The organism is Bradyrhizobium tunisiense, from assembly GCF_042263385.1.
GTDB classification, from domain to species: domain Bacteria; phylum Pseudomonadota; class Alphaproteobacteria; order Rhizobiales; family Xanthobacteraceae; genus Bradyrhizobium; species Bradyrhizobium tunisiense.
The window spans coordinates 1-115,343 of sequence record NZ_JBHLEV010000003.1 but is presented as its reverse complement, the minus strand read 5'-3'; the positions used below and the strand labels follow the sequence as shown (position 1 = coordinate 115,343).

Below are 115,343 nucleotides of genomic sequence, written 5' to 3'. Positions count from 1 at the left end.
GTCGATCGCCTGCCTTCCTTCATCACCGGCGCGCAGCCGCAGGTGAATGTCGCCGCGAACGGCGGCCAGGCCGGCTTCGAGGGCGGCGGCGAACGCTTTCCGCGCCGGCGGCGCCGGCCGCATGGTCCGCGCCCCGAGCGCGAAGCGGCTCCAGCCGCCTCGAGCGACGATCTCGCGCCCGGCGAGTAGGCTTCTTCCGATCTGAAATCGTCCCGGCTCCGCCGGGACGATTTTTTTGTGCGTCGGCTGAAGCGGTGAGCGCTCCGGGCACGGATCACCTCTCCCGAGGGAGAGGTGAAGCTAGCTGCGCGTCGCCGTCGTCGAGGACGGCACCAGCACCGGCTTCGCAAGCGACGGAATGAGCCGCGCCCGCTGCTTGGCGGGGATCGCGCGGTAAACCTGCTTGGTCGCCTCCACGATATGGACGCCGGCAAAGGGCAGCGACAGCGCCGCGCCGGCGCGCTCCCACATCTGCGCCGATCTCAGCACCCAACCGCCGGCATAGGGCGGCATGAACAGCGCTTCGCCCCAGGCTGTCGGCGTGAACCAGGTCTGGCGCAACAGATCGGTGATCTGCGAGCGCGAATAGGGTCGGCCATGACCGAACGGCGTGCTGTCGGTGCGGGTCCACACCCCGCGCCGGTTCGGGATCACCGCGATCACGCGCCCGGACGGCGACAGCACCCGCCACACCTCGCGCAGCAGCGCGGCCGGATCATCCGACATCTCCAGCGCGTGGACCAGCAGGATGCGGTCGACCGCGGCGTCGGGAAGCGGCAGCGAGAATTCGTCGACCAGCGAAGCCAGCGCCGGCCGTCCCGTCGGCCATTTCAGGACGCCCTGGGCCGCCGGCATGAAGGCGATGCAGCGCTCGGCATCTTCCCGGAACAACCCCAGATAGGGCGTGGGATAGCCAAGGCCGAGCACGCGCTGGCCCTGCGCGCCCGGCCAGCGCTCCCGAATGCCGCGATTGATCATTTGTCGCGCCACAATCCCGAGGCGGCGGGAATAGAACTCGCGGAGGTCGACGACGTCGATGGTCATGACCGCAATGTAACATGCGCAAGGCCGGCGTCGCGCGCGGAATATTGCATTGCCTGCGCAACGTTAACGCCATATTTGTCTGGCGGGCTGAGCGCGATGGAGATGACATGGCCGCCGAAATTCGTACTTTCACCTGTTTAAACGACAATTTCGGTTATCTGATCCACGATGTGGAAACCAAGGCGACGGCGTCGATCGATGCGCCGGAGGCCGGCCCCATCCTGAAGGCGCTGGACCGCGAAGGCTGGCAGCTCACCGACATCCTGATCACCCATCATCACGGCGATCATGTCGGCGGCGTTGCCGAGCTCAAGAGCAAATACAATTGCCGCGTCGTCGCGCCGCACGACAAGACCACGGCGATCGCGGACGTCGATCTGCGCGTCGCCAATGCCGACGTGGTCAAGATCGGCAATCTGCTGGCGCGCGTGATCGAGACGCCCGGCCACACGCTCGACCACATCTCCTACGTGTTCGACACGGAGAAGACGGTCTTCGCCGCCGACACGCTGTTCTCGATCGGCTGCGGCCGCGTGTTCGAGGGCACCTACCCGATGATGTGGGATTCGCTTCTGAAGCTGCGTGCCCTGCCCGACGACTTCAAGCTCTATTGCGGCCACGAATACACGGCCTCCAACGTCAAGTTCGCGCTCACCGTCGATCCCGACAATGCGGCGCTGCAGGCGCGCGCGGCGGAGGTGGCGAAGCTCCGGGCCGAGAACAAACCGACCATTCCGACATTGCTTGGCGAGGAGAAGCGGGCCAACGTGTTCCTGCGCGCCGACGAACCGTCGGTCGCAGCCAGGCTGCACATGAAGGGCGCGGATGCCGCCGCGGTGTTCGGCGAGCTGCGCGAGCGCAAGAACAAATCTTGAAGCACAAGTCCTGAAGAGCAAGTTCTGCAGAAGAAAGTTCTGACGGGGACCGATGCCGACCGCAGCCGAGATCATCGCGCGCCTCGAGCTCCGCCCGCATCCCGAAGGCGGGCATTACCGCGAGACGTTCCGCGACCAGGCCACCGACGCCAACGGCCGCTCGCGTTCGACCTCGATCTATTTCCTGCTCGCAAGCGGCGAGCGTTCGCACTGGCATCGCGTCGATGCGGTCGAGACCTGGCATTATTACGCCGGCAGTCCGCTGACGCTGCGCATCGCCCATGACGGTTGCTCGCAGCATGAGGTGCAGCTCGGTACGGACCTCGCGAGTGGAGAGCGCCCGCAGGCGATCGTGCCGGCGAATGCCTGGCAGATGGCGGAGACGACGGGCGAATGGACCCTGGTCGGCTGCACCGTGGCGCCTGCGTTCGAATTCGCGAAGTTCGAGCTCGCGCCGAAGGGCTGGGAACCGTAACCCGCGATCCGGAATCGGGTGGGATCGCGACCCCACACATCGTAGGACGGCGCTCCCAGAACAGGAGCGAGCGATGCATGGTACCTTCGATCACCCGATCATTCAGATCGATCCGGCAATCCTCTATTTCGGCACACCCGTCGTCCTGATCGGATCAACCAACGAGGACGGCTCCTACAATCTTGCACCGATGTCGTCGGCATGGTGGGTGGGATGGCGCTGCATCTCGGGCTCGCGCGCAATTCCAAGACCACCGAGAACATGATTCGCACCGGCGAATGCGCACTCAATCTGCCGTCCTCCGGCCTCGTGGCCGCGGTCGACCGTCTCGCCCGCACCACAGGCTCCGATCCTGTGCCGCCCAGCAAGCTCTATCGCGGCTATCGGCACGAAAAGGACAAGTTCGGCCTCAGCGGATTGACGGCGCTGCGGGGCGAGACAATCGTCGCGCCGCGTGCCGCCGAATGTCCGGTGCAGATGGAAGCCAAGGTCGCGCATGTGCACGAGATGGCGCAGGACGACGACAGCTTTCGCGGCCATCTCGCCGCGATCGAGGTCCGCATCACGCGCGTGCATGCGCACCCCGGCATCATGATGGACGGCGCCAAGAACCGCATCGATCCCGACAAATGGCGTCCGCTGATCATGAGCTTCCAGGAGTTCTACGGCACGACGCCACGGCGCCTGCAGCGCTCCGAGCTCGGGCAGATTCCGGAAGCGAAGTATCGCCCGCCGGGCTGGCGACCTTCGGAATGACGATCATCGCTTCCGCAACACCATGTCCTTTGCGGCAATCAAGCCGCCGCCGGCGATCAGGATCGCGGCAATCGCGATGTTGGTGCTGGCCTTGGCGAAGCCGGCCGCGATGAGGAATCCGGTCGAGAGCAGCGGCGTCGCGTAGGACGCGGCGCCGAGCACGCGGATGTCGCCACGCTTCATGCCGATGTCCCAGGCGTAGAACGCAGCACCGACGGGGCCGATGCCCAGCGCGATCACGGAGAGCCATTGCAAGCTCGTCTCCGGCCACACCGTGGTTTCGAGCGCTGCGTGCATCAACGCGGCGAGCACCGCCGTAGCGAGACAGAAGCCGGCGACCGCATCGGTCGGCACGGCCTTCAAGCGCCGCGACGACACCGAATAGATTGCCCAGACGAAGGCGGCGATGAAGGCCGCGACCAGCCCCGGCACCTGGCCCGGCTCAAAGCCGCTGGTGTTGCCGGCAAACAGCAGCACAGTGCCGACGAGGCCGAGCACCGCGCCGACGATGTGATGCAGCGCGAGCCGCTCACCCGGCAGGAACGACGAGAACAGTACGATCAGGAGCGGCCAGAGATAATTCAGCAGGCCGGCCTCGGCCGGCGGCGCAAAGCGAAGCGCCAGGAAATAGAGCGCGTGATAGCCGAACAGGCCGCCGACGCCGACGGCCCAGACGACGAGCGGCTGGCGCAGGCTTTTCGCCGCTTCGCCGCGGCCGATCCAGGTGAGCAGACCGACGAGCCCGCCGATCGCGAAGGTCATCGCGGCGAGCTGAAATGCCGGGATCTTTCCGGTCGCCACCGTCATTACTGACAGCAGCGACCACATCAGGATCGCGGTCAATCCGATCAGCGTGGCTGTGCGCGGGGTCATCAATCAAAGGCCCGAGGACGATGATGCCCGGCGCAAGGCCGGGCATTTTCGTCTTCACTATCGCCTTGTCGCGCCTGAAGCTACAGGCTTTTGGCTTGGGGCCCGGCGTTATCTCAGGCCTGGTATTGGCCGCCGTTGATGGTCATGGTCGAGCCCGTGACGAAGCCGGCCTCGTCGGCCGCGAGGAACACGACGGCGCGCGCAATCTCCTCGGGCTCGCCGAGCCGGTTGACCGGGATCTGCGGGATCACGTTCTTCTCCAGAACGTCCTTCGGCACGGCCTGCACCATTTCGGTGTTGATGTAGCCGGGGCAGATCGCATTCACGGTGATGCCGCCCTTGGCATTCTCCAGCGCGAGCGCCTTGGTGAAGCCGATGTCGCCGGCCTTCGCCGCAGAATAGTTGACCTGACCGAACTGCCCCTTCTGGCCGTTGATCGACGAGATCGAGATGATGCGGCCGAACTTGCGTGAACGCATGCCCTCGATGACCTGGCGGGTCATGTTGAAGAGCGAGCCGAGATTAGTGTTGATGACGGCGTTCCACTGCTCGAGCGTCATCTTGTGGAAGGCGGTGTCGCGGGTGATGCCGGCATTATTGACGAGCACCTCGATCGGCCCGAGATCGGCCTCGACCTTCTTCACGCCTTCGGCGCAGGCGTCGAAATTGCTGACGTCCCATTTGTAGACGGCAATGCCGGTCTCGGCCTTGAACTTCTCCGCCGCCGCGTCGTTGCCGGCATAGCTCGCCGCAACCTTGTAGCCGGCCGCCTTCAGCGCCTTGCTGATCGCAGCACCGATGCCCCGCGTACCACCCGTGACCAATGCAACACGTGCCATATCGTATCCCTTCCCTTGGACTTTTCGGACGTTTCTGACGTGATCGCTTTTTAACTGCGGATTATGCGGCTGGTTTGACGGACATCAAGAACAAAACGCCCGGCGTTGAGCCGGGCGTTTCTCTTTAGTCGAGGCTTGCGCAGTTGCGAAGAATATTTGATTCGCAACCGCTGCCTTTTTAGTCGCGTGCAACGCACTCACTGACGTGTGCAGCGCACGCGCACACCGCGCGTAAGCTGCACGTCAGCTATCGTCAGTCGCGCGCGATACACATCGCGATACCCATGCCGCCGCCGATGCACAGCGTGGCAAGGCCCTTCTTCGAATCGCGCTTCTGCATTTCGTGCAGCAGCGTCACCAGCACGCGGGCGCCGGACGCGCCGACCGGATGGCCGATCGCGATCGCGCCGCCATTGACGTTGACCTTGGAGGTGTCCCAGCCGAGGTCCTTGTTGACCGCGCAGGCCTGCGCCGCGAAGGCTTCGTTGGCCTCGATCAAGTCGAGATCGCCGACATTCCAGCCGGCCTTCTTCAGCGCAGCGCGCGAGGCCGGGATCGGCCCCGAGCCCATGATCTTCGGATCGACGCCGGCCTGTGCCCAGGAGACGATTCGCGCGAGCGGCTTCTTGCCTTCCTTGGCCGCCTGCTTGGCGGTCATCAGCACCACCGCGGCAGCGCCGTCATTGATGCCGGAGGCAGAGCCCGCGGTGACCGTGCCTTCCTTCTCGAAGGCCGGCTTGAGCTTGGCCATCGCGTCGAGCGTTGCGCCGTGACGCGGATATTCGTCGGCGCTGACGACGACGTCACCTTTGCGGGTCTTGATGGTGACGGGGACGATCTCGTCGTTGAACTTACCGGCCTTCTGCGCCGCCTCGGCCTTCTGCTGCGAGGCGACCGCGAACTCGTCCTGTTGAGCGCGGGTGATCTGCCACTGGCGCGCGACGTTCTCGGCGGTGTTGCCCATGTGGTAGCCGTTGAAGGCATCCCACAGACCGTCCTTGATCATCGTGTCGACGAACTCGACGGGGCCCATCTTGACGCCACCACGCAGATATTGGGCGTGCGGGGCCATGCTCATGGATTCCTGGCCGCCGGCAACCACGATTTCGGAATCGCCGTTGAGCAGCGCCTGGTAGCCGAGTGCGACCGTCCGCAGGCCCGAGCCGCAAAGCTGGTTCACGCCCCAGGCCGGGCTCTCCACCGGGATACCGGCGCCGATCGAGGCCTGGCGGGCGGGGTTCTGACCCTGGGCGGCGGTCAGGATCTGCCCCATGATGACTTCCGAGACCCGGCCGGGCTCGATGCCACCGCGCTCCAGCGCGGCCTTGATGGCGATGGCGCCGAGATCGTGGGCGGGGAGGGTCGCGAACGCTCCGTTGAAGCTTCCGACCGGGGTGCGGGCGGCGCTGACGATGACGACATCGTCTGACATGGGCATCTCCTGAGGCTTGAGGTTTTTTAAAGGGGGCAGGCGGGGCTTTGAGAAAACGGCTCGCCAGTCTCGTCAGCCATCCTGTTAACGTCGTTGAGGCATGTCAATCGGCCGGTGACCGAATTCATGCCGCAGCGCATTCAAAATAGCGTTCTTGGCGCTTTCGCAAGCAAGATTTTGCTCCGCGATTAACCGTGCCGCACAAAACGGTAGCGTGACCCCTTTGAAAATGCTTATTTTGTTGCGTTGCGTACTCTTCCCGCCCTGCGGCATCGCCCGCCGGGTTCCCGTTCTCCGCGCTTGCAAGTGAGAGCCCATGGCGAAATCAGACCAACCCACCACCATCAAGAAATACGCGAACCGCCGGCTCTATAACACCGGAACGAGTACCTATGTGACGCTGGAAGACCTCGCCGCGATGGTCAAGGATGGCGAAGATTTCCTGGTCTATGACGCCAAGACGGGCGACGACATCACCCGCTCCGTGCTCGCCCAGATCATCTTCGAGCAGGAGAACAAGGCGGGCCAGAACCTGCTGCCGACCACCTTCCTGCGCCAGCTCATTCGTTTCTACGGCGACAGCATGCAGATGGTGGTGCCGAAATATCTGGAGCAGTCGATCGCGACCCTGACCCAGGAGCAAGAGAAGTTCCGCAAGCAAATCGCCAATAGCCTGTCCGGCACTCCTTTTGCTCCCTTGGAGGAACAGGTCCGCCGCAACATGGAACTGTTTCAGCAGACTTTCTCCATGTTCAAGCCCTTCGTCCCACCGCGCCCGGCGACAAGCGCTGAGCCCGAGCCGGATGCGAATGCAGAGGTGCCAAAGGACAGCAACATCGACGATCTGCGCCAGCAGATGAAGGAAATGCAGGAACGCCTGGAGCGGATGTCGAAGAAGGAAGAATAGGTCTTCCTTCTCCCGGCACGCGAATGAGCCGGAGGATACGAGATGTCCGACCGAAGCTCTCATTGGGACACGGTCTACGCCAGCAAGGGCGAGGCCGAGGTCAGCTGGTTCCAGGATAGCCCCTCTACCTCGCTCGCGATGATCAGGGCCGCCAAATCCGATCGCGAGGCCGCCATCATCGATATCGGCGGCGGCGCTTCGCGGCTGGTCGACGCGTTGTTGCAGGACGGATATCGTGACGTCGCCGTGCTGGATCTTTCTGCCAACGCGCTCGATGCGGCGAAGAAGCGGATCGGCGGAGCCGCGTCAATCGTCAACTGGATCGTTGCCGACGCCACGACATGGCGGCCGGCGAGGATCTACGATGTATGGCACGATCGCGCGGCGTTTCACTTCCTGACCGATTCCCGCGACAGAGCTGCTTACGTCGAGCGCCTGCGGTCTGCTATCGCGCCCGGCGGCCACGTCATCATCGCGACGTTTGCGCCCGATGGTCCGGAGAAATGCAGCGGCTTGCCGGTGCAGCGCCATGACAGCGCCAGCCTTGCAGCAGAGCTGGGGCCGGAGTTCGAGCTGATCGAGACGCGCGGCGAGACGCATCATACGCCGTGGAATTCGACGCAGGCGTTTCAGTTCAGCTGGTTTGAGCGACGGAGCTAAGAAGTCGGTGTCATGCCCAGCGCTGGCGGGGCATCCAGTACACCGCGGCCCATCGGGTCAATCACTGCCGCCTCTGGAATGCTGGATCGTCCGCCTTCGCGGAGGATGACAGCGGAGTCCGTGGCGCGCATGCGAGCCTAAGCCGCCGGCTTTACCGCATGCGCGAAGTCCCAATAGAGCTTCCGCGCTTTCGTGTAGAACGGGCCCGGCGTCAGCTCGCGCCCGTCGATGCGGATGACGGGCGCGACCTTGGCGAAATTGCCGGTGGAGAAGATCTCGTCGGCGGCCAGGAAGTCGGCATAGCGCAACGTCTTCTCGACCACGGTGACGCCGTCGCCGCGGAGCAGGCTTATGACGCGCTGGCGCGTGATGCCGTTGAGGAAGGTGCCGTTGGGCACCGGCGTGAACACCACGCCGTCCCTGGCCATGAACACGTTGGAATTGCCGAACTCCGCGACATTGCCAAGCATGTCGAGCATCAGCGCGTTCTGGAAGCCGCGGGAAGCGGCTTCCGCGAGCGCGCGCGAATTGTTCGGATAGAGGCAGGCCGCCTTCGCCTCCACCGGCGCGCATTCGGCGGTGGGCCTGCGGAACGGCGACAAGGTGATGGCGTTGCCGACGGGCTTTGGCATCGGCGCCTCGTAGATGCACAGGCACCAATTGGTGGTCTCGGGGTCGAACAGCACGCCGCCGCCCGAGCCGTTCTGCGCCCAATACATCGGACGGACATAGAGCTCGGCATTGGGCGCAAAGCGTGCGATGCCTTCGCTTGCGAGCGCGAGCCAGGTGCCGCTATCGACCACCGGCTTCAGGCCAAAATTGATCGCGGATTGATTGGCGCGGGCGACGTGGCCGTCGAGATCGGGCGCGACGCCTTCGAACGCGCGTGCACCGTCGAACACCACCGAGCCGAGCCAGGCCGCGTGCGTGCGCGGGCCCATGATCGGCACGTTGCCGTCGTGCCATTTACCCTCGAAGAAGGTCCAGCTCGGCGAATATTCGATCGGCTTCTTGATTTCGGCCATACCCGGCCTCCCTTGGAGTATCCGGGCACTATTGTCCTAATTTCTAAACGATTTGCTGCCTGTTTGGCACCCTCTGCCGGAAGGCAGACAAGCCAAACAGGCTATAATGCGGGCAATGATACGGAGTTCGCCATGCCGCTCGATCCACTCGCAAAGCGCTTGTTGACCATGATGGCCGCGGCCGCGCCGCCGGCGCGAAGCCGGCCGAGTGTAGAGGCGCGGCGGCAATCGCTGGCCAAGCTGATGCAGTTCGCGCGCGCTGATGCGCCGGATGTGACGACGCGCGACGGCGTGCTGCCCGGCCGCGCCGGCGAACTGCCCTATCGCCTCTACAGGCCTGCAAATGCCGACGAGCTTGCACCCGGCTTCGTGTTCTTCCATGGCGGCGGCCTCGTCGCCGGCGGCATCACCACGCATGACCGCATCGCGGCGGCGCTGGCGCATGCCACCGGCTGCCGCCTGGTTTCCGTCGATTACCGGCTCGCGCCGGAGCACAGATTTCCCGCCGCCATCGACGATGCCATCGCCGCCACCGAATGGGTCGCGCGCGAGGCGGCATCGCTCGGCATCGATGTGGACCGCCTGGTGGTCGGCGGCGATTCCGCCGGTGCGACCCTCGCTGCGATCGTGTGCCAGGAGGCGGCGCAAACCGCTGGCCTTGCCATCGCCGCGCAATGCCTGATCTGCCCGGTGCTGGACTTCGAGGAGACCTCGCCCTCGCGCGAGGAATTCGCCGAAGGCCATCTGATCGATCGGGTCACGATCGAAGCCGATCTGTCCGACTATCTGCCTGACGACATCGACACGGCCGATCCCCGCGTTTCCCCCTTGCGCGCCACACGGCTCACGGGGCTGCCGACCGCGATCATCCACACCGCCGAGTACGACCCGATGCGCGACGAGGGCAATGCCTATGCCCGCAAGCTGCTCGCCGCAGGCGTCGCCGTCGAGCATGTCTGCCACGACGGCATGGTTCACAATTTCCACGCCATGGGCGCGATCCTGCCGCAGGCGCAACTCGTGCTGTCGCAGATCGGCGAGCAGGTGCGCCGAGCGGTGGAGAAGTAGCGCGAAATCATACGCGCGCGTCGAGCACGGCCCTGGCTGCCGTGACATAGTCAGGCCAATGCATGTCCGCATAACGCTCCGCCTGCCGGGCGCAAGTGACGTCGGGCGCATGCGCGGCGGCAATCATGCGCGCAAAGCGTTCTTCCGCGACCGTGGTGTCATCGCGCGCCGGCACGGGGGTGGCTGCCATTGCGGCCGGAGCGACGGCGAGCCCTGCCATTCCGGCGAGCAGGATGCGGCGTGACGTGGTCATGGCTGTCGTCCTCCATTGTCCCGGCCTGCTCCGGCCGGCGAGCGTGTCGGTGCAATCGCGACAGGGTAGCCGCGCCTGTCGATGCAGTCCATGGCTTGCCGATAGCGCTTGACCGCGGGAGCGATCACGTTCCATCTAGCACGCGATTTGCCCGCGCGCCGGATTGTCACGTGTCTCCTCACAGCCCATCGCATCGTCCGAGCTTGCGTGCCGTCGCGATGGGACTGGCCTGCCTGACGATTTCGGCCAGCGCCGCCTTCTCCGCGGAAGATGAGGAGGATGCACCGGCGAAACCAGCGATCCCGAACATTTACCTTGATCTGCGTACGAGCTATGCGTCGATTCCAGCGGGGACGCTCGGACTCGGTTTCGGCACCACGTCGCTATCGGCGGCGCTCGAAGCTCTCGCGGTGCGCAGAGGCGCAACGCTACCGAACGGCCTGCCGGCCGCGAAATCGATTGCCGTCGACCTGCCGCTGACCGTCGACGTCAACGACCGCGTCTCGCTTTATGGCGGCGTGTCGGGCTCGACGACCGACATTGGCGGTGGCTGGTCGACGTTCGACATCACCAGTTGGAACATCGGCGTGCAGGCCGACCTCTACCAGCAGAATGGCGGGACGATACCGACCATTACGCTGCAATCGACCTTGACCCAATCGGTGCCGAACGATCAGGGCATGACGAACTCGCTCAACAACATCCTGGAATTCGACTACGCGCTGGACGAAGACGAGACGCGGGGCTGGCTCGCCGGCATGCAACATACCTACACCACCATCGCCAGCCCGTTCGCCCACATCCGGCCGAACACCATCGTCTATGCTGGCGGCTATTACCAATGGCCGAGCAACTGGAAGTTTACCGGCCGCCTCGGCGTGCAGTCGTTCGGCGGCGCGCAGCTTGGCGGACGGACGCTGGCCGAGTCCTTCACGCAGCCTATCCTGCGGCTCGACCTCGACCGCATGGATGACAATGACAACCGCCTGTTCGGCATTACCGCGCAGATCGCCTGGACGCCGAAGCCGGCCTACCAGCTGACCTTGCGAACGCCGCTTTACGCCGTGCGCAATTGACTGCGATCATGGTGGATAGCTGGTAAAGCCAATCTGCCGCTTGTTCCGGCATCGCAGGGCGGTCGCACTGGGCCGGCCTTGACGATGAAGGATTTTCGCACGGCTTCGGACCCCCGTGGTGGCTTCTCCCGGCCAAGGACCGCCGGTTGGTCTTATGGCCGCCGGCTCATCCAGTTACCTCTCGGCAATATGCTTGCGACAGACTAGGCCGAGTCACGCGGGAGGCTGCGAATGTCCCATCTGGTTCCGGAACGGACGCTACTTGCTGGGAAGATCTTCTTCAATTTCGGCCAGTCGACGATCGATTGCGTCGTGCGTCGGCTGACCGAGGAGGCGGCGACGCTCGAGATGGAGAGCGGCCTCGGCGTGCCCGAGCGCTTCCAGCTCAGGCTCGCGGGGCGCGAGGTCCTGACCTGCCGGGTGGTCTGGCGATCGGACCGCCAGGTCGGCGTCGCCTTCGAACAGCCGGGCAGCATTGAGCGCCTCGGCGGCGAGGAGCGGGAGCGCTCGTCCGACGCGCTGATACGCGGGCAGATGCTCGCACTTCGCGCAGCGCTTGACTTCGTCCCGCTCGGCATCGTGCTGCTGGATGCAAAGCTCCGCGCAAAGTTGATCAACCGTGCCTTCCGGGAGATGTGGCTATTGCCGGACGAGGTCGCCAACAGCAATCCGTCATTCGTGACGCTGATGCATCACGGCCGCGATACACTTGCTTACGAGATTCCGCCGGCTGAACTTGAAGCTTACGTCGCCGAGCGGGTCCGTCACGTCCAGGCGGGCGACGCCTCGCCGCTCGATCTGCGCCGCACCAAGGGCGACGTCGTTCGGATGCAGTGCACCCCCCTGCCCGACGGCGGGCGAATGCTGACCTATACGCCAGTCACCGACATCGTGCGCTATTCCGACGAGCTGAAGTTGCTGCGCGACGCGCTCGAGAATGTCGAGGACGGCGTGCTGCTGCTCGATCGCGATCTCAACGCCAGCTTCATGAACCGACGGATGCGAAGGTTCTGGGAAGTGAGCGAACAGGAGGCGGAGAGCCGACCGACCTATGCATCACTGGTGAGCCGGGTCCATCGCGCCAGCGCGCCGGATCTTCCGGCAAATGAGCTGTCGAAATTTCCAGCCAGGCGGGTCGCAGAGGTCAGGGATGGCGACCATGTGCGCGATCTGCAAACACCGGACGGACGACGCATCAGGGCTCATTGCACCACGATGTCGAACGGCGGCCGCATGTTGACTTATGTCGACATCACCGACCTCACGCAAAAGGCCGCGATGCTGGAGACGCTCGCGACCACCGATTCTCTTACCGGCCTCTACAACCGCCGCCACTTCCTCGAATCCCTCGATGCGGAATGGAGCCGGTTCCAGCGCTATTATCGCTCCGTCTCGGTGCTGATGCTCGACATCGACCACTTCAAGTCGGTCAACGACCGCTACGGCCATGCCGTGGGCGACGCTGCGATCAGGGCGGTTGCCGCCGCGTGCCTCGACGGCAAGCGCAAATCGGACCTCGTCGGCCGCCTCGGCGGTGAGGAATTCGCGGTGCTGCTGCCCGAGACCAGCCTGTCGCGCGCGAGGACTGTCGCAGATCGCATCCGCAAGCGCGTGATGAGCGCGCAGATCGCAGCCGGCGAGATTCAGTTCGGGGTCACCGTGAGCATTGGCATCGCGGAGGCCGCCGTCAGCATGTCGGGCATCGACGCGCTGATGAGCGCGTCCGATCAGGCGCTCTATCAGGCCAAGGCCGAGGGCCGCAACCGCTGCATCGCCTTTGTGCCGCCGGCACCGTTAACCAAGGCGGCGGAGTGAAGCCGCTTCTATTCGGGCACCGGCACGTCGAACGTGTTGAGCGTGACCGAGACCATGCAATAGACGCCTACCAGATAGGACAGCTCGGCCGCGCCGTGCTCGCCGAACTCCTTCACCGCGGCGCGCCAGGTCAGTTCCGGCAGCACGCCGCCACTGACCAGTGCGGAGGCGACGTCGTAGGCGACGCCCTCCTGTCTGGTGAGATCCGCCGGCCGCTGTCCGGCGACGATGGTCGCGAGCTTGTCATCGGACAGGCCGCGCTGCTCGGCGACCAGCACATGGGCATAGAGCTCGTAGCCGGAGCGGAAATGCGAGCCGGTGACGAGAATCGCGACCTCGCGCACTGGGCCAGGCAGCAGCGGATTCGAGGCGATCGCCTTGACCAGCTCCCACACCGGCTTGCCGAATCGCGGCTCGCGGATCCAGGGATTCCAGGGTCCGAGCAGCGCGCCGTCGTCGCGCATGTTCACAAAGCCCTTGAAGTGGTCCTTGATGCCGGCTTGCATGTCGTCATAGAGCGGCTTCTGTTCGGCGGACAGGTCCTTGGGATCGAGAATGGGAAGGCGCACGGCGAAGATCTCCTCGTTGAGACGACGAGGCTTGCCCGCGTGCGGGCGCAACGCAAGTGAAGTTGCCGTGACATCGCACGGCGAGCGGGCGTTCCGACAAATTCGACTATTCGTCTCGGGGCTTCACACGCTCTGGGGATTTGCGACATCGTCGGCGGCGAGCGCGAGCGGCTCGCCCGTCGCAAGGAATGCCGACAGCGCCGCCTCGAACGGCGCCGGATCGAGCCCGCGCGCCTTCAACCATTCGGGCTCGTAATAGGTTTGCCGGTAGCGTTCGCCGGAATCGCAGATCAGCGTCACCAGCGACCCCACGACGTTGGCCTGACGCATCTCCGAGGCGAGCCGGCACAGCGCGAGGAAATTGGTGCCGGTGGAGCCGCCCACCGGGCGGCGCAGCCGGCGCGACAGCACGTTCATCGCCGCGATCGTGGCCCCGTCCGGAATCTTCATCATGCGGTCGACCACGCCGGGCACGAAGGACGGCTCGCAACGGGGGCGGCCAACACCCTCGATCAGCGACGGACGATCGCAGACATGGGAGCGGTCCTGCGAGCGGAAGCAGTCGAAGAAGGCGGAATGCTCGACATCGGCGACGCACAGCCGTGTCGGATACTGCCGGTAGCGCAAATAGCGCCCGATCGTGGCCGAGGTGCCGCCGGTGCCGGCGCCCATCACGATCCAATCCGGCAGCGGTCGCGGCTCGCCCTGCAATTGCGTAAAGATCGACTCGGCGATGTTGTTGTTGCCGCGCCAGTCGGTCGCACGCTCGGCGAAGGTGAACTGGTCCATGTAATGACCGTTCAGACGAGCGGCGAGCGCGGCGGCCTCCGCATACAGCGCGCGGCCATCGTCGATCAGATGGCAATGGCCGCCATAATGCTCGATCGCGACGATCTTCTCCGCCGACGTCGTGCGCGGCATCACGGCGTAGAAGGGGACGCCGATCATCTCTGCGAAATAGGCCTCCGACACCGCAGTCGATCCCGACGAGGCCTCGACCACAGGTGTGCCTTCACGGATGTGACCGTTGCAGAGTGCGTAGAGAAACAGCGAGCGCGCGAGGCGATGCTTCAGGCTTCCGGTCGGATGGGTGGACTCGTCCTTCAGATAGATGTCGATGCCTGATAGCGCCGGCACGATCAGCCGGATCAGATGCGTATCGGCGGTGCGGCACTGGTCGGCCTCGATCGCGGCGACGGCCTCATCGACCCAGCCGCGGCGATAGGCCGGCCCGGCCGGATGGGAGTGGCGGAAGGGAGGCGGCTCCATCGGCATGACCAGGCGATTCCTCGAAGACTGACGTCCCTCTAGCACGGGGCGCTTCGTGCACGCCGCTCAAAATTCCAGCGGCGCGTTGTCGACCACTTCCTTCATCACGAAGAAGGTGCGGGTCTGCCGTACGCCGGGCAGCGCGATGAGCTGCTCGCCGTGGATGCGGTTGAAATCCTCCATGTCGCCGACGCGGATCTTGAGGAAATAGTCGAAGTCGCCGGCGACGAGGTGGCAGTCGAGCACGAATTTCAGCCTGGCGATCGCCTGCTCGAAAATGGCGAAGCTCTCCGGCGTCGAGCGGTCGAGCACGACGCCGACCATTACCAGCGTGCCCTTGGCCACTTTCTTGGGGGCGATCATGGCGCGGACGGCGGCGATGAAGCCGTCCTCGAACAGGCGCTGGGTGCGGCGATGGCAGGTGGCGGGGCTGATCGCGACGGTTTCGGCCAGCTCAGCATTGCTCAGCCGTCCGTTATTCTGCAGCAATCTCAGGATCTTAAGGTCAGTGCGATCGAGACGGGCGGCCATGAAAGAAGCTTCCATAAAAGAGCGATCATACGGAAGAAATACTAGCTACTGCCGCCATTTCCGCAAGAACGCACGCAATATGGGCGCAATATTCGAGAGCACATTTTTCCGAGGCGATGCTAGGCAACGACGGACATCAACACCAATCGGGATGACCCATGAAGCTCGATAAATTTCCGCGCTACAAGCTGACCTTCGGCCCGACGCCCATCGAGAAGCTGGAACGGCTGTCAAAACATCTCGGCGGCCAGGTCGAGGTCTATGCCAAGCGCGAGGACTGCAATTCGGGCCTTGCCTATGGCGGCAACAAGCTGCGCAAGCTCGAATATATCATTCCCGACGCGATCGCCTCCAACGCCGACACGCTGGTCTCGATCGGCGGCGTGCAGTCGAACCACACCCGCATGATCGCCGCCGTCGCGGCCAAGATCGGCATGAAGTGCCGTCTGGTGCAGGAAGCCTGGGTGCCGCACGAGGACGCCGTCTATGACCGTGTCGGCAACATCATGCTCTCGCGCATCATGGGCGCCGACGTGCGCCTCGTCGACGACGGCTTCGACATCGGTATCCGCAAGAGCTGGGAGCAGGCGATCGAGGAAGTGAAGGCCGCGGGCGGCAAGCCTTACGCGATTCCTGCCGGAGCCTCCGTGCACAAATTCGGCGGTCTCGGCTATGTCGGCTTCGCCGAGGAGGTGCGCAAGCAGGAAGCCGAGCTCGGCTTCAAGTTCGACTACATCGTGGTCTGCACCGTCACTGGCTCGACCCATGCCGGCATGCTGGTGGGCTTCGCTGCCGACGGCCGCGCGCGCAAAGTGATCGGCATCGATGCCTCTTTCACGCCCGAACAGACCAAGGCGCAGGTGCTCGAGATCGCGCAAAACACCGCCAAGCTCGTCGAGCTCGGCAAGGAGCTCGTCGCTGACGACGTCGTGCTGATCGAGGATTACGCCTATCCCGCCTATGGCGTGCCGTCGGAGGAGACCAAGGAGGCCATCCGCCTCAGCGCACGTCTCGAAGGCATGATCACCGACCCCGTCTACGAGGGCAAGTCGATGCAGGGCCTGATCGATCTTGCGAAGAAGGGATATTTCGAGAAGGGCGCGAAGATCCTGTACGCCCATCTCGGCGGCGCCCCGGCGCTGAACGGATATGCCTACGCGTTCCGGAACGGGTGAGTGAAGGCGTAGCTTTCGCGCATCATACACCGCCGTCGTCCCGCGCAAGCGTAAGCGCAGACCCGGGACCCATACGCCGCAGCAGTCGTTTTGCGAAGACTCGTGGTCGCCAGCCTGCCGTACCCACACCGGCCTGTGGTTATGGATCCCGGATCTGCGCGCTTTAGGCGCGCTCGTCCGGGATGACGTGTTGAGAGAATTGAGCGCACCAGCGCCCTACCGCGTCCTGACGATCTGTAGCAGTTCGTCGCCGTAATGCTCGAGCTTCTTGTCGCCGATGCCGGGGACGTTGCGGAGTTCGTCGAGAGTGGTTGGCCAAGCCCGGACGATGCCGTCGATGGTGGCATCATGCAGCACGACATAGGCCGGTACGCCGCGTTCGCGGGCGATGTCCGAGCGCCAGGACCGCAGCCGCGCGCGCAGCTCCGGATCGACATCGCCTTGCGGCGCGCTGGCCGCAGGCGCGAGATCACCGCGGCGCGATTTGCCGCGACTGGCGCGAATACGCGCGCCGGGCGCTTCCTCGCGCAGCCACACCTCGGTCTCCCCGCGCAGCACGCCGCGCGCGGTCTCGGTCAGCTTCAGCGCGCCGAAAGCCTCGCTGTCGCTGTGCAGATGTCCCATCGCCACCAACTGCCGGAGCACGGTGCGCCACTGCTTTTCATTGAGCTCGCGGCCGATGCCGAACACCGACAATTTGTCGTGGCCGAACTGCGTCACCTTCTCGGTCAGGCGTCCGACCAGCACGTCGATCAGATGCATCGCTCCAAACCGCTGTCCGGTGCGGTAGACGCAGGACAACAGCTTCTGCGCCAGCACCTTGCCGTCGCGCATTTTCGGCGGCGTCAGGCAGTTGTCGCAATTGCCGCAGGTCTCGCCCATCACGATCTCGCCGAAATAGGCGAGCAGCCGCCGGCGCCGGCAGTGCGGCGTTTCGGCAAGTCCGACCAGCGCATCGAGCTTGCCGATCGAGACCCGCTTGAATTCGTCGGAGGCGCTGGACTCGTCGATCATGCGCCGCTGCTGCACGATGTCGGAGAGCCCATAGGCCATCCAGGCCGCCGACGGCTTGCCGTCACGGCCGGCGCGGCCCGTCTCCTGGTAATAGGCCTCGATGCTCTTGGGCAGGTCGAGATGGGCGACGAAGCGCACGTCGGGCTTGTCGATGCCCATGCCGAACGCGACCGTCGCGACGATAACGATGCCGTCCTCGTTGAGAAAGCGGTCCTGGTTGCGCGAGCGCACCTGGCTGTCGAGCCCGGCGTGGTAGGGCAGCGCCGCAATGCCGGCGTCGTCAAGCGCGGCGGCGACCTCCTCGACCCGGTTGCGGGACAGGCAATAGACCACGCCGGCATCGCCCGCGTGACGCTCCCGGATGAATTCCTTCAGCTGCGATACGGCGTTGCGCTTGTCGACGATCTCGTAACGGATGTTGGGGCGGTCGAAGCTCGAGACGAATTGCGGCGCGTCCGTCAATTGAAGCCGCTCGACGATCTCCTTGCGCGTCAGATCGTCGGCGGTCGCGGTCAGCGCGATGCGCGGCACGTCGGGAAAGCGCTCGGCGATGATGGAGAGGCCGACATATTCGGGGCGAAAGTCATGGCCCCATTGCGAGACGCAATGCGCCTCGTCGATCGCGAACAGCGCCACCTTGGCCTGCGCCAGCAGCGACAGGCAGCGCGGCGTCACCAGACGCTCCGGCGCGACATAAAGCAGATCGAGATCGCCCGCGAGCAGGCGGCGTTCGATGTCGGAGGCTTCCTGGAACGACAGTGACGAATTCAGCGCGGCGGCATTGACGCCGGCTTCGATCAGGCCGGCGACCTGATCGCGCATCAACGCGATCAGCGGCGACACCACGATGCCGCAGCCTTCGCGCAGCAAGGAAGGAAGTTGATAGCACAGCGACTTGCCGCCGCCGGTCGGCATCAGCACCAGGCAATTGCCACCGCCCGTGACGTGCCTGACGATCTCTCCCTGCGCGCCGCGAAAACCCGGCAGGCCGAAGACGGAATGCAGCACCGACAGCGCATCGCGGCCGTTGGCCGGCGCGGGCGGAGCGGTGGAAGGAACGGACATGGGCAGGACAGGATCGGCCGTGGGATTCGTCACAAGGCCAGTCGCATGCTGGCGTCGGCGTGGCAAGAGTGTTTCGGGTGCAGGATATTATCTTCCCCTCGCCCCTTGTGGGCTCCTTGTCGGAGAGGGTGGCTCGCCGCGTGAGCGGCGAGACGGGTGAGGGATTCTATCCGCGAACGCAGATATGAGTTTGAGGAGACATACCCCTCATCCGGCGCTTCGCGCCACCTTCTCCCACAAGGGGAGAAAGGAAGAAGACACTACGCCCCGATTCGTCGCAAGGCTTCCGCGACAGTCACAATGGGCATGCCACGCCTCTGGGCCGCATCCAGCGCATGTCGCATCAGGCCGGGAGTGCAGCCATAGGGACTCGGCGCGTTCGTTATGTCGTGGCCATAGAAGATGAGCCATCCCCCGCTCGCGACCGCCTCATCGAAATAGCGATCGACCCCCGCTTGATCGATCTCGCAATCGACCAGGGGCGACGCGCGCAGGAACTGGAGGTCGATGACGTCGCTGTTGACGCCGGGGAGAATACCACGCGCCGAACGGAAGGCCCTGGCGAGCTGCGGCTTGCGCCAGACCGAGGCGATCCCATAGGGATAGGCGAAGTTCTCCAGCTTGATCGAGGAATCGATTCCACGAAAATAAGCGCGGTTCCGCTCGATCTCGCGAGCCATCGCTGCTTCATCGAGACTGGCCGAGCTCTGGTGCGAGAAGGTGTGGCAGGCGATCTCGTGACCGGCGCGGTGAAGTCGCACGATGGCGTCGTTCGACAGCCCGTGCCAGTGGTCCGACGGACGATCGATCAGGCTGCCGGCGAGATAGAACGTCCCGCGGCCGCCATGCTTTTCCAGAAGCTCGGCGCCCTCGCCTGCCGCGCTGTCGGGGGCATCGTCGAAGGTGAAGCTCACCATCGGCGCATGGGCAGGCAGCCGGTGCGGCGCGGCGCGGAAATGCCGGGCCAACCGATTGCTCACGCGTCCCTGGAGTGCCGACCACACGACTGCGTTTCCGGTGATTCCGTTGTTGCCGTAATGAAACATTCGCGCGCCGGTCGAGGCAAGCCTAACGCTTGGGTAATCCTAACGCAGAACCAACATCCTTCGGCTGATGCGCAGGGACCGATGCATCGGCTTCCAGGCTGAGATACTGCAGCCAGTTGCGGAAGAGCACCGCCGCCGCGCTGCCGGCGCCGATATCGGCGCGCAAATTCAGCCCGGGCAACTCGTTGGCGAGCGCCGGATGGCGCTGGTGCACCGCTTTCTTCTCGAAACGGGCCAGTTTCTCTTCCGTCGCTGCGTCAAAATAGCTCACGGGCAGGCGCGGATAATTCTCGCGTTCACGCGCGAGATAGCGGCCGATGTCGCGCAGATATTCGCGCTGGAGCGACAGCGCGTCGTATTCCGGATGCCCCTGGAAAAACACGAAGCGGCTGGCATATTGGCGAACGAATACGTCGACACCTGCAAGGGCCGAGCGTGTCAGCACCTGATAGCCGGCCTGCACCAGGTCGCTCTCCGCAATCTCGTTCAACCGCGAATGCGAGACCTTCAGTGGGGCCGGTGTGGCGCGCGTCAGGGAATCGTTCGTCACGGCGTCGCAATCGAAGATGCCGTGGCATTTGGCCCGCAGCCGTCGCCGTTCGATGCCGTCGAGGTGCAGCACTGCCGCATGCGCGGCAAGGCACGACCAGATCGTCGAGCGCGTGCTGGCCTTGGCCCAGTCGATGAGGTCGGTAAGATCGCGCCAGTACGGCTCCTGATCGAGCTCGGGCGCGACAGGCTCGGCGCCGGTCACGATCAGCCCGTCGAATTTCTGACGCTTGAGATCGGAAAGATCCGAATATTCGCTCTCGACATGCCACCTCGCTTCCGGCGAGCGCTTCACACTGGGAAGCGAGAAGCAGTGGAAGCGGATGCGGCACGGACCTGCTGCGGCCTGGAGCAGCTTCATGAACTGCCGCTCGGTCGCCTTCAGCGCCGGATCCGGCATGTTGTTGACGAGCCCGATCGTGAGTTCGGGACCATGTTCTCGCGCGAAATCGCGCTCGGTCGGCACCAGCGCCGGGCTCGAGATGACTTGATCCCTGTCGATCAAGATCGTCATGGGCGCTGCCGCCTACTCCGCGGCCTCGAGGCGCGCTGACCGACAGGCCTTGTCCAGCGCCTGATCAATATCCTCGATGATATCGGAGACATGCTCGATGCCGATCGAGAGCCGGATGGTCTCCGGCAGCACGCCGGCAGCGCGCTGCTGCTCCGCCGACATCTGCCGGTGGGTGGTCGAGGCCGGATGACAGGCCAGCGACTTGGCATCGCCGATATTGACGAGGCGCGTGATCAGCTTCAGCGCATCATAGAAGGACTTGCCGGCCTCCATCCCGCCCTTGATGCCGAAGGTGAACAGCGAGGAGGCGTTGCCGTCGAGATATTTCTGCACCAGCGGATAATAGGGACTGTCGGGAAAGCCGGTGTAATTGACCCAGGCGACCCGCGAATCCTTGCGCAGGAATTCGGCGACCTTGCGGGCGTTCTCGACATGGCGCTCCATGCGCAGCGCCACGGTCTCGATGCCCTGAAGCAGCAGGAAGGCGTTGAACGGCGACAGCACCGAGCCCATGGTGCGCTGATAGACGCTGCGCGCGCGCTCGATATAGGCGGTGCGGCCGAAACGCTCGGCATAGACGAGGCCGTGATAGGAAGCGTCGGGCTTGTTGTAGGCGGGGAAGCGGTCTGCGTATTTCGCCCACGGGAAGTTTCCGGAGTCGACGATGGCGCCGCCGAGCGTGGTGCCGTGACCGCCCAGGAATTTGGTCAACGAGTGCACGGCGATGTCGGCGCCGTAGTCGAACGGCTTGAGCAGGATCGGAGTTGCCACCGTGTTGTCGACGATCAGCGGCACGCCATGCGCATGCGCGACCTTGGCCAGCGCCTCGATGTCGCAGACATTGCCGGCGGGATTGCCGATGGTCTCTGCGAACACGGCGCGGGTGTTCTCGTCGATCAGCTTCTCGATCGCCTCGGGCTTGTCGCTATGGGCGAAGCGGCCGGTGATGCCCTGGCGCGGCAGGATGTGGGAGAGCAGCGTGTGCGTGGTGCCGTAGAGCTGCGGCACGGACACGATGTTGCCGCCGTGGTCGGCGACGTTGACGAAGGCAAAATGCAGCGCCGCCTGGCCGGTCGCGACCGCGAGCGCGCCGACGCCGCCTTCGAGCTGGGCGATACGCTTCTCCAGCACCGCGCTGGTCGGATTGGCGATACGGCTGTAGCGGAAACCTTCAGCCTCGAGATTGAAGAGCGCCGCGCCGTGATCGGCGCTGTCGAAGGCGTAGGCCGCGGTCTGGTAAATCGGCACCGCGACCGCGTGCGTGGTCGCCTCGGGCTCGTAGCCGGCGTGAATAGCGATCGTCTCGTTGCGCATCGTGCCACCTCCGCGTGGAGCGGGCCGCACTTATTGGCCTGTATGAGGCATGTGCGTTGTCCGCCGTCCTCGTGTTAGAGGCGGGTGGTAAAGCGGACAATAATTCGCTTAGAGATCGAGGAAGTAACCCTAACGCTCGCTGGAAAATTGGCCGGCATTCGGGTTAATGCGCATTAACAAATGCTGCGTCTTGCCGCAGCTCGCCGTGCCGTCTGCCTTCTCCCGACTTGGAGAAGGCAGATCGACGCCGCAATAGGGAAGGCACACCTAAGCCATCTGCTCCCACAGCCTGTGGGCGAGCACGCCGGCGCGCTTCTCGATCGCGGCCGCCGCATCGAGCGCGAGATCCTCGCGATAGCGCCCGGCGATGAGCTGCACGCCAATGGGCTTGCCGTCGTGGAGCGCCACCGGCACCACGGCGCCGGGCAGGCCCAGCACGTTGATTGCGGAGATGAAGCGGATCTCGCCCCAGAAGATCTCGCGCACGCGCTCGGGGCTGACGGTGTCATCGCGCGGGCCCGGCGTCGGCTTCACCGTGGTCGGCGCAAGCACGATCGGATAGTCCTCGAAGAACAACTGCCAGGCGCGGATATGCCCGTTACGCGCGGCGGTCGCCTGCATCCAGGCCTTGAGATCGAGCACGTTGGCCTTGGCCTTCATGCCGCCCCAGGCCTTGTGGAAGTCTTCCGAAGTCACCTTCAGCATGGAGGCTTCCTGCATCACCACGGTCTCGTTGGTGATGATGTCGCACCAGGTCTGCCAGACACCGTTAATGTCGGGCACCTCGACCTCGCTGACGCGGTAGCCGGACCGTTCGAGATGGTCGGCGGCCTGGCGCAGCGCCGCGGAGACCGACGGATCGACGTCCATGTCGTCGGGAATCTTGGCCAGGGCCACCTTGATCGGCCCCTTCGGTCTCGCGCCGACCAGCGGCGCTGGCACCCACCAGGGATCGCGCGGATCGCGCTGGCTCATCACCTCCAGCGCAAGACGGACGTCGCCGACGTGGCGGGCGAGCGGCCCCTGTGCAGACATCAGATGCGCCAGCATCGGCCGCTCGGAGGTTGCGCTCTCGTTGAACGCGGGAATGCGCCCTTGCGTCGGCTTGATGGTGGCAACACCGTTGCAATGCGCCGGCCAGCGCAGCGAGCCGCCGATGTCGTTGCCATGGGCGATGGTGCCGATGCCGGCGGCGACCGCCGAACCCGCGCCGCCCGAGGAGCCGCCGCAGGTGATGTTTGGATCCCACGGATTGAGCGTCAGCCCGTGCAGGGGATTGTCGGTGAAGCCGCGGAAGGAGAATTCCGGCGTGTTGGTGAGCCCGATGACGATCGCGCCGGCCTTCTTCAGGTTGCGGACAACAGGCGCGTCCGACGGCGCGACGAGGTCCTTGTTGGCGGGAACGCCGTTGAAGTTCGGTCGGCCCTCGTAATCGACGTTTTCCTTGATCGTTATGGGCACCCCATGCAGAAGGCCGAGCGCACCGCCCTTGGCGCGCTGCTTGTCGGCTGCATGGGCCGCTTTCAGCGCTTCCTCGCCGAGATCGACGACGACCGCATTCAGCTTCGGATTGACGGTGCGCATCCGTTCGAGATGCGCCTCGACCGTCTCGACTGCGGAGATGGCGCCGGACCGGATCGCGGCCGCGGTCTCCACTGCCGACCATTGCCAGGCCGATCCCTTGGGACGGCGTGGTGCGGTGGACTTCCCTCGTGCCGCCTTGCCGGTCGGCTTCGCGACCGCGCTCTTGCGGCCGGAGCTCGCCTTGCCCGGAGTCTTCGCCGCTTTCTTCAAGACACTTTTCTTTTTGGTCGCCGTCTTCTTCGCCACGCCAGCATCTCCTTGAATTGCGCGGCGGAGGTTACGGACCGCATTCGGTCCTGTACAGGTGCGTTTCTGCATGGCGAGTTGGCGTCAGGATCGATGCGACCACTCGTCAGCGAGCCTCACGCCTTCGCTCTACTCCGCAGGACACGCTGCGACGGCGACCGGCGCGCGGTCGAGCCGGAGGCTCCACAGTGCGAGCACGAGGCCGATCGTCGTAATGCCGGCCGCGACCAGCGGCAGCGCGGAGAGGCCGAGTCCGCGATCGATGGCGACGCCGCCGGCCCAGGCGCCGAGCGCGTTGCCGAGATTGAACGCGGCGATGTTGAGGCTGGAGGCGAGCGTGCGCCCGTTGGCGCCGGCCGCCTCCAGCACGCGAAGCTGGAGCGGGGCGACGGTTGCAAAGGCGGCGACGCCGAGCAGCAGGATCAGCACGATCGCCGCAAACTTGACCGACAGCACCGCTGCAAGCCCGAGAAGCGCGATGGCGAGCGCGGCGAGCGTCCCGATCAGTGCACCGGCGAGGCCGCGGTCCGCAAGCTTACCGCCGGCGACGTTGCCGATTGCGAGTCCGACGCCGAACACCAGCAGAATCGGCGAGACCGCTCCTTCCGAGAATCCGGTGAAGCGCGTCAGGATGGGCTGAATGTAGGTGAAGACGACGAACAGGCCGGCGAAGCCGAACACGGTCATGGCAAGGCCAAGCAGCACCTGCGGACGGCTGAGCACGGCGACTTCCTCGGCAAGAGAGACCGGCTTGTCACCGTTGCCGACATGGCCGGGAACGAGCGCGGCGACCACCGCAAAGGCGATCACGCCGATGACCGTCACGGCCCAGAACGCCGCGCGCCAGCCGAGCAGCAGGCCGAACCAGGCGCCGAAGGGCACGCCCAGCAGCGTCGCGACCGTGAGGCCGATGAACATGGTGGATATCGCCGAGGCCCGCTTGTCCTCGGGGACGAGGCTGGTCGCGACCACCGACCCGACGCCGAAGAAGGTCCCGTGGGCAAGCGAGGTCAGCACCCGCGCGGCCATCAGCAATTCGTAGTTCGGCGCCAGCGCGCAGGCGGCATTGCCCAATGTGAAGATCGCCATCAGCGCGAGCAGCACGGTTTTCCGCGGCATCCGCCGTGTGGCGAGCGTCAGGACGGGCGCACCGACGAATACGCCGAGAGCATAGCCGGAGATGAGCAGCCCGGCGACCGGCACGGAAACGTGCATGTCGGCGGCGACCTGGAGCAGGAGGCCCATGATGATGAATTCCGTGGTGCCGATGCCAAAGGCACCGGCGGTGAGCGCGAGAACGGCGGGAGGCATGCGTGGCTCCGATGGTTGAGACGAGCCACGCAGATAGCCGAGCCAAGGCAAAACCATTAGAACGTCTGCAATCCAATCATTTGTGACGTGAATTCAACATGGCCCGCTTCGACACCAACCGCTCCGCCGAAATGGAGGTCTTCGTCCGCGTCGTCGATCTCGGCGGTTTCACCTCGGCCGCGCGAAAACTCCGCCTGACGCCATCGGGCGTGAGCAAGCTGATCTCGCGGCTGGAAGCCCGGCTCGGGTCACGGCTCGTCAACCGCACCACGCGCAAGCTGACACTGACGGAGGAAGGCCAGGCGTTCTATCAGCGCGCCGCGCGCATCCTCGCCGAGATGGACGAGGCCGAGCGCGAAGCGGCTTCGGGCGCGGCGCCGCGCGGCCGCCTCACCGTCAACAGCAACATCCCCTTCGGCATGCTGCATGTGATGCCGCTGATCCCGCGCTTCCTGGAGCAGCATCCCGACGTCACGCTCGATCTCGTGCTGACCGACACGTTGATCGACCTGATGCAGGAGCGCGCCGACGTCGCCATCCGCGTCGGCCCGCTACGCGCCTCGCGCCTCGTTGCGCGAAAGCTCGGCACCAGCCGCATGGTCGTGGTCGGCACGCCAAGCTATCTCAGCCGCTGCGGCACACCGAAGATTCCGGCCGATCTCGCCGATCACCGCGGCATCGGCTGGACCTTTCCGCGCGCGATCCGCGGCTGGCCATTCAAGCGCGGCGACCACGCCGAGGAGGCCGTGCCGCCGCCCGTTGCGCGCGCCAGCGACGGCGAAGCCGCCCGCCGCCTTTGCCTCGGCGGCGTCGGTCTCGCCCGCCTCGCCCTCTTTCACATCGGCCCCGACATCGAATCCGGCCGCCTCGTTCCGGTGCTGCAGAACTACAATCCAGGCGATCGCGAAGACATCCACGCCGTCTACGTCGGCCACACCGCCCCGCTTCCGGCCCGCGTGCGCGCGTTCATCGATTTTCTCGCCGCGCACGTGCGGGTGAGCGATCCCGCGCTGAAGCGCACGGCGGATGGGTCATGGAAATTGGTCGGATGAGGCTGGGTGGGGAAGAGAGTGGCAGTCCCCCTGGAAGACGGAGCATTTCGACTCTGTCGGACAAAACCCGCTATTTGAGCGACGGCCGGAGTTGAATTTCCGTCTCTGATAAGAGCCCGCTCCGCCAAGTCGCTTGCCGAGGTCTCCTTGCCATCACTGGTCTGTTTGTCCGGCGCGAGCCCAAATAGTGCTCTTGAACTAACCACTTAGTACCCAGGAACCAATTTTCCGACCCCGCGTTGTTTCAGCAAATCCAGGCATATCGATCATCCACCGAAAGCGGGGGGACAGTAATGGACCAGGCTGCGAGCGATGTTGCGCGCGAAAGTGACCCGCGGGAGCAGATCGCGTCGGCTCTTGGCAGCGGCGTGATCTTTGTCGATTCCGATGGACACATCGTCTGGATCGATCAAGGCATGCGTCGCCGTCTGAACGGCGGCATGGAGGATCTTGTGCTGCCTGTTCAAAAGGCGGGCACGTCGGCAATCGATTGTTTCGTTTCCGCCATGCCGTTGAAGCTGGACGGCAAGGAAGCAATGGTGTGCGTGATCCAGGAAAACAGGGCCCCGGACCGAGATCTGATTTCGGCCATTGAATCGGTGCTGGTCGATACATCGTCCTTTGCTCGCAGCGTCATGGACAGGCTGAAGGGCCTGCGTCAAGCAACGAAGCCGGAGGCCACCGATCCGGCTGAAGCATCTCTGGACGTTGATTTGCTCACTCACCGCGAGCGAGAGGTTCTAGGACTTATATGTGAGGGCCACAGCGACTTGGAGATGAGCAAAAAGCTCAACCTCTCGGAGAACACCGTGCGCAATCACATCGCCTCGCTCTATCGAAAAATCGGCGTTAACCGCCGCAGCGCAGCGATCATCTGGGCACGCGAGCGAGCCATTACGAGCCAGGCGAATCTAAGCCTCAAGCAGCGGACGCGGCGCTCCGCCGATTCTCTCGAGAGATGATTTCCTACTAAGCGATTAGTATTTCTCGCCCTCTTGCGCGGGAACTGCTCGCGTTGTTTCCTGCGCTCAACTCATGGCTCATTCGGCTGAGGCTTCCGTAGCATCGGGCGCTGCTGCGCTCCGGCACCGGCGGGGGTCGTCCAACGATCACAAGGCACCGCTGTGGCCGAATTCGTGCTCCGTCTCTACATCGCCGGAAATTCGGCCAGCTCTCGCCGGGCAGAGCAAAACCTTCACCGCATGCTGGCTATCATCAAGGACGAAGGCTGGGACGTCGAGATCATCGACGTGCTGACCAAGCCAGAACTCGCCGAGAAGGCGGGCGTCATCGCCACGCCGACGCTGTCCTACGAACATTCCGTTCGTCCACGGCGCATCGTCGGCGACCTCAGCGATACGAGGCGGGTTCTTGAATTTCTGGGAATCGAGATAAGGGGAGACCTGCATGACCGCACAGGATAGCGATGTTCCGGATGTGTTGGAGCGGGTCAAAACCGGCGTGGAGGCCTTCGACGACCTCGTCATGGGCGGGCTTCCGCGGGCCCGGACAACCGTTGTCGGCGGCACGCCCGGAAGCGGAAAGACGGTTTTCGCTACGCAGTTTCTAGCTCACGGCATCACGACCTTCGGCGAAAATGGCGTGCTGGTGACCTTCGAGGAGCCACCGGCCGATATCGAAGCCAATATGCGCGGTTTCGGGTGGGAGCTTGCGCAGTGGCGCAAGGAAGGCCGTTTGGCCTTCGTAGACGCAAGCCCACCGGCCAACGACGAACTCGTCATCGGGGACTTCGACCTCACCGGCCTGCTGTCGCGCATCCAGCACGCGGTTCGCGGGGTCCGTGGCAAACGCGTTGTCCTGGACTCGCTGACGCAACTATTCGACCACTTCATCGGCGACCCCAAGATCCTGCGCCGCGAGCTGTTTCACATCAGTAGCGCGCTGAAAAAGTCGGGCCTTACCGTGCTGATGACGGCGGAACGCAACAGCGAGTACGGAGAGATCACGCGCCATCGGCTGGAGGAGTTCGTTGCGGACAACGTCGTGATCTTGCGCAACGTGCTTTATCGGGAGAAGCGGCGGCGAACGATCGAAGTCCTCAAAATGCGCGGTAGCCATCACGCCGAAGGCGAGGCACCGTTCACGCTGCTGGCAAATCGGGGCGTGGTTGCCGTTCCCCTGTCGTCGCTTCGGCTCGAACAGGAATCGAGCACGGTGCGTGTGACCAGCGGAAATTCCGCCATTGATGAAATGTGCGGTGGCGGATTCTTTCGCGACAGCGTCACGCTCGTGAGCGGCGCCACCGGCACGGGCAAGACCCTCCTGGTCACCAACTTTCTCGCGGGCGGGGTGGCGGCGGGCGAAAAGGCGATTCTCTTCGGCTACGAGGAAAGCAAGGGCCAATTGTTCCGCAACGCGAGCGGCTGGGGCACGGATTTCGCGCGGATGGAAGCCGAGGGCAATCTCAAGATCATCTGTCTCTATCCGGAAGCCCAGGGCTTGCCGGATCACCTGCTCACGATTCAAAGCCTGGTCGACGAATTTAAACCCAACCGGATCGCCGTGGATAGCCTTTCCGCGCTGGAGCGCATCGCGCCGAATAATGGCTTCCGCGAATTCCTGATCAGCCTGACCTCGTTCATCAAGAAGCGCGAAATAGCCGGGCTCTGTACCGCAACCAGCAAATCTCTCATTGGCGGTGAGAGCGTCAGCGAGCAGCATATCTCCACCTTGACCGACTCGATTATCCTGCTGCGATACATCCAGGAGCAGGAAACCATGCACCGGGGTCTCATGGTGCTCAAGATGCGTGGCAGCGAGCACGCCAAGGAGATCCGGCGGTTTGCCATCGATGGTTCCGGCATGCACCTCGGCGAGGCGTTCAAGGCTGCGCCGAATGTATTCAGGGATTGAAACGCGTTCGCGAACGGTCCCGGCTGACATAAACGACATCGAGGCATGCACGATGAAGTTGACCGGTGCGGCCAGCAGTTCTGGCATCGATCAGACCGAGATGAGGTTTCTCATCGAGAAGAATGCCGATGGCATTATCGTGGTCGACGAGAGCGGCATGGTCTTGTTCGCCAATCCGGCCGCCGAAGGGATCTTTGGCCGATCGTCGGGGTCTCTGATCGGCTCGCCAATCGGAATACCCTTCGTCACCGGTGATACGACGGAAATCACCATTCACAAGCCGGGAGACGGACAGATCGACGCCGAGATCCGCGTCGTGGAGACCAGCTGGGATCAGCGGCCCGCCCGTCTCGTCAGTCTTCGCGATATTTCGGCGCGCAGGGCCCTGGAGGAGCGACTGCGGCATTCGGCGAAGATGGAGGCGATCGGCCGGCTGACGGCAGGCATCGCGCATGATTTCAACAACCTTCTCACCGTGGTTCTGGGCAATCTCGAGAGCGTGCAGCGGCGCTTCGCCGATCTCGATCCTGTCGTGGTGCGTGCTCTCGGAAATGCGACGCGGGGCGCTCAACAGGCCGCGGTTCTCACCGAGCGGTTGCTGGCATTCGCGCGACGCAAGCCGCTGGAGCCCCGGCTCCTGGACCTCGACGCCGTCATCAGCAGAATGACGGATCTGCTCCAGCGCACGCTCGGAGAAAGGATCATCGTTCGCGCCAGGATCGGAGCAGGTCTCTGGCCGGTGGAAGCTGACCCGACCGAACTGGAGGCGGCGATCCTGAACCTTGCGGTCAACGCGCGAGACGCCATGCCCTCGGGCGGCGAGCTCATCATCGAGACGGCGAATATCGAGCTCGGCGTCGATCCCGAGGCAGCGGAGAGCGAGACCAAGGCAGGGCCTCACGTGCTGATCTCGATCGCCGATTCCGGCAGCGGCATGCCACCCGAGGTGCTCCGACACGTCTTCGAACCGTTCTTCACGACCAAGACCGATGGACGTGGGACCGGCCTGGGGCTGAGCCAGGTCTACGGCTTCGCCCGGCAGAGCGGCGGTTACGTGGAAGTCTTCAGCCAGCCGGATGTCGGAACGACGGTAGGGATCTATCTGCCGAAGGCGGCCAGACGTCCCGACGCGGCCGAACCCCGGACCGTTCAGCCGCAAGAAGCGGCGCCCGTTCCGGCAGCGAGAGCCGTCGAGACGATCCTCGTCGTAGAAGACGACAAGGGTGTTCGCCAGTACGCGGTTGGCAGCTTGCGAGAGCTCGGCTATGCCGTATTCGAAGCCGCTGACGCCAGAGCCGCGCTCGAGGTCCTTCAACGCCAGCCGAACGTCGATTTGCTCTTTACCGATCTTGGCCTGCCGGGCGGCATCGATGGAAAAGGTTTGGCGGAGCAAGCGCGACTGACGCGTCCGTCGCTTCGGGTATTGATCACGTCCGCTTACGCCGATAACTCCCTGATTCACGAAGGCCGGCTTGCTCCGGACATCGACCTTCTCATCAAGCCCTTTTCCTTTGTCGCGCTCGCGACACGCGTGCGCAAGGCGCTGGATTCGGGGCCAATCGGCGCCCCGGTCGGGGCCCGGATTCTCTTGGTCGAGGACGAGTTCCTGCTGCAGATCTTTCTGGTCGAAGGGCTCGCCGAGCACGGTTTGCAGACAGAAACCGCCGCCAGTTTCAGGGAAGCTCTTGCCAAGTTTCAGGGCAGCGGCACGCAATTTGCGGCAGCTATCGTCGATCTCGGCTTGCCTGACCGTCCCGGGCACGAATTGATCCGGGAGATCAGAGCTTCACGTCCCGACCTGCCGGTCATTTTGACCACCGGCTATGCCAAGGACGACATCCGCGCGCGCTTCGCGGACGACGCCCGTCTGGAGATCCTGACCAAGCCGTTCAATGCGAGCGACATCGTGAACGCGCTTCAGAGATTCGGGATCCGCTTGGAGCAAGCCCCTCGTCCCGAAGCCTGATGACGGTTGTATTCCAATCATCATGACCTGGGTGCGCGATGAATATGAAGGCGGACGGTAGCCATCCTCAACCAGACCGGCCGGGACGGCCACCGTCGCCAACCCAGTCATTCGATCAGGGCGTCGCGGGTTATCACCCACAGTTTCTTTGTAAACGGACCTTTGGAAGTCCAGGTGACGTGCATCCCGGAAGTCAGTCCGATCAGGTCACCAGCCTTGAACGAGTGCTTCTTTCCGCTCTCGGTCTCCACGACGTCCACCTCGCCCTCGAGCAGCAGAATCGTCTCGTCGCCCAGCGTACCGGTGTAGGGGGTGACCAGCGTTCCTTTCTCGTCCACCGATGAGCCGGCGATTCCCTTGCCGGACCGCCAGACGCCGCTCATCATCGTGCCCGTAGAGCCGGACGAGCGAATGAAATACAGTTCGCCGGCGACCAGCTCCCCTTCCTTCGGCTCGGTGAAATGATAGTCCTGCCATTCCTCCGGATTGTCGCTAACGTGGCTGATCTTCAGTTCCTTTGACGCATTGGCCGTCGGCTGCGTCCCGTTCCAGATGCACCAATATTTCTTGAACGAAGGCGCCTCGATCTCCCAATGGACCTCTAGGCCCTTTGGTGAACTGATGATCGAACCCGGCCCCACCCGATACCGCTGGCCGGTCTCCGGCACCGTGAGGGTGGCTGTGCCGTCGATGACGCACGCTGTTTCATCGCCGAGCGGGGACGAATAGACGATCTTGTGCGATCCAGCGCGGGAGGCCCCGGGCGACGTAGGGCCAGTCCTCCAGAATCCGGCGGACAACGAACCGGACACGCCTTCCGGACGAACAACGGTGATTTCGCCATGAACCTGCTTGCCAAGGCGGGGCTCCACCCATTCGAAGGGCGCCCATTGATCTGCCGGCGGATTCTGAACGCCGCCGTGCACCACATGGCGCGGTGCGATTACTTTGGCCAAATTCGACTTCGTCGACATCTTTGCCTCCTCCTTCTGGTGTGTCCCTACGATTGCAAGTTGTGTTGCGGCGACCTTCGCCGAGGCATCCGCCACGGCTTGATCTTCTTTTGCCGTCGGACTGGCAGGTCGGCCGGAAACGCATCTAACAACACACTCCCAGCTCGGCCGTAGGTCCTGCTTCGATATTTGCGATGGAGCCAGAATTGCGCTCACTGCGCCGAAACGGCCGCCGCATTGACCCCGGAGGTTGGATGGGAAACGATGCCGAGGATTGGTAGCGCGCCCAGTTGACCTTTGAATGGGGCCGAATTCGAATCCCATGAGCGCCAAGGAGCACTGCTGGAGACCTATGACGAACAGGTCTGACACGAGAGACACTCAATGCAGCCCCTGATCAGCATCGACCGCGCCGCTGGGCGCCCCTTGCAAATCCAGATCTATGAATCGATCCGATCCCAGATCTTGAGCGGGATTCTCAAAGCCGGGAAGCAGCTGCCATCCTCGCGAAGTCTCTCGGAGCAACTGGGCATCGCCCGCAACACGGTCGTGCTGGCTTACGAGCGACTTGCTGCCGAGGACTATATCAACTCAAAGACCAAGGCCGGCATCTTCGTCAACGACAGGCTTCCAGATGCCGCCGTCCTGATCCAATCCGGTTACTCGACCGTGACATCGAAGGCACAACGCATTCGTCTTGGAAAGAATCCGGGATTTTCAGGACGCGCACCTGTGCTTTGGACGGAACAGCGCGCGCGACCGCGGTTCGACTTTTTTGTCGGCCGCCCGCACGCCGACAGCTTTCCGACGAGCTTTTGGCGCAACGCCACCGCGCGCCATCTGGCCTTTGCGCACGGTATTCAAACCCAATATGGCGATCCATGCGGGCTGGGTGCGCTACGCGCGGCAATCAGCGACCATTTGCGGACAACGCGCGGCATCGAGGCGGATGCCGACCAAGTCCTGATCACCTCAGGCATTCAAGGGGCGCTCAATCTGCTGGCACGCGTCTTCGTCAACGGGACCGGAGACACCGGCGTTGCCATCGAGAACCCCTGCTATCAGGGCGCAGCTTTTTTGTTCAGCAGTTACGGCGCTCATATACACCCCGTTCGGGTGGACGATCATGGGTTGATCGTTTCTCAACTCGAAGAATTTCGCGGCAACCTGATCTATGTCACGCCGTCGCATCAATTTCCAACCGGCTGCACCATGAGCCTCGACCGCAGGCTTCACCTGCTGAGCTGGGCCTATCAAACAGGAAGCTATGTCATCGAGGACGACTACGACAGCGACTTTCGGTACGATGGACCTCCTCTGACCGCGCTTGCCGGGCTGGATCGCCGTGGACACGTCATCTACCTGGGCACGTTTTCCAAATCGATCGGCGCTGGAATCAGGATCGGGTACGCGGTTGTTCCGCGCCATCTGCTCGAGCAGGCACGGATCGTGAAGGCTTTACTCGATAATGGCGCGCCCTGGCTCGAACAGGCGGTACTGGCGGATTTCCTGCAAGAAGGCGCGTTCCTTCGGCATCTTCGTCGTATCCGGCGATCGTACATGGCTGCTCGGGATGCCCTGGTCGATGCGATCGAGCATCACTTCCCGGGGGGCGTCCTTTCAGGCCGCGAATGTGGCATGCACATGATGTGGACATTGCCCCCCGATCTGCCCGCGGCGGATGAAATACAGCGTGTCGCGCTCAGCCGTGGCGTGGGACTCTATCCACTTTCGAAAGCGGCGGCCCACGAGTACGGTAAAGCACAATTACGCGACCGGACACTCGTCCTTGGCTACACGGCATTGTCGGAAGGCGAAATCCGCGAGGCGATCGCGCGTGTTGCTGCGGCAATCAAAGACCATGTGACCTAGCGGATCGGGTGCCGCTGTCGGAGCAACTTCATCCCGCCCCAGCCCTGGACCAATTCTAAACCGCGCCGCTGGTCCAAGCCTTCCTCGGAAATCACCCTTAGCCTCCCCTCAGCATAGATCGTAGCGAGGGAGACTATCCATGGCGGTTTATCAAAGCATGCAGCGCGTGCGGTTCTCGAGTGAGGACGGCTACAAGAAATTCCAGATGGTTTTCTCCAACGTGCGTCATCACCTGAAGAAGCTTCCGGGGTTTCTGCATTTGACATGGTGGGTGCATCCGGATGATCCACACTGGTACAACGAGGTCAGTTTCTGGACCAGCTTTGAAGCTCTGAAAGACTGGCACATGGACACGTACCACAAGCACGCCAAGGAGTGGGCTGTCCGTACCGGCGCGATCATGGAAGACATCATCGTCAACTTCGAATACAAGAACGCCCGCCTCATTCGCGTCTGCCCGGCTTGCGCCCATATCTCCGATACGCCGTTCGATGTCGCCCAGGAGCAAGCCGCCCTCGCCCAACCCTGCCCCAAATGCGGGTTCATTTTTCCGGTGATGGCGGAAACCGGAAACAGTACGGCGGTCTTCAAGGATGTCGCTCCGGTGCCGACATCCATTGCCGCGGAGTAGTCGCTCGATCCGGCGTAGCCGGAGGGCCACGTCGCTCGAGCAATGATCTGCGGCCCCTCGACGAGGCGGCAGGTCTCTGTAACGCACCGAATCACTGCAGCAGAAGGCGTCTTCGATGTTGGGGCGAACGCGGCGAAAGCTTCCGGTGACTGTCCTGTCCGGCTTTCTCGGCGCCGGCAAGACGACCTTGCTGAACGCGCTGCTGCTGAACCGGGTTGGACGGCGGATCGCGGTCATCGTCAATGACATGTCGGCGGTGAATATCGACGCTGCCCTGATCAAATCTGGAACTGCGCAGCTGTCCCGCACCGAGGAAACGCTGGTTGAACTGAGCAATGGCTGCATCTGCTGTACGCTTCGCGGAGATCTCATCGACGAAGTCAGGAAACTTGCGAAACAGGCTCGGTTTGACAATCTCGTCATTGAAGCAACGGGCATCTCCGAACCGCTGCCGATCGCGGCGGCATTTGCCTATCGAGATGAACATGGCTTGAGCCTGGATGATGTCGCCTTTATCGACAATATGGTCACCGTCATCGACACGGCCCAGGTTTCACAGAACTTTTGGTCGCGGGACTTTCTCAACTCCAGGGAGACCGTAGCGTCGGACGACAAGCGCACCATCGTTGAGCTCCTGGCTGATCAGATCGAGTTCGCTGACACGATCATCCTGAACAAGATCTCATCGGCCCGCATCGACCAGCGCCGCTCCGCGTACTCGATTGTGCGCGGGTTGAACTCTGACGCGACGATACTCGAGGCTGATTTCGGGCGTGTGAGCCTTCGAGATCTGGTCGACGTCAACCGGTTTGACGCCGAGCGAGCACGAATGCATCCGCTCTGGAAGAAAGAGCTCGAGGGCTTCAGGGACCATGTTCCCGAAACGGAGGAGTACGGCATTTCGAGTTTCGTCTATCGTGCACGGCGCCCGTTTGATCCAACCCGGCTTTCAGAATTCATCGCCAGTCCCTGGAACGGGGTCTTGCGAGCCAAAGGCTTCTTCTGGCTTGCAAGCCGCCCCCGATGGGTCGGCGAACTCAGTCAATGCGGCGCTCTCGTGCGGACGACCGGAAAACGCTGGTGGTGGTCGGCGATCGGCAAGACCCTTTGGCCGAGTGATCCGCTATGGCGCAGCGAGCTAGAGGCTTCCTGGGACCCCAGATATTGCGATCGCAAGCAGGAGCTCGTTTTCATCGGTACGGATATTGATGCCGACGATCTGCGCAGAAGGCTAGATCTATGCCTGACGGACTCCTGTCCCTCTCAGGTGCATTCAGAACTGGTCGACGAGGAAGACTGCTTTCCGCCCTGGCTTGCGAAAGCCGATCTCCATAGCGGCGCCTAGACGCCGCGCGGGTCGCCGCGGCAAGATGTCGAAAACAGGCCCCATGTAGAGTCGCCGGCGGTCGCTGAACCGACGGTTTGGCCGAAAAGCTTGACACGTCGAGCGCGTCAGCGGCACAATTTCATCCTTCCGGAGTTCGCTAAACGATCGCGTGCGCACTATTGATGCGATCATGTTCCGCGTGGCTGGGCCGTTGAGGATGCGGGCGTCTCTTGCGCGAGGGTACCGAAACCGCGACAATCCCGACTGTTTCGGAACTTGTCAGGGGAATTCCACACAGATGCAGTTTGATGACGTGATCCTCGGTCGCCGGAGCATCCGCGGTTACAAACCCGATCCGGTACCCAAGGCGCTGATTGCGGAAATCATTGGCTTGGCGATGCGCGCTCCGTCGTCGATGAACACTCAGCCCTGGAATTTCTACGTCATCACCGGCGAACCGCTGGATCGAATCCGCGCCGGCAATACCGAGCGGATGGTGGCGGGCATTCCGCAGTCGCGCGAGTTTCGCACGGGTCAGCCCTTTGCAGGCAAGCACCGCGACCGGCAGGTCGGTGTCGCCAAGCAATTGTTCTCCGCGATGGGGATCGAGCGCGACAACAGGGACAAGCGCCAGGACTGGGTCCTGCGCGGCTTCCGTCAATTCGACGCGCCCGTCTGCGTGATCATAACCTATGACCGCGTGCTCGACGGCAGCGACGATACGCCCTTCGACTGCGGCGCCGTGGCGACGGCTCTGGTCAATGCTGCCTGGTCTCGCGGGCTCGGCGCCGTGATCAACAGCCAGGGCATCATGCAATCTCCCGTGGTGCGCGAGCACGCGGGCATCGCCGACGATCAGGTCATCATGAAGAGCATCGCACTGGGCTGGCCGGATGAAACATTTCCGGCGAATGCGGTGGTGTCGGAGCGGAAGTCGGTCGAGGAGGCGACCGTGTTCGTTGGGTTTGAGAAGTAGCGGCGCGCAGGCGAAGGGGCTGGAGATGCAGCAATGATCCGCGCGATGGCTCGATATGCGCTTGTGCTGGCAGCCGCCTTTGCCGCCACCTTGACGCCGGTTGCCTGCCTTGGCGAAGGCAGCAAGCCGTTGCCCGCCAAGGCAACACAGGAGCTGCCGGGCGAGCTGCTTTCGCTGCTCGAACAGAAGAGGATGCCAAAATATTCGCCGATCATCATGCGCCTCTTCAAGGAGGACGCGGAGCTCGAAGTCTGGAAGCAGGACACGGCCGGCCGTTTCCAGATCCTCAAGACCTATCCGATCTGCCGGTGGTCGGGCGATCTCGGGCCGAAGTTGCGCGAGGGCGACCGGCAGGCGCCGGAGGGATTTTATACCATTACACCCGAGTTGATGAATCCCAACTCCAACTTCTATCTGTCGATCAATCTCGGCTTCCCCAACAGCTTCGACAAGGCGAACAGGCGCAACGGCAGCTTCCTCATGATTCACGGCGATTGCTGGTCGAGCGGTTGCTATGCCATGACCGACGAACAGATCAGCGAAATCTATGCGCTGGCGCGCGACTCCCTCAGCGGCCGGCCATCGTTCCAGGTCCAGGCCTATCCGTTCCGCCTGACACCGGAAAACCTGGCGCGACATCGGAATAGTCCCGATCTGGCCTTCTGGAAAATGCTCAAGGTCGGCAACGATCACTTCGAGACGACGCAACGCGAACCCAAGGTAGATGTGTGCGACCGCCGCTATGTCTTCGATGCGCAACCACCTCCGAACTCGCCGCACGCTCTCATGTTCAACGCGACGGAAAAATGCCCGCCCTTCGTCGTCGATCCCGAGATCGCGCGGCGGGCGCTGCAAAAACAACGCGCCGACGAACGCGCATACGCGCAATTGGTTGAAGACAATGTGCCGGCGGCCCCGATCTACAGCGGACTCGACGGCGGCATGAACAAGGCTTTCCAAGCGCGGTTTCCGGGTCGCGTGACGCTTGCGAAAGTGATGCCGTATGCATCCTACATGCCGCAACTGCCTCCGATCCCGTGGATCGACAGTGGCGGCTCGTTGACGAGCAGATGGTTTGGACGTTCGTTCGCCGGGCTGGCCGTGTGTGATGCGGCTCCCGGCGGCGCCCCGTCGGGCCGGTGCTGAACGACGTGCTGGCGGAGAGAGTGGGATTCGAACCCACGGTACGGTTTCCCGCACACACGCTTTCCAAGCGTGCGCCTTAAGCCACTCGGCCATCTCTCCGGAGCGCCCTCTCTTGAAGGGGCGCCGATGATTTTGCAAGAGATCGAAGGAAAATCGGGTGAATTTTCCGCAACCTGTTGTATTTACGAGATAATATCTGTGATCCTACATGCCCTGAACCGCCCGGGGGCCGAACCCATGGCGGGTTTGCCGCGACGATTCACGTGAGGACGCCAACCACGACCGGGGACGCCGTGACCATCCGCAAGACCATCACCGTGCTGAGCCTGCTATCGGCCCTTGTCCCCGCCTTCGCCGTGCCGGCTCTGGCCCAGGTCTGCATCCGGCAGGGCGTCGATGTGAGTTGCAACGACGGGCGCCGCGGGGTGCTGTCCGGCGATGCCATCATCTGGCCGGACGGCACGCGCTCGAGCTCGACGCCGCATCAAAGCGTCATCATCGGCAACAAGAGCTCGGTGCATGTCGGGCCCGGCGTGTTCGTCGGCCAGGGCAAGGGCGTGGTGCCGCTGGACGATCCCAACGCGCCGAACAAGCGGCAGTGTGCGGTTCTGGAGGGCGTGTCGTACTGTTATTGAGACCTTCTTCCTTTTCCCCTTGTGGGAGAAGGTGGCACTCGCAGGCGCGACGGATGAGGGGTTGCGTCCACGAGTTATACCGCGAGAGGTACGCGTGAGGAAACATACCCCTCACCCGTCTCGCCGCGAGCCACCCTCTCCCAAGGGGAGAGGGAAAGCAAAGTTGCTCAGCTTCTAAATCAACCGCACGCCTGATATCGCCGACTTCAGCCAGCGCAAGGCTTGCGGCGGTTGCGCTGCGAGCGGGGCGACCGCGGCCTTCTCGGTCCGGCACTTTTCCAGTTCCGCGACGAAGTCGGCCGACCATTGCTGGATGGTATGGCCGCGCAGCTTCTTCATCATCGCATCCCACCGCATCTTGCGCTCGGGGAGCGGCATTGCGGCCGCGACCGCGATCGCGCGCGCCATGCCGTCGATGTCGTGCGGATTGACGAGCAAGGCGGTCTCGAGCTCGTTGGCCGCGCCCGCGAACTTCGACAGCACCAGCACGCCGGGATCGGCCGGGTTTTGCGCGGCGACATATTCCTTGGCGACGAGATTCATGCCGTCATGCAGCGGCGTCACCACGCCGACTTGCGCCGTCCGATAAAGACCAGCGAGCACGGCCTGGCTGAATCCCTTGTTCAAATAGCGGATCGGGGTCCAGTCCACCTCGCCGTGACGGCCGTTGACGTCGGTGACGAGGCGCGCGACCTCGTTCTGAAGATTGCCATAGGCCTCGATCGCGCCGCGCGAGGGGTTGGCGATCTGAAGCAGCGAGATGCTGCGCGCGAACTGCGGCTGCTCCGTCCACAGCCGGTCGAATGCGCTGATGCGGTTGACGAGGCCTTTCGAATAATCGAGGCGGTCGACGCCGATCGCAAGCCGCTCGCCGTTGAGGCTGCGCCTCAGCCGCGACACGTCGGGGTGCGATGCCGATTTCGCGGCATAGGCTGCGAACTTCTCCGCATCGATGCCGATCGGAAAGACCTCGCAGCGGGTGCGGCCATGCTGCGAGATCGCAACGCCGTCCTCGACGGCGAGGCCGAGCTCTCCGCCGACATAGGCGAGGAAGTTCTGGCAATCCTCGTTGGTCTGGAAGCCGAGCAGATCGTAGGCCAGCATCGCCGTGATCAACTCGCGATGATTGGGCACGCCTTGCATCACGGCAGTGACGGGCCACGGCGTATGCAGGAAGAAGCCGATCGGATCGTCGACGCCGAGATCACGCAGTTCCGCACCGAGCGCGAGGAAGTGATAATCCTGCACCCAGAACGCGGTCTTTGTTTTTCGGAACCGCATCAAGGCGCGCGCCATGAAGGCGTTGACCTCGCGATAGCTGACATAATCCTCACGCGAGACGCGGATCAGATCGCTGCGCGAATGCAGCGCCGGCCACAGCGCCGAATTGGCAAAGCCCTCGTAATAGCCGCCGTAATGCGCCGCCGGCAGATCCAGCGTCGCAATCGCGCCCGTTCCCAGCGCTTCGATCTCGGCGAACGGTTCCTTCTGATGGCCGTCACGCACCCGCCCCGAAGATCCCACCCAGATCGCGCCGGAATGTTCCACCACCGGCAACAAGGCTGCCGCGAGGCCGCCCGTCATGGGCTCGTTAGGCTTGCCGCGCGCGACACGATTCGAAACGACGACTAAGTTCACAGGTCGTCCCCTCCTGTTTCATTCCACCCCGTTTAACTGCCGTTCATCAATATGGTTCCTGACCATCGTTTCAACGAATTGAAACCAAAATCGGGCGCGCGCGTTGGAACTGGTTTCGCTTGAGGGAACCGGGACTTTCCACTGCAAAGACAGCGATTGCGGCCTTTTGCGCAGCACATTGTGGCACCCAACGGCGCCGCTTCCCGAGCATCATGGTCTGCGACGTGGCGCCGCCTCAGTTTCACCTTGGATCGAGCAGGCGGGCAAGGAACGCCCGCACGTCGCTCGGCGCGTCGAAATGGCCGTTTACGCCCATGGCACGGCGGCCGACGGAGAAGGCAAGCCCGTTCATGTCGGGCATGATCGCAAACACGGTTTCATCGGTGACGTCGTCGCCGATGAAGATCGGACGCCGCCCCTTGAACGGCTCCCGCTTCATCAGTTCACGCACGCCGGTCGCCTTGGTGAATCCGGAATGCTTGATCTCGCAAACGAACTTTCCGGGCAGCACCTCGATGGGCGCATTGGGCAGGTCGGCACGGATCACCGAGACGGATTCGTAGATCGCTTTCTCCGCGTGCGGCGCGAGCCGGTAATGCAGGGCGAGCGAATAGCCCTTGTCCTCGAGCAGAATGCCCGGGCTGAGCTTGGCAATGGCCGCCAGGCGGCGCTTCAGCTCCTTGTCCAGCGGTGGCGCGTGCACGGCGTCGGCTTCATTGTCCACCGACAGCCGCATCTCGGCGCCGTGGCCGGCGACGGCGCGAAACACGTCGGGTGCGAAGATCAGGTCGATGTCGTTGAGCGAGCGGCCGCTGACCAGCGCCAGCGCGCCGGAGGTGCGCTCGGTCAGATGTTTCAGCGTTTCCGACAACCCCGGCGGCACCCACACTTCACGCGGCGTCGGCATCAGGTCGAGCAGGGTCCCGTCGATGTCGAGCAGAATTGCGGTCTCATCGAGATGCGGCACCAGCGCATGCGGCACCGGCACCGCGTCGGGTGCATCGTCATCCAGCATGGTGCGCTTCTGATCCAACGCCATCTCTGCAAGTTCCGATTTCATCAGTCTACTCCATATAGGCGAGCGGCCGCGCGATTTGTTCGAGCGATTTGCGCTCCGCCGAGACGGCGTAGCGCCACGCCACGATCGCGGCCGCGATCATCAGGGCTGAGCCCAGCAGGTAGCCCGCGAATACGCTGGTGCGCGACCCCGTGTCGATCAGCACGCCGAACAGCGCCGGCCCGATCACGCCGCCGATGCCCGTGCCGACCGCATAGAACACCGCGATCGCCAGCGCGCGAACTTCAAGCGGAAACGTCTCGCTGACGGTGAGATAGGCCGCGCTCGCGGCGGGTGAGGCAAAGAAGAAAATCACCATCCAGGCGACGGTCTGCCCCTGCGCGGTGAGCGCGCCGATGGAGAACAGATAGCCCGAGAGCGCCAGCAGCAAGCCCGACATGCCATAGGTGAACATGATCATGGTGCGGCGTCCCAGCGTATCGAACAGGCGGCCGAGCAGCAGCGGCCCGAGGAAATTGCCGGCAGCAAAGGGGAGCAGGTACCAGCCGACGTTTTCGGCGCTGATGCCGTAAAAATCGGTCAGCACCAGCGCGAAGGTGAAGAAGATGGCGTTATAGAAGAACGCCTGCGCACTCATCAGAACGAGGCCGACCAGCGCGCGCTGCCGGTACACCGAGAACAGCGTGTGGACGACCTCGCGGATCGGCGTGTGGTCGCGCATCCTCAGACGGATCTTCGTGAAGCGCCCGTCGCCCGCATCCTGGCGGTGTCCGACCACCGAGCGCTCGATCTCGTCGACGATGGCGTGCGCCTGGTCGGGACGGCCGTGGATCATCAGCCAGCGTGGACTTTCCGGGATCCACATCCGCATCAGGAGCACGACGAGGCCCAGCGCCGCGCCGATCAGATAAGCGAGACGCCAGCCGAGGTCGGGGTTGATCACGGCAGGATCGAGCAGCACGATGGCCGCGACCGCGCCCATCGCAGCGCCGATCCAGAAGCTTCCATTGATGACGAGATCGGTCCAGCCGCGATAGCGCGCCGGCACCAGCTCCTGGATGGTCGAGTTGATCGCCGTGTATTCGCCGCCGATGCCGGCGCCGGTGAGAAAACGAAACAGCGCGTAGCTCGCGACATCCCACGACAGAGCCGTCGCGGCCGTCGCCGAAAGATAGAGCGCCAGCGTGATGAAGAAGAGCTTCTTGCGGCCGATGCGGTCGGTGAGCCAGCCGAAGCCGAGCGCGCCGAGCACGGCACCGGCGAGATAGGCGGAATTGGCAATGCCGAGATCCAGATTGGTGAAATGCAGCGACGAGCTCTGCTTCAGGGCGCCCGAAAGCGCGCCGGCAAGCGTCACCTCGAGCCCGTCAAGAATCCAGGTGATGCCGAGCGCGAGCACGACGCGGGTGTGAAAGCCGCTCCAGGGCAGCGCGTCGAGTCGCGACGGAATGCTGGTCTCGACGATGCGGTCGGTCGCGGCCGCCGAGACCCCAGATGCATAGTTCCGCGCTGGGCTTTGCTGCAATTCCATCGAGCTGTTGCGTTCGATCAATGGAAGCGGCCCCGATTCACAGGACGTGAACGGGGTCGATCCGATCATTGGGGTGCGGCATTCCGCCTGCCACCTGCGACAACGTCCGCGGGGAGGCCGGGTTCCCGCAGGAACGGCCGCCAGCACCGCCCGTTTCCGATGGAGCCGCAAGGAGTTGACGCATGGCTCATGTCAGAAAGACGACACATTCTCGAAACAGCGGCACAGGCAAGTCCGGCCGCCGGAAGACAGGCACGCGGCGTAGCGCGACCACGCGCAAGAGCGCCAAACGCGCAACGCCAAAGCGCTGGTCGCAGCGTGTGACCAAAGAGAGCGACGCACTCGACCTCAAGCAGGGCGTGTTCAAGCTGACCAGCCCGAAGAAGATCGCGACGTCACTGAAGCGATCGGCCGAGCACAGCTCACGACGCAAGACCGGCGCCTATCGGTCGGCACTGTCGATGCTGACCTTCTACATCAACCGCGCCGGCAAGACCTTGCCGAAAACGCAGCGCACGCGGCTGGAAAAGGCGAAGGTCGAGCTGAAGCGGGCGTTTGGGCGGGAGTGAGGATGAGAGGTGAGGCCCTCAGAGCGCGATCTTGACTTCGCTGTCGTCCTGGAGAAGCGGAGCACCTGGCAGCGCGCAGCGCTGTCAGGTGTGCAGCGCGGCTCCGGGACGACAGCGGAGTATGACGCCGCGGCGAACTTACGCCGCCCTGATATTCCCCATGAAGCGGTCGAGCTCGGCGCGCAGGCGGGTGCTTTCGGATGACAGCGTCTTGGCCGAGTGCAGCACCTCCTCCGAGGCCGAGCCGGTCTCGGCGGCGCCGCGGTTGACCTCGCCGATGTCGGTGGCCGCGGTCTGAGTCCCTTGCGCGACCGTCTGGACGCTGCGCGCGATCTCCTGCGTCGCCGCGCCCTGCTGCTCGACCGCGCTCGCGATCGAGGTCGAGATCGACGAGATCTGGCCGATGGTCGCCCCGATCTCCTTGATCGCGGCAACCGATTCCGCCGTGGCGCCCTGCATGCCCGTGATGTGCGAGGAGATCTCGTCGGTCGCCTTCGCGGTCTGGCTCGCCAGCGACTTCACTTCGCTGGCAACCACCGCGAAGCCGCGGCCGGCTTCGCCGGCGCGTGCCGCCTCGATGGTGGCGTTGAGCGCCAGCAGGTTGGTCTGCTCGGCGATCGCGGTGATCAGCTTGACCACCTCGCCGATCTGCTGGGCGGCATGCGACAGCTTGCCGATGCGGCCGTCGGTTTCCCTGGCCTGAACCACGGCGGCCTCCGCAATGCGGCTGGAATCGCGCACCTGGCGGCCGATCTCCTCGACCGAGGCCGAGAGCTCTTCCGTCGCGGTGGCAACCGACTGCATGTTGGACGAAGCCTGCTCGGAGACGCCGGCGACCTGGCTCGACAGGCTCTGCGTGGTCTCGGCGGTGCGGGTCAGCGTGGAGGCCGCCGATTCCAGCTGCACGGCGGAGGCCGAGACGTTGGAGACGATGGCGCCGACCGCGCTCTCGAAATCGTCGGCGAAGCGAATCAGCTCGGCGCGGCGGCTGGCCGCCTGCTCCCGGTTCTGGACTTCGCTGGCGGCAGCATCGCGCTCGGCCTTGGCCACCGCCTGGACCTTGAACTCCTCGACCGCGCCGGCCATCTCGCCGATCTCGTCCTTGCGGCCGAGGCCCGGCAGCACGACGTCGAAATTGCCCGAGGCCAGCTCGCGCATCGCCTTGCACATCGCGATCATCGGACGCGAAATGCCGTTGCCGAGCATCAGGGCGAGCACCGCGCCGATGGCGAGGCCACCGAGCGCCAGCATCACCATCAGCCGCTCTGTATCAACGATCTCCGCATTGGCGCTGGCTTCGATGCGCTGCTGATCGGCCGTCAGATCCGACCGCAGCTCACCCGAGAGCTTGAGGATGCCCGCCGCCGTCTTGGTCATATCGCCGTTCAGCTTGACGATGATCTTCACATTCTCCGACAGCTTGGTGAAGGAGGTGCGGTATTGCTTCAGGAGGGTGCCGATCTCGGTTACGCGATCGGTGATCTTCTGGTCGTTCGCATAGATCGAGACCAGCAGGGTCTCCAGGAATTTGATCCGCGCGATCACACCATCTGCGGTCTTCGGCTCCGGCTTGGCGACGAAGGCACTGACCGAGGTGGAGACCGCCAGATATTGCGAGGTGATGTCCTTGGCCGTGGTCTGGACCGAGGCCAGCCCGGCCAGCGCGGCGGTATCGGCAAGGTCGTCGAACTTGAAGCGGATCTTGTTGCCGACGCTGTTGAGCTCATCGGCCGCGATCTTGTTGTTCTCGCGCGTCAGGGTGATGATTTCGCCGAACACCTTCGTGAAGCGCTGGAATTCGGCTTCGAGCTTGCCGACCTGCTCGCGGCGGACGGCACCGGTCGTAGCGGCCATCGACTTTGCGATCGCGCTCCTCAGATTCTCTTCAGCCGCCTTGGCCGCGGTCTCGTCCTCGGCCGCGCCGGTCAGGGTGTAGGCCCGCGCCAACCCCTGATAGGCGATCAGCTCGCGATCGACCGTCCGGGCGAGGTCGGCTTCCGACACGCTGGTTCGGTAGGAGGCGACGGCGCCCTGGATCCGCTCGAAGCCGAAATAGGCGAAAGCCATACTGACGGCGAGGATGGCTAGCAATGCCCCGAAGCCGAGGATGATTTTTGCACGGAAACGCAACGTTGGCAGCTTCGATTGGCGCGACTTCGACTTGACCGACATTCCCCCACCCCATTCCATTCGCGGAAAACCAGGCGCAGCCCGGAAGCAGCCCGCTTCCAGACTCGCCGGCACGTTACGGCGCAAAGGATAAGCTGTGGTAAATTTGTGGCACCGCAACTGGCGGTTAGGTGATGCGGACGGGTCAGCGCTCCGCTTGTCGTCCCGGACAAGCGCAAGCGCAGATCCGGGATCTCAGCGCGAGCGCCCGCGCTCGTCGCCATAGCCACAGGGAGAAGTTTGGCGAAGACTTGGAGTTATCAGCTCACTCCATAACCAAGCCCTGTGGTTATGGGTCCCGGGTTCGCTTCGCGCCCCGGGACGACAGCGGTGTATGAGGCTGCAGCGAGCGCGGGCGACAGGTACGCCCTATGCCGCCCTGATATTCCCCATGAAGCGGTCGAGCTCGGCGCGCAGGCGGGTGCTTTCGGATGACAGCGTCTTGGCCGAGTGCAGCACCTCCTCCGAGGCCGAGCCGGTCTCGGCGGCGCCGCGGTTGACCTCGCCGATGTCGGTGGCCGCGGTCTGAGTCCCTTGTGCGACCGTCTGGACGCTGCGCGCGATCTCCTGCGTCGCCGCGCCCTGCTGCTCGACCGCGCTCGCGATCGAGGTCGAGATCGACGAGATCTGGCCGATGGTCGCCCCGATCTCCTTGATCGCGGCAACCGATTCCGCCGTGGCGCCCTGCATGCCCGTGATGTGCGAGGAGATCTCGTCGGTCGCCTTCGCGGTCTGGCTCGCCAGCGACTTCACTTCGCTGGCAACCACCGCGAAGCCGCGGCCGGCCTCGCCGGCGCGCGCCGCCTCGATGGTGGCGTTGAGGGCGAGCAGATTGGTCTGCTCGGCGATCGCGGTGATCAGCTTGACCACCTCGCCGATCTGCTGGGCCGCATGCGACAGCTTGCCGATGCGCCCGTCGGTCTCCCTGGCCTGAACCACGGCGGCCTCCGCGATGCGGCTGGAATCGCGCACCTGGCGGCCGATCTCCTCGACCGAGGCCGAGAGCTCTTCGGTCGCGGTGGCAACCGACTGCATGTTGCTCGAAGCCTGCTCGGAGACGCCGGCGACCTGGCTCGACAGGCTCTGGGTGGTCTCGGCGGTGCGGGTCAGCGTCGAGGCCGCCGATTCCAGCTGCACGGCGGAGGCCGAGACGTTGGAGACGATGGCGCCGACCGCGCTCTCGAAATCGTCGGCGAAACGAATCAGCTCGGCGCGGCGGCTGGCCGCCTGCTCCCGGTTCTGGACTTCGCTGGCGGCGGCATCGCGCTCGGCCTTGGCCACGGCCTGGACCTTGAATTCCTCGACCGCGCCGGCCATCTCGCCGATCTCGTCCTTGCGGCCAAGGCCCGGCAGCACGACGTCGAAATTGCCCGAGGCCAGCTCGCGCATCGCCTTGCACATCGCGATCATCGGACGCGAAATGCCGGTGCCGAGCAGGAAGGCGAGGACCGCGCCAAGCAGCGTGCCGCCAATGGCGAGGATCAGAACCAGTTGCTCCGTCTGCCCGATGGTCGCTTCCGACTCCGATTCCAGCCGCTGCTGTTCGGCGACGAGGTCCGCCTTCATGGCGGTAGCTCCTTGCAGGATCGCACCGGCCGAGCCGCTCATCTCGGTGACGAGGTCGTCGACCAGCTTGGCTTTCGCAATCAGCTTCTCCAGCGCTTCGCGATAGGCACCGAGAAGCGCTTTGGCCTCCTTCAGGCCGGCGACGATCTTGTCATCCATGGAATAGACCGCGCCGAGCGAGTTCTCGACGAACTTCAGCCGCGCCATCGCACTTGCTCCGACGCCCTGGTCGGAGTTGAGGATGAAATTGCTCGCGGCCGCACTCGCGGTCTGGAATTGGGCGTTGACCTGCTTGGTGCCGAATTCGATCGCCTGCGCCTCGGAGTCGGAGGCGTTGTTACCGACGTCATCCAGCTTGTATTTGAGGAGGTTGGCGTTGCGCTGAAGCTGATTCTGGACCAGAAGCGCGCTGTCGCGCTTGGCCTGCAAAATCTGGGCGAAGGTCGCCGAGAAGTTGGAAAACTCCTTGGCGAGCTTGTTGAGGCTCTCCAGCCGCGCTGGCTTCTTGGCATTCCTGATCGCCTGATCGATGGCATTCTTCAGGCCGGCCTCGGCGTCCAGCGCCGCCTTGGCGTCATCTTCCTTGCCGGTCACCACGAAGTAACGGGCAGCCGAACGATAGCCGAGCAGTTCGCGATCGATATCGCGGGCACGATCGGCCTCCGAAACGCTGCTGCGGTAGGATCCGACGCCTTCCGAAACGCGTTCGAAGCCGAAATAGGAGAAGGCCATGCTCCCGGCGGAGATCGCCAGCACGACGGCAAAGCCGAGGATGATCTTGGCGCGAAACCTGAGAGTGGGAAATATTGTGCGCTTTGACGGCGACGCGATACGCCCGGACATTCCCACCCCCATTTTCATTCAGCCCCGATCCGAAGGCGCCCTGCCCCCAGATCCGAATGCGCAAAACTAGGGCAGAATGGATAAAGGGCGGTAAATTCGCAGCATCCGCGCTCCTCCGCCAAAGGCCCACCGAACAGGCAACGGCTGGCATCCCACGCAAACTGTGCACTTTAGCAGGGAAAATAGCCGGGGATCGCCCTCGCCGGCCTTGGTCCCTGAACGGGCGCCTCATGTCTCCGGCTGGATCAATGACCTTTCCATGACGCGGGCGACCAAAATCCTAGTTGCAAAGTTCCGGGTCGCTGTCTCTAATTAGAAGCAATCAAAATCAATCCCGGGAGGACTACACCGTGTCTACAGTCAAACTGACAGTGAACGGCAAGGCCGTGGCTGTCGACGTCGAGGACCGCACGCTGTTGGTCCAACTCCTGCGCGATCACCTCAATCTCACGGGGACCCACGTGGGCTGCGACACCAGCCAGTGCGGCGCCTGTGTCGTGCATATGGACGGCAGGGCGGTGAAATCCTGCACCATGCTGGCGGGCCAGGCCGACGGCGCCAGCATCACCACCATCGAGGGCATCGCCAAGGGCGACGAACTGCATCCGATGCAGGCCGCTTTCCGCGACAATCATGGCCTTCAATGCGGCTACTGCACGCCGGGCATGATCATGTCGGCGATCGACATCGTGCAGCGCCATGGTGGCCAGCTCGACGAGACAACGGTCCGCCAAGAGCTGGAAGGCAATATCTGCCGCTGCACCGGCTACCACAACATCGTGAAAGCCGTGCTGGATGCGGCCGGACGCATGAAGGTCTCGCAGGCGGCCGAGTAAAGCGGCGCGCCTCGAACGAACAAAATGACCGCTGCCGCTCTCGAAGGAAGGCGCAGCCATATAATTTCCGGTCGGGAGGACCAGACATGGGTGTTGAAGGTATCGGCGCACGCGTCGTGCGCAAGGAAGACAAGCGTTTCATTACTGGCAAGGGCCGCTACGTCGACGACATCAAGCTGACGGGCATGACCCATGCCCATTTCGTCCGCAGCCCGCACGCGCACGCCAAGGTGAAGGGGATCGATTCCTCCGCCGCGCTGAAGATGCCGGGTGTGGTCGCCGTGCTCACGGGCCAACAGATCGTCGACGACAAGGTCGGCAACCTCATTTGCGGCTGGGCCATCACCTCCAAGGACGGCAGCCCGATGAAGATGGGCGCATGGCCGGCGATGGCACCGGTGACGGTGCGCTTCGTCGGGCAGGCCGTCGCGGTCGTGATCGCCGAAAGCAAGAATCTGGCACGCGATGCCGCCGAAGCGGTCGTTGTCGATTACGAAGAGCTTCCCGCGGTCGCCGACGTCCAAGCCGCGATCAAGTCAGGCGCGCCGCAGCTTCATCCCGAGGCTCCCGGCAACCAGGTCTATGACTGGGTGATCGGCGACGAGGGCGCCACCGATGCCGCCTTCGCCAAGGCCGCCAACGTGGTGAAGCTCGACGTCACCAACAATCGCCTCGCCCCGAACGCGATGGAGCCGCGCGCGGCGATCGCGGACTATGACACGGCGGAAGAGCATTTCACGCTCTACACGACCTCGCAGAACCCGCATGTCGCCCGCCTCGTGCTGTCGGCATTCTACAACATCGCGCCCGAGCACAAGCTGCGCGTGATCGCCCCCGATGTCGGTGGCGGCTTCGGCTCCAAGATCTTCATCTATCCCGAGGAGATGGTGGCGCTGTGGGCTTCGAAGAAGGTCGGCCGTCCCGTGAAATGGACCGGCGACCGCACCGAGGCCTTCCTTACCGACGCGCATGGCCGCGACCATGTCACCCATGCCGAGATGGCATTCGACGCCAACAACAAGATCACCGGCCTCAAGGTGAAGACCTACGCCAATTTCGGCGCCTACATGTCGCTGTTCTCGTCCTCGGTGCCGACCTATCTCTATGCGACGCTGTTGTCGGGCCAGTACAACATCCCGGCGATCCATGCCGAGGTGGTCGGGGTCTACACCAACACCACGCCGGTCGATGCCTATCGCGGCGCCGGCCGCCCCGAGGCCAGTTACCTGATCGAACGTCTGATGGAGACGGCGGCGCGGCAGCTCAAGGTCGATCCGGCCCAGTTGCGCCGAACGAACTTCATCACTCAGTTCCCACACCAGACGCCCGTGATCATGGCTTACGACACCGGCGACTTCAACGCATCGCTCGATGCCGCGATGAAGGCGATCGACTATGCCGGCTTCCCTGCCCGCAAGGCCAAGGCGAAAGCCGACGGCAAGCTGCGCGGCATCGGCGTGTCCTGCTACATCGAGGCTTGCGGCATCGCGCCGTCGAAGGCGGTCGGCAGTCTGGGTGCCGGCGTGGGCCTGTGGGAATCGGCCGAAGTGCGCGTCAATCCGGTCGGCACCATCGAGATCCTCACGGGCTCGCATAGTCATGGCCAGGGTCACGAGACCACGTTCTGCCAGCTCGTCGCGGAGCGGCTCGGCGTCCCCATCAGCCAGGTCTCGATCGTCCATGGCGACACCGACAAGGTGCAGTTCGGCATGGGCACCTACGGCTCGCGCTCGGCGGCTGTCGGCCTCACCGCGATCCTGAAAGCGATGGAGAAGATGGAATCGAAGGCCAAGAAGATTGCGGCGCATGCGCTGGAAGCTTCCGAGGCCGACATCGTCATCGAGAACGGCGAGTTCAAGGTCACCGGTACCGACAAGGCGATCGCCCTGCCGATGGTCGCGCTCGCGGCCTATACCGCGCACAATCTGCCTGACGGGATGGAGCCGGGCCTGAAGGAAAGCGCCTTCTACGATCCGACCAACTTCACCTTCCCGGCCGGCACCTATATCTGCGAGCTCGAGGTCGATCCCGGCACCGGCAAGACCTCCTTCGTCGACTTCGTCGCGGCCGACGATTTCGGCCGGCTGATCAACCCGATGATCGTCGAGGGGCAGGTCCATGGCGGCCTTGTCCAGGGCATCGGGCAGGCACTGCTCGAGCATGCGATCTACGATGCCAACGGCCAGCCGGTCACGGCCTCGTTCATGGACTACGCCATGCCGCGCGCCGACGATGTGCCTTCCTTCAACCTCTCCCACACCACGACGCTGTGCCCGGGCAATCCGCTCGGCATCAAGGGCTGCGGTGAGGCTGGCGCGATCGGGGCGTCAGCGGCCGTGATCAACGCGATCACGGATGCGATCGGCAAGAACAATTTGGAAATGCCCGCGACCCCCGACAGGGTGTGGCGTACGATCCACGCGGCTTGAGAGGGAGCAACCAAGATGTATCAGACCAAATATCATCGCGCTTCCTCCGTCGACGAGGCCGTCAGCCTGTTCGGCAAAAGCAGCGAGGCGAAGTTTCTGGCCGGTGGCCAGACGCTGCTGCCCGTCATGAAGCAGCGGCTCGCCAGCCCCTCGGATGTCATCGACCTCGGCAAGATCAAGGAGCTGCAGGGCGTCGAACTGTCGGGTGACACGCTGACCATCAAGGCCGGCACGATCTATTACGACATCATGACGAATGCCGATGTGAAGAAGGCGATCCCCGCGATCGCCCATCTCACCTCGGTGCTCGGCGACCCTGCCGTGCGCTACCGCGGCACGATCGGCGGCTCGATCGCCAATAACGATCCCGCGGCGGACTTCCCCGCCGCCCTGCTCGCGCTCGGCGCCACCGTGAAGACCAACAAGCGGTCGATTGGGGCGGAGGACTTCTTCCAGGGCCTGTTCACGACGGCGCTCGAAGACGGCGAGATCATCACGGCCGTATCGTTCCCGGTGCCGGCGAAGGCAGGCTACGAGAAGATGCGGCATCCGGCCTCGCGTTTCGCGCTGACCGGCGTGTTCGTCGCCCAGACCAAATCGGGCGAGGTTCGGGTCGCCGCCACAGGCGCCTCGCAGAGCGGCGTGATGCGGGTGCCCGCGATCGAAGCCGCGCTGAAGGCGAACTGGTCGCCATCGGCGATCGACAGCGTCAGCATTTCGGCGAACGGACTGCTGGCCGACATCCACGGCACGGCGGAATACCGCGCCAACCTCGTCAAGGTGATGGCACAGCGCGCGGTCGCAGCTGCCGGCTGACGCTCATGCGCTAGCGTCTCGACGCAAATTTTCCGCGGCGCGCACTTCGGTGCGCGCCGTTTTATTTTGGCCGCGGCATCGAAAGCGCTTGCCTCGCTGGCGTGAAGGCGAGAAAAGTTAATCAGCCGATTAACTCGCTCAAGAACAATGCAGCGGCGATGGCCGAACCATCGGCAATCGCCCGCGATCCGAGGAAACAACACGTGCTCGATAAATCAACCCCCTCCGCGTCCGTCCGCGCCTCCGGCCCGCTCTCGGGCTTTCGCATCGTCGAATTCGCCGGCATCGGGCCCGGCCCGTTCGCCTGCATGATGCTGGCCGACATGGGCGCCGACGTCGTCACGCTCGACCGCGTCGGCGCAAAGAAGAGCATGAAGTCGGTGGCGGGCCGTGGCCGCAAGGTGATCGAGCTCGATCTCAAGGACAAGGCGGCGATCGCGCAAGTGCTCGACCTCCTGGCCACCGCCGATGCGCTGGTCGAAGGTTTTCGTCCCGGCGTGATGGAGCGGCTCGGCCTCGGGCCTGACGTCGTGCTCGCGCGCAACCCCAGGCTGGTCTATGGCCGCATGACCGGTTGGGGCCAGGAAGGCCCGCTGGCGAACGCGGCCGGTCACGACATCAATTACATCTCCATCACCGGCGCGCTCGCCGCGATCGGCACCAAGGAGACGCCGGTGCCGCCGCTCAATCTGGTCGGTGATTTCGGCGGCGGCGCGCTCTATCTCGTCGTCGGCGTGCTCGCTGCGCTTCTGGAAGCCTCGCGCTCCGGCAAGGGCCAGGTGGTTGATGCCGCGATGTGCGACGGCGCGGCCTCGCTGATGTCGTTCTTCTTCGACATGACCAATATGGGCCGCTGGACCGAACAGCGGGACCAGAACTTCCTCGACGGCGGCGCGCATTTCTACGGCGTCTATGAATGTGCCTGCGGGCACTTCGTCTCGATCGGCTCGATCGAGCCGCAGTTCTACGCGCTGCTGCGCGAGCATGCGGGCCTCACCGATGCCGATTTCGACGCGCAGATGAATCCCAAGGCATGGCCGGCGCTGAAGGAGAAGCTCAAGGCGGTGTTCAAGAGCAAGACGCGCGAGGACTGGTGCAAGATCATGGAAGGCACCGACATCTGCTTCGCGCCGGTGCTGACCATGTCGGAGGCAACAAAGCATCCACACATGGTCGCCCGCAACGTCTTCGTCGAACGCCACGGCGTGAAGCAGCCTGCGCCGGCGCCGAGATTCTCGCGCACGCCGTCAGCGGTGCGGGAGCCGGAAGGCGCGGAGATCGGCGCGGTGACGGCTGCGTGGAAGCGATAAGGCCCCGCCGTTGCAACACGCTCCGCTGTCGTCCCGGACAAGCGTAGCGCAGATCCGGGACCCATAACCACAGGGCGTGGTTTGGCGAAGATTAGCCGTTCGGTACTCCTACCGATCGCAATCGACGAATCCGCGGTATGGGTCCCGGATCTGCGCTACGCTTGTCCGGGACGACACCTGTTTTGACGCAGCACTGTGCCTGATGGCCGCGTCCTTACGCCGCGTCGCCCACCTTCAACACCCCACGCCTGATCTGATCCTCCTCGATCGATTCGAACAGGGCCTTGAAATTGCCCTCGCCGAATCCGTCGTCGCCCTTGCGCTGGATGAACTCGAAGAAGATCGGACCAATGGCGTTGGCCGAGAAGATCTGGAGCAGCACCTTGGTCTGGCCGCCCTCCACCACGCCTTCACCGTCGATCAGGATGCCGTTCCTCTGGAGACGTGCGAGGTCTTCGCCATGCTTGGGCAGCCGCGTGTCGATCTTCTCGAAATAGGTCTCGGGCGGCGCCGGCATGAAGGGCAGCCCGGCTTCGCGCAGATCCTCGATGGTGCGGTAGATGTCGCGGCAGCCGCAGGCGATGTGCTGGATGCCTTCGCCGCGATAGGTCTTCAGATATTCCTCGATCTGGCCGGAATCACCGGCGTCCTCGTTGATCGGAATGCGGATCTTGCCGTCGGGGCTGGTCAGGGCGCGCGAGAACAGGCCCGAGGCGCGGCCCTCGATGTCGAAGAAGCGGATCTGGCGGAAGTTGAACAGCTTCTCATAGAAGCCGGCCCAGACATCCATGCGGCCGCGATGGACGTTGTGGGTGAGGTGGTCGAGATAGAACAGACCGGCGCCGACCGGCCGCGGATCGCGCACCCCCAGCCATTCGAATTCGGCATCATAGGCCGAGCCCTTGGCGCCGTAGCGATCGACCAGATAAAGCAGGCTGCCGCCGATGCCCTTGATCGCGGGCACGTTGAGCGTCTTCTGTGCCGAGGACACACCAGCAGGCTCGGCGCCGAGTGCGATCGCGCGCTCATAGGCGGCCTTGGCATCGACGACACGGAACGCCATCGACGGAGCGCAAGGCCCGTGCGCGGCGACGAACTCATAGCCGTGGGTGCCGGGCTCTTCGTTGACGAGATAGTTGATGTCGCCCTGACGATAGACCGTGATCTTCCTGGTCTTGTGGCGCGCGACCGGCGCATAGCCCATCAGCTTGAACAGCGTGTGCAACTCGGCCGGGTTGGGATGCGCATATTCGACGAACTCGAACCCGTCGGTGCCCATCGGATTCTCGGCGCTGACGGTGGCCGGCGGCGCATCGTGCGGAAACGGTCCCATTGGCGGCTCTCCCAAATTACTACTGAGAGGAATTATCCTTCATGGGGCCTGCAATGAACGTGCAAACGGGGCGCCGTTTGGCTATGATATGCACGATCCGTGCATCAAATGGGCCAAGGACGCATGACCTCTGTTGACGCCTTCGACCTCAAGATTCTCAGTGCGCTCCAGGACGACGGCCGCCTCACCAATCAGGAGCTCGCCGACCTCGCGGGCCTCTCGGCGTCGCAATGCTCGCGCCGGCGCATGCGGCTGGAGGAGGAGAAGGTGATCGCGGGCTATCACGCCGATCTCTCCAGCGAAGCGCTCGGCTTCGGCGTCATCGCCTTCATCCAGGTGGGGCTTGCGACCCACTCGCCGGATAATTCGAAGCGGTTTCGCGCGCTGGTGAACCGGATCGATGAAATCCAGGAGGCCTATTCGCTCACTGGCGATGCCGACTATGTGCTCAAGGCGGTGCTCCGCGACCTCAAGGGCCTCTCCAACCTCGTCAACGACGTGTTGATGCCGCACCAGAGCGTCGCGCATGTGCGCTCCTCGATCGTGCTGGATAGGCTGAAGGAGAGTTCGCGGCTGCCGCTCAAGGAGATCAAGGCCGGCTGAAATCGAGGGAAATGCGGCATTCGCGCTAGCCCCGCGATCTGCGATGATCCGGACCAAATCGGGAAATTCCGCCATGGCGCTCCAGCTTCGACCGAACTGCGAATATTGCGACCGCGACCTGCCGCCTGATGCAACGGATGCGCGGATCTGCTCCTATGAATGCACGTTCTGCGCGGATTGCGTCGACACGAAGCTGTTCAACGTCTGCCCAAACTGCGGCGGCGGTTTTGCCCCGCGCCCGATCCGTCCCACGCAGGAATGGCGGCCGGGCGTCTGCACGACCAGGCAGGTGCCGTCGGATAAGCGCGTGCATTTGAAATACAGCGTCGAGGACGTCGCCGCGCATTGCGCGCGGATCCGCGACGTGCCGCCGGAGGCTCGATAGCGAATGCAGATTGAGGTAACGCCGGAAGAACTTCGGTACATTATTCGGGTCGGCGCAGCGCTGGTTCAGCACGTCCCCGACAAATCTCTTCCTACCTACTGCAATTTCGACAGGCAGCAGATTATCGATTTTTCAGCTCGGATGCGAACTGAGCTCGACAAGGCGGGCCTCGACTTATAGCCGGCGGGCAACTCACTCCGCCGCCACAATCGTCCCCTCGACCTCGCCGAACCCAACGCGATAGCCGTTGCCTTGGCACCAGCCGCGCATCACGAGGCTGTCGCCGTCTTCCAGGAACGAACGCTTGGCGCCGCCGGGCAGCTCGACTGGCTCGGTGCCGTTCCAGCTGATCTCGAGCAGGCTGCCGCGCTGGTTCTTCTCCGGGCCCGAGATGGTGCCGGACCCCAGGAGATCGCCGACATGCATGGCGCAGCCTGAGGAGGCGTGGTGCATCAACTGCTGCACCGAGGACCAATACATGTACTTGAAACTGGTGCGGCTGATGCCGGCGGGCGCATTGGCACCGGCCGCGCGCAAGGAGACGTCGAGCTCGACATCGTAGTTCTGCGGCTTGGTCTGCTTCAGATAGTCCAGCGGCACCGGATCCTGCTCCGGCCCCTTCCGGCGGAACGGCTCCAATGCCTCGCGCGTCACCACCCACGGGCTGATCGAGGTCGCGAATGCTTTCGCAAGGAACGGGCCGAGCGGCACGTATTCCCATTGCTGGATGTCGCGCGCGCTCCAGTCGTTGAGCAGCACGAAGCCGAAGATCATCTCTTCGGCTTGGCTCTCGCTCAGCATGCCGCCCATCGGCGAGGGTTGGCCAATGACGACGCCCATCTCTAGCTCGAAATCGAGCCGCTTGCACGGGCCAAAGCTCGGCACCTCGACATTCGGTGGCTTCAGCTGTCCGCGCGGCCGCTTCACTTTCGTGCCCGAGACCACGACCGTCGAGGCGCGGCCGTTATAGGCGATCGGCATATGCAGCCAGTTCGGCTGCAGCGCGTTGTCCTTGCCGCGGAACATCACGCCGACATTGGTGGCGTGCTCCTTCGAGGAATAGAAATCGGTGTAGCCGGAGACGGTGAAGGGCAGATGCAGTCTTGTATCGCGCATCGGCACGAGTGACTGCTTGCGCAGCTCCTCGTTGTCGCGCAGCTCCGGATGATCGTGACGCAGCAATTCGCTGAGCCGCGCTCGCGTCTTGCTCCAGACCTTCGGTCCCAGCGCCATGAAGGGATTGAGCGAGCCTCCGGAGAACACGCCGAGCGGACCGACGTCGAGGCGAGAGTCCTGCTCGAGCTCCCAGAGATCGAGCACGTAGTTTCCGATCGCGACACCGACGCGCGGCGTCGGATTGGCAGGGGTCGAGAACACGCCATAGGGCAGGTTCTGGATCGGGAAGTCGGAGGAAGGATCGACCTCGATGAAGGAGCGGAGGCTGGGGTCGTTGGGATGGGTTGTCACGTCTGGCTCAATTCTTTCTTCCTTCTCCCCTTGTGGGAGAACCTGGCGCGAAGCGCCAGATGAGGGGTTGTCTCCGCGAATTCCAATGAGAGATTTCCGTGCTGGGAGAACCCCTCACCCGTCTCGCCGCTGCACGGCGAGCCCCCTCTCCCACAAGGGGAGAGGGGAAGAAAGCTACGGCTTGCTCGGATCGAACCGCTTCTCCAAACCCTTCCAGCAATCCGCATAATCGTCCTGCAGCGTGGATGCGTTCGCGGCATGCGCGGTGACGCGCTGCGGATATCGGGTCTCGAACATGAAGGCCATGGTCCCGGTCAGCTTCACCGGCTTCAATTCGCCGTTGCTGGCGTGCTCGAAGGCGTCGCGGTCCGGGCCGTGCGGCAGCATGCAATTGTGCAGACTCATGCCGCCGGGGACGAAGCCTTGCGGCTTGGCGTCATAGACACCGTAGATCAGGCCCATGAACTCGCTCATGATGTTCATGTGGTACCAGGGCGGGCGGAAGGTGTTGTCGGCGACCATCCAGCGTTCGGGGAAGATCACGAAGTCGATATTCGCGGTGCCCGCCGTCTCCGACGGCGAAGTCAGCACCGTGAAGATCGAGGGATCGGGATGGTCGAAGCCGATCGCGCCGACCGGCGAGAACGTGCGCAGATCGTATTTGTAGGGCGCGTAATTGCCGTGCCAGGCGACGACGTCGATCGGCGAGTGCGGCAGCGTGGTCTTGAACAGCGAGCCGCCCCACTTCACGTAAAGCTCGGTCGGCGTGTCCTTATCCTCGTAGAACGCAACCGGCGTGAGAAAGTCGCGCGCATTGGCGAGGCAATTGGCGCCGATCGGCCCGCGCTCCGGCAGGGTGAACGCGCCGCCGTAGTTCTCGCAGAGATAGCCGCGCGCCGGCCCGTTCGGAACCTCGACCCGGAATTTGACGCCGCGCGGAATCACCACGATCTCGCCCGGCTCGGCGTCGATGCGGCCGAACTCAGTGACGAGGCGCAAGCTTCCCTGCTGGAGCACGAACATCAGCTCGCCGTCTGCATTATAAAAGTGCTGGTCCACCATCGACTTGGTGATGAGATAGACATGCGCGGCCATGCCGGCCTGCGTATTCACGTCCCCCGCCGTCGTCATGCTCTGCACGCCCTGAACGAAGGTCACGTCGTCCTTCGGCAGCGGCGTCGGATCCCAGCGCATCTGCGCGATCGGCAGATCGTATTCGTGGCACGGCGCCGAACGCCAAAGGCCCGCATCGACCTTCTCGAAACGCCCCGAATGCTTCACCGAGGGGCGGATGCGATAGAGCCAGGAACGCTCGTTGCTGCCGCGAGGCGCGGTGAAGGGCGAGCCCGAGAGCTGCTCGGCATAGAGCCCATAGGCGCAGCGTTGCGGCGAGTTACGCCCGATCGGCAGCGCGCCCGGCAACGCCTCGGTCTCGAAGCTGTTGCCGAAGCCGGACATGTAGCCCGGCGTGACTTGCGCCGAACTGCGGATGATCTGATCAGGCGAGGTGTTGATGTTCATGACTATCCTCCTCCTTGCAGGGCGGCCCACATTTCCTGGTCGCGCTTGTCGGTCCAGATCACGGGATCATCGATGCCCGACGCCTCGTCGTAGGCGCGCGACACGTTGAACGGCAGGCAGTGCTCGTAGATGGCGAAGCTGCTGAACTTCGGATCCATCACCTCGCGCGTCGCCGCCATCGATTCCTTCAAGCTGCGACCCTTGGCGACCGAAATCTCCGCGGCGCCATAGAGCGAGGTGACGAAGTCGCGCGTCATGGCAATGGCCTCGCGCACCGTGGCGGTGCCCTTGAGCGCATCGCCGCGGCCCGGCGCGATCGCCTTGGGATTGAAGTTGCGGATCTCGTTCAGCGTCATCGGCCATTCGCGCAAATGCGCATCGCCGCAATAGCAGGCCGAGTGATATTCGATGAGGTCGCCGGAGAACATCACCTCGGCGTCCGGCACCCAGACGACGATGTCGCCGGAGGTGTGGCCGGCTCCGAGTTGCATCAGCCGCACCTCGCGCTTGCCGAGATAGATCGACATCTCGCCTTCGAAGGTCAGCGTCGGCCAGGTCAGGCCGGGAATGCTCTGCGCGTCCTGGAACAGCCGCGGGAAGCGGCCATATTCGGAATCCCAATCCTGCTGGCCGCGCTCCTCGATCAGCCGGTACGTCTCCTGCGAGGCGACGATGCCTTGCGCCTTGTAGGCGGAGGCGCCCAGCACGCGCACGGCATGATAGTGCGACAGCACGACATATTTGATCGGCTTGTCGGTGACCGCGCGCACGCGCTCGATCACCTTGTTCGCCATCGCCGGCGTCGCCTGCGCGTCGAACACCAGGCAGCCGTCGTCGCCGACGATGATCGCCGTGTTCGGATCGCCCTCGGCGGTGAAGGCATAGAGATCGGTGCCGATCTCGGAAAAGGTGATTGTCTTCTCGGAGAGGTCGCCGGTGGATGCGAAGTTCTTCGCCATCAATTCGTCCTTCAGGTCACAGGGTCATTGTTGTTGCTGTTGTTGCTGCTGGCCGTCGATCATGCGCCTCTTGGCGAGAGCGATCGCCTCGCGCAGCACATCGATGTCGCCGACATGGTTGGCGAGGATCAGCACCAGCGCCGCGTCCAGATCGGCGCTCTGCTCCTCCGTGAGACCACGATGCGCCTCCGCGATGGCACGGAAGGCGTCGTCAGGTCGCGCGAAGTTGGAGCTGGTGGACAGCGGCATGAAAACCTCAATTCAGACCTTGCGCCCGCGACAGGGCCGCCGCGATCGCCGCTGGCGTCGGATGGCGGAAGCGCGCCGCGACGTAGCCGTCGGGCCGGAGCAGATAGGCGGCGCCCGGCTCGGCGTGATAGCGCTTTGCGACGAGGCCCGCGCGATCGGCAAGTCCGCCGTCGATGCGGATCTCCTTCACCCCATCGGGCCCCGGGATCGCCGCGCCGTTGCTGAACGACAGCAGCGTAAAGTCCGTTCCACCCTTTCGGAATGCATCCGTCAGATAGCTCTGCTCGGCAATCGGCGCGTCGAGCATGGAGCAGCCGGGAAAAGGTCCGCCGCCCCACACATCCGTATCCGGCGACGACAACGGCGAATCGTAGCTGCACGGCACCGACAGCCGTCCGCCATTGACCATGCGCTTGCCGAACTCGGTCTCCCTGGCGAGCGACAACACCGCCTTGCGCAGCCGGGCTTCCTGATGCGAGTTCGGCGCCATGAAATCGGTCGAGCGGGTGGATTCGCGGATGTTCTCGTCCGCCGCCATGCTGCGCTCGGCATGATAGCTCTCCAGCAGGCTGGCCGGCGAAGTGCCGCGTAGCACGCGGTCGAGCTTCCAGGCGAGATTTTCGGCGTCCTCGAGTCCCGAGTTCGCACCGCGCGCGCCGAACGGCGAAACCTGGTGCGCGGAATCGCCGGCAAAAATCACGCGGCCATGGATGAAGCGGTCCATCCGCCGGCATTGGAATTTGTACAGCGATATCCACTCGAACTCGAACTTATCGTGACCGAGCATGCGCGCGATCCGCGGCCGCACGTTTTCAGGCTTCTTTTCGACAACGGGATCGGCGTAGCGATTGAGCTGGAGATCGATGCGCCAGACGTCGTCGGGCTGCCGGTGCAGCAGCGCCGAGCGTCCCGCATGGAACGGCGGATCGAACCAGAACCAGCGCTCGGTCGGGAATTCCGCGGTCATCTTGACGTCGGCGATCAGGAACTGATCCTCGAACACCTGGCCCGCGAACTCGGCGCCAACCATCTGCCGCAGCGAGGACCGCGCGCCATCACAGGCGATCACATATTGCGCATGCAGACGATAGGCGCCCTCCGGCGTTTCGATCGTCAACAGGGCGGAATCGTTGCGCTGCTCCAGCGCCGTCACCTTGTTGCGCCAGCGCAAATCGATCTCGGGCAGATCCTGGATGCGATCGACCAGATAGGCCTCGGCGTAGTATTGCTGCAAATTGATGAAGGCCGGCCGCTTGTGGCCGTCTTCGGGCAGCAGGTTGAACTGGTAGAGCTGAGACTCCCCGTGGAAGATCCGGCCGACGCTCCACACCACGCCCTTGGCGACCATGCGGTCGCCGACGCCGAGCCGGTCCCAATATTCCAGCGAGCGTTTCGAGAAGCAGATCGCGCGGGAGCCCTCGCCGATGCGATCGGCGTCATCCAGAAGGACGACGCGCTGGCCGCGCTGGGCGAGATCGATCGCGAGCGACAGCCCGACCGGGCCGGCGCCGACAACCACGACCGGATGCTCGGCCGGGCTTTGGCTGGCGCGGTCCTGATCGGGATGGCGGCGATAGCCGAACTGGGCTTTGGCCTGATGCGTCTTGGCCTCATGTGTCTTGGCCTGCGCCATGCACGAACCCCGGCTCTGGTCAGGAGAGGACCGATCTGCTAGATAGTCTCACGTGCAACTATTTTGGACCGGAGCCGGCCGGCCGTCAACTGGAATTCGGAGCGCACTCCTTGGCGAGGACATCCAGCGATATCGCATTGAAGGCACGCGAAGCCGATGAGGCTTCCGCACGGCCAAAGGCACGGCTCGACCTCTTCAAGTTCGTCCCGTTCCGCCTCAACCGGCTCGCGGCCGAAGTCAGTTCCGCGCTCTCGGTCGAATATCAGGAACGGCACGGTCTCGACATTCCGGCCTGGCGCGTGATCGCCACGCTCGGGTTCCGCGTTGATGCCTGCAGCGCGCAGTACATCGCGCAATGCACCCGCACGCACAAATCGACCATCAGCCGCGCGGTGACCACGCTGCTCCACGAGGACCTGATCGAGCGGGTCGAGAACGAAGCCGACCGCCGCGAATTTCGCCTGCAACTGACCAAGAAGGGCCGCGTGCTCTACGAGGAGCTGTTCCCGCAATTGCTGCGGCGGGAAGACGAGATCCTCGCCTGCCTCTCCGCACAGGAGCGCAAGCAGCTCTCAGTGCTGCTCGGCAAGATCGAGCAGAGCCTCGACCTGATCCAGACCAGCGAAGAGGCCGACGCGAAGCAGGCGTATTAGCTTCTTCCGTCATTCCTATGTCGCAAACGACCGCGACGGCGGCAGATGCAGCGCCCAGGCATCGACCTTGTCGCTGGCGCGCGGATAGATCTCCGTCACGATCGGATCGTGGCCGGGGATGAATCGATCGGGGTGGCCGGCGAGGCGCTCGATCGTCTCCCAGCCCACCGCCATGTCGCCGACATTGTAGACGATCGGGAACGGGCTCCTGCGCTGAAGATTGGCGTAGTAATGCGCGGCATCGGATGCCAGCACCACCGGCCCGCGCGCGGTTTCGACCTTGACCACCTGCAAGCCGTCGGAATGGCCGCCGACGCGATGCACGGTGACGCCGGGCGCGACCTCGCCGTCGCCCGAATAGAAATTGACACGCTCGCCATAGACGTGGCGCACCATCTGCGTGACGTGCTCGACCGAGAACGGATGGCGCAGCAGGCCGTTGCACATGCAGCGGCCGGTCGCATAGGCCATCTCGCGCTCCTGCAAATGAAAACGCGCCTTCGGGAAACGGTCGAGATTGCCGGCATGATCGTAGTGCAGATGCGTCACGATGATGTCGCGAATGCTCGACGCCGCAACGCCAAAGCGCTCCAGCGCATCGACCGGATTGAGCGTCAGCTTGCGCGCCCGCGCGCTCGCCTCCTCCGCATTGAAGCCGGTGTCGACCAGGATGTCGCGGCCGTGCCCCCGGATCAGCCAGACGAAATAGTCGAGGTCCTGCGCCGCGCTGTCATGTGGATCGGGCTGAAGAAAGTTCATGCTGGGGGTGCGCGGCGACATCGTCGCATAGCGCAGGGCGTAAATCTCGTAGGTGTTTCCCATGGGTTTTTGCTTGCTTTTCTGAGTGGGTCTTCCAGGACGATCCTGCGCAGCAAGCCATTGTCCGCTGCAAAGGTCAAACGCCTCGCGGCGCGACGAGCAGGCCATCAATGTGCGATCCATCACATTTTCGTCGCCATGAAGGCCCTAACGTCCCGCCGGTAAAGATCGAGCCGGATGCCGTCGAGCACAACCATGACAGCCCGCATACTGCCCTTGCGACTCGCCCGGACGTTGCGGTCGATCGTCGCGATAACGCCGAATCTCCAAGCGGTTGACGCCCCCCGTCCCCGGTTTGATAATGCAGGAAGCGTAAGTTAAGGTCGCCGCGGCGCAAGCTGGGAACGGCGCCTTTTTGGCTGGACCGCGCTGATTATGAAAATTCGCTTCTTTTTTCTTCTGCCCTTGCTCATCTCACTCGTCCCGACTGCCCCATCGCTTGCGGCCGGGGATCGTTTTGCGCTGGTCATCGGCAACGCCAAATATCCCGATGCGGATGCCCCGCTGAAGGAACCGATCAACGATGCGCGCGACGTGGCCGACGAGCTCAAGCGCGACGGCTTTGCGGTCGAGATCGGGGAGAATCTGACTGGCGACGGCATGCGCCGCGCCTTCGACAAGCTCTACGGCAAGATCAAGCCGGGATCGGTGGCGCTGGTGTTCTTCAGCGGCTTCGGTATCCAGTCGGCGCGCCAGAGCTACATGCTACCGGTCGATGCGCAGATCTGGACGGAATCCGACGTGCGCCGCGACGGTTTCAGCCTCGAGACCGTTCTCGGCGAGCTCAACACCCGCGGTGCCGGCGTGAAGATCGCGCTGATCGACGCCTCCAGGCGGAACCCGTTCGAGCGGCGGTTCCGCAGCTTCTCGGCCGGCCTGACCCCGGTCATCGCGCCGAACGGCACGCTGGTGATGTATTCGGCCGCGCTGGCCTCGGTGGTCTCGGACGCCGGCGGCGACCGCAGCCTGTTCGTCCAGGAGCTCCTGAAGGAAATCCGTGTCCCCGACCTGATGGCCGAGGAGACGCTGAACCGCACCAAGATGGGCGTCACCCGCGCCTCGCGCGGCGAGCAGGTGCCGTGGATATCCTCTTCATTGGCCGAAGATTTCTCGTTCAGCCCGGGAGGCGGCGGATCGCGTCCCGCACCGGCCACGCCGCCTGCGCCTCCCGCGCCGCCGGTCGTCGCCAACAATCCTCCGCCGCCCGCGCCGCCGACCCCACCTCCGCCGCCGAAGCCGGCAGACACCGCTGCGGCACCCGCGCCAGCTCCTCCCCCTGCGCCCGCGCCGGCTCCCACGCCGAAGCCTCAGGTCGAGGCGGCCCTGCCGCCGCCGCCACCGCCACTGCCTGTGAAACCGATTGATCCGGCCCCGAGCACGGACAGCGGGCCGAGTGCCGCCACCCTGGCCGACGATCCCACGATCAAGAGCCTGACCTCCAAGATTGCCGCCAATCCGGACGACGTGAACGCGCTGTACCGGCGCGGCCAGGTCTATGCCAGCAAGGGCGCCTACAACCTCGCCATCAAGGATTTTGACGACACGCTCCGGATCAACACCAAGGATGTCGAGGCGCTGAACAACCGCTGCTGGACTCGCACCGTCGTCGGCGACCTGCAGGGCGCGCTGAAGGATTGCAACGAGGCGCTGCGGCTGCGGCCCAACTTCGTCGATGCGCTGGATAGCCGGGGGCTCGTCAACCTGAAATCCGGCGCGGTCAAGAATGCCATCGCCGATTTCGATGCGGCCCTGAAGATCAATCCGCGCCTGACCTCCTCGCTCTATGGACGGGGCCTCGCCAAGCAGCGCAACGGCTCCGCCCAGGAAGGGGCGCTCGATATCGCCAATGCCAAGGCGATGGATCCGAACATCGTTCAGGAGTTCGCAAGCTACGGAGTGCGCTAGTATTTTTTTGGCTCGAGGCGGTCGAGGCCTCGAACCTTGAACAGCCCGGGGAAGACCAATGGGCGGATGCCGCAACAGGTCTTTTTCCGGGGCCTGTTGCTCGAATTTGGAAGCACGCGAGCTGGCTGCAGGAGGGACTGGCTATGAGACTGGCTGCAAAGGGACTGACCGCGATCCTGTCCATCATCACCATCGGCGTGGCTCTGTCGCTGCCGGCCTCGTCAGCCTTCGCGGGCGAAGAAAGCAACAGCAAGAACGTCACCGAGGACGAGATCCTCCGTGCGCTCGCCCCGCCGGCGAAAAAGCCTCTGACCCGTGGGCTCTCCATTGGCCCGCAGACCGAGCCCGCGCCGAGCGCGACCGAGACCAAGCTGATCCAGTCGGTGCGCGGCCGCTCGACACGCTCGCTGTCGTCGACCGAGCGCGAGGAAATCGCCTTGGCCGCCAAGGACAAGCCGAACATCGACCTCGAGATCACCTTCGACTACAACTCCGCCAATATCAGCGCCAAGTCGATGCCCTCGGTGCAGGCGCTCGGCCGCGCGCTGACCAGTCCCGACCTGAAGGGCTCGACCTTCGTGGTCGCCGGTCATACCGACGCCGCCGGCGGCGAGGCCTACAACCAGGATCTGTCGGAGCGCCGCGCGGATTCGATCAAGCGCTATCTCGTCGAGAAGTACAGCATCTCCGCGACCGACCTCGTCACCGTCGGCTATGGCAAGAGCAAGCTGAAGGATCCGGGCCAGCCGCTGGCGGAGGCCAACCGCCGCGTGCAGGTCGTCAATATGGAAAACAAGACCACCGCATCGAAATAAGCACGACGCAATCCTTTGCAGTGACGAGTCGTGATGTGGTGTAAAGTCTCGCTTCCAAAGCGCGTCCCGCAGCCGTGCGGGACGCCGCTTCATTTCAGGGAAACGCTCTCGATGGGCCTCGCGCGGATGGCCGTGAGCCAGGCCAGGATGATCCGGCGATGAAGTTCACCGAATATCTCAAGCCTGCCGGCACCGTGGTGTTCGTCGTCGCGGTCGGCATCGGCTATTATCTGTTCGAGCACCGCAAGCGCCCCGAGCCGAAGGAGACGCAGAGCGAGGCACTCGTCATCGTGACGAAGTCGACCAATGCCTGCTTCTCCGACCTGGTGCGGGTGACCGGCTTCTTCGTGCCGCGCCGCGAGGCCGTGGTCATCGCCGATCAGGAGGGATCCCGGGTCACCGACCTGCTGGTCGCCGAGGGCGCCGTCGTCGCCGACAACCAGGAGCTGGCGCGCCTCACCCCGCCGCCGCAGATCCCGGGCCAGCCGCAGCGACCCGGCCCGCAAGGCCCGGTCTCGCTGAAGGCACCTGCCGCGGGCCTCGTCACCGAAGTCCGCACGATCGTCGGCGCGCCCGCATCGCCGCAGGCCGGCCCGATGTTCCGCATCGCCGTCAACAACGAGATCGAGCTCGATGCCCAGGTCCCGGCGGTGCACATGACCAAGCTCAATGCCGGCGCAACCGTGCGCATCAGCCGCGACGACGCGCCTGATTTGATCGGCCGGGTCCGGCTGGTTGCGCCCGAGATCGACCGTGCCACGCAGCTCGGCCGCGTCCGCATCAGCGTCACCAACAATCCCTCGCTGAAGGTCGGCGTGTTCGCCCGCGCCTCGATCGACGCCAAGCGAAGCTGCGGCGTCTCGATCCCCAAGACCGCGATCGACCATCTCACCATTCAGGTCGTCAAAGGCAACACCATCGAGACGCGCAAGGTGCGGGTCGGACTGTCGTCCGACAGCGCGACGGAAATCCTGGAAGGCCTCAACGTCGGCGAAATCGTCGTGGCCGACGCCGGCTCTTCGCTCCATGATGGCGACCAGATCAAGACCATGTTCGCCGATGAACTCGATCGCACGCGGGTACGCTGATGGCACTCAATATCTCGGCATGGTCGATCCGCAATCCGCTGCCGTCGGTGGTCTTCTCGATCATCCTCCTGATTCTCGGCTGGGTGTCTTTCACCAAGCTCGCGGTGACGCGGCTGCCTTCGGCCGACATTCCCGTGATTTCGGTCGCGGTGTCGCAGTTCGGCGCGGCACCCGCCGAGCTCGAATCCCAGGTGACCAAGACCGTCGAAGACGCGGTCTCCGGCGTCGAGGGCGTGCGCCACATCACCTCGCAGATCACCGACGGCCTGTCGGTGACGACCATCCAGTTCGCACTTGAGACCAACACCGACCGCGCGCTCAACGACGTCAAGGATGCCGTGACGCGCGTGCGGTCGAACCTGCCGCAGAACGTCACCGAGCCGCTGATCCAGCGCGTCGACGTCATCGGCCTGCCGATCGTCACCTATGCCGCGATATCGCCCGGCAAGACGCCGGAGCAGCTCTCCTATTTCGTCGACGACGTGGTCAAGCGCGCGCTGCAAGGTGTGCGCGGCGTGGCCCAGGTCGAGCGCATCGGCGGTGTCGAGCGCGAGATCCTGGTTTCGCTCGATCCCGACCGCCTGCAGGCGATGGGGCTGACCGCGGTCAATGTCAGCCAGAGCCTGCGCGGCACCAATGTCGACGTCGCCGGCGGTCGCGCCGAGATCGGCAAGAATGACCAGGCGATCCGCACGCTCGCGGGCGCCAAAACGCTGAGCGACCTCGCCGGCACCATGATCCCGCTGTTCGGCGGCGGCGAAGTCCGGCTCGACGATCTCGGCACCGTCACCGACACCATTGCCGACCGCCGCACCTTCGCCCGCTTCAACGGCGAGCCGATCGTCGCGCTCGGCATCAAGCGCTCCAAGGGCGCCAGCGACGTGAAGGTGGCCGAGGCCGTGCAGAAGCGCATCGACGCGCTCAAGGTCACCTATCCCGACGTCGATCTGAAGGTGATCGACACCTCGGTCGAATATACCAACGGCAATTACCACGCGGCGATCTCGACCCTGTTCGAAGGCGCCATCCTCGCCGTGGTCATCGTGCTGTTGTTCCTGCGCGACCTGCGCGCCACCATCATCGCCGCGATCTCGCTGCCATTGTCGATTTTCCCGGCGTTCTGGGCGATGGACCTCCTCGGCTTCTCGCTGAACCTCGTCAGCTTCCTCGCCATCACGCTGTCGACGGGCATTCTGGTCGACGACGCCATCGTCGAGATCGAGAACATCGTCAGGCACATGAACATGGGCAAGTCGCCCTATCGTGCCGCCCTGGAAGCTGCCGACGAGATCGGCCTCGCGGTGATCGCGATCTCGCTGACGATCATCGCGATCTTCGCACCCGCAAGCTTCATGTCGGGCATCGCCGGACAGTTCTTCAAGCAGTTCGGCATCACCGTCTCGGTGCAGGTGTTCTTCTCGCTGCTCGCGGCGCGCTTCGTCACGCCGGTGCTCGCCGCCTATTTCCTCAAGCCCGGCCATCACGAAGAGCCGCCGCCGGGGCGCATCTTGCGGTCCTATCATCGGATCGTGGCCTGGTCGGTGAAGCACTATTTCATCACGGTGCTGGTCGGCTTCGGCGTCTTCGCCGCCTCGATCTGGAGCATCACGCTGCTGCCGCAGGGTTTCCTGCCCGCGCAGGACAGCTCGCGCTCGCTGGTTGCCCTCGAACTGCCGCCGGGCACCCAGCTCGCCTACACCGAAAAGGTCACCGAAGACATCGTCGCGCGCCTGCGCAAGCGGCCCGAGGTGAGGAGCATATTCGTCGATGGCGGGCGCGTTCCGCCGGGGACCCAGGAAGTCCGGCGCGCCGCCTTGATCATCAACTACACGCCCAAGGACAGCCGCGACATCACCCAGCGCGAGCTCGAATTTTCGATCAGCCAGGAGCTGGAGAACATTCCAGACATCCGCTTCTGGTTCCTCGACGAGAACGGCCTGCGCGCCATCTCGCTGGTCGTGACCGGCGCGGACGCCAACATCGTCAACAACGTCGCCAGCGAGCTCGCGACGCAGATGAAGCGGATTCCGACCATCTCCAACGTGATCTCGGAAACCACGCTGGAGCGGCCCGAGCTGCGCGTGCAACCGCGCGCCGATCTCGCCGCACGGCTCGGCGTCTCGACCGAAAGCCTCTCGCAGACCATCCGCGTCGCCACCATCGGCGACGTCGGGCCCGCGCTCGCCAAGTTCGACGTCGGCGACCGGCTGGTGCCGATCCGCGTGCAGCTCGAAGATGCCGCACGCGGCGATCTGAAGACGCTGGAACAGTTGCGCGTGCCCCTCGGCGAGCGCGGCGAAAAGGGCGGCGTGCCCCTCTCCGTCATCGCCGACGTCAAGCTCGACCAGGGTCCGACCAGCATCAACCGCTACGATCGCGAACGGCAGGCGACCGTTGCCGCCGACCTCGTCGGTTCCGCCGCGCTCGGCGACGCCACCAAGAAGATCTACGACCTGCCGGTGATGAAGAGCCTGCCGAAAGGCGTGAAGGTCTCCCCCTCCGGCGATGCCGAGAGCCTGAACGAACTGTCCGACGGGTTCGCCACCGCGATCACGGCGGGCCTGATGATGGTCTACGCGGTGCTGGTGCTGCTGTTCGGCACCTTCCTGCAGCCGATCACGATCCTGTTCTCGCTGCCGCTCTCGATCGGCGGCGCGATCGCGGCCCTGCTCCTCACCGGCAAGCAGCTCACCACGCCGGTGTGGATCGGCATCTTGATGCTGATGGGCATCGTCACCAAGAACGCGATCATGCTGGTGGAGTTCGCCATCGAGGCCATCAAGGCCGGCAAGCCGCGCGAGGAAGCCATGATCGACGCCGGCATGAAGCGCGCCCGCCCGATCGTGATGACCACGATCGCTATGGCCGCGGGCATGATTCCAAGCGCGCTCGCGGTCGGTGCCGGCGGCGAATTCCGTTCGCCGATGGCGCTCGCGGTGATCGGCGGCCTGATCTTCTCGACCATCCTGTCGCTGGTGTTCGTGCCCGCGATGTTCATGGTGATGGACGATTTCGGCGCGCTGATCTGGCGCTTCGCCAAACGGTTGATCGTGAACAGCGAGGACGCCGAGGCGGACGGTCATCACGCGGCGACGCCGGAATCGAAGAACGTCGCACATCGCGCCGCGGAATGAGATTGCCGAGGCAGGGCAGCCGGAGGACGCACTGGCGAAGGACGCCCCCAGGCGCTCTGTTACCTACATGACTTTCGGGCGGATAACGATCGACCCTACGGTCTGCACCGGCAAGCCCTGCATTCGAGGGGGCATGATTCCGTTCACGCTTCCGAAGCTGATCCTGGCCCCGATCGGTTGAGTCCCTACTCGTTCCGCGCGATCGCCGTCAGCTTGGTCATGTTTCGCAGCAATATCCGGCCGCGCTGGAGATCCAGGATCGCTTCCTTGCGCCAGGCCTGGAGCTGACGGTTGACGCTCTCGCGGGCGGCCCCGACGAAGACGCCGAGCTGCTCCTGCGAGATGTGCACCTCGGAGCCGAAATCGGCGGCGAGCGCGCAGAGCCGCCGCGCCAGGCGCACCGGCAGCGGCTGCAGCATGGATTCTTCCATCCGCTCGCTCTGCCAGCGGATGCGCTGGCACAGCAATGCGATGATCTTGATCGCGACCTTCGGCTCGCGTTCGAGAAAGGCGAGAAAATCTTCGCGACGCAGCACGAACAATTCGCTGGCCTCGCCGGCGGTCGCATCCGCAGTGCGATTCTGGCCGTCCAGCACCGCGACTTCGCCGAACAGGTCGCCCGGCCCCATGAAATTGAGCGTCAGCCGGCTGCCGTCGGAGGCGCCGGTCTCGATCCGGACCTGGCCGCGGCGCACGCCGAACAGCGCGTCCCCGGGATCGCCCTTCTGGAACAGCACCTCGCCGTTCCCCAGATGCTGGGTATGACAGAGGTTGGACAGCCGCTGGATCTCGTCTGTACCGAGATCCGCGAACATCGCGTTCATCTTCAGAATGACCGCAAATTCGGCCTGCTTGCTCATTTCAATATCCTTGTGAGCGTCCTGGACAGCTTTTCTTGGGAATCGCTTGAAACCATCAACGTCAGGATCGCGTAAAACCGCGCCGGGGAAGTGTGTCATAAGTCACATAACTTTGCAGCACCCCCTGACTATTTTTACGCGCTTGGAGCCGCTTCCCGTCCGGGGATAAACTCAGGCGCAAAGGACGGTCATCTGCGGGATTCAACGCCCGATTGTCCGTCGCTGGAAAGTCGAGATGAGAGCATTGAAGTTCGCCGGCGCGGCTCTGGCCGCCGTCATCGTCGTGATCGCACTCCTGCTGGTGGTCGGGATCCCCTCGGGCTTCCTGACCTCGAGGATCGCCGCACGCGTCGAGAGTGCAACCGGCTATCGCCTGTCGATCGACGGCACCACGAAGATCAGCCTGTGGCCGACGCTGAACGTCACGCTGAACGACCTCACGCTTGCCGACCCCCGGGATCGCAGCGGCATCACGCGCCTGACGGTCGACAGCGTGCAGGCCGACATGTCGCTCTCCAGCGTGTGGGCGGGCCGCCCTGAGATCAGCGAGCTCGTCGTCACCCATCCCGTGCTCTACCAGCCGCTGCTGCGTGAGCGCCTGCCGAATGCGGGCACCTCGTCGAAGCCGCCCGCGCTCGATGTCGGCGGCGCGTCCATCGACCGCGTCAAGATCACCGACGGCGAAGTCGCGTTCTCGCGCGTACGCGATCGTGTCGAGGGCCGCATCAGTGCCATCAACGCCGACGCGACCGTCGGCCGCGACCGCAAGGTCAACATCGCCGGCACCGCGCGCGTCGGCGACCACCCGACCAAGTTCGACATCAAGGCGACCTCGCCGGCGGCGCCAGGCGACCGGCCGACGATTCCGGTGGATTTCGCCATCGACATGCCCAGCGTGCTGAAGTCTCAACTCGCCGGTCATGCCGAGGTGCGGCTGAACGGCGATCTCGTGATGATCAACGGCGTGAACGGCAGGCTCGGCGACGGCACCTTCAACGGCTGGGCTTCGGTCGACATTGCGAGCAAGCCCCTGGTCAAGGTCGACCTCGACTTCCAGCGTCTGGCGATTCCGCTGGCGAAATCGCCGCAGGGCGCGCCAGGGCAACCCTGGAGCAATGCGCCGATCGACGTCTCCGGGCTCAATTACGTCGACGCGCAGGTGAGAATCTCGGCGAACGAGGCCGTGATCGGCGATGCCCGCATCGCGCCGCTGGCGCTCGATGGCAAGCTCGCCGGCGGCGTATTGAAGGCCGGCACCGCCAATCTCGGCGCCTATGGCGGCCAGGTCTCGGGCGAGGTGATCCTGGACGCAACCACCGGCGCGCCGAGCTTTGCCATGCATTCCGACCTCGTCGGCGTGCGCGCGCTGCCGCTGCTCCAGGGCCTTGCCGAATTCGACCGCATCGACGGCAAGCTGCAGGCCAAGCTCGCTCTGCGCAGCGCCGGCACCAGCCAGCGCGCGCTGATGGCGAACATGCAGGGCACCGCCTTCGTCAATTTCCAGGACGGCGCCATCCGCGGCATCAACGTCGCGCAGATGATCCGCTCGCTGACATCGGGCACGCTGTCCGGCTGGCAGGACAACCAGAGTCCCGGTCAGGAGCAGAGCACGGATTTGTCGCAGCTCTCGGCCTCGTTCCGCATCGACAAGGGGCAGGCCGTGACGACCGATCTCAATCTGATCGGACCGCTGGTGCGCGTCACCGGCGCCGGCACCATCGCGCTCGACACCAAGATGATGGGCTTTCGCGTCGAGCCGAAGCTGGTGATGACGACGGAAGGTCAGGGCCGCGCCAATGAGCCGGTCGGCTTTGGCATTCCCGTGATGATCCAGGGCAGCTGGTCGCAGCCGCGGATCTACCCTGATATGGCCGGCATGCTGGACAATCCGGATGCCGCCTATGCCAAGCTGCGCGAGATGGGCAAGGGCCTGTTCGGCCCTGACGGCGCCGGGCTCGACAACATTCTGGGCAGCCTTGGCCTCGGCGGCACGACGCCGCCCGGCGGCAATGCCAATCCGCAAACCCAGCAGCCGGGCCAGAACAATCCGCTCGGCGGTCCGCTGGGAGAGGCGATCGGCAATTTGATCCAGCAGGGGCTTTCCAGTGGCGCGGGAAGCAGCACCGGCGCCGCGCCAGGCAGCGGCCGCAACCGCAGCCTGCCGGGAACGCCTACGACACCGGCGCCGCAGGCCTCGCCCGCGGCTCCAGCCTTGGAAGACCCGCCGGTCGCGCAGCAGGACAGTCAGCCAATGAACGACGTGCTGCGGCAGCTCTTCAACCGGTAATGGCCGGACTGGCGGGCTCAATTCCACGGCAATCCCTGACCATCGGCCCTTCCCGCGCCCGGCTTCCTCCGAGCGGATGAGGCCGCGGGCAATTCACCTCTTCCACCCGACCATGGCGTCCACAGGGAGTAACCACGCCGGCCGGTCACGCGGCCCGCGGCGGTCCTTTGGCCCAAATTGTGATAGAACCGCCCCGAAGGGCCTGCGGCCCACAGCGCCAGCGTCGATGGCGGCGCGAGAGGATCGGGATGGCAGGAGCGAACGACAAGAGACGGTTTCTGCGCGAGGGCCTGTTCGCCAAATACGTCGTCTCCCTCGTCGGCCTCGTCGTGTTCGTCCTCGCCGTCAACGGCGCGATGGAGACCTGGATCTCCTATCGCGCCACCAGGACGCAGCTCACCGATGGCCTGGAGGACAAGGCGCAAGCCGCGGCCCGGCGGATCGAGCAGTCGATCTCGGAGCTCGATCGCCAGATCAGCTGGGTGACGCGGGCGAGCCAGGACACCCTCGAGAAGCGCCGCGCCGACTACGCATCGCTGCTGCACCAGGTCTCCGACGTCAACCAGCTGTTCCAGCTCAATGGCGAGGGCCGCGAGGTGCTGCGCGTCTCCCGCCAGTCGACCACGACCGGCAGCAATGCCGACCTCTCCCGCGACATGCGCTTCACCGAGACCGTCGCCCGCGGCGTCAGCTATGCGCCGGCCTGGTTCGCCGACCGGACGCCGATGATGTCGATCTCGGTGGCGCATTCCGGATTCAATGCCGGCGTCACCGTGGCCGAGATCGATCTCAGCTTCCTCTCCGACTTGCTGTCGGACGCGCAAGTCGGCAAGGCGGCCTTCGCCTATGTGGTCGATCCGCGCGGCCGCGTGCTGGCGACGTCGTCGAAAGGGCCCGATGTCGGCAAGGACCTGTCGAAGCTGCCGCAGGTTGCGGCCGCGATCGCGCCCGGCCACGAGGGCGACAGTTCGGGCACCGACTTCAACGGCCATGCCGTGATGAGCGCGGCCAGCACCGTGCCGAAGCTCGGCTGGAGCGTGCTGTTCGAGCAGCCGACCACGCAGGCCCTGATGCCGATCCGCGACCAGCTGGTGCGCATCGCGCTGCTGATCGGGATGGGCCTGATGGTCGCGATTCTCGCCGGCACGCTGCTCGCCCGCCGCATGATCATTCCGATCACGGCGCTGCGCGACGGCGCGCACAAGCTCGGCGAGGGTGATTTCAGCCACCGCATCGAAGTGCGCACCTCCGACGAGCTGGAAGACCTCGCCAGCCAGTTCAACCGCATGGCCGGGCAGATCCAGGAGACCTATTCGAACCTGGAGACCAAGGTCGAGGAGCGCACGCGCGATCTCGCGCAATCGATCAACGAGCTGAAGGTGCTGGAGGAGGTCGGCCGCGCGCTCGCCTCCTCGCTCGATCTCGACGCCGTGCTGCCGACCATCGCCGCGCGCGCGATCGAGATCACCCATGCCGACGCGGTGCTGATCTACGGCTTCGATGCCGAGCGGCGCCGCTTCAACCTGGTCGAGGCTGAAGGCATCGACAAATCCGCCGACGGCGCCCATGTCACCATCGACGAAGGCGAGAACATCCTGAGCGATGCCGCCGGGAGCGGCGAGCCGATCGCGCTTGCCGATCTCGATCATGCCGCCGAGCAGCCGCTACGCGAGGCCGCCATTGCCGCCGGCTTCCGCTCCGTGCTGGTCGTGCCGCTGGTCGACCAGCAGGGCACGCTCGGCTCGCTGGTGGTGCTGCGCCGCGCCGGTGGCGAGTTCGCAAGCAGCGTCATCGGCCTGATGCGCACCTTCGCCAACCAGGCGGTGCTGGCGATGCGCAATGCGCGCCTGTTCACGGAGGTCGATCACAAGGGCCGCGAGCTGGAGGCGGCGAGCGAGACCGTGCGCGCCCAGGCCGACAAGCTCAAGCAGCAGACCGAGCAGCTCAAGGACTGGAACAAGTCGCTGGAGGAACGCGTCAAGACCCAGCTCGGCGAGATCGAGCGCATCCGCAAGCTCGAACGCTTCCTGGCGCCGCAGGTGGCGCAGCTGATCGCCTCGTCCGACAGCCCGGAAGGGTTGCTCACCAGCCAGCGCCGCGAGGTGACGGTGGTGTTCTGCGATCTGCGCGGCTTCACCGCGTTCACGGAAGCGACCGAGCCGGAAGAGGCGATGAACGTGCTGCGCGAATATCACGCCGCGCTCGGCAAGCTGATCTTCAAATATGAGGGCACGCTCGACAAATATGCCGGCGACGGCGTGATGATCCTGTTCAACGCGCCGATCCAGTTCGAGGACCACACCCAGCGCGCGGTGAAGATGGCGGTGGAGATGCGCGAGACGATCGGCCCCTTGACCGAGCGCTGGCGCAACCGCGGGCACAGCCTCGGCTTCGGCATCGGCATTGCGGTCGGCTACGCCACGCTCGGCCAGGTCGGCTTCGAGCAGCGGCTGGAATATGCCGCGATCGGCAGCGTCACCAACCTCGCCTCGCGCCTCTGCGGCGAGGCCAAGCCCAACCAGATCGTGGTCAGCCGCCGCGTCTACGGCATCGTCGAGCCTTTCGTCGAAGCCCGCGCCCTCGACGATCTCCAGCTCAAGGGCTTTAACCATCCCGTGCTGGCGATGGAGATTTTGAACTGGCGCGAGGAGGCGACAAACGTGGTGGATGCCGCCGCGGTGCGGATGCGGGGCTGACTTCCTAGCCTGCCTCGCATGGCGAGGCGTTGCTCGTTATCGCTCACGGACAGCAATTCGCGATCCCGCGGCGCTTGCGCCCGGGTTTTGCGTAGGTTTCGACACCCTTCGAAATGGAAGGGCGCAGGGAAGACCGGGCACCGGCTGGCACCCGCAAGACCCCCGTGCGTGAGTGCGTGATAGACGCTCACAGGGGAGAAACAGGTGTGGCCGAATGCCCGGCCTTCCCTGCGCGATGGTTGAAACGGCTTATGTCGCGCTCTCGCCGGTGAGACGATTTCCCGTTGCCACCGTCGCCTTGCAGCTGTCATCGGATGCGCCGTCCGGTCGGACGATCGCACCACTGCAAGACTTGACGCCGGAATATCGGGCGTCACGACCACACGATTTTGCCGTACGCGTTCGACATCGTCGTACACGCGCCCGCTGATCGCTCACGGGGACACCCCGCCCTGCGACCGCATCTGGCGCCAACGCCGCCCGCGTCCACCGCCCCTCACCCCACGAACCCTGACGATCGCGATCCGTCCCTTACCATGGGATGAGTTGAGAGGGAGCATAGGGTGTGTCGCGGTTCTGGTAAAGCGAATTTTTGATTAGGCGAAGACGGATTTTTGCGAGGAGACTCAAAAAACGGCGAAACAACCCCATGCACAGTAGACGTCGTGAGCCGGATCAATGGGTTAGGACAAGGGCCAAAGCCGGGCCCGACAAGCTTCTTTGACCTGACGGGCGAAACACCTGGCAGGGTGACATCATCGACCTTTGCGGCCGAACTCGTCCTGTCCTGCAGACGTCTCTGGCGCTCGCCGCTGATTCTCGCCCGCGTCTTCGGCAACAGCCCGGACTTCTGGTCGGCGGCGCCAGCGCCTTCTACGAGGCCGCGCCGTCTTTTGCGCAGAAGATGTTCGCGGGCCCTCCGCGCGCCGATCTGGCGGAGAACCGCGGAATCGCCTTGATGCCGCGCGCGACCGATCCCAATGCCGGCCCACGTCGAGTTCGAGGAATATTTCGGCGGCACCAATTTCGGCACCGGCAACGCGCAGCTCGACTTCAAGGACATGAAGTTCGACTGGGCGTGCGGGTGATCACGCCCCGCGCTTCGGCCCGATCGCCTCGAAGGTCGCCTTCTGCTCGTCGCTCAGATCAGCCTCGAAATCGTCCAGCGCATCGGCGACGCCGTTCACCGCCTGCAGCATCGTCTCCAGCCGCGCCTTGGCGGCGGTGAGGCGGGCCTGGGGCGTCGCGGCGGGCTGTGACGGGCAGGCGCTGAGCGTCTGCATGGTGCGCAGGGCGGTGTCCTGCAGCACCTCGAAGCGGGCGCGGGCGGTCTCGTCGAGGCGGAGCGTCGAGGCGATGTCGCCCGCAGGCCATTGCTGCTGCACGAGCTGTTCGTACTGACGCTGCAGCTTTTCGTCATAGCGGGGATCGCTGTCGGCATCGCAGGCGGCGGCCGCCTGCGCATCCTTGTTCGTATCCTTGTTCGTATCCTTGTTCGTTTCCCTGCGCTGCATCGAGGCGAGCGCGGCGCGGCGCTCGTTGCCGAGAGAATTGAGCCGGGCCTTCTGATCGTCATCAAGCAGACCCGTGAACTTCGCCAGCGGCGGCGCGACCGCGTCGATGGCCTTGATCATGGCCTCGACACGTTCGCGCATCAGGCCGAGGCGCTCCGCCGCATTGGCGGGGGCCTGCGCCGGGCACGCCGCGCGGATGGTGTCGCGCGCATTGATCCAGGCGGATGCGAGCTCGTCGAGCGCGGTGCGCTGCAATTCGTTCGGCGTCACGGCAGCAGCGATGCGCTCGACCGGCAGACCGCCGCTGTCGCTGGCCTCGCACAGGATCTCCGCGGTGGGGACGCGTCGTCCACGCCGGCCTTGCGGCGCGGTGTAGGCCGCGAGTTCGGTCGCCGCATAGGGCGCGAAGATCGCGGCATAGATGTCGCCATAGCCATAGAGCGAGAGACTGGTCGCATCGCCGAGGACGACGGCATTGGTGAGGTCGTCATGCGCGAACGGCCAGAACACCGGGCCGACCCAGCCATAGCTGCCATCGGGATGGCGCCACCACCCTTGCGCCCGGCGGCCGCCCTGCCAGCCCGCCAGCGCAGCCTGCGCCGTGAGCGCCGCGCGCATCACGTAGGGGTTCGCGGCCTGACCGCGCTCGGCGCCGCGCGGATCTTGCGATCTCAATGCAGCGGAGCGGTATCGACCGCCCCGCACCGCCATGCGGGAATGGCGCAGCCGCGACATGCCGATCACGTGGCCGACGGCGAAACGCGCAACGCCAAGCGGACCGCCGCGCAGTCCAAACTGCGCCTCGGCTCTCTCAGGCACCAGCACTGACGCAATCAGGAGCGCCGCGCCGGCGAGCGCCAGTCGCATGCGTCCCGACACGACCGCTGACCTGACCAATTCGGCCTCCTCCCCGCGCCAGCGGCGCACTGCGCCGCATCGACATGACTCGCGAGGGAACCGATTGTTCCGCAGAGACACAGGGCAAAGCGTCGCGGGAGACTGGCTTCACCGGGCGCCCGGCGGCGGCCTGAGCGCACGCCTCGCCCTTCAAGACGACCGCTTCGCGGTCCCTCAGGGTGAGGCTAACTGGCACCGGGCCGTTGAAACGTGCCGCGCACCCCGGTCCTCATCCTGAGGGCCCGCCAAAGGCGGGCGTCTCGAAGGATGGCCACAGGCAAAATCGTAAGCGACAGTCCTGCGCTCGCGGGAAGACGGGAAGAAAGACCCCTCACTCCGGCTTCTGCGGCATCACAAAGGTCTGGCCGGGATAGATCAGATTGGGGTTGTGGATCTTGCCGCGGTTGGCGTTGAAGATGACGGCGTAGCGGGCGCCGTCGCCATAGGCGAGCCGGCTGAGCGCCCACAGGCTGTCGCCGCGGGAGATCACCCGGCTGCCGCCTGCCTCCAATGGCGCGGCCTGCAGCGCGTCCGCCGGCGAGGCCGATGCCACCGTCGTCGCCGCGGGCGCCCGCGCCATGACCTTGGGTTTCGGCGCGCCGGTCAATTTCGGCCGGGAAGCAGCCCTGTCGGGAGCAGAGGCAAGATGCGGCGCGCCCGACGGCAGCGCCGCCACGACATCCGCCTTGTCATCCACCTTCTCGGCTTGCTTCGACTCTTGCCTCGCGACCGGTCCCGGACGCGCGGGCGGCGGCGCCGCTTCGGCGATGGTGACCGGCATGGTGCGGCCGGACTGCGTGACCGTGCCATCCGGCGCCCTGGCCCGGAGCGTCAATTCATAGGAACCGGGGGGAAGCTGCGGCGGGGTCATCACGAACTGGCCCGAGGCGTCGGCCACCGCTGTGTCGAGTGGCTTGCCGTCGCGCAGCAGCTCGACCTTTGCACCCGGCGCGGCCACGCCGGCAATCACCGCGGCCTCGCCGCGATCGTCGACCCGGGCGACGTCGAAACGGGGGCCGGTGTCGGCGACCGCCGGCGGCGGCTTGACCGGCGCGAGATCGGGCAGCGCCGCGACCTGCTTCTGAATCTCGACCAGCGCGCCGGTCTTCGGCTCGGGCGCCGGGGCCGCCACTGCTGCAGGCGCGGGCGGCGCGGCGGCGGCAAGCTTCGGCTGGTCCGGCTTCGGCGCTTCCGGTTTCGGCTCCGGCTTGAGCTCGGCCTTTGCTTCGGCCTTTGCTTCGGCCTTGGCTTCGGACTTGGCTTCGGCCTTGGCTTCGACCTTGGTCTCCGGCCTGGCGGCGATTGTGGTCTTTGTCCCGTCCGGGAGCAGACGGCGCAGCTCCGCCGGGCCGATCACCAGCACCGTGCCGACCAGCGCGAGCAGGCAGAAAGCAATGAAGGCCTTGGATGCGGTCATCATCGAAAAGAACCTTGCAGGCAAATCAACCGGGGCGGCAGGGTGCGCCGATTTGGCTGCGGCAGCAAGACGGTCGATGGGATGAGACCGGCGCATTTGCGAAAGCGCCGCTTGGAGCAGGATCAGACAAAACACGACCGCTTCAGGCAATACGCCCTCCCTCGCAGGGAATAGAACGCCGCCGGTCCGTACAAATACGGGCGACTGATCGGAATCCTGACGCGATCCGAAAGGAGCCATGCCATGACCGGAAACACTGCTCCCATGCGCGATGTCTCGCAGCAGGGCGCCCCCCCCGCACCTCGTGCGCAGCCGGACGACAGCTCGCATTCCGAACGGCGCGCCGCCGGTGCGGAGATGGCGCGCGTGCTCAGGACCGAGCCGTTTCGCATGGCGCTGGACGCCTCCGGTGCCGGCCTCGCGCACTGGCGACATGATCCGCTGCACGACGTCGTCGAGCCCATGAGCCACCACGTGATCATGGCGTATAACGGCATGATGCAGCGCATGGAGCGGCGGTCGGGACGATCGGTCGCGATCGGCACGTTTCGGCCGGGAGTCCTGATCATCATCCCGGAAGGATCGAGCTCCAGGTGGGATATTCCAAAGCCCGTCGACGTGGTTCAGCTGTATCTTCCCGACGCAATCCTGAAGCGCGTTGCCGACGAGGCTCAGGTCGGACCGGCCGACCTGCTGGAGCGAACCGCACATCCCGACCCCATCACCTCACGACTGATCCTGAGCGCGGCAGACACGTTGCAAGGCAATGGAGCCCTGGACACCCTGTTCCGGCATCAGCTGACGGATCTTCTGGCCACGCGCCTTCTGGCCGCGCATACCGGCTCGCCAACCAGTTTCGAGCCGACCGTGGGCGGCTTATCGCCGAAGATCCTGTTCCGTGCGATCGAACGCTTGCGGTCGGACAGCGACGCGGACGTCTCGCTGGATGCGCTGGCATCCGATGCGGGCCTGTCGCGCTTTCACTTCTGCCGTGCGTTCAAGGAAAGCACCGGCCTGTCTCCGCATGCCTGGCTGCGCCAGCACCGGCTCGAGCAGGCCATGAAGATGCTGCGCGAGGGCGACGAGACGGTCGCCGCGATCGCGGCCGCGCTCGGCTATGCCTCGCAGACGGCGTTCGCGGCGGCGTTCCGCAAGCTGACCGGCGAGAGCCCGAGCGACTGGCGCAGGCGCCAGCGTTAGCAGCAATCGCGCTGCAATCACGGCAAGTGCTCTGGCGCAGCGGCAGGCCCGATCCGGTAGATCATCATCATGTCCAGACCAATCGACGGAGACCGATGATGACCTGGAAAGATTTCATCAGCCGGCGCGTGATCGCCTCGCGCCACCGAAGCCTTGCCACCGCAACCTTGTACGGACTCTCGCTGGCCGTCCGCTTCACGTCGGCGACGGGCGAGGAGGTGGAGCTTCCGGCGCACGATGTGCACGCGATGCATCCGCTGGTATTCATCATGAACCGGGACGACTCCGGCCTGCCTTATCAGGACTGGGGCCTGAGGCCGGTCGTGTTTCGCCAGGCCTGGCCGGCGCGCTCGCCACTGTCCCGCTGCATGGCGCCTTAGACGCAGCGGTTCACTTCATCTCTTCACATCTCTTCGTGCCGTCACCGGACGCTGCCCGCGAGGGAGCAGCGACGGTTGCGCGCGGACTTTCGACACTGCCAACCAAGGAGCAAACCCATGCGATTAGTGATCATCGGCGCCGGCTTCGCCGGCATGTACGCCGCCCTTTCCGCAGCCCGCCTGCGCGAGATACAGGGCGTCTCGCCAGACCAGCTGGAGATCGCGCTGGTTGCGCCCGAGCCTACGCTCGTGGTCCGCCCGCGGCTCTATGAACCGAAGCCGGAAACCCTGACCGCGCCCCTGCTCGACGTGCTCGAGGCCATCGACGTCACCTATGTGCAAGGCACCGCCGAGGCGGTCGACACCAAATCCTGCATGGTGAAGATCGCGACGGCAAAGGGGACGAAGAAGACGCTCTCCTACGACCGTCTCGTCGTGACCACCGGCAGCCGGCTGTTCCGTCCGAACATTCCGGGGCTTGCCGAGCATGGCTTCAGCGTCGATTCGCTCGACGATGCCGTCGCACTCGACAAGCACCTGCATGGTCTCGCCAAGCGGCCGGCCACGGTCGGGCGCGACACGGTCGTCGTCGCCGGCGGCGGCTTCACCGGCATCGAGGCTGCCACCGAAATGCCGGCGCGGCTTCGCGACATCCTCGGCACCAACGCGAAGAGCCGCGTCATCATCGTCGATCGCAACAATGCGATCGCGCCCGACATGGGCGCGGGTCCCCGCCCCGTCATCGAGGACGCGCTTCGCAAGCTCGGTGTGGAAACCCGCCTCCGTGCCGGGGTCGCATCGCTCGACCAATCCGGCGTCACGCTGTCGAGCGGCGAACGCATCGAGACCGAGACCGTGATCTGGGCGGCGGGCATTCGTGCGGCACCTTTGACCGCGCAGATTCCCGCCGAGCGCGACAGCTTCGGCCGGTTGCTGGTCGATCGCCGCCTGCAGGTGACAGGCGTTCAGGGTGTCTTCGCGGCCGGCGATGCGGCACGCGCGGCCTGCGACGACGAGGGAAATTACGCGCTGATGTCGTGCCAGCACGCCACGCGCATGGGCGCCTTCGCCGGCAACAATGCCGCGGCCGAGCTGCTCGGCCTTGCGACCCGGCCCTATCACCAGAAGGCCTACGTCACCTGCCTCGACCTCGGCGACGCCGGCGCGCTGTTCACGCGCGGCTGGGAGCGGAAGGTCGAGATGGTCGGCGACGTCGCCAAGAAGACCAAGCGGGAGATCAACACGGTCTGGATCTATCCGCCAAAGGCGGAGCGCGCCGCCGCTCTCGCTTCCGCCGATCCCGAGCGCGTCACCGCTCTCTAGACGTCTCAAGCCATGACGGCCGCGCGTCCCGGCTGCGCGGTCTGCCGATCAAGCCAGCCGGGAGCCTTCTCATGAAACAGGAGACCAACATGAACCTGCACAACCCTTCATATCCCGCGACATCGCGCCCCGAAGAACTGGTCCCGTCGCGCTATGCACTGAAGATCGGCGAGATCGACGTGATGGTGATCAGCGACGGCGTGCTGATGCTGCCGGGCGCGATGCTGGCCCACAACGCCGACCCGGCCGTCCGCGCGGCCTGGCTGAAGGACATGTTCCTGCCGCCGGACGCGTTCGACTGGGCGCTGAACGTGGTCGTGGTGCGGAGCGGCGGCCAGACCATCCTCGTCGACGCCGGGCTGGGGTCCGATCCGGATCTGCACTTGCCGCGGGCCGGGCAGTTGAGCAAGCGACTGGAAGCCGCCGGCATCGATCTGGGATCCGTCACCGACGTGGTGCTGACGCACATGCACATGGACCACATCGGCGGGCTGCTCGTCGACGAGGTGAAGGAGCGGCTGCGCCCGGACCTGCGGATCCACGTCGCCGCTGCCGAGGTCAAGTTCTGGGAGAACCCCGATTTCACCCATGTCTCGATGCCGCCCGGATTCCCGGACGCATTGCGGGCGACCGCCGAGCGGTTTGCAAAGGAGTACCACAACCAGCTGCGCACCTTCGAGGAGGAGCATGAGGTGGCGCCGGGCGTGGTGGTCACGCGCACCGGCGGCCACACCCCAGGGCACAGCGTGGTCCGGCTGGCATCGGGCGGCGATCGGCTGACATTCGCCGGTGATGCCGTGTTCACTGTCGGATTCGATCACCCCGATTGGCACAACGGCTTCGAGCACGATCCCGAAGAGGCCGCGCGCGTTCGCGTCCGTCTGCTGCGGGAGCTGGCCGCGAGCCGCGAGCTGCTGGTGGCCACCCACATGCCCTTCCCCTCGATCGGGCACGTCGCAATAGACGGTGATGCCTTCCGTTGGATCCCGGTGTTCTGGGACTATTGACGGCAGGACGGGTCCGGCTCGCACGAGAGCATGATCCGGACTCCCAAAGCGCGATGAAATCACCCCGATCTCATCGCGCTTTCCGGCACGCCACGAACTACATCAAACGTTTGGCGGCACGCACTTCGGCGATCTCGGAGTCGGGGTGGCTGACGATGGTGGCGAACATGATGCCGCTGATGATGAGCGACCAGGCGGTGTTCCAACAGATCCAAAACACGTGCCAGCCTCCGTTCGATTCGTCCGCCCGCGGATCAGGGTAACGGCAAGGCGAAGCCGCCGTTCCCGGTGCGAATACATCGCTACTTTGGTTTGGTCGGCGGCGAGGCGGGATCGGTTTGACTGGTGTGGCGCTTTGCCACGACGTCGGCGTCGCGCTCGCCCTCCTGCGGGCGCGGCGGCGGCTTGGGCTGGCCTTTCTGACCGCCATGCTTGCCGCCCATGTCGGGCTTGCCTTCGAGATCGTTTTCCTGGGGCATGCCGGTTCAATGCGCTGGCGCGGCGTTGGTTTCGCATTGCACCGGCGGTTTTCGGCTGTGAACGAGTTCACAGGATTGCCGCGGTTTGAAGTGCATGATCCTGGACGGCCTGGACATCAATGACACCGACGGATTCGGCCTGATGCGGCAGCGGCTCATCGCCTGGACCATCCTCACATCCGCCCTGATTGCGGTTGCCGTCTGGACCGTGCTCGGACCGCCCGCTCCTGCGTCCAGCCCGAATCTGCCCTCCCGGACAGCTTCGGCGCGGTAGCCCTCTGCGGCGACCGATACAATTTCAGCATCGATCGATCCCAACTGGAATTTGGTGCGGGCGCGCGCCGCCCGCTATCCTCGCCGGCAAAACGACAATGAAGCGACCCGGCCTTCAGGAGGAGACCATGTCGAGACCGACCCGACGCATCGCGTCCAAGGCGCCACGCGCTGCGATCGCCACCACCCTGTTCGCAGCCCTCACCCTCATTTCTGGAGTCCAAGCCGGCATGGCCGAGACCTTCGCCTATGTCGGCAACGCCGACAGCAACGACATCAGCGTGTTCAAGATGACCGCGAGCGGCGAGATGACGCCCGTGCAGACGGCCGCCTTCAAGGGTATCGAGAAGCCCGGATCCTCGACACCCCTCGCGATCACGCCCGACCACCGCGTGCTGATTGCCGGCGTTCGCTCGCAGCCCTACCTCGCCGTGAGCTTTGCGATCGATCCCAAGACGGGCGAGCTCAGCCAGCTCGGCAACGCGCCGCTCGCCGACAGCATGGCCAATATCGCCGTCGACCACAGCGGCAAGTTCCTGTTCAGCGCGTCCTATGGCGGCAACAAGGTTGCGCTGAATCCGCTTGGCGCCAACGGCGTCGCCGGCGAGCCGAAGCAGGTGATTCCGACCGGGCTAAATGCGCACGCGTTCCTGCCCTCGCCCGACAACCGCTTCGCGTTCGCGACCAATCTGGGCTCCGACCAGGTGCTGAGCTTCGCGTTCGATGCCGCGGCCGGCACGCTGACGCCGAGCGATCCGCCGGTCCACAAGGTGCCGGAAAAATCGGGGCCGCGGCACTTCGTGTTTCACCCGGGCGGCAAGTTCGTCTATCTCCTCCACGAGCTGAACGGCGACCTCGCAGCCTTCACCTATGAGGCGAGGAGCGGCGCCTGGGACGAGATCCAGCGCACCACCGTGCTGCCGGAAGGGTTTTCAGGAAAGCCCTGGGCTGCCGACATCCACATCACCCCGGACGGCCGCTTCCTCTACGCCTCCGAGCGCACCACCAGCACGCTCACCGCCTACAGGGTGGACGGATCAAGCGGCAAGTTGACCACGATCGGCAGTGTCCCGACCGAGAGGCAGCCGCGCGGCTTCAATATCGATCCCTCCGGCCGCTACCTCGCCGCGGTCGGCGAGCTCTCCGACAGCATGACGGTCTATGCGATCGACCCGAGCAGCGGCGCGCTGGCCAGGCTGAAATCCTACCCCACCGGCAAGAAACCGAACTGGGTGGAGTTCGTGAATCTGCCGTGAGGGGGCCAGGCTGAGGGGGCCAGGCCGACCTACGTAAACATCCGTAATTTTCGCAGGCGCGCCTTGTCTTCATATGATCGGCCATGGACCGCCAGATCGTCTTCAAATGCCCGCAGACCGGCCTGAACGTGCAGCATCGGCTCGCCAACGAGCCGACCGACCGCACGCATGAGTCGGTGTCCTGCCCGGCCTGCACGCGGCTGCATTTGATCGACCGGGCCAGCGGGCGGCTGCTGGGCGAGCGCCGCGGCTGAGGGGCCCGCCATTGCGGCGACCTCAGCCGTGAGGGTCCACACCCCATGGAAAGCCGCAATCAGGCCGCCCGACCCCGGAGGGCGGCGAACCTGATCTCCAATCCCGCGACTCATCAATGACCTGCCACGGCGGCGCGCGCCGGCGTGGCATCCTGACATGGGCAACGCGACCATAGTCCGGCCCGTTGCCATCTGCTATCGATCGAAGGGCTTGAACCCCGTGGAATTTCCGATGCGTCATTTGCCCCGTGCCGTTGTCCGAACCCTGTGCCCCGCAGCCGTCGCCGGCGCGCTCGTCCTCGGTCAATATCCGGCCAGAGCTGCCGATGACGACGCACCCAAGGGGCCGGCCGTCACGGTGCTGAAAGTCGCGAAATCCTGCTTCTCCGACATCGTCGAGGCCACCGGCACGATCATCGCGCGGGAGGAAACCTCGGTGCGGCCCGAACGCCCGGGCCTGAAGGTCACGGACGTGCTGGCGGAAGCCGGCGACACCACCACCGCCGGCCAGGTGCTGGCGCGGCTGGCGCTCCCCGAGGGCGGCACGCTGCAGGTCACCGCGCCCGTGGCGGGCGTGATCGCGGCGTCGACGGCCCAGATCGGCAATTTCGCCTCGGCCAAGGGCGAGGCGCTGTTCACGATCGTGGCACGCAGCGAATACGATCTCGTCGGCCTGGTTGCGACGACCGATTTGCGCAAGCTCGCCGTCAATCAGCCGGCGACGGTGCGGATCTCCGGCGCCGGCGACATCGACGGCAAGGTGCGCCGCATCGGCCCGACCGTCGAGCCGAACATCCAGCAGGGCATGGTCTATATCGGCATCTCCTCGCAGAAGCGGCTGCTGCTGAAGGCGAGCGGGCGTGCGCTGATCAAGTCCGGGCAGAGCTGCAACGTCGCGGTGCCCCTGACGGCCGTGCAATATTCCTCCGCCGGCACCGTGGTGCAGGTGATCCGCCGCAACCGCGTCGAGACCAAGCGTGTCGAGGTCGGCTTGATGTCCGGCGGCAATATCGAGGTCCGCGACGGCCTCAACGAGGGCGATGTCGTCGTCGCCCGCGCCGGCGCGCTCTTGCGCGAAGGCGATCCGGTGCGACCGGTGATGGCCGCGGAAGCAGCGAAGTAGCAGCCGCGATCGTCATTGCGAGTGCAGCGAAGCAATCCAGAGTCCCTCCGCGGAAAGATTCTGGATTGCTTCGCTGCGCTCGCAATGACGATGGAGAGACAGATGTGCGTTACACACGCATATCGTAGGTGGGCAAAGCGAAGCGCGCCCACCAATTCTGTCAGCGATTTTGGAAAGATGGTGGGCACGGCGCGTTGCGCCTTTGCCCACCCTACAAACTGCGGCTAGCCGCCGGCTTCGCCGAATTGGACGTCTTCGAGCAGCGAGGAGGAGACCGTCGGGACCTGGTCGCCTTCGCTGGCGCGGGAGATGGCGAGGCGGGTCTTGTTGAAGACGCTCTCGGCGCTGCCCCGTGCGTTGAGGTTGTTGAGGAACTCGCTGACCAGCACGCTGTGCTCGCCCTTGCCGTCGTCGACGACCTTGCCGGGCGAGGCCGAGGTCAGGATCAGGGCATTGTCGGACGCGCTGATCGGCGCGAGGCCGTGGCTGTAGGAGCGGAAGCGGCGCTCATAGGGATTGCGGCGGGAAGCGTCGACGACGGCGAGCTTGGCCTTGGCGCCCTGCTCCTTCATCATGTCGAGCACGCCGTCGATCGAGACGCCCTGGCGGCGGACGTCGCTTTCCTTCCAGATCACGGCATCGACCGGCAGCATGTAGCTCTGGCGGCCGGCCTGCACGCCGTAGCCGCCGAAAAACAGCATGACGACGGTATCGCGCTTGATCCGCGACTTCAGGCGGTTGACGGCGCGGACCATGTCGTCCCGGGTCGCGTCTTCCACCATGTCGACGTCAAAGCCGTCCTTGCGCAGGGAAGAGGACAGCGCGCGAGCGTCGTTGATCGACTGCGTCAGCGGCGCACTGGCGTCAGGATAGTGTCCGTTGCCGATGACGAGCGCGAGGCGGGAGGTCTGGGCGATCGAACCCGTGACCTGGTCGGTCGAGACCGCCTTGGCGGCGTCGATCGCGCGCATGTTGAGAGCAGCATGGGCGCCGATCACCAGCGAGACCGTGCCGATGAGGGCCGCGGCCAGCGCGATCGTGCGTCTGGAAAGGTCGAGCTGCTTTACATTCATCTCGGTTCGTTTCCTGTGCCAAAGACCAGCCAAGCGCGCGCACACTGTTTGAGTAGCGCGATAGCGTCTTTAGGTTTGAGGGATTGGCCGGGGATGTGCCCCCGAATTGCGCGCAATTTGCGGCGCCGCACCAAACAAACCTTTAACCGGATATAGTGCGCCCGGCAACAGATTCCCAAAATTTGATCTAAGTTACTGATGTTGCTCGTTAATTCACTCGCCCAGTTTTGTGCATTTTGTGCTCCTGCGGGCCCTTTCGGGGTCCGATCATGCAGCCTTCGTGCCGCGTTTTTCCGTGACTTTCATCACATTTGTATTTCCTGCGAATCCGGGTAGCCTTTTCAACGACTTGCAGGGGGTGGCGCGTGGTTGGGAGCGCGATGGCCGGCCCCCGGCCAACCCCCGCCAGAGTCCCGCGACCAGGTACTTCATGAACTTTCATTATTTCGCCGGCGCCGCCTGCCGGGCGCTGCTGGCGCCGAAGGACGGCCCCTCGCTTTACGACGTCTGCGATCCCGTATTATCGGCGACAGCCGGCGGCGATCCGCATCTGGCCAAATTCTACAAGACTGCGCTCGGCAATCCCGCGCTGCGGGTGCTGCTGCGGCGGGCCGGGCTGCCCGAGCTGCGCGACGAGGCCAGGCTGACGGCGCTGCGCGAGGCGCTGGTTCGCGCCCGCGACGAGGCCGAGCCCGACTGGGCGGCGGTCGGCCAGCCGGTCGCCGACCTCGTCGACAGCATCGCGCTCGACCATCCGAAGCCGCCGCCGGCGATGTTCACGGGCTCGGCGCCGCCGCAAGCGCAGATCGACGGCGTGATCCGCGATTGCGCGCAGCATCTGCTCGGCTCCTACCGCCGGAACGGCTTCCTGCCGACCTATGCCGCCTTCAACCTGATCGGCGATCCGGATTTTCGCGGCCGCGAGCTGATCATGGCGCTCACGGGCCTCAACGCCCGCGGCTACAAGAATTCCTCGCTGCTGTTCAACCTCGCCCGCGTCTTCATCGCGCGATCGCCGGCCGGGGCCGTGGTCAATCCGCCCTGGCGAGGGGTCGCCGAGCCGATGTGGGAGCCGGTGCAGATCCGGCACCGCTCGGCCTATTACGACGCGTTCTTCATCGAGGCGCTGCTGAACTATGGCGAGACCGGGCTCGCCTCGGCGTCCGACAAGATCGCGGCCGAGCGCGCCATCGCCGACATGGTGGACTTTTGCGTCAACATCAGCCGCGAGGAGGTCGAGGGCATCGACGGGACGCGCTTCAACGTCATCACCGCGCTGGCGCCGGCGCCGCATCCGCGCTTCTCGCGATACTTCGCGCAGATCAAGCAGGACCTCGGCTTCGGCATTTACGTGCCGGACTGCGACACCACGGCGTGCTCGATCTCGGCAGCGACGCAGGCCGGCTGCCTCGACGCGATCATCGACCAGCCGCTGCTCGACTTCTATTCCGGCTATCAGGTGCACGCCGGCGTCAACGAACCGCGCGTGACCGTGCCGCTGAACGACAATATCGACTATGAGGGCGGGGTCGCGACCTGGATCGACAACCTCAAGGGCGAGCGTCCCTACGGCAACGATCTCGATCCGACGCTCAATCTCGACATTCTCGAGGTGAGCTTTCGCAATCTGGCACGCTGGAAAGTGTTGGAGACACCGTCGCGGCTCGCGACGGTGCATCGCATCATCGGTTTCCAGAAGCGGCTGGCCGCGAGCGGCGCCTTCGCCAATCCGCGCTCGCACATCTATTACCTGCCGGAGCTCTACAGCGCCTATTTCGGCCGATGCTATGCGGCCTTCCTGACGTTGCCGCTGGCGGCGCAGGCCGCGATCGATCCCGCCGGCGATTTCGACTTCATCCGCCATCGCGTGCTGTCCTACGTCAAGGACGAGCTGATGGCCGCTGAGATGAACGTGTTCGACGCGGCGCTGGCGCTGATCGCGCTCGGCCATCTCGGCGCCGACCCGCGCGCCTTCGCACCGGCGCTGAACGTGATCGTCGCAAACCTCGGCGAAGGCGGCCGCCGCGGCCCGTTCCGCGCCTATGAGTGGAACAAGATGAAGACGCCCACGCGGATCCTGGTGGGCGGGCCGGAGGTGACGTCGGCATTCGTGCTGATGGGCCTGGCGGTGGCGCGGAGGCGAATGGTGAATGGCGAGTAGCGAATGGCGAATGGTGCGCGGCGCCCTATGCGGTACTCCCTATTCGCCACTCGCCCGGCAATGACGGGAAGTTGAAAGCTCATCCGTCAGGCAGGCGCTGGCCGGGCGGACAAAAGCCGACCACAATTGCGCGGTCTATCGAGATTTTCATCCCACGCGGACCGGCATGTTGCGAAAATTCCTGATTGCGCTGTCTCTGCTCGGCTCATCTTGGCTCGCCCTGCCCTCGCTGGCTGCGGCCGCCGACATCACCGGCATTGCAAAAGTCCGCGCTGGCGATGCCGTGGTGATCGGCAACACGCGCATCCGGCTCGGCGGCATCGACGCGCCCGCAATCGACCAGCTCTGCCTCAACACCAAGACCGAGCGCTGGACCTGCGGCGTCGCGGCGCGCGACGAGCTCGCCAAATACACGGACGGCAAGAGCTGGGCCTGCCACGCGCGATCAATCGACCGGCGCGGCCGCACCGTGGCGCGCTGCGAGGTCGGTGGCGAGGACATCCAGAAATGGCTGGTGCGCAGCGGTTGGGCACTGGCCTACACCCGCATGTCCCACGACTACGATGCAGACGAGAAAGCGGCGCGCGAGGCAAAAGCCGGGATGTGGCAGGGCGCCTTCATCGCGCCCTGGGACTGGCGCGTCCGCAACAAGAAGACCGTCATCCTCGGCGCGACCAAGCCACCCGAGGGGGCGCACAAGGTGCTGCTCGCCTCGGCCTCGGGGCCGGTCGCGCCCTCCCCGGATTGCACCATCAAAGGCAACGTCAACAGCGCCGGCGAGTGCATCTTCCACCAGCCGACCAGCCGCTGGTACACCCAGATCAAGATGAAGATCAGCAAGGGCACCCGCTGGTTCTGCTCGGTCGAGGAGGCGGAAGCCGCCGGCTGCCGTGAGACCAAACGATAACCCTGACCTGCGTTTTCCGTGCTTTTCCTGAGCGCCTCCAACGCGTAGAAACACAGATCATCAACCTTCGACCGTCTCCACGACACAAGGACTGACAGCAATGACCGTTCGCGCGGGCCGGGAATTTCTGGCCATCCCCGGGCCCACCAACATGCCCGACGAGGTGCTGCGGGCGATGCACCGTCCGGCGATCGACATCTATTCCAAGCAGATGCTCGATCTGACCGAAAGCCTGCTCGGTGACATCTCGAAGCTGTTTGCCACCAAGGGCAAATCCTACATCTACATTGCCAACGGCCACGGCGCCTGGGAAGCGGCGCTCAGCAACGTGCTGTCGCGCGGCGACAAGGTGCTGGTGCTGGAGAGCGGCCGGTTCGCGATCGGCTGGGGCAATGCGGCAGCGCTGATGGGCGCAGAGGTCGAGGTGCTCAAGGGCGACTGGCGCCGCGCGGTGCGGCCGCACGAAGTCGAGGAGCGCCTGCGCCGCGACAAGGAGCACACCATCAAGGCCGTCGTCGTCGTCCAGGTCGACACCGCCTCGGGCGTGCAGAACGACATCGAGGCGATCGGCAAGGCGATCAAGGCGGCCGGCCATCCCGCGCTGTACATGGTCGACACCGTGGCCTCGCTCGGCTGCATGCCGTTCGAGATGGACAAATGGGGCATCGACGTCGCGATGTCCGGCTCGCAGAAGGGCCTGATGACGCCCCCGGGCCTCGGCTTCGTTGCCGCCAATGCGCGCGCGCTCGAGGCGCAGAAGAAGGCCAACATGTCGACGCCCTATTGGAGCTGGAGCGAACGCGAGGGCACCGAGAATTATCGCAAATATGCCGGCACCGCGCCGGTGCATCTGTTGTTCGCGCTGCGCCAGGCGATCGACATGCTGCACGAGGAAGGCCTGGAGAACGCCTTCCGCCGCCACAGCCTGCTCGGCGAAGCCACGCGCCGCGCCGTTGCCGCATGGTCGGAAGGCCAGGTGCTCGGCTTCAACGTCGCGGAAGCCAGCGAGCGCTCCAACACCGTGACCACGGTGACCATGAGCAACGGCCACGACCCCGCGGTGCTGCAACGCTATTGCAAGGACAAGTGCGGCGTCGTGCTCGGCACCGGCATCGGCGACCTCTCGGGACAGGCGTTCCGCATCGCCCATATGGGCCACGTCAATGCGCCGATGCTGCTCGGCACGCTCGGGGTGATCGAGGTGGGATTGAATGCGCTGAAGATCCCGCACGGCAAGGGCGGGCTGGAAGCAGCCGTGGCGTATCTCGGGGACGAGGTGGCAGCGTAACTAAGACGCCACTACGAACACCGCTGTCGTCCCGGACAAGCGGAGCGCGGGCAACGCGCAGCGTTGTCGGCGTGGAGCGCAGATCCGGGACCCATACCGCGTGATCTGTCGATAAGGCACAGCGCGAGTACAGAAGACTCTTAACTTCGGATCTTCGCCAAACTCCTCCCTGTGGTTATGGATCCCGGATCTGCGCGCGCTTGAGGCGCGCTTGTCCGGGATGACGGCGGCGTGTTTGGCTAGGGTTGTGGCACGCGATACGCCTCCACCTGCGCCTTCAACTCATCCAGGGGTGCGGTCGGCGCCTTCGGATCGACCCGGTATTCCCCGCTCGCCAGCCACCGCAGCACCATCGCATCGATCACCGGCGAGTGGTGGATGACGTCGCCGTAATTATCGAGATTATGCGTCACCTCCTTGATCGCGCGGAAGTCATGCAGGCGCACGTTGGGAAGCTGCGTCAGTCGCTGCGCAATGCGTGCCGTGAGGCCGGTGACGATCTTCAGCGTCTCGGGTGATGCGTCGCGCATCGCGACGAATTGCAGGATCGAATAGGGCGGGAAGTAGATGTCGAAGGTCACGTCCGGATGGCGCGTGATCAGGCCGACGGCATCGCGCTCGAAATGCCGCACCATGGCCTCGTAATCATAGCCTTCGCCGAGAAATCGGCTGCGCGTGGGAGCGGTGATGTAGGTGAAGGCGGCGAGCGTCCGCTTGGCGTTGTAGCCGCCGGTAACGTCGAAATCCCCAGGCAGCGCATAGATGTCGTCGACATCGGACAGCGCAAACTTGACGGGGAGATAAGGCGCCACGCGCGTCAGCGGCCCTTGCAGCGGCGGGACGGAGCGCAGCAACGCGAACAGGGATTCCTTCGCCATCGCCGCGCTGAACAGATAGGACGCGATCCCCTTCGCTGTCCCCCGATAGAGATCGACGGACAGATAGGGATCGGCCTCGATGTCGGCGGCATCGGCAAAGCTGAAATCGTCCATCGCCCAGATCACCCGCTTTGCGCCGCGGTCGATGGCCTGCTCCAGCACAAAACCCTGCTGGCGCGAATTCGAGCCGGTCATCGCCAGCTTGAGCGAGTGCACACCAAGCGCGCGATCGATGTCGCTCTGGCGGAAATGGATCGCGAGCGAGGTGCCCATGAACGCGGTGTCGAACGACTGGCTGCGGATCAGCCCGGCATTCTGCACGCGCGTGTCCTCGGAATAGAAGGCGGAACGCGAGGGGCGAAACAATTGCAGGGGATCGACGACGTAGGTGAGCAGGGCCGCGCCCAGCACGCAAGCGGCGCTGGCGAGCAGAAGGCGTCTCAACTGTGTGAACGAGCCCTGCATCAGAACCGGAAGTAGATGAATTCGCTGTGGCTCTGGATGCCGAGCAGGCCGAATGCGAGCACCAGCGATGCCGCGTAGAGGACCAGCGGCCGCATGCGCCCCGCCCGCAACGCCTCGCCGACCCTGCGATTGCCGTGATCATATCCCATGAGCGCTTGCGTGTTCGGCGCCAGCCACACCAGAGCCGCGTAGATGGAGACCAGCACCAGCGCCGCGATCTCCTCGCGGCCGAACACGATATGCGAGGGATCGGCCATGGCCTGGAGCACGCGCAGCGCCCAGGTGACGCTCTCGGCGCGGAAGAACACCCAGGCGACGACGACGGCCAGGAACGTCAGCGCTGCTCCGGCGATGCGGGCCGGGCGCGCAAGACCAGATGGAATCGCAGGCACCAGCGCGTTGAAGGCGTGATTGATGCAGAGATAGGCGCCGTGCAGCGCGCCCCAAATGACGAAAGTCCAGGCCGCGCCATGCCAGAGCCCGCCGAGCAGCATCGTGATCATCAGGTTGACGTAGCGCAGCACGCGGCCGCGCCTGTTGCCCCCGAGCGGGATGTAGAGATAGTCGCGCAGGAATTGCGACAGCGTCATGTGCCAGCGCCGCCAGAACTCGACGATGTTTGTCGCCTTGTAGGGCGAGTTGAAGTTCACGGGCAGGAAGATGCCGAACATCAGCGAGATGCCGATCGCCATGTCGGAATAGCCGGAGAAGTCGAAATAGAGCTGGAACGTGTAGGCGAGCGCACCCAGCCAGGCCTGGTCGAAGCTCGGCGAGCGCGCCTCGAAGGCAAGCGCGACCAGCGGCTGGATGCCGTCGGCGAGGCAGGTCTTCTTGAACAGGCCGATGGCGAAGATGATGACGCCGCACAGAATGAGATGGGCGTCCGGGCGCTTCGTTTCCTCCCGCTCGAATTGCGGGATCATGTCCTTGTGGTGGAGGATGGGGCCTGCGATCAGATGCGGAAAGTAGGTCACGAACAGCGCGTAATGCGGCAGCGCGTAGGCTGCGACCTGGCCGCGATACGCGTCCACCAGAAACGCGATCTGCGTGAAGGTGTAGAAGGAGACGCCGACCGGCAACAGGATTTGGACCGCGAGATGCGTGCCGGCCAGCGCATTGACGTTCTCGGTCACGAAGCCGGCATATTTGAATATCCCGAGGACGAGGAGGTCGCCGGTGACGCCAAAAGCGAGCGCCGCTTTTCGCCGCATGGGGGCGAGCTCGGCCACGATGAGGAGATGGCCGACCCCGAAGTTGAAGGCGATCGAGATCAGCAGCAGGGGCAGGAATTGCCAGCTGCCGATGGCGTAGAAGGCGAGCGAGGCCAGCGCGAGCCAGACCACCGGCGTCAGATTGCTGCGCCGCCCGAGCCAGAAATAGCCGGCCAGCACGGCCGGCAGGAACAGCAGGATGAACGGGTAGGAGTTGAATAGCATCAGGCTGGACCGGCGGCGGGAATATGGTCCGTAAAGCATACAAGGGGCCGGTCAACAACCCGGCGGCTGGCGCGGGGCGCGCTGGCAATTCGCGGAATCAGGACGATATAAGGGCGATCACGCCGTCGAATGAGGATCGAGTGACCCAAGCCAAAACACCTTCCCAGCCCCCCGTCGCCCCGCGCCGGCCGCATTCCTTCACGCGGCATGGCATCGCCGTGACCGACGACTATGCCTGGCTGAAGGACGCGAAATGGCAGGAGGTGCTGCGCGACCCTGCGGTGCTCGATCCCGACATCCGCAAATATCTGGATGAAGAGAACGTCTACACCGAAAGCCTGCTCGGCCATACCGCCAGCCTGCAGAAGACGCTGGTGCGGGAGATGCGCGGGCGGATCAAGGAGGACGATTCCAGCGTCCCCTCGCCCGACGGCCCCTTCGCCTATTTCCGCAGGTTTCGCGAGGGCGGGCAGCACGAGCTGTTCGGCCGCATGCCGCGCGAGGGCGGCGACGGCGATATCGTGCTCGACGGCGACGCGCTCGCAAAAGACCACAAATATTTCAAGTTCGGCGGCAGCCGTCACTCGCACGATCACAAGCTGCAGGCCTGGAGCGCCGATACCAAGGGCTCCGAGTATTTTTCGATCCGCGTCCGCGATTGGGCCACGGGCAAGGACTTCGACGATCTCGTCGAGGAGACCGACGGCGGCATGGTCTGGGCCGCGGATTGCAAGAGCTTCTTCTATGTAAAGCTCGACGACAACCACCGCCCGATGCAGGTGTGGCGGCACAGGCTCGGCACCAGGCAGGCCGACGATTCGCTCATCTACGAGGAGCAGGATTCCGGCTGGTTCACCCATCTGCACGAGAGCACGAGCGGCCGCTTCTGCGTGATCGCGGGCGGCGATCACGAGACGAGCGAGCAGCGGCTGATCGATCTCGCAAATCCCGAAGCGCCGCCGCGGCTGGTCGCGGCGCGCGAGGAAGGCGTGCAATATTCGCTGGCCGACCGTGGCGACGAGCTCTTCATCCTCACCAATGCCGATGATGCCATCGACTTCAAGATCGTCACCGCGCCCCTTTCTTCGCCGGAGCGCAAGAACTGGCGCGACTTGATCCCGTATCGTCCCGGCATCTACATCATCGACCTCGATCTCTATGCCGGCCATCTGGTGCGGCTGGAGCGCGCCAATGCGCTGCCGTCGATCGTGATCCGCGACCTCGCGACGAAGGACGAGCACGCCATCGCCTTCGACGAGGCCGCCTATTCACTGGACACGATGGGCTCCTACGAATTCGAGACGACGAATCTGCGCTTTTCCTATTCGTCGATGACGACACCGTCGGAAGTCTACGACTACGACATGGTCAAGCGCACGCGCACCTTGCGCAAGCGCCAGGAGATCCCGTCCGGGCACGATGCGGCCGACTACGTCACCACACGCATCATGGCGAGGGCGCATGACGGCGCCGAGGTGCCGGTGTCGATCCTCCATCGCCGCGGGCTGAAACTCGACGGCTCGGCGCCGCTGCTGCTCTACGGCTACGGCTCCTACGGCATGGCGATGCCGGCTTCGTTCAGCGCCAACCGCCTGTCGCTGGTCGATCGCGGCTTCGTCTACGCCATCGCCCATATCCGCGGCGGTGCCGACAAGGGCTGGGGCTGGTATCTCGACGGCAAGCGCGAGAAGAAGACGAATTCGTTCGACGATTTCTCAGCCAGCGCCCGCGCGCTGATCAACGCGAAATATACCAGCGCCAGGCGCATCGTCGGCCATGGCGGCTCGGCCGGCGGCATGCTGATGGGCGCGGTCGCCAACCGCGCCGGCGAATTGTTCGCCGGCATCGTCGCCGAGGTTCCCTTCGTCGACGTGCTCAACACCATGCTCGACGACACGCTGCCGCTGACGCCGCCGGAATGGCCGGAATGGGGCAACCCGATCGAGAGCGAGAAGGATTTTCGAACGATCCTGTCCTACTCGCCCTACGACAATGTCGCCGCGAAGGACTATCCGGCGATCCTGGCGATGGGCGGCTTGACCGATCCACGCGTCACCTATTGGGAGCCCGCCAAATGGATCGCCCGCCTGCGCGCGACCATGAGCGGCGGCGGCCCGGTTCTCCTCCGCACCAACATGGGCGCCGGCCACGGCGGCGCCTCGGGCCGGTTCGACCGGCTCGACGAAGTCGCGATCGTCTATGCGTTCGCGCTGTGGGCGGCGGGAATGGCGGAGGCGGGGGTGTAGCGATAGCCGCCGCTGTAGCAACACCTTCCGGTGTCGTCCCTGCGAACGCAGGGACCCATACCGCGTGATGTGTCGGTGACGTGTAGGTTTTAGTACCGGCGAACGCTTGTGGTTATGGATCCCGGATCAGCGCTCCGCTTGTCCGGGATGACATCGCATGTGGGGCGCGCGACGACCTCACACCGCCCCGTGCGCCTCCACGTACAGCGCATACACCGAGTGGCTGCTGGCCATGTAGAGCCGGTTGTTCTTGGGGCCGCCGAAGCAGAGATTGGCGCAGCGTTCCGGCAGCTTGATGAAGGCGAGCGGCTTGCCTTCCGGATTGAACACCATGACGCCGTCGAGTTCCTCGGGCCTGGCCTTGAGCTGGAACACCTTGCGGCCGCCGACATCGCTGGGCTCGGATTGCAGCGCGCCGTTGGAGCCCCAGCCGCACCAGATATTGCCATCGCGATCAACGCGAAAGCCGTCGAGCGAGCCCTGGTCGGCGGCGTCGATCAGCTTGGTCTTGCCGCTGAGCGAGCCGTCGTCTCCGATGTTGTAGCTCCAGATGCTGCGGTTGGGCGTGCCCTTCCACTCGACGACATAGAGCTTCTTCTCGTCGGGCGAGAAGGCAAGGCCATTGGGATTGACGAGGTCGGTGAGGACCGCGCTGATCTTGCCGTCCTTGGCAAGGCGATAGACGTTGGTGGTGGCCTGCTCGGCCTTCTCCTTCTTGCCTTCCCACTCGCCATTGATGCCGAACAGCGGATCGGTGAACCAGATGCTGTCGTCGGACTTCACCACGATGTCGTTCGGCGCGTTCAGCCGCTTGCCCTCGAACTTGTCGGCGAGCACGGTGATCTTGCCGTCCTTCTCGGTGCGGGTGATGCGACGGGTGACGGAGTGCTCGCAGGTGACGAGACGGCCCTGGCGATCCCTGGCATTGCCGTTGGCGTAATTGGCGTTGGCGCGGAACACGCTGGTCTGCCCGGTCTTCTCGTCGAACTTCATGATCCGGTTGTTGGGGATGTCGGAGAACAGGAGATAGCCGCCCTCGGGGAAATAGGCCGGGCCTTCGGCCCAGCGGAAGCCGGTCGCGACCTGCTCGAGGCTCGAGGAATAGATCCGGTACTTTGTGAAACTGGGATCGAGGATCTGGACGGCGGGATCGGGATAGCGCTGGTTCGGCGTGAACGGGAACGATTGCGCGCCGGCGGCGCGGGCGAGAAGCGTCGATGCCATTGCCGCGCCGGCACCAGCCATGAGGTTGCGTCGCGTGAAGTTCATGAAAATCCTCCCTGCTCGATAAAAGGCCGGCACTTGATGGCCGGCCTGTGTCTTGATCGATCTGCTCTTGGCCTTAGCGGCCGTTCTTCTTCCGCCATTCGGCAAAGTCGGTCAGCGTCTGCGGATCGGTCGCGGGATAGAGACCGAAGATGCCGCGGCCCTTGCCGACTTCTTCCGTGACGAAATCCTCGAACGCGGTCATCTCGAAGGTTTCGTTGGCGATCTCGTCGGCGAGATGCGCGGGGATCACGATGACGCCGTCGGCATCGCCGAGGATGACGTCGCCGGGAAACACCGGCGCATCGCCGCAGCCGATCGGCACGTTGATCTCGATCGCCTGGTGGAGCGTGAGATTGGTCGGTGCGCTGGGACGATGATGATAGGCGGGGATGCCGAGCCTGGCGATCTCGGCGGAATCGCGAAAGCCGCCGTCGGTGACGACGCCGGCGACGCCGCGCTTCATCAGCCGCGTCACCAGGATCGCACCGGCCGAGGCCGCGCGCGCGTCCTTGCGGCTGTCCATCACCAGCACGGCGCCCGGCGGGCAATCCTCGACCACCTTGCGCTGCGGATGCGAGCGGTCCTTGAACACGTCGATGGTGTTGAGATCCTCACGCGCCGGCATGTAGCGCAGCGTGAAGGCCTCGCCGACCATGGTCGGCTGGTCGGGACCGACGGGATGCACATCCTGGATCATCTGGACGCGCAGGCCGCGCTTGAAGAGCGCGGTGGCCACCGTGGCGGTGGAGACGGATTTGAGTTTGGTGCGGGTGGCTTCGCTGAGTTTTGTCATCGTGGGCTCTCTCTGTCGTCATTCCGGGGGCGCGCCGCTTGGCGCGAGCCCGGAATCCATCGATCGACACAGAATGCGGCCCGATGGATTCCGGGCTCATCGCTTCGCGATGCCCCGGAATGACAGGTGGCTAGTAAATCGACGGCTCGCCGATCGGCGCGCCGAAATCGGTCTCGAGGAAGTCGAAGTCGCAGCCGTCATTGGCCTGCTTGATGTGCTTGGTGAACATCCAGCCATAGCCGCGCTCGAAGCGGCGCTCGGGCTGCTTCCAGGCGGCGCGACGCTTGGCGAGCTCGACCTCGCTCACGTCGAGATTGATGGTGCGCGCTTCGACGTCGAGCGTGATGCGGTCGCCGTTCTGCACCAGCGCCAACGGGCCGCCGATGTAGGATTCCGGCGAGACGTGCAGGATGCAGGCGCCATAGCTGGTGCCGCTCATGCGCGCGTCCGAGATGCGCACCATGTCGCGCACGCCCTGCTTCACGAGCTTTGTCGGGATCGGCAGCATGCCCCATTCCGGCATGCCCGGCCCGCCTTGCGGCCCGGCATTGCGCAAGATGAGAATGTGATCCTCGGTGACGTCGAGGTCGGGATCGTCGACCGCCTTCTTCATCGACGGATAATCGTCGAACACCAGCGCGGGACCGGTGTGCTTGAGGAAGCGCGGCGCGCAAGCGCTCGGCTTGATGACGCAGCCGTCGGGCGCGAGGTTGCCCTTGAGCACGGCGAGCGCGCCTTCCTTGTAGATGGGGTTGTCGATGCCGCGAATGACGTCGGCATTGTGGACCTGCGCGCCCTCGATGTTCTCGCCCAGCGTCTTGCCGGTCACCGTGATGCAGTCGAGATGCAGATGCGGCTTGATCTGGCCCATCAGCGCCGGCAGGCCGCCGGCATAGAAGAAATCCTCCATCAGATAGGCATCGCCGCTCGGCCGCACGTTGGCGATCACGGGCACCTTGCGGCTCGCGATCTCGAAATCGTCGAGCCCGATGTCCTGGCCGGCGCGGCGGGCCTGCGCGATCAAATGGATGATCGCGTTGGTCGAGCAGCCCATCGCCATCGCGACCGCAATGGCGTTCTCGAAGGCCTTCCGGGTCTGGATCGTCGTCGGCGTCAGATCCTCCCACACCATCTCCACGATGCGGCGGCCGCATTCGCTGGCCATGCGGATGTGGTTGGCGTCGGCGGCGGGAATCGAGGAGGCGCCGGGCAGTGTCATGCCGATCGCTTCCGCAATCGCGGTCATGGTCGAGGCAGTGCCCATGGTCATGCAGGTGCCGTAGCTGCGGGCGATGCCGGCTTCGATGTCGAGCCAGTCCTTGTCGGAGATCTTTCCGGCGCGGCGCTCGTCCCAGTATTTCCAGCCGTCCGAGCCCGAGCCGAGCGTCTTGCCCTTCCAGTTGCCGCGCAGCATGGGGCCTGCCGGCAGATAGATCGCCGGGATGTTCATCGAGGTCGCGCCCAGCAGCAGCGCCGGCGTGGTCTTGTCGCAGCCGCCCATCAGCACCACGCCGTCGACGGGATGGCTGCGCAAGAGCTCCTCGGCATCCATCGCCAGCAGATTGCGGTAGAGCATCGTCGTCGGCTTGAGCAGCGATTCCGACAGTGACAACGCCGGTAGCTCGATCGGCAGGCCGCCGGCCATCAGGATGCCGCGCTTGACGTCGTCCACACGTGACTTGAAATGCATGTGGCAGGGCTGCGCATCCGACCAGGTGTTGAGGATCGCAATGATCGGGCGGTCCTTCCACTCCTCCGGCGCGTAGCCCATCTGCATGGTGCGGGAACGATGGCCGAACGAGCGCAGATCGTCGGGCGCGAACCAGCGCGCGCTGCGGAGCTGGTCGGGCGTTACTTTCTTCTTGGTCATGATTGGGTGCCCCATTTCTGCACGGTGTTCCGCTCGATGGCGCGGAAGATCAGGTTCTCGACAAAGAGCCCGATGATGATCACCGTCAAGAGGCCTGCAAAGACCGCAGGTATGTCGAGCAGGTTGCGGTTCTCGAAAATGAACCAGCCGAGCCCGCCCTGACCCGAGGACACGCCGAACACCAGCTCGGCCGCGATCAGCGTACGCCAGGCAAAGGCCCAGCCGATTTTCAGCCCCGTCAGGATCGATCCGAAGGCGGCCGGGATGAGGATCTTGGCGACATAGGGCAAGCCGCGCAGGCCGTAATTGCGCCCGACCATGCGCAGCGTGTTGGAGACGCTCTTGAAGCCGGAATGGGTGTTGAGCGCCACCGGCCACAACACCGAATGGATCAGCACGAAAACGAGACTGCCGTTGCCGAGGCCGAACCAGATCAGCGCCAGCGGCAACAGCGCGATCGCCGGCAGCGGGTTGAACATCGCCGTCACCGTCTCGAGGAAATCGGTGCCGATGCGGGTGGAGATGGCGAGAATGGTGAAGATCGCGGCCAGCACGATGCCGGCCGAATAGCCCATGAACAACACTTTCAGCGACGCCCAGGCGCGCATCGGGATGGTGCCGTCCTTGACGCGATCGAACAGCGTGATCGCCGTGTCGTGCAGCGTCGGGAACAGCAGCGGATTGTCGAGGACGACGCCGTACGCCTCCCAGACCGCCGCCAGGAACAGAATGATGACGGACTTGCGGACGAAGCCGTCGTTCCAGAGCAATTCAGGCACGCTCAGCTTGCGCTCGACCTCGCCCGCACCGGCAGCGGCCGGCTCGGCCCGCAGCAATATCTTGGCTTCGCCCATCAGAGGCTCCTCAATGCGCGGTCGCTTCTTGCGCGAACAGGAGATCGTGGATCTCCTTCTCGAGCCGGCCTGCGCTGCCGTCTTCGCTTCCGACCTTGTCGACGCCGACCACCTCGGCCTTGACGCGGCCGGGGTGCGGCGACAGCAGCAGAATGCGGTTGCCGATGCGGATCGCTTCCGCGATCGAATGGGTCACGAACAACACCGTGAATTTGGTCTCGCTCCAGAGCTGGAGCAGCTCGTCCTGGCAGGTTCGTCGCGTCAGCGCGTCGAGCGCGGCGAACGGCTCGTCCATCAAGAGGATGTCAGGCTCCATCGCCATGCCGCGTGCGATCGCAACGCGCTGCTTCATGCCGCCCGACAGCGTGTGCGGATAGGCGTCGACCACACGGGTGAGCCCGACCTTCTCGATATAGGCCCGCGCCTTCGCTTCCGCGTCCTTGCGCGAGAGCTTTCGCGCGGTGAGCAGCGGGAACATCACGTTGCCGAGCACGCTCTTCCAGGGCAGGAGCTGGTCGAACTCCTGGAAGATCATCATGCGATCGGCGCCGGGACCGTGGATCTCGCGATCGTTGATGGTCATGCGGCCTTCGCTCGGGCTCATATAGCCGCCGACGGCCTTGAGCAGCGTGGACTTGCCGCAGCCGGAGGGGCCGAGCAGCACGAAGCGGTCGGACCTGTCGACCGTAAAGCTCACCCTCTCCGTGGCGGTGACGACGGCGCTGGAGGTCTTGTAGCGCAGCGTCACGCCACTGACGTCGAGCAGCGCCATCAGTTGCCCTTCAGGTCGTGCGCGACGGGGAGATAATATTCCGTCCACGCCTTGGGCTGGGTCTTCAGGGTGCCGGTCTTGAAGAGATGGGCGGCGAACTTCATCGTGCCCTGCGGCTCGAGATTCCACTCCATCATGCCGGGCTCCTTCAGGAGTTCGAGCAACTCTTCCACGGAGGTCTTGTCGCCGGTGATCTCCTTGTAGATCTCGACCGCCTGCCTGGTGTCGCGGCGGATCAGGTCCTGCGCTTCCTTGGTGGCGTCGCGCACGGCCTGGACGATCTTCGGATTGGCGTCGGCAAATTTGGTCGTGGTGAAGAACTGGGCCTGGCTGAGCGGCCCGCCCATCACGTCCGGGGATGACAGCACGATATGCGCGCCCGGCACGTTCTTCAGCTCCAGGAAGCTGAAGGGCGGGATCGCGAAGTGGTTGTGCACCTCGTGCTTGGGGTTGGACAGCGCGGCATAGGCATCCGGGTGCCCGAGCTGAACGGTGTTGGCATCGAGCTTCGACCATTGGTCGGCGCCGAACGCCTCGGCGGCCGCGATCTGGAGCACGATCGCCTGGGTCGAGACCTTCACGGTCGGCACCGCGATCTTGTCGGAGGGGCCGAAATCCCTGATCGACTTGATGTTGGCGTCGCGGCTGATCAGCGTCATCGGCTGCGCCGAGGTCGCAACGATGCCCTTCACCCCGCCGCGGGTGCGGTCCCACAGCAGCAGCAGGTTGCCGGTGCCAGTGTTGAGGATGTCGACGCCGCCCGCGAGCAGGGCATCGGTCTGCGCCCCGCCGCCGGAGAAGGTGATCCATTTGGTGGTGACGTCCGGGACGCCGAGGGAAGCTGCGTGCTTCTCGATCAGCTTCAGCTTCTCCATGATGTGGCTCGGCATGTAGAAAATGCCGGGCTGTCGCGACAGCGCGATCTCGGATTTCTGCTGAGCGTGTGCGGCGGATGCCGACAGGGCGGTTGCTGCGATCAGGATGCCCGCCGCAAGCCTGCTGCGAAGATGGTTGATCATGGCTGTGGGTTTCCTCCGGTCATCGTCGAGCTGCGTTGACGCTGGTGATGCACTAATATATTAGTGCATCAAAGGCAAGCCCGCAGGACCCGCGATGGAATCGCCCCACCCCGCGCCGCGCGCGGCACCACGACAGGCCGCCCGGCTCGATCGCGGCCGTCAGGCCGCGCCGCAGGTGTTCGAGCGGCTGCGCAATGCAATCGTTGCCCTGGAGCTGCCGCCCGGCGCCCCACTGTCACGCGCCGAGCTTGCCGGCCAGTTCGGCGTCAGCTCGACACCGGTGCGCGATGCGCTGATGCGGCTCGAGGAAGAAGGGCTGGTCGACGTGTTTCCGCAGCATGCGACCGTGGTCAGCCGGATCGACGTCGATCGCGCCCAACAGGCGCATTTCCTGCGTCAGGCGCTGGAGCTGGAGATCGTCCGCCTGCTCGCAACCGGTGCCGACACGTCTCTGATCGTGCGCCTGGATCGCGCCATCGCATTGCAACAGCAATTTGCCAGGGCCGGTGACTTCGAGGCTTTCATGGCCGGCGACAACGATTTTCACGCCCAGCTCTACATAGCCGCAGGCAAGCAGGATCTGTGGGCGCTGGTGCGCAGCCGGAGCGGACACAGCGATCGCTTGCGACGGCTGCACCTGCCCTCGCCCGGCAAGGCCCAGAACATCGTGCGCCACCACAAGCTGATCACGCGTGCGATCGAGGCCAAAGACCCCGAGGCCGCGCAACAGCATCTGCGCAAGCATCTGTCGGGAACGCTGAGCGAGCTGGACAATATCCGAAGCAACTATCCCGAGTACCTGACAGATTAGCTAGGCAGCGTTCCGGCAGCTTCGCCGCTCCGGCCCGCGATAGTCGGGAACGCCGCCCTTGCGGCGGTCCATCGGGCCGCCGCGCAGCTTGACGAAGAAGGTCTGGACCTCGGCGGCGAGACGCTCGGCCGCTCCCGAAACCTGGTTCGCCGCCCCCCTCACGTCGTCGGCCGAACGGTTGGTTTCCGCGATTGCGCCGGAGACGGTGCCGATGCTGGTGGCGAGCGTCTGTGTTCCCGAGGCCGCCATCTGGACGTTCTGCGAAATCTCCCGCGTCGCCGCGCCCTGCTGCTCGACGGCGCTGGCAATCGCCGCGGTCACCTCGTCGATCCCGCGCATGGCGTCCGCGACCTCCTTGACGGAAGCGACGGCGCTACCGGTCGAGTTCTGGATCGCGGTGATGTGCCGGGCGATGTCCTGCGTCGCGTTGCGGGTCTGGTCGGCCAGCGCCTTGACCTCCGAGGCCACCACCGCAAAGCCGCGGCCGGCCTCGCCGGCGCGGGCGGCCTCGATGGTGGCGTTGAGCGCCAACAGATTGGTCTGGGCCGCGATCGCCTGGATCAGATCGACCACCGAGCTGATGCTCTGGGCGGCGTGCGCGAGGCCTTCGATCTCGGCCTCAGAGCGCGCGGTCACCTCGCCCGCCGATCGCACCGTCTTGTTCGACAATTCGATCTGCCGGCCAATCTCGACGATGGAGCTCGCAAGCTGCTCCGCCGCGGCAGCGACAGTCTGGACATTGACCGCGGTCTGCTCGGAGGCGGCTGCTGCGGACGCGGCCTGGTTCGTCGCATGATGCGCGATGCCGCCCAGACTCTCCGCGGTCTGCCGCATGGTGCCCGCATTCTCGCCGACCAGCGTGAGCAGGTCGCGCGAGGTTACGCGAAACTCCTCGACGGCGCTCTCCATGTTGCGATTGGACGCCTCGCGCACCTCCGCTTCGCGCGCAAGGCCCGCAGCGGCCTGCTGCTGAGCGATCACATTGTCACGGAATTTCGCCACCGCCTTCGAGACGGTTCCGATCTCGTCACCCCGTTCCGCCGTCCTGAATGCGACACTGGTGTCGCCCCCGGACAGCAGCGCGGAATCGTTCACCAGCTCGACGATCGGAAACGTGATGGATCGCGCGACCAGGATCGCAATCGCGGTGCCGAGCACGAGCCCCGCGGCGAGCAGGATCCATTGCAGCTGCAGCAGCCTCTCGGCCTCGACGGCCATGCGGCGGGCGTCCTCGGCGAGCTTCGACTGCTGGTCGCTCTTGAGGCCGCCGGCACGCTTGCCCTCCGCGTCCTTCCGGCCGTCGAGCAGGTCGAGGATGCGAGCCGCACGGGGGGCCGCCTCGGTGGACAGGATGAAGACAGGCATGTTCCATTGCGGCGTCTGGCGGATCGCGAAGATCTTGCCCGGCGACGCCGCGAAGGTTCCATTTGCCTTGGCGATGGCCTGATAGGCGGTTCTCTGGGTGGACGTCAGCAGCGCTTCCTGCGTGCCCACGGCGGCGAGCGCGGCCTTGAAAGTCGCGAGCGGCTTCTCGAATTTGTCACGGTCGGCGGCTTCGCCGGAGGCCACGTAGAGCCGCAGTTGCGATCCCGCTGCGGCAAGGTTGCCGCGGACGTCGGCGAAGGTCTTGAGCAGGTGCTTGCGCTGCGGCGTCGCCTCGAGCGTCTGCTCCTCGTCGATCATCGCGGTGATTTCGGCGAACATCGTCGCGATCAGCGGCGCGGCCTCTTTCGTCAAGAGCTCGCTCGCCGGATAGGCCGACGGGGTGAAGGCGGCCAGCTCGGCCTTGTCCTGGGCCTGGCGGAATTCCGCAATCAGTGCCCTCGCCTCGCGCCAATTGGCCTTGTTTTCCGGGCTGGAGAATCCTTCCGCCATGCGGTCGACCGCAGCCACGGTGCGATCGAGCTCGGCCCAGACCGCGGCGCGGTCGCGCTTGCCCTGCGGGTCGCCGGTCAAGAGGTAGCCTCGCAGCGTCGAGAGCGTGGAATAGAGATTGCCGACGAGCTCGGTGCTTGCAATCGCGACCGGCGCCCGCTGGTCTGTAACGGTCCTGATGCGCGAGGTGATGTCCGAGACCGCGGTGACGGTGTAGATCACGGTTGCCGCGAGCAGGAGGCAGATGAGCGCGAAACCGCCGAGCAACCGGGTGCGAATTCCGGTGCTCGCCATCGATTTGAACATGGGTCTCTCGTACTGAATTCGTCTGACCGGCGGGGCTCGCCGGGTACCCCGGACGGGGCCAATGCGATCCGTGACAATTGCCTTCTGAAACTGGTTCCGATTCTGTCCGCCGCCGTTTAACCTGCGGTGAAGTTCGGCATCCGTGCAACTACGGCGAGAAAAATAGTTCAGCCTCATGTGCACGGAACCATGCATAATGACGGCACCATGCCGAGGCCGGCGCCGGACCGCCGCACGCCATTCGCGAAGTGCTTGCAGGCTGAGCGGAATCCGAGCAACAATTTCATCTTTGATGGTTTGATTTGGGTCGCAGGGAATCTCCCATCCGGCCCGGAGGAATTCAGACGTGGCCAACATCCTGATCGTGGATGACGACCCGGCCGTTCAACTCACGATCCGGCTGCTCCTGGAGAGGGCCGGTCATCACGTCACCGTCGCCGGCGATGGCCGCAAGGGACTTGCGCTGTTCGAGGCGGGCCGGTTCGACCTGCTGTTTCTCGACATCTTCATGCCTGGCATGGACGGGCTGGAGACGATGCGGCACATCCGGGCGCTGGTTCCGGCCATTCCGATCATCGTCATTTCCGGCCGCTCGATCACGCCGGACGCCTATGCAGAGCCGGACTTCCTGAAGATGGCGACCAAGCTGGGCGCCGTGGCAAGCCTGCAAAAGCCGTTCAGACCCGGAGCACTGCTCGCCGCGGTCGACGGCTGCCTGAAGGCGGGCGAGCCGGAGGGGTCCGATGTCAGCTCCGGCCACCGATAACGAGGGCGCCTCCGCTTCAGGCCTGATCGGCCGTGATCGCCCGGGAAGTCCTGCGAGGATCCGCATGACGCTCGCCACGCGGCTGGCCATCGCAATGATCTTGCTGGTGGCGGTCACCGTGGCCGCGGTCGGCTGGCTGGGCTTTCGCAACACCACGGAGGCGGTCATTCCGCGCGTGCTGGAGCGGGTCGAAGCCCAGTCACGCCTGCTCGCGACCAATCTGGAATCCTATGTTGCCGGAGCTCGCGGCGATCTGATCGGCTATCGCTCCGCCGCGGCCATCAATGGCCTGATCCGCGCTCACCTCGGCGGAGGAATCGACCCTTCAGACGGCGTCTCTGAGCAAACCTGGCGCGAGCGCATCGCCACGCGGCTCGCGGCCGAGATCGAGGCCAAGCCCATCTACGGGCAGTTCCGGATCATCGGCCTCGACGACGACCAGCGCGAGCTGGTCCGCGTCGACCGCTCCGGCCCGAACGGAACGGCACGGATCGTCCCCGACAGCGAACTGGAGCGCAAGGGCGAACGAACCTACTTTCAGGACACGATAGGGCTGGCGCCGGGCGAGATTTACGTCTCGCCCGTCGATCTCGCGACCCGCCAGGGCGGCACCACGGCCTCGCACGGTCCGACGCTGCGGGTCGCGACGCCACTGTTCACGCCGGATGGCAAGCCGTTCGGTATCATCATCGCCAATATCGACATGCGTCCGGCGCTCGACCACGTCCGCGCGACGGCGAACTCGGGCGGGGAGATTTACGTCGTGAATTCGCGCGGCGACTATCTCGTTCATCCCGATCGCGCGCGCGAATTCGGTTCACTGCGGGGCAACCCCACCAACTGGCGCGATGATTTTCCATTCTTCTCAGCCCTGGTCGGCACCTCGGACGTGTCCACGCGGCTGATGACCGACGGATCGGGCGGGCCGAGCGGCGTGGCGATCGCGCCGGCACTGCTGGCAAGCAAGGAATGGATCGCGATCATCGTGACCGTTCCCCCGTCCGTCTTCGGCAGAGTGCCGGCCGCCATTCAAAAGACGTCCTTGCTGGTCGGCGTGCTTGCCGTCCTCGCCGCGGCTTCGCTCGCGGTGCTGCTCGCGCGCTCGTTGACGCGCCCGATCGGCCGCCTGACCGCGGCCGTCGAGGCGATCGGCCGCGGAAAACCGGCGGACATTCCCGTCGATGCCGGCGGCGAAACGGGCGTGCTGGCGCGGGCTTTCGCCCGGATGGTCGAAGAGACCCGGGCGAAAACGGCCGCGCTCGAACGCGAAATCGAGGAGCATCGCCGCACCGAGGCCGCGCGAAGCCATCATGCGGCGCGCGAGCATTTGTTCAGCGCCGCCGTCGAATCATCCGACGACGCGATCGTGATGCAATCGCTCGACGCCATCATCACGGGCTGGAATCCTGCGGCCGAACGCCTCTATGGCTATTCGGCGAACGAAGCGATCGGGAAACCCACCTCGATCATCGTCCCGCCCGACCGCCGCGACCATGGCAAGGACTATCTGGCACGGATCGCGCGGGGAGAGCCGATCGAACGATTCGAGACGGTGCGCCTGCGCAAGGACGGCACGCCGGTCGAGATTTCGCTCAGCCTGTCGCCGATCAGGGGGTCTTCGGGCGAGATCGTCGGCGTCTCCGGTACCGCGCACAGCCTCACCGAGGCACGGCGGGCCGAGCGGCAGCTCCAGCATCAGCTCGAAGAGCGCCGGCAGATCTTCGACACCTCGCAGGATCTCATCATGATCATGGATGCGCGGGGTCATGTCGCGCAGATCAGCCCGAGCAGCGAGACCATTCTCGGCTACCGGCCGGACGAGATGATTGGCCGCAGCGGCGCCGACTTCATTCATCACGAACATCTGGAGCAGTCCCGCGAGGACATGCGCGGACTGCGCCGCGGCGAGCGCGTCAAGGTCGGCGACACGCGCTGCTTCCACAAGGACGGGCACGCGGTCTGGCTGTCGTGGATGGGCAGCTGGTCCGAGCAGGCGCATCGCTTCTTCTTCGTCGGGCGCGACATGACGGAGGCGCGGCTCGCGCAGGAATCGCTGCGCGAGAGCGAGCGGCTCGCCCGCAACATCGTCGAGACCTCGCTCGACGCCTTCATCCAGACCGACGAGACCAGCAGCATCCTGAACTGGAACTCGCAGGCCGAACAGCTCTTCGGCTGGCACCGCGACGAGGTGCTGGGCAAGAGCACGATCGACCTCATCGTCGCCGAGAGCGAACGCGAGAGGGTCAGGGCGGGCCTGAAGCAGTTCCTGGAGAACGAGGACGGCAGATCACTGAATCGCCGCCGCGAGCTGATGTGCCGCCGCCGCGACGGCAAGGAATTCAAGGCCGAGCTGAGCGTCACCGCGCTGAAGCGCCGCGAAGGCGTGCTGTTCAACGTCTTCTACCGCGATCTCACCGACAAGATCGCCGCCGAGGAGCGCATCCGCCATGCCGAGAAGATGGAGGCGGTCGGCCAGCTCACCGGCGGCGTGGCGCACGATTTCAACAACATCCTCACCGTCATCACCGGGACGATCGAGATCCTCGCGGAGGCGGTCGAGCAGGAGCCGCAGCTTGCGGCCATCACCAAGATGATCGACGAGGCCGCCGCGCGCGGCGCCGACCTGACCCAGCATTTGCTCGCTTTCGCGCGCAAGCAGCCGCTCCAGCCGCGCGAGGTCGATATCAACACGCTGGTCGTCGACACCGCGAAACTGTTGCGGCCGACGCTGGGCGAGCAGATCCAGATCGATTCGGTGTTCGAGGACGAGATTTGCGTCGCGATCGTCGACCCCAACCAGCTCACCACCGCGATCCTCAACCTCGCGCTCAACGCCCGCGACGCCATGCCCGATGGCGGCAAGCTGATCGTGGAAACCGGCGCCGCCTATCTCGACGAGGTCTATGCCAGCGTCAACGACGTCCGGCCCGGCCATTACGTACTGATCGCCGTGAGCGACACGGGTACCGGAATTCCCGCAAACATGCTGCCCAGGGTGTTCGACCCCTTCTTCACCTCGAAGGGACCGGGCAAGGGCACCGGTCTGGGGCTCTCGATGGTCTACGGCTTCATCAAGCAGTCCGCCGGACACATCAAGATCTACAGCGAGGAAGGCCACGGCACCACGATCAAGATGTACCTGCCGCCCGGCAAGACGCCGACGGCGGCCGGTGAAGGCGTGACGCCGGCGACGATCGAAGGCGGACACGAGACGATCCTGGTGGTCGAGGATGACAGGCTGGTGCGCGACTATGTGCTGGCGCAGCTGCATTCACTGGGTTACGTCACCCTGCAGGCCGCCAACGCCGCGGAGGCGCTCGCGATCGTCGCGGCAGGAAAGCCGTTCGACCTTCTGTTCACCGACGTCATCATGCCCGGCAAGATGAACGGACGGCAGCTCGCCGACGAGCTCCTGAAGACGCGCCCCGATCTCAGGGTGGTCTACACATCAGGCTATACCGAGAACGCGATCATCCATCACGGCCGGCTGGATTCCGGCGTGATGCTGCTGGCGAAGCCCTATCGCAAGTCGGATCTCGCGCGGATCATCCGCAAAGCGCTGAGCGCGTGATTGCGCTCTCGTGTCCCGGACAAGGCGCAGCGCCGCAAGTGCTGCGACGCAGAGCCGGGACCCAGAACTGTCGGCGGAGAGATTGGAAAGCTGGGCCCCGGCTCTGCAGCGCATCACTGCGTGACACGCTGCGTCCGGGGCGCGAGAGGAGAGCCAGTCGCCCTACGACGCGCGTTGCGCCGCGGTCATCACGATGCGGATCAGATCGGCGGCGTTGCGCGCGCCGAGCTTCTTCATGATGTTGGCGCGGTGATCCTCGATGGTGCGCGGGCTAATGCCGAGCGTGCGGCCGGCCTCCTTGTTGGACGCACCGGAGGCGAACTGCTCGAGCACCTCGCGCTCCCTGCGCGTCAGCGGCTCGCGTCCGGGGAAATGCAGCGAGCCGAATTTCGGCGAGGCGTTCTCCGCCTGCCTGCGCGCATAGGCACCGATCGCCTCGTCGAGCCGGCCGACGATCTCGCTGCCCCGGAACGGCTTCTCGATGAAGTCGAGCGCGCCGCTCTTGATCGCGCCCACCGCCATCGCGATGTCGCCCTGTCCGGAGATCATGAAGATCGGTGCCGGATAGTCCTCGCCGTGCAGCTCCTTCAGAATGTCGAGGCCCGACTTTCCGGGGATGTTCACGTCGAGCAGGATCGCAGCCGGTGTGCGGTTTCGGGCGACGGAGAGCAGCGCTGCGCCGTCCGCGAAACAGATCACCTCATAGCCCGCCGCCTTCAACACCATCGACAGAGTGTCGCGAACGGCAGGGTCGTCGTCGACCACGAAGATTTCACCGCGAGAGCTTTGTTCGGCCATGTGCCACATCCGGTTGGCATGAAGGACTCGCGTCCGCGCCAACCGTTTATGGCGTTCGGCGCGGATTCGGCCCACCCGTATTTGTACGGGACATGCACTTAACGCACAAGTAGCGGCAGGGTGCCTAATTGCGGGGTACGGAGAATATCCATGCTAATTTCGCTCGCATCCCCCGCTCGACGCGATGCCTGAAAACGACAGCCGTCAGTTGATCGCCGCCGATCTTCGCGCTCTGATCACTCGGATCGAGAGCAGCATGCGCCTGATCGACGCAGCCATGATGGAAACCGGCTTGTTGGAAGCAGGCGATCCGGCCGGTTCCGCCGACTTTTTCGTGCTCGACGACGTCACGCCGCGCTATGCGACGGCGAGCGCCGCCCTCAACGCCTGCCGGGCGGACCTCGGCCAGGCCCTGCAATGTCTGTCGGACTTCGGCAGCCCCGGCATGGAGCGCGACCGGCGCGGCCCAGCCGCAGCATTCCCATCGCAGGGCAGTTCCGCGGCCTAGGCGCGGTGGCGTTCCACGATTGCATCGGTGGCAACACCGCCCCAGGTGTGCATCGCCGGAAGACCCATCGCGGTCTTGCCGAGATTGGCGAGGCTGATGCGCAAGGCCGCGAGGTCGAGCGGCTTCGGCAGGCTCTGGAGCTCGATCCCGACGGACCGGGCGAAGCTGCGGGCGGCGCTGCGGCGCTTGCCGTCCATGCCGCTGATGACGATCACGGCGCCGCCGAACTTCGCCGCCGCCATCTCGCGCAGCACGTCGATGCCGTCGCCATCCTCCAGCACGAGATCGAGCGTCACGCAATCGAAGCGGGCGCCACGAAGCTTCTCGATCGCGTCCGCCACCGACGGCGCCACGGTGACTTCGTGGCCGGCCTGCTTGGCGGCGACCGTGATCAGGCTGCGCTGCGTGGCGTCGTCATCGACCACCAGGAGCTGAAGCGCACGCCGCTCGGTGCTGTCGGGCAGGTTTGAAGGGACGGGGGAAAGAGAACTTCTGGGCATTGCCGTATCCTGAGATTGAGACCGTCAATGGATACACGGTTCGCGCTTCAGCGACGTAAAGCGGCCAAGGCAAATTCGCTGGGATGTTTCAGCAAATCTAAAGCAACATGCGAACGGCGCGGCCGCTGGCCCGCCGATCAGGCCGCTTCGTCACGGCCGCCGGCCGCGCCGCGCTTCTTCCTGTTCTTGCCGCGCAGGAACTGGATATCCATTTCGGCGCCGTTGACGCGGACCAGCTCGCAGCGGCGATAGGCGAGGCCCGTGGACGACAGCAGCAGAAAGAACTCTTTCAGGTTCAAGCCCTGGATCGAGCCTTCCACCGTCAGGATGGCGTCGGTGTCGGAGATCGCGTTGAGCTTGCAGTCGCGGCGCCAGGTGCCGTCGATGGCCATGATGCAGACGTCATAGCCGCGACTGAAAGTCACGCGCTCCGTGCCCTTGCCATCCTCGGCCATGTCTAGCGTCCTGCCATGACCGCCATGCGCGGTGCTGCTGCGCCGGCGAGAGCCGGCTTGGCGGCCGCCGCACGCGGATCGTTCGGTTTGTAGAGGCCGCGCCGCTCCGGAATCGGGCGGAACGTATCGGTCAGACCGACCACGGTTTCGGCCGCGCCCAGCACCAGGAAGCCGTCGGGCTCGATCTGGCGCGCCAGCCGGTTGAAGATGTTGATCTTGGTGTCCTGGTCGAAATAGATCAGCACGTTTCGGCAGAAGATGACGTCGAAGGTGCCGAGCTGGGCGAAATCGTGCAGCAGGTTGAGCTGTCGATGCTGGATCATCGCCCGCAACTCGGGATTGATCTGCCAGGTCTCGCCGGTTTGCTTGAAATATTTCATCAGCATCTGGATCGGCAGGCCGCGCTGCACCTCGAACTGGCTGTAGATGCCGGCCTTGGCCTTCTCCAGCACCTCCTGCGACAGATCGGTGGCGATGATCTCGACGCGCCAGCCGGTCAGCGCCGCCCCCATCTCCTTCAGGCTCATCGCCAGCGAATAGGGCTCCTGCCCGGTCGAGCCCGCGGCGCACCAGATGCGCACACTCCGGCGCGCCGCGCGCGCCTTGATGATTTCGGGCATGATGGTGTCGCGGAAATGATCGAACGGGACCTTGTCGCGGAAGAAGAAGGTCTCGTTGGTGGTCATGGCTTCGACCACGTCGGTGATCAGCGTACGCGAGCCGCCTTGCAGCTTCTGCACCAGTTCGGCGATACCGGAGAGGCCGGCCTTGCGGGCGAGCGGCAGCAGGCGGCTTTCGATCAGATATTGCTTGTCTGCGGACAGGTCGAGCCCGGAATTGTCCTTCAGGAACTTGCGCAGATACTCATACTCGGTCGGGGTCACGGATGGCCTCTTCGAAGCTGTACTGGAACACTCTGGCCAAAGCACTTCGGCCAGACACACTCAGACCATGGCTTGTCCGACCGGGATCAAACCAACCTCTGCGAATTTGTCGGCGATGATGTCTTTGTCGAAGGGCTTCATGATGTACTCGTTGGCGCCGCCGCTGAGCGCCTGGGCGATATGAGCCACGTTGTTCTCGGTGGTGCAGAACACGACCTTGGGCTGGTCGCCGCCGGGCAGGCGGCGCATGTGGCCCATGAACTCGAAGCCGTCCATCACGGGCATGTTCCAGTCGAGCAGCACCGCATCGGGCAGCTGCCGCTGGCAGATTTCGAGCGCCTTCGAGCCGTCCTCGGCCTCGGTGACTTGGAACTCCAGGCCTTCCAGGATCCGGCGCGCGATCTTGCGCACGACGCTGGAATCATCGACCACCAAACATGTCTTCATTTTGGTTCTCCGGCTTCGACGTTTTTTCGTTGGCTCACGCGGCCATTTGCACTTTGGTTTCAAGCTCGAGGACGCGATCGACGTCGAGGACGACCATGAGCTGTCCGTCGAGGCGGTGGACGCCGCCGGCGAGCTTGGCCATGCGGGGATCGAGGTTGACGGGGTTCTCTTCCATGCCGGTCTCGGGCAGGCGCAGCACCTCGCCGATCTGGTCGATGAGCAGGCCGTAGGATTCGCCGCGCAGATCGACGCCGACCGCCATCGGCACCTTGCCGTCCTCGGGCTGCGGCAGGCCGAGCCGGGCGCGCATGTCGACCACGGTGACGATGCGGCCGCGCAGATTGAGGACGCCTGCGATCTCGCGCGAGGACAAGGGCACGCGGGTGACGCGCTCGGGCATGAACACGTCCTGGACGCGG

The 115,343-nt window shown here is 64.7% G+C and carries 99 protein-coding genes, 1 tRNA gene and 1 pseudogene (1 of these 101 running past the window's edge); 51 read left to right on the top strand and 50 right to left on the bottom strand.

Annotated features, from left to right (window positions below):
• Positions 1-189, top strand: the end of a protein-coding gene (locus ACFDR6_RS13785) for a DUF4167 domain-containing protein (protein WP_375858617.1). It extends 591 nt beyond the left edge of the window; 189 of the gene's 780 nt are visible here — the last part of the coding sequence; its start codon lies off the left edge, out of view; it ends in the stop codon at positions 187-189.
• A 111-nt stretch (positions 190-300) separates the two neighbouring features.
• On the opposite strand, the gene ACFDR6_RS13780 is transcribed toward ACFDR6_RS13785, so the two are convergent.
• Positions 301-1,044, bottom strand: coding sequence for a methyltransferase domain-containing protein (locus ACFDR6_RS13780; protein ID WP_212079510.1), 744 nt, complete (start codon positions 1,042-1,044; stop codon positions 301-303).
• Between the two features lie 107 nt (positions 1,045-1,151).
• Between ACFDR6_RS13780 and gloB the strand changes: the two genes are divergently transcribed.
• The 3 genes and pseudogenes from gloB (at position 1,152) to ACFDR6_RS13765 (ending at position 3,150) form a co-directional block, all read left to right on the top strand.
• A complete protein-coding gene (gene gloB, locus ACFDR6_RS13775; RefSeq protein ID WP_375858616.1) occupies positions 1,152-1,919 on the top strand; it encodes a hydroxyacylglutathione hydrolase in 768 nt (255 codons plus the stop codon).
• Positions 1,920-1,971: 52 nt separating this feature from the next.
• Positions 1,972-2,394, top strand: a complete 423-nt coding sequence (locus ACFDR6_RS13770; RefSeq protein WP_375858615.1) for a cupin domain-containing protein — start codon at positions 1,972-1,974, stop codon at positions 2,392-2,394.
• A gap of 73 nt (positions 2,395-2,467) precedes the next feature.
• Positions 2,468-3,150, top strand: a pseudogene (locus ACFDR6_RS13765) (flavin reductase family protein).
• Between the two features lie 3 nt (positions 3,151-3,153).
• Here ACFDR6_RS13765 and yddG read toward each other — a convergent pair.
• The 3 genes from yddG to ACFDR6_RS13750 all read right to left on the bottom strand — a co-directional run bounded on the left by yddG (position 3,154) and on the right by ACFDR6_RS13750 (position 6,294).
• Complete coding sequence (yddG, locus tag ACFDR6_RS13760) at positions 3,154-4,023, bottom strand: aromatic amino acid exporter YddG (RefSeq protein WP_375858614.1); 870 nt, start codon at positions 4,021-4,023, stop codon at positions 3,154-3,156.
• Between the two features lie 113 nt (positions 4,024-4,136).
• Entirely contained in the window at positions 4,137-4,862 is a 726-nt protein-coding gene (gene phbB / locus ACFDR6_RS13755; RefSeq protein ID WP_212079505.1) for an acetoacetyl-CoA reductase, read from the bottom strand.
• Positions 4,863-5,115: 253 nt separating this feature from the next.
• Positions 5,116-6,294, bottom strand: coding sequence for an acetyl-CoA C-acetyltransferase (locus ACFDR6_RS13750; RefSeq protein ID WP_212079504.1), 1,179 nt, complete (start codon positions 6,292-6,294; stop codon positions 5,116-5,118).
• A gap of 316 nt (positions 6,295-6,610) precedes the next feature.
• Here ACFDR6_RS13750 and phaR point away from each other — a divergent pair, with 316 nt between their 5' ends.
• Together phaR and ACFDR6_RS13740 are read left to right on the top strand one after the other, a co-directional pair.
• Entirely contained in the window at positions 6,611-7,201 is a 591-nt protein-coding gene (gene phaR / locus ACFDR6_RS13745; protein WP_212079503.1) for a polyhydroxyalkanoate synthesis repressor PhaR, read from the top strand.
• A gap of 42 nt (positions 7,202-7,243) precedes the next feature.
• A complete protein-coding gene (locus ACFDR6_RS13740) occupies positions 7,244-7,861 on the top strand; it encodes a class I SAM-dependent methyltransferase (protein WP_212079502.1) in 618 nt (205 codons plus the stop codon).
• Between the two features lie 137 nt (positions 7,862-7,998).
• Here the strand turns inward: ACFDR6_RS13740 and ACFDR6_RS13735 are convergent, their stop codons facing one another.
• Positions 7,999-8,886, bottom strand: coding sequence for a branched-chain amino acid aminotransferase (locus ACFDR6_RS13735; RefSeq protein ID WP_375858613.1), 888 nt, complete (start codon positions 8,884-8,886; stop codon positions 7,999-8,001).
• Between the two features lie 132 nt (positions 8,887-9,018).
• Between ACFDR6_RS13735 and ACFDR6_RS13730 the strand changes: the two genes are divergently transcribed.
• Positions 9,019-9,954 (top strand): alpha/beta hydrolase, encoded by a 936-nt coding sequence (locus tag ACFDR6_RS13730; RefSeq protein ID WP_375858612.1) that lies wholly within the window; start codon positions 9,019-9,021, stop codon positions 9,952-9,954.
• Positions 9,955-9,961: 7 nt separating this feature from the next.
• Here the strand turns inward: ACFDR6_RS13730 and ACFDR6_RS13725 are convergent, their stop codons facing one another.
• Positions 9,962-10,207, bottom strand: a complete 246-nt coding sequence (locus ACFDR6_RS13725) for a hypothetical protein (protein WP_212079499.1) — start codon at positions 10,205-10,207, stop codon at positions 9,962-9,964.
• Positions 10,208-10,410: 203 nt separating this feature from the next.
• Here ACFDR6_RS13725 and ACFDR6_RS13720 point away from each other — a divergent pair, with 203 nt between their 5' ends.
• The gene (locus ACFDR6_RS13720) at positions 10,411-11,283 is read left to right on the top strand and encodes a hypothetical protein (protein ID WP_375859114.1); all 873 of its coding nucleotides are present in this window, start codon (positions 10,411-10,413) and stop codon (positions 11,281-11,283) included.
• A gap of 231 nt (positions 11,284-11,514) precedes the next feature.
• Positions 11,515-13,098, top strand: coding sequence for a sensor domain-containing diguanylate cyclase (locus ACFDR6_RS13715; RefSeq protein ID WP_375858611.1), 1,584 nt, complete (start codon positions 11,515-11,517; stop codon positions 13,096-13,098).
• Between the two features lie 8 nt (positions 13,099-13,106).
• Here the strand turns inward: ACFDR6_RS13715 and ACFDR6_RS13710 are convergent, their stop codons facing one another.
• The 3 genes from ACFDR6_RS13710 to ACFDR6_RS13700 all read right to left on the bottom strand — a co-directional run bounded on the left by ACFDR6_RS13710 (position 13,107) and on the right by ACFDR6_RS13700 (position 15,467).
• Entirely contained in the window at positions 13,107-13,667 is a 561-nt protein-coding gene (locus ACFDR6_RS13710) for a carboxymuconolactone decarboxylase family protein (RefSeq protein WP_375858610.1), read from the bottom strand.
• A gap of 123 nt (positions 13,668-13,790) precedes the next feature.
• A complete protein-coding gene (locus ACFDR6_RS13705; protein ID WP_317244047.1) occupies positions 13,791-14,936 on the bottom strand; it encodes a PLP-dependent cysteine synthase family protein in 1,146 nt (381 codons plus the stop codon).
• Between the two features lie 66 nt (positions 14,937-15,002).
• On the bottom strand, positions 15,003-15,467 hold the full coding sequence (locus ACFDR6_RS13700; protein WP_375858609.1) for an Lrp/AsnC family transcriptional regulator: 465 nt from the start codon (positions 15,465-15,467) through the stop codon (positions 15,003-15,005).
• 158 nt (positions 15,468-15,625) lie between these two features.
• Here ACFDR6_RS13700 and ACFDR6_RS13695 point away from each other — a divergent pair, with 158 nt between their 5' ends.
• Positions 15,626-16,642 carry a 1-aminocyclopropane-1-carboxylate deaminase gene (locus ACFDR6_RS13695; RefSeq protein ID WP_212079495.1) on the top strand — a complete coding sequence of 339 codons (1,017 nt, stop codon included), beginning with the start codon at positions 15,626-15,628 and terminating at the stop codon, positions 16,640-16,642.
• Positions 16,643-16,858: 216 nt separating this feature from the next.
• Here ACFDR6_RS13695 and recQ read toward each other — a convergent pair whose 3' ends face one another.
• The 6 genes from recQ to ACFDR6_RS13665 form a co-directional block, all read right to left on the bottom strand.
• On the bottom strand, positions 16,859-18,721 hold the full coding sequence (recQ, locus tag ACFDR6_RS13690) for a DNA helicase RecQ (RefSeq protein ID WP_375858608.1): 1,863 nt from the start codon (positions 18,719-18,721) through the stop codon (positions 16,859-16,861).
• 260 nt (positions 18,722-18,981) lie between these two features.
• Positions 18,982-19,725, bottom strand: a complete 744-nt coding sequence (locus tag ACFDR6_RS13685) for a polysaccharide deacetylase family protein (RefSeq protein WP_317242005.1) — start codon at positions 19,723-19,725, stop codon at positions 18,982-18,984.
• A 64-nt stretch (positions 19,726-19,789) separates the two neighbouring features.
• The gene (gene metA, locus ACFDR6_RS13680; RefSeq protein WP_375858607.1) at positions 19,790-20,830 is read right to left on the bottom strand and encodes a homoserine O-succinyltransferase MetA; all 1,041 of its coding nucleotides are present in this window, start codon (positions 20,828-20,830) and stop codon (positions 19,790-19,792) included.
• Between the two features lie 12 nt (positions 20,831-20,842).
• Positions 20,843-22,144 carry an O-acetylhomoserine aminocarboxypropyltransferase/cysteine synthase family protein gene (locus ACFDR6_RS13675; protein ID WP_375858606.1) on the bottom strand — a complete coding sequence of 434 codons (1,302 nt, stop codon included), beginning with the start codon at positions 22,142-22,144 and terminating at the stop codon, positions 20,843-20,845.
• Between the two features lie 267 nt (positions 22,145-22,411).
• Entirely contained in the window at positions 22,412-23,974 is a 1,563-nt protein-coding gene (locus ACFDR6_RS13670; RefSeq protein ID WP_375858605.1) for an amidase family protein, read from the bottom strand.
• 129 nt (positions 23,975-24,103) lie between these two features.
• The gene (locus ACFDR6_RS13665) at positions 24,104-25,285 is read right to left on the bottom strand and encodes an MFS transporter (RefSeq protein WP_375858604.1); all 1,182 of its coding nucleotides are present in this window, start codon (positions 25,283-25,285) and stop codon (positions 24,104-24,106) included.
• A 98-nt stretch (positions 25,286-25,383) separates the two neighbouring features.
• On the opposite strand from ACFDR6_RS13665, the gene ACFDR6_RS13660 reads away from it, so the two are divergent.
• From ACFDR6_RS13660 to ACFDR6_RS13640, 5 genes are all read left to right on the top strand, one after another.
• Entirely contained in the window at positions 25,384-26,337 is a 954-nt protein-coding gene (locus ACFDR6_RS13660; RefSeq protein ID WP_317242000.1) for a LysR family transcriptional regulator, read from the top strand.
• A 293-nt stretch (positions 26,338-26,630) separates the two neighbouring features.
• Complete coding sequence (locus ACFDR6_RS13655) at positions 26,631-27,299, top strand: helix-turn-helix domain-containing protein (protein ID WP_212079487.1); 669 nt, start codon at positions 26,631-26,633, stop codon at positions 27,297-27,299.
• Positions 27,300-27,461: 162 nt separating this feature from the next.
• Positions 27,462-27,761, top strand: a complete 300-nt coding sequence (locus ACFDR6_RS13650; RefSeq protein WP_317241999.1) for a circadian clock KaiB family protein — start codon at positions 27,462-27,464, stop codon at positions 27,759-27,761.
• On the top strand, positions 27,745-29,211 hold the full coding sequence (gene kaiC, locus ACFDR6_RS13645; RefSeq protein ID WP_212079486.1) for a circadian clock protein KaiC: 1,467 nt from the start codon (positions 27,745-27,747) through the stop codon (positions 29,209-29,211). The genes ACFDR6_RS13650 and kaiC overlap by 17 nt, the downstream gene beginning before the upstream one ends.
• Positions 29,108-31,177, top strand: a complete 2,070-nt coding sequence (locus ACFDR6_RS13640; protein ID WP_375858603.1) for a response regulator — start codon at positions 29,108-29,110, stop codon at positions 31,175-31,177. Before kaiC ends, ACFDR6_RS13640 begins: the two co-directional genes overlap by 104 nt.
• Before the next feature lie 107 nt (positions 31,178-31,284).
• On the opposite strand, the gene ACFDR6_RS13635 is transcribed toward ACFDR6_RS13640, so the two are convergent.
• Positions 31,285-32,151, bottom strand: a complete 867-nt coding sequence (locus ACFDR6_RS13635; protein WP_375858602.1) for a cupin domain-containing protein — start codon at positions 32,149-32,151, stop codon at positions 31,285-31,287.
• Between the two features lie 363 nt (positions 32,152-32,514).
• Between ACFDR6_RS13635 and pdxR the strand changes: the two genes are divergently transcribed.
• From pdxR to ACFDR6_RS13610, 5 genes are all read left to right on the top strand, one after another.
• A complete protein-coding gene (gene pdxR / locus ACFDR6_RS13630) occupies positions 32,515-34,002 on the top strand; it encodes a MocR-like pyridoxine biosynthesis transcription factor PdxR (protein ID WP_212079483.1) in 1,488 nt (495 codons plus the stop codon).
• A 139-nt stretch (positions 34,003-34,141) separates the two neighbouring features.
• Entirely contained in the window at positions 34,142-34,633 is a 492-nt protein-coding gene (locus tag ACFDR6_RS13625; protein WP_212079482.1) for an antibiotic biosynthesis monooxygenase, read from the top strand.
• A 145-nt stretch (positions 34,634-34,778) separates the two neighbouring features.
• Complete coding sequence (locus ACFDR6_RS13620) at positions 34,779-35,978, top strand: GTP-binding protein (protein ID WP_375858601.1); 1,200 nt, start codon at positions 34,779-34,781, stop codon at positions 35,976-35,978.
• Positions 35,979-36,258: 280 nt separating this feature from the next.
• Positions 36,259-36,936 (top strand): nitroreductase, encoded by a 678-nt coding sequence (locus ACFDR6_RS13615; RefSeq protein WP_212079480.1) that lies wholly within the window; start codon positions 36,259-36,261, stop codon positions 36,934-36,936.
• Between the two features lie 33 nt (positions 36,937-36,969).
• Positions 36,970-38,082 (top strand): L,D-transpeptidase family protein, encoded by a 1,113-nt coding sequence (locus tag ACFDR6_RS13610; protein ID WP_317241992.1) that lies wholly within the window; start codon positions 36,970-36,972, stop codon positions 38,080-38,082.
• Between the two features lie 9 nt (positions 38,083-38,091).
• Here ACFDR6_RS13610 and ACFDR6_RS13605 read toward each other — a convergent pair.
• Positions 38,092-38,181, bottom strand: a tRNA-Ser gene (locus ACFDR6_RS13605).
• 194 nt (positions 38,182-38,375) lie between these two features.
• Between ACFDR6_RS13605 and ACFDR6_RS13600 the strand changes: the two genes are divergently transcribed.
• Positions 38,376-38,717: a hypothetical protein gene (locus ACFDR6_RS13600; RefSeq protein WP_317244043.1), complete on the top strand. Its 342-nt coding sequence runs from the start codon at positions 38,376-38,378 to the stop codon at positions 38,715-38,717.
• Between the two features lie 174 nt (positions 38,718-38,891).
• On the opposite strand, the gene ACFDR6_RS13595 is transcribed toward ACFDR6_RS13600, so the two are convergent.
• The 3 genes from ACFDR6_RS13595 to ACFDR6_RS13585 all read right to left on the bottom strand — a co-directional run bounded on the left by ACFDR6_RS13595 (position 38,892) and on the right by ACFDR6_RS13585 (position 42,904).
• Complete coding sequence (locus tag ACFDR6_RS13595) at positions 38,892-40,355, bottom strand: trehalose-6-phosphate synthase (RefSeq protein WP_317241959.1); 1,464 nt, start codon at positions 40,353-40,355, stop codon at positions 38,892-38,894.
• A gap of 241 nt (positions 40,356-40,596) precedes the next feature.
• Positions 40,597-41,415, bottom strand: a complete 819-nt coding sequence (gene otsB / locus ACFDR6_RS13590) for a trehalose-phosphatase (protein WP_212079476.1) — start codon at positions 41,413-41,415, stop codon at positions 40,597-40,599.
• Positions 41,416-41,419: 4 nt separating this feature from the next.
• Positions 41,420-42,904, bottom strand: a complete 1,485-nt coding sequence (locus tag ACFDR6_RS13585; RefSeq protein ID WP_317244042.1) for an MFS transporter — start codon at positions 42,902-42,904, stop codon at positions 41,420-41,422.
• Positions 42,905-43,086: 182 nt separating this feature from the next.
• Here ACFDR6_RS13585 and ACFDR6_RS13580 point away from each other — a divergent pair, with 182 nt between their 5' ends.
• Entirely contained in the window at positions 43,087-43,473 is a 387-nt protein-coding gene (locus tag ACFDR6_RS13580) for a DUF3175 domain-containing protein (protein ID WP_317241958.1), read from the top strand.
• 138 nt (positions 43,474-43,611) lie between these two features.
• Here ACFDR6_RS13580 and ACFDR6_RS13575 read toward each other — a convergent pair whose 3' ends face one another.
• Positions 43,612-45,645, bottom strand: coding sequence for a methyl-accepting chemotaxis protein (locus ACFDR6_RS13575; protein ID WP_375858600.1), 2,034 nt, complete (start codon positions 45,643-45,645; stop codon positions 43,612-43,614).
• Positions 45,646-46,011: 366 nt separating this feature from the next.
• The gene (locus tag ACFDR6_RS13570; protein WP_375858599.1) at positions 46,012-48,051 is read right to left on the bottom strand and encodes a methyl-accepting chemotaxis protein; all 2,040 of its coding nucleotides are present in this window, start codon (positions 48,049-48,051) and stop codon (positions 46,012-46,014) included.
• 350 nt (positions 48,052-48,401) lie between these two features.
• On the opposite strand from ACFDR6_RS13570, the gene ACFDR6_RS13565 reads away from it, so the two are divergent.
• From ACFDR6_RS13565 to ACFDR6_RS13550, 4 genes are all read left to right on the top strand, one after another.
• Positions 48,402-48,887: a (2Fe-2S)-binding protein gene (locus tag ACFDR6_RS13565; protein WP_212089039.1), complete on the top strand. Its 486-nt coding sequence runs from the start codon at positions 48,402-48,404 to the stop codon at positions 48,885-48,887.
• 86 nt (positions 48,888-48,973) lie between these two features.
• Positions 48,974-51,316, top strand: coding sequence for a xanthine dehydrogenase family protein molybdopterin-binding subunit (locus ACFDR6_RS13560; protein WP_375858598.1), 2,343 nt, complete (start codon positions 48,974-48,976; stop codon positions 51,314-51,316).
• A gap of 15 nt (positions 51,317-51,331) precedes the next feature.
• Complete coding sequence (locus ACFDR6_RS13555; protein WP_375858597.1) at positions 51,332-52,132, top strand: FAD binding domain-containing protein; 801 nt, start codon at positions 51,332-51,334, stop codon at positions 52,130-52,132.
• A gap of 203 nt (positions 52,133-52,335) precedes the next feature.
• Entirely contained in the window at positions 52,336-53,442 is a 1,107-nt protein-coding gene (locus ACFDR6_RS13550; RefSeq protein WP_375858596.1) for a CaiB/BaiF CoA transferase family protein, read from the top strand.
• Positions 53,443-53,656: 214 nt separating this feature from the next.
• Here ACFDR6_RS13550 and hppD read toward each other — a convergent pair whose 3' ends face one another.
• Positions 53,657-54,775, bottom strand: a complete 1,119-nt coding sequence (hppD, locus tag ACFDR6_RS13545) for a 4-hydroxyphenylpyruvate dioxygenase (RefSeq protein ID WP_375858595.1) — start codon at positions 54,773-54,775, stop codon at positions 53,657-53,659.
• 123 nt (positions 54,776-54,898) lie between these two features.
• Between hppD and ACFDR6_RS13540 the strand changes: the two genes are divergently transcribed.
• Together ACFDR6_RS13540 and ACFDR6_RS13535 are read left to right on the top strand one after the other, a co-directional pair.
• A complete protein-coding gene (locus ACFDR6_RS13540; RefSeq protein WP_212089030.1) occupies positions 54,899-55,378 on the top strand; it encodes an Lrp/AsnC family transcriptional regulator in 480 nt (159 codons plus the stop codon).
• A 73-nt stretch (positions 55,379-55,451) separates the two neighbouring features.
• Entirely contained in the window at positions 55,452-55,763 is a 312-nt protein-coding gene (locus tag ACFDR6_RS13535) for a DUF1272 domain-containing protein (RefSeq protein ID WP_375858594.1), read from the top strand.
• A 192-nt stretch (positions 55,764-55,955) separates the two neighbouring features.
• Here the strand turns inward: ACFDR6_RS13535 and fahA are convergent, their stop codons facing one another.
• The 5 genes from fahA to ACFDR6_RS13510 form a co-directional block, all read right to left on the bottom strand.
• The gene (fahA, locus tag ACFDR6_RS13530; RefSeq protein ID WP_375858593.1) at positions 55,956-57,230 is read right to left on the bottom strand and encodes a fumarylacetoacetase; all 1,275 of its coding nucleotides are present in this window, start codon (positions 57,228-57,230) and stop codon (positions 55,956-55,958) included.
• 174 nt (positions 57,231-57,404) lie between these two features.
• Positions 57,405-58,751 (bottom strand): homogentisate 1,2-dioxygenase, encoded by a 1,347-nt coding sequence (hmgA, locus tag ACFDR6_RS13525; protein ID WP_317241950.1) that lies wholly within the window; start codon positions 58,749-58,751, stop codon positions 57,405-57,407.
• Between the two features lie 2 nt (positions 58,752-58,753).
• Positions 58,754-59,710, bottom strand: coding sequence for an MBL fold metallo-hydrolase (locus ACFDR6_RS13520; protein ID WP_375858592.1), 957 nt, complete (start codon positions 59,708-59,710; stop codon positions 58,754-58,756).
• Between the two features lie 24 nt (positions 59,711-59,734).
• On the bottom strand, positions 59,735-59,959 hold the full coding sequence (locus tag ACFDR6_RS13515; protein WP_212089020.1) for a DUF2783 domain-containing protein: 225 nt from the start codon (positions 59,957-59,959) through the stop codon (positions 59,735-59,737).
• Positions 59,960-59,966: 7 nt separating this feature from the next.
• Positions 59,967-61,592, bottom strand: a complete 1,626-nt coding sequence (locus tag ACFDR6_RS13510) for an FAD-dependent oxidoreductase (protein WP_317241948.1) — start codon at positions 61,590-61,592, stop codon at positions 59,967-59,969.
• Between the two features lie 110 nt (positions 61,593-61,702).
• On the opposite strand from ACFDR6_RS13510, the gene ACFDR6_RS13505 reads away from it, so the two are divergent.
• Positions 61,703-62,245, top strand: a complete 543-nt coding sequence (locus ACFDR6_RS13505) for a MarR family winged helix-turn-helix transcriptional regulator (RefSeq protein WP_212089016.1) — start codon at positions 61,703-61,705, stop codon at positions 62,243-62,245.
• A gap of 15 nt (positions 62,246-62,260) precedes the next feature.
• Here ACFDR6_RS13505 and ACFDR6_RS13500 read toward each other — a convergent pair whose 3' ends face one another.
• Positions 62,261-63,067, bottom strand: coding sequence for an N-acyl homoserine lactonase family protein (locus tag ACFDR6_RS13500; RefSeq protein WP_212089014.1), 807 nt, complete (start codon positions 63,065-63,067; stop codon positions 62,261-62,263).
• 372 nt (positions 63,068-63,439) lie between these two features.
• Here ACFDR6_RS13500 and ACFDR6_RS13495 point away from each other — a divergent pair, with 372 nt between their 5' ends.
• The 4 genes from ACFDR6_RS13495 to ACFDR6_RS13480 all read left to right on the top strand — a co-directional run bounded on the left by ACFDR6_RS13495 (position 63,440) and on the right by ACFDR6_RS13480 (position 70,006).
• Positions 63,440-64,969, top strand: coding sequence for a caspase family protein (locus ACFDR6_RS13495; protein ID WP_212089012.1), 1,530 nt, complete (start codon positions 63,440-63,442; stop codon positions 64,967-64,969).
• 143 nt (positions 64,970-65,112) lie between these two features.
• Positions 65,113-65,784: an OmpA family protein gene (locus ACFDR6_RS13490; protein ID WP_212089010.1), complete on the top strand. Its 672-nt coding sequence runs from the start codon at positions 65,113-65,115 to the stop codon at positions 65,782-65,784.
• 158 nt (positions 65,785-65,942) lie between these two features.
• The gene (locus tag ACFDR6_RS13485) at positions 65,943-66,872 is read left to right on the top strand and encodes an RND family efflux transporter (RefSeq protein ID WP_212089008.1); all 930 of its coding nucleotides are present in this window, start codon (positions 65,943-65,945) and stop codon (positions 66,870-66,872) included.
• Positions 66,872-70,006 (top strand): efflux RND transporter permease subunit, encoded by a 3,135-nt coding sequence (locus tag ACFDR6_RS13480; protein ID WP_375858591.1) that lies wholly within the window; start codon positions 66,872-66,874, stop codon positions 70,004-70,006. The genes ACFDR6_RS13485 and ACFDR6_RS13480 overlap by 1 nt, the downstream gene beginning before the upstream one ends.
• 185 nt (positions 70,007-70,191) lie before the next feature.
• Here the strand turns inward: ACFDR6_RS13480 and ACFDR6_RS13475 are convergent, their stop codons facing one another.
• On the bottom strand, positions 70,192-70,866 hold the full coding sequence (locus tag ACFDR6_RS13475; protein WP_212088997.1) for a Crp/Fnr family transcriptional regulator: 675 nt from the start codon (positions 70,864-70,866) through the stop codon (positions 70,192-70,194).
• A gap of 235 nt (positions 70,867-71,101) precedes the next feature.
• Here ACFDR6_RS13475 and ACFDR6_RS13470 point away from each other — a divergent pair, with 235 nt between their 5' ends.
• Together ACFDR6_RS13470 and ACFDR6_RS13465 are read left to right on the top strand one after the other, a co-directional pair.
• Positions 71,102-73,153, top strand: a complete 2,052-nt coding sequence (locus ACFDR6_RS13470) for an AsmA family protein (RefSeq protein ID WP_375858590.1) — start codon at positions 71,102-71,104, stop codon at positions 73,151-73,153.
• A 248-nt stretch (positions 73,154-73,401) separates the two neighbouring features.
• Entirely contained in the window at positions 73,402-75,849 is a 2,448-nt protein-coding gene (locus ACFDR6_RS13465; RefSeq protein WP_375858589.1) for an adenylate/guanylate cyclase domain-containing protein, read from the top strand.
• A gap of 1,088 nt (positions 75,850-76,937) precedes the next feature.
• Here the strand turns inward: ACFDR6_RS13465 and ACFDR6_RS13460 are convergent.
• Both ACFDR6_RS13460 and ACFDR6_RS13455 read right to left on the bottom strand, forming a co-directional pair.
• Positions 76,938-78,230 (bottom strand): Spy/CpxP family protein refolding chaperone, encoded by a 1,293-nt coding sequence (locus tag ACFDR6_RS13460; RefSeq protein ID WP_375859113.1) that lies wholly within the window; start codon positions 78,228-78,230, stop codon positions 76,938-76,940.
• Between the two features lie 361 nt (positions 78,231-78,591).
• A complete protein-coding gene (locus tag ACFDR6_RS13455; RefSeq protein ID WP_375858588.1) occupies positions 78,592-79,680 on the bottom strand; it encodes a LysM peptidoglycan-binding domain-containing protein in 1,089 nt (362 codons plus the stop codon).
• Between the two features lie 240 nt (positions 79,681-79,920).
• Here ACFDR6_RS13455 and ACFDR6_RS13450 point away from each other — a divergent pair, with 240 nt between their 5' ends.
• From ACFDR6_RS13450 to ACFDR6_RS13435, 4 genes are all read left to right on the top strand, one after another.
• On the top strand, positions 79,921-80,877 hold the full coding sequence (locus ACFDR6_RS13450) for a helix-turn-helix transcriptional regulator (protein ID WP_375858587.1): 957 nt from the start codon (positions 79,921-79,923) through the stop codon (positions 80,875-80,877).
• A 98-nt stretch (positions 80,878-80,975) separates the two neighbouring features.
• Positions 80,976-81,257, top strand: coding sequence for a hypothetical protein (locus tag ACFDR6_RS13445; protein WP_375858586.1), 282 nt, complete (start codon positions 80,976-80,978; stop codon positions 81,255-81,257).
• 117 nt (positions 81,258-81,374) lie between these two features.
• Complete coding sequence (locus ACFDR6_RS13440) at positions 81,375-82,580, top strand: NAD(P)/FAD-dependent oxidoreductase (protein ID WP_375858585.1); 1,206 nt, start codon at positions 81,375-81,377, stop codon at positions 82,578-82,580.
• 71 nt (positions 82,581-82,651) lie between these two features.
• Positions 82,652-83,587: an MBL fold metallo-hydrolase gene (locus ACFDR6_RS13435; RefSeq protein ID WP_375858584.1), complete on the top strand. Its 936-nt coding sequence runs from the start codon at positions 82,652-82,654 to the stop codon at positions 83,585-83,587.
• 97 nt (positions 83,588-83,684) lie between these two features.
• On the opposite strand, the gene ACFDR6_RS13430 is transcribed toward ACFDR6_RS13435, so the two are convergent.
• Both ACFDR6_RS13430 and ACFDR6_RS13425 read right to left on the bottom strand, forming a co-directional pair.
• Positions 83,685-83,807, bottom strand: a complete 123-nt coding sequence (locus ACFDR6_RS13430; RefSeq protein WP_283818776.1) for a hypothetical protein — start codon at positions 83,805-83,807, stop codon at positions 83,685-83,687.
• Between the two features lie 82 nt (positions 83,808-83,889).
• Positions 83,890-84,066 (bottom strand): hypothetical protein, encoded by a 177-nt coding sequence (locus tag ACFDR6_RS13425; protein ID WP_212089139.1) that lies wholly within the window; start codon positions 84,064-84,066, stop codon positions 83,890-83,892.
• A 94-nt stretch (positions 84,067-84,160) separates the two neighbouring features.
• On the opposite strand from ACFDR6_RS13425, the gene ACFDR6_RS13420 reads away from it, so the two are divergent.
• The 4 genes from ACFDR6_RS13420 to ACFDR6_RS13405 all read left to right on the top strand — a co-directional run bounded on the left by ACFDR6_RS13420 (position 84,161) and on the right by ACFDR6_RS13405 (position 86,972).
• A complete protein-coding gene (locus ACFDR6_RS13420; protein ID WP_212088978.1) occupies positions 84,161-84,340 on the top strand; it encodes a hypothetical protein in 180 nt (59 codons plus the stop codon).
• A gap of 127 nt (positions 84,341-84,467) precedes the next feature.
• Positions 84,468-85,595, top strand: coding sequence for a lactonase family protein (locus ACFDR6_RS13415; protein WP_375858583.1), 1,128 nt, complete (start codon positions 84,468-84,470; stop codon positions 85,593-85,595).
• An 83-nt stretch (positions 85,596-85,678) separates the two neighbouring features.
• A complete protein-coding gene (locus ACFDR6_RS13410; RefSeq protein WP_212088974.1) occupies positions 85,679-85,849 on the top strand; it encodes a hypothetical protein in 171 nt (56 codons plus the stop codon).
• Positions 85,850-86,081: 232 nt separating this feature from the next.
• Entirely contained in the window at positions 86,082-86,972 is an 891-nt protein-coding gene (locus ACFDR6_RS13405; protein ID WP_212088971.1) for an efflux RND transporter periplasmic adaptor subunit, read from the top strand.
• A 224-nt stretch (positions 86,973-87,196) separates the two neighbouring features.
• Here ACFDR6_RS13405 and ACFDR6_RS13400 read toward each other — a convergent pair whose 3' ends face one another.
• A complete protein-coding gene (locus tag ACFDR6_RS13400) occupies positions 87,197-88,045 on the bottom strand; it encodes a caspase family protein (protein ID WP_375858582.1) in 849 nt (282 codons plus the stop codon).
• A gap of 430 nt (positions 88,046-88,475) precedes the next feature.
• On the opposite strand from ACFDR6_RS13400, the gene ACFDR6_RS13395 reads away from it, so the two are divergent.
• From ACFDR6_RS13395 to ACFDR6_RS13385, 3 genes are all read left to right on the top strand, one after another.
• Positions 88,476-90,206 (top strand): hypothetical protein, encoded by a 1,731-nt coding sequence (locus ACFDR6_RS13395; protein WP_375858581.1) that lies wholly within the window; start codon positions 88,476-88,478, stop codon positions 90,204-90,206.
• A gap of 166 nt (positions 90,207-90,372) precedes the next feature.
• Positions 90,373-91,113, top strand: a complete 741-nt coding sequence (locus ACFDR6_RS13390) for a thermonuclease family protein (protein WP_212088965.1) — start codon at positions 90,373-90,375, stop codon at positions 91,111-91,113.
• Between the two features lie 100 nt (positions 91,114-91,213).
• The gene (locus tag ACFDR6_RS13385; protein ID WP_212088963.1) at positions 91,214-92,401 is read left to right on the top strand and encodes a pyridoxal-phosphate-dependent aminotransferase family protein; all 1,188 of its coding nucleotides are present in this window, start codon (positions 91,214-91,216) and stop codon (positions 92,399-92,401) included.
• Between the two features lie 239 nt (positions 92,402-92,640).
• Here the strand turns inward: ACFDR6_RS13385 and ACFDR6_RS13380 are convergent, their stop codons facing one another.
• Entirely contained in the window at positions 92,641-93,744 is a 1,104-nt protein-coding gene (locus ACFDR6_RS13380) for a hypothetical protein (protein ID WP_375858580.1), read from the bottom strand.
• On the bottom strand, positions 93,744-95,180 hold the full coding sequence (locus tag ACFDR6_RS13375) for an MBOAT family O-acyltransferase (protein ID WP_375858579.1): 1,437 nt from the start codon (positions 95,178-95,180) through the stop codon (positions 93,744-93,746). Before ACFDR6_RS13375 ends, ACFDR6_RS13380 begins: the two co-directional genes overlap by 1 nt.
• 140 nt (positions 95,181-95,320) lie before the next feature.
• Between ACFDR6_RS13375 and ACFDR6_RS13370 the strand changes: the two genes are divergently transcribed.
• Positions 95,321-97,426: a S9 family peptidase gene (locus ACFDR6_RS13370; RefSeq protein WP_375858578.1), complete on the top strand. Its 2,106-nt coding sequence runs from the start codon at positions 95,321-95,323 to the stop codon at positions 97,424-97,426.
• A gap of 177 nt (positions 97,427-97,603) precedes the next feature.
• Here ACFDR6_RS13370 and ACFDR6_RS13365 read toward each other — a convergent pair whose 3' ends face one another.
• From ACFDR6_RS13365 to ACFDR6_RS13340, 6 genes are all read right to left on the bottom strand, one after another.
• Positions 97,604-98,695, bottom strand: coding sequence for an SMP-30/gluconolactonase/LRE family protein (locus tag ACFDR6_RS13365; RefSeq protein ID WP_375858577.1), 1,092 nt, complete (start codon positions 98,693-98,695; stop codon positions 97,604-97,606).
• A 73-nt stretch (positions 98,696-98,768) separates the two neighbouring features.
• Positions 98,769-99,488 (bottom strand): ribonuclease activity regulator RraA, encoded by a 720-nt coding sequence (locus tag ACFDR6_RS13360; protein ID WP_375858576.1) that lies wholly within the window; start codon positions 99,486-99,488, stop codon positions 98,769-98,771.
• A 130-nt stretch (positions 99,489-99,618) separates the two neighbouring features.
• Complete coding sequence (gene araD, locus ACFDR6_RS13355; RefSeq protein ID WP_375858575.1) at positions 99,619-101,358, bottom strand: L-arabinonate dehydratase; 1,740 nt, start codon at positions 101,356-101,358, stop codon at positions 99,619-99,621.
• Entirely contained in the window at positions 101,355-102,212 is an 858-nt protein-coding gene (locus ACFDR6_RS13350; RefSeq protein ID WP_212088952.1) for an ABC transporter permease, read from the bottom strand. Before ACFDR6_RS13350 ends, araD begins: the two co-directional genes overlap by 4 nt.
• A gap of 10 nt (positions 102,213-102,222) precedes the next feature.
• Positions 102,223-102,984, bottom strand: a complete 762-nt coding sequence (locus tag ACFDR6_RS13345) for an ABC transporter ATP-binding protein (protein WP_375858574.1) — start codon at positions 102,982-102,984, stop codon at positions 102,223-102,225.
• Positions 102,984-104,003 (bottom strand): ABC transporter substrate-binding protein, encoded by a 1,020-nt coding sequence (locus ACFDR6_RS13340; RefSeq protein ID WP_317241931.1) that lies wholly within the window; start codon positions 104,001-104,003, stop codon positions 102,984-102,986. Before ACFDR6_RS13340 ends, ACFDR6_RS13345 begins: the two co-directional genes overlap by 1 nt.
• Positions 104,004-104,097: 94 nt before the next feature.
• On the opposite strand from ACFDR6_RS13340, the gene ACFDR6_RS13335 reads away from it, so the two are divergent.
• The gene (locus ACFDR6_RS13335) at positions 104,098-104,814 is read left to right on the top strand and encodes a GntR family transcriptional regulator (protein WP_317241930.1); all 717 of its coding nucleotides are present in this window, start codon (positions 104,098-104,100) and stop codon (positions 104,812-104,814) included.
• On the opposite strand, the gene ACFDR6_RS13330 is transcribed toward ACFDR6_RS13335, so the two are convergent.
• Positions 104,815-106,995 carry a HAMP domain-containing methyl-accepting chemotaxis protein gene (locus tag ACFDR6_RS13330; protein WP_375858573.1) on the bottom strand — a complete coding sequence of 727 codons (2,181 nt, stop codon included), beginning with the start codon at positions 106,993-106,995 and terminating at the stop codon, positions 104,815-104,817.
• 346 nt (positions 106,996-107,341) lie between these two features.
• Between ACFDR6_RS13330 and ACFDR6_RS13325 the strand changes: the two genes are divergently transcribed.
• Both ACFDR6_RS13325 and ACFDR6_RS13320 read left to right on the top strand, forming a co-directional pair.
• Positions 107,342-107,761, top strand: coding sequence for a response regulator (locus tag ACFDR6_RS13325; protein WP_317241928.1), 420 nt, complete (start codon positions 107,342-107,344; stop codon positions 107,759-107,761).
• Entirely contained in the window at positions 107,739-111,332 is a 3,594-nt protein-coding gene (locus ACFDR6_RS13320; protein ID WP_375858572.1) for a PAS domain S-box protein, read from the top strand. Before ACFDR6_RS13325 ends, ACFDR6_RS13320 begins: the two co-directional genes overlap by 23 nt.
• A 162-nt stretch (positions 111,333-111,494) precedes the next feature.
• On the opposite strand, the gene ACFDR6_RS13315 is transcribed toward ACFDR6_RS13320, so the two are convergent.
• On the bottom strand, positions 111,495-112,130 hold the full coding sequence (locus tag ACFDR6_RS13315) for a response regulator transcription factor (protein ID WP_026202588.1): 636 nt from the start codon (positions 112,128-112,130) through the stop codon (positions 111,495-111,497).
• Between the two features lie 184 nt (positions 112,131-112,314).
• Between ACFDR6_RS13315 and ACFDR6_RS13310 the strand changes: the two genes are divergently transcribed.
• Positions 112,315-112,638 (top strand): hypothetical protein, encoded by a 324-nt coding sequence (locus ACFDR6_RS13310; protein WP_375858571.1) that lies wholly within the window; start codon positions 112,315-112,317, stop codon positions 112,636-112,638.
• On the opposite strand, the gene ACFDR6_RS13305 is transcribed toward ACFDR6_RS13310, so the two are convergent.
• The 5 genes from ACFDR6_RS13305 to ACFDR6_RS13285 all read right to left on the bottom strand — a co-directional run.
• Positions 112,635-113,138, bottom strand: a complete 504-nt coding sequence (locus ACFDR6_RS13305; RefSeq protein WP_212088934.1) for a response regulator — start codon at positions 113,136-113,138, stop codon at positions 112,635-112,637. The two genes, ACFDR6_RS13310 and ACFDR6_RS13305, sit on opposite strands and share 4 nt — an antisense overlap.
• Before the next feature lie 137 nt (positions 113,139-113,275).
• On the bottom strand, positions 113,276-113,593 hold the full coding sequence (locus tag ACFDR6_RS13300; protein WP_018321617.1) for a hypothetical protein: 318 nt from the start codon (positions 113,591-113,593) through the stop codon (positions 113,276-113,278).
• Between the two features lie 2 nt (positions 113,594-113,595).
• Complete coding sequence (locus tag ACFDR6_RS13295) at positions 113,596-114,477, bottom strand: CheR family methyltransferase (protein WP_212088932.1); 882 nt, start codon at positions 114,475-114,477, stop codon at positions 113,596-113,598.
• 60 nt (positions 114,478-114,537) lie between these two features.
• Positions 114,538-114,924, bottom strand: coding sequence for a response regulator (locus ACFDR6_RS13290; protein WP_028143851.1), 387 nt, complete (start codon positions 114,922-114,924; stop codon positions 114,538-114,540).
• A gap of 34 nt (positions 114,925-114,958) precedes the next feature.
• Positions 114,959-115,343, bottom strand: a 385-nt coding sequence (locus ACFDR6_RS13285) for a chemotaxis protein CheW (protein WP_375858570.1), incomplete at its 5' end; no start/stop codon positions are given.

Coding starts and splice junctions, on each gene's coding strand:
- ACFDR6_RS13315 (WP_026202588.1), bottom strand. CDS start 112,130: ATGGCCGAACAAAGCTCTCGCGGTGAAATCTTCGTGGTCGACGACGAC.
- ACFDR6_RS13465 (WP_375858589.1), top strand. CDS start 73,402: ATGGCAGGAGCGAACGACAAGAGACGGTTTCTGCGCGAGGGCCTGTTC.
- ACFDR6_RS13750 (WP_212079504.1), bottom strand. CDS start 6,294: ATGTCAGACGATGTCGTCATCGTCAGCGCCGCCCGCACCCCGGTCGGA.
- ACFDR6_RS13405 (WP_212088971.1), top strand. CDS start 86,082: ATGCGTCATTTGCCCCGTGCCGTTGTCCGAACCCTGTGCCCCGCAGCC.
- ACFDR6_RS13675 (WP_375858606.1), bottom strand. CDS start 22,144: ATGCGCAACGAGACGATCGCTATTCACGCCGGCTACGAGCCCGAGGCG.
- ACFDR6_RS13730 (WP_375858612.1), top strand. CDS start 9,019: ATGCCGCTCGATCCACTCGCAAAGCGCTTGTTGACCATGATGGCCGCG.
- ACFDR6_RS13705 (WP_317244047.1), bottom strand. CDS start 14,936: ATGGAGCCGCCTCCCTTCCGCCACTCCCATCCGGCCGGGCCGGCCTAT.
- ACFDR6_RS13735 (WP_375858613.1), bottom strand. CDS start 8,886: ATGGCCGAAATCAAGAAGCCGATCGAATATTCGCCGAGCTGGACCTTC.
- ACFDR6_RS13770 (WP_375858615.1), top strand. CDS start 1,972: ATGCCGACCGCAGCCGAGATCATCGCGCGCCTCGAGCTCCGCCCGCAT.
- ACFDR6_RS13610 (WP_317241992.1), top strand. CDS start 36,970: ATGATCCGCGCGATGGCTCGATATGCGCTTGTGCTGGCAGCCGCCTTT.
- ACFDR6_RS13715 (WP_375858611.1), top strand. CDS start 11,515: ATGTCCCATCTGGTTCCGGAACGGACGCTACTTGCTGGGAAGATCTTC.
- ACFDR6_RS13425 (WP_212089139.1), bottom strand. CDS start 84,066: ATGCCCCAGGAAAACGATCTCGAAGGCAAGCCCGACATGGGCGGCAAG.
- ACFDR6_RS13520 (WP_375858592.1), bottom strand. CDS start 59,710: ATGGCGAAGAACTTCGCATCCACCGGCGACCTCTCCGAGAAGACAATC.
- ACFDR6_RS13410 (WP_212088974.1), top strand. CDS start 85,679: ATGGACCGCCAGATCGTCTTCAAATGCCCGCAGACCGGCCTGAACGTG.
- ACFDR6_RS13515 (WP_212089020.1), bottom strand. CDS start 59,959: ATGCCGCTGTCCACCAGCTCCAACTTCGCGCGACCTGACGACGCCTTC.
- kaiC (WP_212079486.1), top strand. CDS start 27,745: ATGACCGCACAGGATAGCGATGTTCCGGATGTGTTGGAGCGGGTCAAA.
- ACFDR6_RS13305 (WP_212088934.1), bottom strand. CDS start 113,138: ATGCCCAGAAGTTCTCTTTCCCCCGTCCCTTCAAACCTGCCCGACAGC.
- ACFDR6_RS13300 (WP_018321617.1), bottom strand. CDS start 113,593: ATGGCCGAGGATGGCAAGGGCACGGAGCGCGTGACTTTCAGTCGCGGC.
- ACFDR6_RS13450 (WP_375858587.1), top strand. CDS start 79,921: ATGACCGGAAACACTGCTCCCATGCGCGATGTCTCGCAGCAGGGCGCC.
- ACFDR6_RS13665 (WP_375858604.1), bottom strand. CDS start 25,285: ATGCCTCCCGCCGTTCTCGCGCTCACCGCCGGTGCCTTTGGCATCGGC.
- araD (WP_375858575.1), bottom strand. CDS start 101,358: ATGACCAAGAAGAAAGTAACGCCCGACCAGCTCCGCAGCGCGCGCTGG.
- ACFDR6_RS13345 (WP_375858574.1), bottom strand. CDS start 102,984: ATGGCGCTGCTCGACGTCAGTGGCGTGACGCTGCGCTACAAGACCTCC.
- ACFDR6_RS13330 (WP_375858573.1), bottom strand. CDS start 106,995: ATGTTCAAATCGATGGCGAGCACCGGAATTCGCACCCGGTTGCTCGGC.
- ACFDR6_RS13655 (WP_212079487.1), top strand. CDS start 26,631: ATGGACCAGGCTGCGAGCGATGTTGCGCGCGAAAGTGACCCGCGGGAG.
- ACFDR6_RS13335 (WP_317241930.1), top strand. CDS start 104,098: ATGGAATCGCCCCACCCCGCGCCGCGCGCGGCACCACGACAGGCCGCC.
- otsB (WP_212079476.1), bottom strand. CDS start 41,415: ATGAAATCGGAACTTGCAGAGATGGCGTTGGATCAGAAGCGCACCATG.
- ACFDR6_RS13535 (WP_375858594.1), top strand. CDS start 55,452: ATGGCGCTCCAGCTTCGACCGAACTGCGAATATTGCGACCGCGACCTG.
- ACFDR6_RS13440 (WP_375858585.1), top strand. CDS start 81,375: ATGCGATTAGTGATCATCGGCGCCGGCTTCGCCGGCATGTACGCCGCC.
- ACFDR6_RS13510 (WP_317241948.1), bottom strand. CDS start 61,592: ATGGCGCAGGCCAAGACACATGAGGCCAAGACGCATCAGGCCAAAGCC.
- yddG (WP_375858614.1), bottom strand. CDS start 4,023: ATGACCCCGCGCACAGCCACGCTGATCGGATTGACCGCGATCCTGATG.
- ACFDR6_RS13460 (WP_375859113.1), bottom strand. CDS start 78,230: ATGCGACTGGCGCTCGCCGGCGCGGCGCTCCTGATTGCGTCAGTGCTG.
- ACFDR6_RS13485 (WP_212089008.1), top strand. CDS start 65,943: ATGAAGTTCACCGAATATCTCAAGCCTGCCGGCACCGTGGTGTTCGTC.
- ACFDR6_RS13725 (WP_212079499.1), bottom strand. CDS start 10,207: ATGACCACGTCACGCCGCATCCTGCTCGCCGGAATGGCAGGGCTCGCC.
- ACFDR6_RS13420 (WP_212088978.1), top strand. CDS start 84,161: ATGATCCTGGACGGCCTGGACATCAATGACACCGACGGATTCGGCCTG.
- ACFDR6_RS13555 (WP_375858597.1), top strand. CDS start 51,332: ATGTATCAGACCAAATATCATCGCGCTTCCTCCGTCGACGAGGCCGTC.
- metA (WP_375858607.1), bottom strand. CDS start 20,830: ATGACGATCTTGATCGACAGGGATCAAGTCATCTCGAGCCCGGCGCTG.
- ACFDR6_RS13475 (WP_212088997.1), bottom strand. CDS start 70,866: ATGAGCAAGCAGGCCGAATTTGCGGTCATTCTGAAGATGAACGCGATG.
- ACFDR6_RS13365 (WP_375858577.1), bottom strand. CDS start 98,695: ATGAACTTCACGCGACGCAACCTCATGGCTGGTGCCGGCGCGGCAATG.
- ACFDR6_RS13575 (WP_375858600.1), bottom strand. CDS start 45,645: ATGTCGGTCAAGTCGAAGTCGCGCCAATCGAAGCTGCCAACGTTGCGT.
- ACFDR6_RS13500 (WP_212089014.1), bottom strand. CDS start 63,067: ATGGGAAACACCTACGAGATTTACGCCCTGCGCTATGCGACGATGTCG.
- ACFDR6_RS13375 (WP_375858579.1), bottom strand. CDS start 95,180: ATGCTATTCAACTCCTACCCGTTCATCCTGCTGTTCCTGCCGGCCGTG.
- ACFDR6_RS13615 (WP_212079480.1), top strand. CDS start 36,259: ATGCAGTTTGATGACGTGATCCTCGGTCGCCGGAGCATCCGCGGTTAC.
- ACFDR6_RS13570 (WP_375858599.1), bottom strand. CDS start 48,051: ATGTCCGGGCGTATCGCGTCGCCGTCAAAGCGCACAATATTTCCCACT.
- ACFDR6_RS13780 (WP_212079510.1), bottom strand. CDS start 1,044: ATGACCATCGACGTCGTCGACCTCCGCGAGTTCTATTCCCGCCGCCTC.
- ACFDR6_RS13445 (WP_375858586.1), top strand. CDS start 80,976: ATGACCTGGAAAGATTTCATCAGCCGGCGCGTGATCGCCTCGCGCCAC.
- ACFDR6_RS13385 (WP_212088963.1), top strand. CDS start 91,214: ATGACCGTTCGCGCGGGCCGGGAATTTCTGGCCATCCCCGGGCCCACC.
- phbB (WP_212079505.1), bottom strand. CDS start 4,862: ATGGCACGTGTTGCATTGGTCACGGGTGGTACGCGGGGCATCGGTGCT.
- ACFDR6_RS13625 (WP_212079482.1), top strand. CDS start 34,142: ATGGCGGTTTATCAAAGCATGCAGCGCGTGCGGTTCTCGAGTGAGGAC.
- ACFDR6_RS13415 (WP_375858583.1), top strand. CDS start 84,468: ATGTCGAGACCGACCCGACGCATCGCGTCCAAGGCGCCACGCGCTGCG.
- ACFDR6_RS13700 (WP_375858609.1), bottom strand. CDS start 15,467: ATGGCCGCCCGTCTCGATCGCACTGACCTTAAGATCCTGAGATTGCTG.
- ACFDR6_RS13660 (WP_317242000.1), top strand. CDS start 25,384: ATGGCCCGCTTCGACACCAACCGCTCCGCCGAAATGGAGGTCTTCGTC.
- ACFDR6_RS13310 (WP_375858571.1), top strand. CDS start 112,315: ATGCCTGAAAACGACAGCCGTCAGTTGATCGCCGCCGATCTTCGCGCT.
- ACFDR6_RS13495 (WP_212089012.1), top strand. CDS start 63,440: ATGAAAATTCGCTTCTTTTTTCTTCTGCCCTTGCTCATCTCACTCGTC.
- ACFDR6_RS13580 (WP_317241958.1), top strand. CDS start 43,087: ATGGCTCATGTCAGAAAGACGACACATTCTCGAAACAGCGGCACAGGC.
- ACFDR6_RS13400 (WP_375858582.1), bottom strand. CDS start 88,045: ATGAATGTAAAGCAGCTCGACCTTTCCAGACGCACGATCGCGCTGGCC.
- ACFDR6_RS13585 (WP_317244042.1), bottom strand. CDS start 42,904: ATGGAATTGCAGCAAAGCCCAGCGCGGAACTATGCATCTGGGGTCTCG.
- ACFDR6_RS13470 (WP_375858590.1), top strand. CDS start 71,102: ATGAGAGCATTGAAGTTCGCCGGCGCGGCTCTGGCCGCCGTCATCGTC.
- ACFDR6_RS13540 (WP_212089030.1), top strand. CDS start 54,899: ATGACCTCTGTTGACGCCTTCGACCTCAAGATTCTCAGTGCGCTCCAG.
- ACFDR6_RS13635 (WP_375858602.1), bottom strand. CDS start 32,151: ATGTCGACGAAGTCGAATTTGGCCAAAGTAATCGCACCGCGCCATGTG.
- ACFDR6_RS13320 (WP_375858572.1), top strand. CDS start 107,739: ATGTCAGCTCCGGCCACCGATAACGAGGGCGCCTCCGCTTCAGGCCTG.
- ACFDR6_RS13695 (WP_212079495.1), top strand. CDS start 15,626: ATGAAGCTCGATAAATTTCCGCGCTACAAGCTGACCTTCGGCCCGACG.
- ACFDR6_RS13740 (WP_212079502.1), top strand. CDS start 7,244: ATGTCCGACCGAAGCTCTCATTGGGACACGGTCTACGCCAGCAAGGGC.
- ACFDR6_RS13380 (WP_375858580.1), bottom strand. CDS start 93,744: ATGCAGGGCTCGTTCACACAGTTGAGACGCCTTCTGCTCGCCAGCGCC.
- ACFDR6_RS13455 (WP_375858588.1), bottom strand. CDS start 79,680: ATGATGACCGCATCCAAGGCCTTCATTGCTTTCTGCCTGCTCGCGCTG.
- recQ (WP_375858608.1), bottom strand. CDS start 18,721: ATGTCCGTTCCTTCCACCGCTCCGCCCGCGCCGGCCAACGGCCGCGAT.
- ACFDR6_RS13435 (WP_375858584.1), top strand. CDS start 82,652: ATGAAACAGGAGACCAACATGAACCTGCACAACCCTTCATATCCCGCG.
- ACFDR6_RS13360 (WP_375858576.1), bottom strand. CDS start 99,488: ATGACAAAACTCAGCGAAGCCACCCGCACCAAACTCAAATCCGTCTCC.
- pdxR (WP_212079483.1), top strand. CDS start 32,515: ATGCAGCCCCTGATCAGCATCGACCGCGCCGCTGGGCGCCCCTTGCAA.
- ACFDR6_RS13395 (WP_375858581.1), top strand. CDS start 88,476: ATGAACTTTCATTATTTCGCCGGCGCCGCCTGCCGGGCGCTGCTGGCG.
- hmgA (WP_317241950.1), bottom strand. CDS start 58,751: ATGAACATCAACACCTCGCCTGATCAGATCATCCGCAGTTCGGCGCAA.
- ACFDR6_RS13340 (WP_317241931.1), bottom strand. CDS start 104,003: ATGATCAACCATCTTCGCAGCAGGCTTGCGGCGGGCATCCTGATCGCA.
- ACFDR6_RS13290 (WP_028143851.1), bottom strand. CDS start 114,924: ATGAAGACATGTTTGGTGGTCGATGATTCCAGCGTCGTGCGCAAGATC.
- ACFDR6_RS13560 (WP_375858598.1), top strand. CDS start 48,974: ATGGGTGTTGAAGGTATCGGCGCACGCGTCGTGCGCAAGGAAGACAAG.
- ACFDR6_RS13480 (WP_375858591.1), top strand. CDS start 66,872: ATGGCACTCAATATCTCGGCATGGTCGATCCGCAATCCGCTGCCGTCG.
- hppD (WP_375858595.1), bottom strand. CDS start 54,775: ATGGGACCGTTTCCGCACGATGCGCCGCCGGCCACCGTCAGCGCCGAG.
- ACFDR6_RS13490 (WP_212089010.1), top strand. CDS start 65,113: ATGAGACTGGCTGCAAAGGGACTGACCGCGATCCTGTCCATCATCACC.
- ACFDR6_RS13390 (WP_212088965.1), top strand. CDS start 90,373: ATGTTGCGAAAATTCCTGATTGCGCTGTCTCTGCTCGGCTCATCTTGG.
- phaR (WP_212079503.1), top strand. CDS start 6,611: ATGGCGAAATCAGACCAACCCACCACCATCAAGAAATACGCGAACCGC.
- gloB (WP_375858616.1), top strand. CDS start 1,152: ATGGCCGCCGAAATTCGTACTTTCACCTGTTTAAACGACAATTTCGGT.
- ACFDR6_RS13350 (WP_212088952.1), bottom strand. CDS start 102,212: ATGGGCGAAGCCAAGATATTGCTGCGGGCCGAGCCGGCCGCTGCCGGT.